Origin of the sequence: Halomonas sp. ANAO-440, assembly GCF_019915905.1 — a bacterium.
In the GTDB taxonomy this organism is placed as follows: domain Bacteria; phylum Pseudomonadota; class Gammaproteobacteria; order Pseudomonadales; family Halomonadaceae; genus Halomonas; species Halomonas chromatireducens.
Window position 1 is genome coordinate 1 of the sequence record NZ_JAHXBV010000018.1, and the last position, 110,051, is coordinate 110,051.

Genomic DNA, 110,051 nt, shown 5'->3' on the forward strand with positions numbered 1-110,051 from the left:
ATGCACGGTTCGGAGGGCGGGGAGGCTAAGCCTTCCCGACCCCTATCAGTCGATATTTACTAATGTAGGAGTATCTTCAGATCACGACTGGAGGCCGCAGGCCTCCCGGCGGAGTTGCCGAGGTTGGCAATTACCGCCAGTGGTAGCGGTCTCCGCCAAGGCGCGAAAGATTAACGTGTCACCAGTTGGCCCGCTTCATCCACGTCCAGGCGGCGGTTGCGCCCGGCCAGCAGGGCGAAGATGGCGGATACGGCCACGATCAGCAGCAGGGCGGTGGTGACGATAGTCAGGCTGACGTCGAACTGCAGCAGGACGCCGACCGCTAGTGGCCCCATGGCGGCCAGGGTGTAGCCGCCGCCCTGGGCCAGGCCGGAGAGCTTGCCAGCCAGGCGCGCGTTGGCGGAGCGCAGCACGATCAGCGTCAATGCCAGGCTGAAGCAGCCGCCCTGGCCTAGGCCAAGCAGCACGACACCGGCCCAGCGCCAGCTCGTGGGACCGAGCAGCAGCAGCCAGAGGCCGGCGCCGACACAGCCCAGCACCAGCATCAGGGCGGGGCGCTGGTCACGGCTGAAGCGCGCCAGCCATGGCGCCCCCAGGGCCGAGATGAGCTGCACCATGACCGAGGCGCCCATCATCCAGCCCGCTTCTGACTCCCCGTAGCCACGGGCCTGCAGCAGGGTGGGTAGCCAGCCAAAGACGATGTACGCCAGCGACGACTGGGTGCCCATGTAGAGCATGACCTGCCAGGCGAGCGGCTGTGAGAGAAGCTGGCGCAGGGAGCCGCCGCCTCCGGGCAGCGGTGTGCCCGTCGGGGTACGCGGCATGAGCGTGATCCAGGCCAGCATGGCCGTCACGCCCAGCAGCGACCAGCTGATCAGGCTGAGCCGCCAGCTACCCAGCAGGTCGGCCAGTGGAATGCTCAACCCGGCACCGAGGGCACCCCCCAGGCACAGGGCCATGGTGTAGACACCGGTCATCAGGTCGGCGCCGACGGGAATCTCGCGCTTGACCAGGGCCGGTAGCAGTGTGCCGGCCACGCCGATGGCGGCCCCCACCAGCAGGGTGCCGGCGAACAGCATCGGTGTGGCGGGGAGGCCGCGTAGCAACAGGCCGGCGATCAGAACGGCGAGCGCCAGTGTCAGGGTGTTCTCGGGTCCGAGCCGCTTGGCGAGCCAGGGGGCCAGGGGGGCGAAGATGCCCAGGCAGAGGACGGGCAGGGTGGTGAGCGCGCCGATGGCCAGAGGAGAGAGGCCGGTGTCCAGCTGCAGCCTGACCAGCAGGGGGGCGAGAGATGAGAGTGCCGGCCTGAGGTTGAGTCCTACCAGGACCATCAGGATCAGGAAAAGAAGTATGCGGTAGGTGTGACGCCTGGTATCAGTTGTCATCGCCTCGCCATCCCCGGCCCTTGGGTGGCTTCCTTGAGTCGTACGATCCATCGGTATGCTTCCCGTCGCGGGGTGCAATCAATGGATGCTCGTTGGATGGGGAGCCGAAGGTCACCACGCTGGGATCCAGGCTGGCCTTGACCTGGCGACGAATGTCAGAAATATCCTCGCAGCTCACCAGCAGCTCCCGGTCGTCCTGTCGTTGACGCTGTGTGATCAAGGGGCCCTCGAAGGTCCAGCAGCGCTGGGGGACCTGTGAGACAAGCCAGGTGCGCCCCTGCCAGTGTGCTTGGGCCTGGACATCGAGCTCCAGCGCATCCAGGGGTACCAGGGCGGCAAAGAGACGAGAGTTGAGGACAAGTCCGCCGCTAGCCATGTTGACCGCGCCCTGGTAACGCCGCTCATGTAGCTCCATGAGAACGACGCTGCGTTTTTTTTGCGGCTCGACAATGGCCTGCCCGCAAAGGTGCAGCAGGCCGTCGTCGATCTGCTTGATGACCCAGACCGGAATGGGCTGCTTGCCGGTCAGCCACTTCAGCATTGGTCGGGCAATTCCGCAGCGGCACGCCGATACGCGCTCATCCCTGTTTCCTCATCTATCGGCACAGTAGATTGGGCTGCCTACATTGGCACAGTTTGCAGCAGTCTACCATGTGCCGGATCAGGCTTGGCGAGCGCCCTGACCACGGCTGCGACGCCGGCGTGGTGCCCGGTTGTCGTCACCGCTTCGGTTGCCTTCACTGCCACGCGACGCGGCACCGCGGTTGCCGTTGGTGCTGCCGCGATTGCCGTTGCCACGCTGCCCCTGTCCACCGGAGCGGCCACCGCGTCCGCCGCGTCCATTCTCGATTGGCTCGGGCTTGGCATTGGGGTCGGGCTCGAAGCCGGGCTCGATATGCTTGGCCAGGTCACGCTTGATCAACCGCTCGATGCCCTTGAGCAGACCATGTTCGTCGACGCAGACCAGTGAAACGGCCTGGCCGTCGCTGCCGGCTCGGCCGGTGCGGCCGATACGGTGAACGTAGTCTTCAGCAACGTTGGGCAGTTCGAAATTGACCACGTGGGGCAGTTCGTTGATATCGAGGCCGCGAGCCGCGATGTCGGTTGCCACCAATACCTGCAGGTCGCCGGTCTTGAAGGCGGCCAGGGCCTTGGTACGCGCCGACTGGCTCTTGTTGCCGTGAATCGCCATGGCAGGGATGTCCTGCTTGGAGAGCTGCTCGGCCAGTCGGTTGGCGCCATGCTTGGTGCGGGTGAACACCAGCACCTGGTTCCAGCTGTGACGGGTGATCAGGTGGGCCAGCAGCTCACGCTTCTTCTCCCTGTCGACGCGATAGATCGACTGGTCGACGGTCTCGGCGGTGGTGTTGCGACGCGCGACCTCGATCATGGCCGGGTTGTCGAGCAGCTTGCCGGCAAGTGCCTGGATCTCGTTGGAGAAGGTGGCCGAGAACAGCAGGTTCTGGCGCTTCTCGGGCAGCACGCGCAGGATCTTCTTGATGTCGTGGATGAAGCCCATATCCAGCATGCGATCGGCTTCGTCCAGCACCAGGATCTCGACGTGGGAGAGGTCCACGTGCTTCTGCTGGTGCAGGTCGAGCAGACGGCCGGGCGTGGCGATCAGGACGTCGAGGCCGGGGCGGATGGCATCCACCTGGGGCTGCTGACCTACGCCGCCGAAGATCACATGGCTCTTCATGGTGAGGTGGCGACCGTAGTCGGCCACGCTTTCACCCACCTGGGCAGCCAGCTCACGGGTCGGGGTCAGGATCAGGGCGCGAATCTGGCGCTTGCCGGGTCGCGGCCCTTCCGCCAGGCGTTGCAGCATCGGCAGGGTGAAGCCGGCCGTCTTGCCGGTGCCGGTCTGGGCGCTGGCCAGCAGGTCGCCACCATTGAGAACGGCAGGTATCGCCTGGCGCTGAATGGGGGTCGGAATGGTATAGCCCTGTGCCTCGACGGCACGGAGCAGTTCGGCACGCAGGCCGAGTTCGGAAAAGGTCATGCGGTCTCCGCAGATACGCCTCCGCCATGCCATGTGCGTCTTGCACATGACCAGTCCCGGGCCAAGGCGTGAAAAATTCGGTTCAGGGCGCGGCAGGAGGGACTACAGGTTGCCGCGAAGGCGTATTATGCCACAGCGTTGGCGGTAGCGCAGCTTGTTCCGATGCCACTGCGTTGTTTTCTCGACAGATGGTATCCGGCACTGCCTTCCAGGCCCAAGATTATGTGAGCTTCTGCTTGAGCCGTGCCCGAGTGGCGGCATTGAGGCTCTTGATGTTGTCGAGCGCTTCCGGCTTGAGTGCCTTCAACTGTTCCAGGTCGCAGATCCCATGAGCGAATAGCACCCTGGCACTGACGGGGCCGATCCCGTCGACTAGGGTAAGCCGCTGGGCGAAGCGATCGATGAAGGCCTGCTCTGCCTGCTGGTCCAGGTGATCACAGGCGCCGCGACCATAGAGCTCGCCGGCCAGCCGGTTCATGCTTCGCTCGAGGCGCTCCAGCATCGGCAGCTCGATGTCCGGATGTTGCCGCAGGCGCTCCCGCAGCTCCGTCAATGCCTGACTGGCCGTCTGCAGCGAGGGTATCGCCGTTGCCGGTTCGGCATCCATTGCTGCGAGCAGGCTCGACTCGAACTCGCGCGCCTGCGCCTGCAGCGACAGCGCATCGTCCCGTGTAAGGGTGGTTTCCTGTTGCACCATATCGTTCATGACACTGTCCCTGTTCGAACCTGTGGTTGTCGTACGCTACTAGCGTAGCGTACTGATCGCCTCATCGGTGGCGACGTACGGTTGCGGCCACCTGGTCGGCCACCTGATCCCAGCTTCTACCCAGGGCCCTCACCAGGGCGGGGTAGCCGTCATCATCGAGCTCCGTCTCTGCGTGGAAGTTCTCCATGGCCACCAGGGTTCCATCCGCTGCCAGCAGCTGCCACTGGCCGCTGGCTACCGCGAGGCCGTCGTAGCGGCCCTGGAAACTGTCGACCTCCAGCCGCAGGAACAACGCATCGGGGCCCCTCTGACTGCCTTCATCGCGCAGGACACGGGTGTCGCCCAGGCGCTCGGCAAGGCGGGCTCGCATGCCCCGTTCGAGCTGACGCCCCAGCGGTTCGGCCCAAAGGTGCTGGCGAGCCGCATTCAGGCTGATGTCGTCGAGCTGCAGCACGATGCCATCCACGTCCAGGTAGTGCGCCAGACGAGGTGCGCGCACCAGCAGCACATGGTCGGCACCGGGTCCGCCCGACGGAACGGCTTGGCTGTCGGGCAGCATGAAGCGATTGGCGGGCACGCTGGTAGTGGCACAGCCGGTCAGGCCGAGCAGCACGGCCAGGGTAAAAAGGACAGGCAATCTCCTCATGTACGGCCTCGTTGCGAAGGTCTCGATGTCATGAAACTCATTCCAGGCTCCCTGATCATTTCAGTTGCGTCGCGGGGCGCGGGGTTGCGGGTCGTCGGTATCCAGGCTGTCAAACAGCAGCGCCCGCGGATTCTCATTGAGCGTGCGGGTGACGGGCTGTAGGTCGCGCATCATCCGCTCGAGGCGTTCGGCGGCGCCGGTCAGCTCGCGATAGGCATTGGAGTCCGGGGATATGCCCTCCAGCGTCTCCTGCAGCGCCACCAGCGTGGCGTTGAGGTTGCTCGGTAGACTTCGGGTGCCGGGGTCGTCGAGCAGGGCCTGTAATGAGGTGCTAAGTTCGCGCACTTCGGTGAGCATGGCCTCCGATGTGGCCAGGTTGCGGTCCAGGCCGGCGAGCAGCGGCTCAACTTCCAGGTTATTCAGCTTGGTCAGCAGGCTGGTCACCTGGGACTCGATGTGGGCAAAGCCCGCCGAGGTGATCGGGAAGACAGCCCGGTCGCTGAAGGTTTCCGCCACATAGTTTCCGGCCTCGTCACGATGGAAGTTGATATCCACGAACATCGCTCCGGTGAGCAGGTTGCCTGACTTGAGCGAGGCGCGCAGGCCGTTATCGAAGAGACGCCGGAAGCGCTGCTCCCACTCCTCGAGATCCACTGCCTGGTTGTCCACGCCCAGGCGCTGGGGCTCGATGCGAATCAGGACCGGAATCGAGAAGCCATCGCGGTTCGCCGGCTGGGAGGCGGTAAACTGCCACGGCACCGCAGCCACCGTGCCGATGCGCACCCCGCGAAACTCCACCGGCGCCCCCCGGGACAGGCCGCGAACGGTGTCCTCCACCAGCAGCACATACTCCAGATAGCGGTTGAAGGTGCCCTGGCGAGCGCTGTCCTCATCGGGGTAGAGGTTGAAGGTGGTATCGTCCGCCACCGGATTGCCACGCGGCAGGTCCTCCGGGACGCCGAAGGTCACCCCACCGCCCAGCAGCGCTTCCAGAGACTCGACGTTGACGCGGATGCCGTCGGCGTCCAGGCGCAGGTCGACCCCGCTGGCGGACCAGAATCGGGTCGTGTCGGTGACCAGCCGGTCGTAAGGGCTCTCGATGAAGATACGCTGATCCATGCGGCGGGCCTCGGCATCGAAGTTGACCTCCTCCACGCGTCCCACCGTATAACCCTGGAAAGTCACTGGGTCGCCGGATCGAAGCGAGTTGCCCAGCTGGCTGATCAGGTTGACGCGAACGCCGGCGGCATCCGCCGGGGCCACCGGAGGCTGGTCGCTCACCGCAAACTCCCTGACGCCCGGCTCGCCCCTGCCGGGCTGCAGCTGGATGAATGCCCCGGAGAGTACGGTGCCCAGGCCGCTGATGCCTTCGCGGCCGATACGCGGCTTGACCACCCAGAAACGACTGCCCTCGGTCAGCATGGCGTCGGAGTCCGGGGCCATGCGTGCGGAGATCACGGTATGGGTAAGGTCGTCGGAAAGCTGTACCCGTTCGACGCGCCCCACCTCGACGTTGCGGGTCTTGATCAGGGTGCTGCCGGCCTCGATGCCTTCGGCGTTGGACATGGTCAAGGTGATCAACGGGCCACGACTGCGATAGTTGTCGTACACCAGCCACAGGCCGATGACGATGGCAACGATGGGTACGATCCAGATCGGCGACAGGCGAGCCTGGGGCGAGGGCTTTGCCCGGTTCATATCCCGGGCATCATGTTCGCGGGGTGTCTCGCTCATTCAGAGATTCCTTGCGGGTCGCGGGTATCACGCGGCGGTGGCGTGTCCCAGATCAGGCGTGGGTCGAAGGTCATGGCGGCCAGCATGGTGAGTACCACGACACTGCCGAAGGCCAGGGCGGCGGGACCCGGAGTGATGGACATCAGCGACCCGGCGCGGATCAGGGCGACGAGGATGGCCACCACGAAGACGTCGACCATGGACCACCGGCCGATGAACTCGGTGAGGCGATAGAGCCGCGTTCGCGTGCCGGCGTTGAGTTCGTCGCTGCGCTTGACGACCAGACAGAGCCAGGCCAGCGCCACCAGCTTGCCCACCGGGACAATCACGCTGGCGGTGAAGATGACCGCTGCCACCGGCCATGAACCCATCTGGATCAACTCCACGACACCGCCAATGATGGTCGACGGCGTAGTATGCCCCAGGCTGGTGGTGGTCATGATCGGATAGAGGTTGGCCGGCACGTACATTACCGTGGCGGCGGCCAGCAGGGCCCAGGTTCGTTGCAGGCTATGCGGCATGCGGGTGTGCAGCCGTTCATCGCAGCGTCGACAATGCGTTTTTCCTTGCGGCGAGAGTCGGTTGACCAGGCCGCAGGTGGGGCAGCCGGTCAAGCCCTGGGGGGCCGCGGTCTGTCCCGAGCGAGCCCCTTCCGGCGCCAGGGGTTCACCGCTGAGCGAGAACCACATCCAGTCCGAATCGAGGGATTGCGTGGTCGACAGCAGCAGAATGGCGAAGGCGCAGAAGGCCCAGAAGGAGACGCCGAGCTCGATTTGCGCCATGCCGGCGACCTTGATCAGGCTGACCAGCGCGCCGATGATGAAGACGTCCGCCATCATCCATGGATGGAGGTGGGAGAGCGAGCGGGCGATAGTACGGCTTGACGGCAACGGCTCGCCACGCAGCAGGCCGAACTGCAGCCAGATCACCCCCAGCAGGTAGACGGCGGGCAGGACCAGGATGGTCAGGATCACGGCGATGGCAACGAGCGGCTGATGGAAGCCGATAAGCGTCGTGGCGGTCTGGGATAGTTCAATGTTGTTGCCGATGCCGCCTACGCTGAAGCTGACGAACGGAAAGGAGGCCGCCAGCATCAGCGCGACAAGCGCCGATATGGCCAGGGCCATGCTGCGTTGTGCCGGTCGATGGTGGCGCTTGGCTAGCGTATGCCCACATCGAGGGCAGTCGGCCTTCTGTCCGCCACGCAGGGGCGGTAGTGCGACCAGCCAGTCGCACTCGTGGCAGGCGCGCAGGCGCCGCCGCGAGGTGCGCGCCTCCGGCGGGTACTGGTCCACCAGGGGCTCGCCCCGTGGGAAACCAGGAGTTCGGAACGTTCGTAGGGGTTGCCTGGGCACCGGCGTTGTTTACCTGAACTGTTTACCTGAGACGGGAAGAAATCGGGCGCCACTGCCGTTCGGCAATGCGCCTTATGGCAACATGACCATGGGCATCAAACGAAAGTGTGACATGTTGACGCCATGCATACCATATACAAACATTCGGCACTGAATGTTCCCGAGGAAATGGAATGTTGTTACCTGTTCTCGCCGTCATTGGCGGTCTCGTTCTGCTGGTCTGGAGCGCCGAGCGCTTCGTCGAAGGGGCAGCAGCCACATCCCGTCGCCTGGGTGTCTCACCACTGCTGATCGGCATGCTGGTGCTTGGCTTCGGGACATCGGCACCGGAGCTGATGGTATCGGCACTGGCGGCGGGGCAAGGCAATCCCGGGCTGGCGCTGGGCAATGCCTACGGCTCCAACATCGCCAACATCGGCCTGATTCTCGGGCTGGTGGCACTGGCGTCGCCGCTGTCGGTGCATTCCGGGGTGATTCGCCGGGAGCTTCCGCTGCTGGGTGGGGTGACGCTGCTGTCGGCCCTCTTGATGTGGGGCGGGGTGATCGGGCGCATGGAGGGCAGTCTGCTACTGGCACTGCTGGCCGCGTTCATCCTGTTCAGCATCCTGCAGGCCCGGCAAGCGGGGCCGGACGCCCTGGCGGCAGAGACCGAGGAGAGCCTGGCGGTCAAGCCCATGTCGCTCAAGGCGGGGCTGGTCTGGACCCTGGTGGGCCTGCTGCTACTGATCCTGAGCTCACGCATCCTGGTGTGGGGGGCGGTTGCCATCGCCCAGGGCTTTGGCGTCAGCGACCTGATCATCGGGCTCACCGTGGTGGCGGTGGGTACATCGCTGCCCGAGCTGGCCGCCTCGGTCAGCGCATTGCGCCGGGGTGAGCACGACCTGGTGCTGGGCAACGTGGTCGGCTCGAACCTCTTCAATACGCTGGGCGTCGTCGGGCTCGCCGCGGTGATCCGACCCATCGAGGTCGGCAGCGAGGTGCTGCTGCGAGACTGGAGCCTGATGGCAGTCATGACGGCGCTGCTGGTGATCTTCGCCATGGGCTGGAGAGGGCGGCCGGGGCGCATCAATCGTCTCGAAGGCGCGGTGCTGCTGATCCTGTTCCTCGGCTACATGCTCTTCATGATACGGCTGGTAGTGCTTGGCGTTGCTTGAGCGCGCGATATGGAGCCGGGAAGTGCTGCGACAACGAGACACAGGAAAAGCGGAGTCATAACAGTTACTGTTCAGCTTCGTTGTCAGACCTTTCGAGAGGCCGGGCAGCCGCTGGTGGGGACTGCGCTTGAGGTCGGCACCACTCCAGCAAGGCTGCTAGTCTCATCAGAGTGTCGAGGTGGAATGCGTCACGGCAGGCCAGGATGGCCTTGCCGGAGGCACAAAAGCACACGGAGTGCATCCGCATCCCTTGAGACGTGAACTCTTCGCAGCCAAGAGGCATTACGTCATGGAACTAGATCCCCTGTTGCTGTCGCGATTGCAGTTCGCTTTCGTGGTCTCCTTTCACGCCATCTTCCCGGTCTTCACCATTGGCCTGGCATCCTACATTGCCGTGCTTCATGCGCTGTTCTACAAGACAGCCAACCCGGCCTGGGACCGCCTGGCCCAGCTCTGGACCAAGGTCTTTGCCGTGGCGTTCGGCATGGGGGTGGTGTCGGGCATCGTCATGTCCTTCCAGTTCGGCACCAACTGGAGCAACTTTTCCCAGTCCACCGCCAACTTCATGGGTCCTTTGCTGAGCTATGAGGTAGTGACCGCTTTCTTTCTTGAGGCGGCATTCCTCGGTGTGCTGCTGTTCGGACGCGGACGAGTGCCCCAGGGAGTGCATCTGTTTGCTGCCATCATGGTGGCGATCGGTACCTTCATCTCCACCTTCTGGATCCTCTCCGCCAACAGCTGGATGCATACGCCGGCCGGGGTCGAGGTCATCAACGGTGTCTTTCGCGTCACCTCCTGGACCGAGGCGATATTCAACCCTTCGTTTCCGTATCGTCTCGCCCATATGGCCATGGCATCGTTCATTACCGGTGGCTTCGTAGTGGCCGGGGTCAGCGCCTGGTACCTGCTGATCGGCCGCGACGTGGAAGCCAACCGCAAGGCGCTCTCCATGTGCCTGTGGATGCTGCTGGTGCTGACCCCGACCCAGGCGTTGGTGGGCGACCTCCACGGTCTCAATACCCTCGAGTATCAGCCCACCAAGCTGGCGGCCATGGAGGGTAACTGGGAAACCAGGGAGGGCGCGCCGTTCCTGCTGTTTGCCTGGCCGGATCAGGCGGCCCAGCAGAACCGCTTCGAGATCGGCATTCCCTATGCAGCAAGCCTGATACTGACCCACGAGCTGCATGGTGAAGTGCCGGGAATCCTCGAGGCACCGCCCGAGGAGCAGCCGCCGGTTGCACTGGTGTTCTGGACGTTCAGGCTGATGGTCGGCCTCGGTTTCCTGATGATCGCGGTTTCCCTGGTCGGTCTCTATCTGCGTCGAGGCGGGCGTATCTACCACTCTCGCCGCTTCCTGCAGACGCTCCGGCTGATGTCGGTGACGCCCTTCATCGCGGTGCTTGCCGGCTGGGTTACCACTGAATCCGGCCGAGCCCCCTGGCTGGTCTACGGGATGATGACCCATGCGGAAGGGGTCACGCCCTCGCTGACCGGGGGCATGGCGCTGTTCACGCTGCTTGGCTATGTCGCGGTCTATGGTGTGATCTTTTATGCCGGCACCTACTACCTCACGCGGGTCATCCGCTACGGCATGCAGCAAAAGGAGGAAGAAAAGCTGGTCGACGACTTCGAGACGCCCAAGCGACCCTGGTCGGCTACCAGCACCCCCTTCGACGACGACCCCACCAAGGCGGAGGGCTGAGACATGGAAATGTTCGACTTGTCATTGATCTGGGCGCTCATCATCGGCTTCGGCATCATGATGTACGTGCTCATGGACGGCTTCGACCTGGGGCTTGGCATCCTTTTCCCCTTTGCGCCGGACGAGGATGCTCGCGACGTGATGATGAATTCGGTTGCCCCTGTGTGGGATGGCAACGAAACCTGGCTGGTCCTCGGCGGGGCTGGACTGCTCGCTGCTTTTCCACTGGTCTATTCCGTGTTCCTGCCGGCGCTCTACATCGGCGTGTTCCTGATGCTGGCGGGGCTGGTGTTTCGCGGCGTGGCCTTCGAGCTGCGCTTCAAGTCCCGTCGCGATCGTCGCAACCGGCGGATGTGGAATCGGGCGTTCAGCTGGGGGTCGGCCATCGCCGCCTTTGCCCAGGGCGCTGTGGTCGGCAAGTATATCCAGGGATTCGAGACCCAGAACGGCGTCTTCGTGGGGGGCGCCTTCGACTGGCTCACCCCTTTTTCGATACTGACCGGCATCGGCATCATGATCGGCTATGCGCTGCTGGGTACCACCTGGTTGATCCTCAAGTCGGAGGGCTACATCCAGGCCTGGGCCTACAAGCTGACGCCACCGCTGCTGGTGGCGGTGCTGGTGATCTTCGCCATCATCAGCATCTGGACGCCGCTGGTGAACCCACTGGTCTGGGATCGCTGGTTCGGCATCATCGGCATCATCTGGGTGCTGCCCGCACTGACCCTGTTATGCATGTTCGCCGTGTATTGGTCGGTGAAGCGTCGCCGGGAACTGATGCCCTTCATGGCCACGCTGGGCATGTTCCTGTTTACCTACCTGGGGCTGGTCGTCAGCAAGTGGCCGATGATCGTGCCGCCGGACTACACCATCTGGGACGCCGCTTCGGCGCCCGAGTCGCAGCTGTTCCTGCTGATCGGGGTACTCTTCGTGCTGCCCTTCGTGCTGGGCTATACGTTCTGGTCCTACTGGGTCTTCCGCGGCAAGGTCAGGGTCGGCGAAGGGTATCACTGAGTCGATGGGGGAGCGCCTGGACCCTGACCTGACGCCTCGCCGCTGGCTGGCGGCCCATGCCGCCGGCCAGCGGGGCTGGCTGACGCTTGCGGCACTGGCCGGCTTCGTCGTCGGCGCCCTGACTATCGTGCAGATGCTGCTGCTGGCCTTGATCGTCAGTCGCCTGCTCGTGGACGGTGCCAGCGTCGCGTCTCTCGGTGGCACCTTTCTGGCCCTGGCTATGGTTCTGCCGGCCCGTGCCTTGGCCCAATGGGGCCAGGAACTGGCGGGGCAGGAAGCCAGCCTGCGCATTCGCCGGGCGGTGCGTGGCGAGTTGCTCGATCACCTCGCGGCGCTGGGGCCGGTGCGTGCCGGCGCTCGCCATACGGCAGGGCTGGCCAGCCAGATGGTGGAGCAGGTGGAGGCGCTTGACGGCTATTTCGCCCGCTTCCTGCCACAGCTACGGCTGGCCGTTGCGCTTCCCCTGATGATCCTGGCCGTCGTGCTGTGGCTTGACTGGCTGGCCGCACTCTTCCTGCTGCTGGCGGCTCCCCTGATACCCCTGTTCATGGCGTTGGTGGGGATCGGGGCGGAGCGACTCAACCAGGCGCAGTTTGCCGCGGTAAGCCGATTGGCCGGCCACTTTCTCGACCGGGTGCGGGGAATCGGCACGCTTCAGCTCTTCCACCGCACCGAAGCGGCAACACGGGAGGTGGAGCGGGCCGCCGACGACTACCGCCGGCTGAGCATGCGCACCCTGCGGCTCGCCTTTCTCTCCTCGGCGGTGCTGGAGTTCTTCGCTTCGGTGGCCATCGCCGTGGTCGCGATCTATGTCGGCTTCGGGCTGCTGGGTTACATCGACTATGGTCCGTCGCCGCAGCTGACGCTGTTCACCGGGCTGCTGGTGCTGCTGCTGGCGCCGGAGTTCTTCCAGCCCCTGCGCAGCCTGGCCCAGCACTATCATGATCGTGCCGCTGCCCTGGGCGTGGCAGACGGCATGGTGGCGCTGCTGTCCGAACCCGCGTCGGATCAGCGACTCAGGGAGCCCATGCCGGTCCGGGAAACCGACCAGCTCGTATCGCTCGCCAATGTCACCCTGCATCACCCGGGGCGTGGTCGTGTGCTCGGGCCGGTGGACCTGACCGTGCAACGAGGTGAGATCCTGGCGATAACGGGGCCATCCGGGGTCGGCAAGTCGGCCCTGCTGCAGCTGCTGGCGGGGTTCGTAGCCCCGGACCAGGGCGAGAGGCGCGTCATGGATGGGCTGAGTTTCGCCTGGATGGACCAGCGGCCACTGCTGATTCATGGCAGCCTGGCCGACAATCTGCGTCTGGCCGCCCCCGTGGCGAGTGACGCCGAATTGCACCAGGCCCTGCGTCACGCCGGCCTGGCCGAGGTGGTGGACGCGTTGCCCGACGGCCTGGCGACGTCCTTGGGCGAGCGGGGCTCCGGGCTCTCCGGCGGCCAGGCGCAGCGGCTCGCGCTGGCGCGGGTGTTTCTCTCCGATGCGCCGCTGGTGCTGCTGGATGAGCCGACGGCGAGCCTGGATGAGGGGAGTGAAGCCAAGGTCATCGAATCGTTGCGGGAGCTTGCCGCAGCTGGCCGTACCCTGGTCATTGCCACTCATCATCCGGCATTGATGGCGTTGGCAACACGGCGCATTGCACTGTCCCGGGGCGACGAGAGGGGCGACAATGCGTAACGACTCGTTGCTGACGACCCTTCGCCCCTGGCTGCGCCTGCTGGCGCGTCGGCGTGGCCGGCTGGTAACCGGGGCTGCGCTGCTGGCCCTCACCGTGGCCTCTGCCATCGGCCTGCTGGCCCTCTCGGGCTGGTTCATTACCGCCAGCGCCCTGACCGGCATGGCACTGGCGGCAGGGCTCGCGGCGAGCCTCGATGTGCATGTGCCCGGCGGGGGGATACGTACCTTCGCAGTGACCCGGACCGTGGCCCGCTACGTCGAACGACTCTACAACCATGATACGGTACTGCGGCTGCTGGCCGACCTGCGTGGCACGCTCTTTGGGGTGATGTCGGGTCTTGACGAGCGAACGCTGGCTCGCCGTCGAGCCAGCGACTGGCTCAACCGCCTTACCGCCGATATCGATACCCTGGATAGCCTCTACCTGCGTTTGCTTGCGCCGCCCGTCGTGGCGCTCCTTGCGATCCTGCTGCTGTCGGCTTTTCTGGCACTATGGGTGCCCGTGGCAGGACTGGCGGTGGCGGCGCTGCTGCTGTTTGCCTGGCTCTGGCTCACCGCCGGCCAGGCCTGGCTCGGAATGGCCCCGAGCCACAGTCAGGTCAGCCACCTGCAGCGCCTGCGTAGCCAGGCCATCGAGCACCTTCAGGGCCAGGCAGAGCTGGAGGCCTACGGCGCCCGCGATGCCCACCGCCAACTCCTGCAGCAGCGTGAGATACAGCTGCAGCAGGTCCAGCGAACGCTGGGGCGGCTATCCGGCCTCGGCACGTCACTGGTCAATCTGATGGTTGGACTCGCCATGCTGGCGGCGCTGTGGCTGGCCGCGCTGGCCTGGGAGCAGGGCACTATCAGCGGGGCCGTGATGGTCATGCTGCCGCTGGCGGTGCTGGCGACCGGCGAAGCGCTGGCGCTGCTGCCGGTCGCCTTCACCCACCTGGGGGCGACCCGCGCCGCGGCCCAGCGGCTCAATGAGCTGGTGGCATCCGGTAGTGAGGGCACCCAGCCGGATAACGTGGCCCTGCCGGCAGGGCCGCTGTCGGTTGCCCTGCGCGGGGTGACCCTGCGCTATCCCGACGCGCTGCTGCCGGCTCTGGAGCACGTCGATCTGGAACTCTCCGGTGGCGAACGGCTTGCCCTGACGGGTGCTTCCGGCGCCGGCAAGTCCAGCGTGGCGGCGCTGCTGACGCGCCAGCTGCCACCGACAGCTGGCGGGGTCTGGCTGGGCGGGGTGCCACTATCCGCCATTGACGCGAGTTCACTGCGCGAGCGAGTGGCCATCCTGGGGCAGCGCGTCGACCTCTTTCAGGACAGCCTTGCGCACAACCTGTACCTGGCCGCTCCCGATGCGGATGACGCTGACCTCTGGCGGGCACTGGCCTGGGTGGAGCTCGCGGATTGGGCCAAGTCGCTACCGGGTGGCCTGGCGACCCGGGTGGGCGAGGGGGGGCGTCAGCTCTCGGGCGGAGAGGCGCGCCGCCTTGCCCTGGCACGGCTATGGCTGCGAGATCCTGGGTTGGTTATCCTCGATGAACCCTTTGCCGGTCTGGACGCCGAACTGGCGGCAAGTCTCTCGCTGCGCCTCGATGAATGGCTTGCCGGTCGCACCGTCCTCTATCTGGTGCATCAGCTCGAAGGAGGTCCCTTCGAACCGCCGGGTATCACCCGTCATGAGCGACTTTATCAAGGGCGGTTGACCGATTGCGCAACGCACGGGTTTCCATCAGGATAAGGAGAAACTGGCGACGAGGTGAGCAATGCGTGACTTCCTTCAGCGGCTGCCAAAGGCCGAACTCCATCTGCATATCGAGGGCTCGCTGGAGCCGGAGCTGATGTTTGCCCTGGCCGAGCGAAACGGCATTGACTTGCCCTACGCGTCGGTAGAGGCGGTGCGCGCAGCCTACGAGTTCGACGACCTGCCCGCCTTTCTCGAGCTCTATTACCAGGGCATGAGCGTGCTGAGGACCGCTGAAGACTTCCATGACCTGGCCATGGACTATTTCCGCCGTGCCCATGACGAAGGGGTGGTACACGTGGAAATGCACTTCGACCCCCAGGCCCACCTGGTTCGGGGCATCGAGCTCGATGTCGTGATGGAGGGGTTGAATCTGGCCCAGCGGCATGCCGAACGGGAGCTGGGCATGTCCACGGCGCTGATCATGGCCTTCCTGCGTGACAGATCGGCCGAAGAGGCCATGAAAGTGCTGGAAAGCGCGGCGCCCTACTGGGAAATGATCGATGCCGTGGGGCTCGACAGCGCCGAGCGGGGACACCCCCCTTCCAAGTTCGTCGAGGTGTTCCAGCGTGCCCGTATGCTCGGCATTCCCAGGGTCGCCCATGCCGGCGAGGAGGGGCCGCCGGAGTACATCCGTGAAGCGCTGGACCTGCTGGACGTCTGCCGCATCGATCATGGCGTGCGCTGCCTGGAAGACCCTGACCTCGTCACGCGGCTGCGCGACGAGGCGGTGGTGCTCACCGTCTGTCCGCTCTCCAACGTCAAGCTCAAGGTCGTCGAGCGCATGGCGGATCACCCGCTACCCCAGCTGCTGGATGCGGGCCTGAGGCTGACCATCAACTCCGACGACCCGGCCTATTTCGGCGGCGGGGTGCTCGACAATTACCTGGCCTGTTATCAGGCATTCGACTGGTCCCGGGAGACCTTCGTGCAGTTGGCCGGTACCGCCATCGAAGCGGCCTTCATGAGCGATGCTCGTCGCCTCGATCTGCACCGGAAGCTGGCTGAGAGCGCTTGATTAGCGCATAAAAAAGCTCCCGGATTTCGCCGGGAGCCAGTAGGTCAGATACGTCGTGGCGTTACGGCAGGGCCGGCACCTCGAAATCGGGCATCTCGCCGGTCAAGGTGTGAAGGAAGGCGGTGATATCGGCAATGGTGGTTTCATCGAACTCACGGCCGAGCATCTCGCTGCCCATGATGGCAACAGCCTCCTCGAGGGTCTCGGTGGCACCGTTGTTCATGTACGGATAGGTGACGCCGACGTTGCGCAGGGTCGGAGTACGGAAGCGATACATGTCATTGTCGTCGCCGGTGACCTCATAGCGGCCCACGTCGGTAGAGCCGGGTACCTGGATGCGATGGAAGTTGCTGTCGGTCAGTGCCGGGCCGCTGTGGCAGGCCACGCAGCCGTTCTCGACGAAGGCCACCATGCCATCCTTTTCCTGCTGGTTCAGGGCTTCCATGTCACCGTGAAGATAGCGGTCGAAGGGTGAGTTCGGCGTATTCAGCGTGCGCTGGAAGCTTGCCAGGGCCATGGCCAGGTTATCCGCGTTTATCGGGTTCTCGTCGCCCGGATAGGCTTCGGCGAACTTCTTCTGATAAAGCTCGAACTCTTCCAGGCGCTCCAGCGCCATGTCCAGGTCCATGGCCATCTCGATATCGGCCTCGATGGGGCCCAGTGCCTGACCTTCCAGGTCCGGTTCGCGGCCATCCCAGAACTGGGCGCCGAGGAAGCCGGAGTTCAGCACCGTCGGCGTATTGCGCTCGCCGATCTGCCCATCGTGGCCGGTAGCGCGGGGGATACGGTCGCTCCAGCCCAGCGCCGGGTTGTGGCAGGTGGCACAGCTGATCACGCCGCTGGAGGAGATGCGCGGCTCGAAGAACAGCATGTTGCCCAGCTCCACCTTCTCGGGGGTCAAAGAGTTGTGGGCGGGAATCGGTGGGAAGTGGGGCAGCGGCTCGAAGCGATCACGGTAGTCGCCGAGACCATCATCTGCCAGGGCAGTGCCGCCGAAGGCAAGGGCACCGCCCAGCGCCACGGCAGTGACGAATCGAGCCGGTTGTACAATTTTCTTAGATTCCATTGTGATCTCCCTGGTAGGCACTCGATACAGGTCAGACTCCTATATCCTGAAATAAGCTTATTCGTGAGGCTTGATGCATATCAACCAACCGAAATGCTCGGATAAGGGGGGTGTTTGAGGTAAGTCAAGTTTCCGTCGACTTGAGGTGATAGTGGTGGATAAGGTGCTGTACAAGTGGCATCGATAGGTTTCCTTATTTTGCTTCGCGTCAGGAGAGGGCATGGCTCGCTATCGCTATCCGAGAATTCCCGAATCCGAGGTGACCCCGCGTGAGCTGTTCGAGTCGCGGCGACGCCTGCTGCGAGGCGGGCTGGCGCTGGGTGCCGCCGCCGTTGCCCCCGGCCTGCTCTGGTCGCGTGAGGCTCAGGCGTGGCAGGGCCTGTTGGAGGAACGCCTGGCAACGGATCTACCCAGCAGTGAACTGGCGGGTGGAGAGTCAACGACGTCATTCCAGGACATCACCACCTACAACAATTTCTACGAGTTCGGCACCGGCAAGCGGGATCCGGAGATCTACGGTCATCGGCTGGAAACCGACCCCTGGTCGCTGACCATCGAGGGAGAAGTGGACAAGGCGGGAACCTTTGCCCTGGAGGACGTGCTGGCAGGGCAGACGCTGGAAGAGCGTATCTACCGGCATCGCTGCGTGGAGGCCTGGTCCAAGGTCATTCCCTGGGTCGGGTTTCCCCTGGCCGACCTGCTCAAGCGCCACGGCCCGACGTCACGAGCGAAGTACGTCGTCTTCGAATCGATACACGACCCCGACAACCTTCGCGGACAGCGCCGCTCGATCATCGACTGGCCCTACCGGGAGGTGCTGCGCATCGACGAGGCGATGCATCCGCTAACCCTGCTCGCCGTGGGGCTCTACGGCGAGGTGATGCCGAACCAGAGCGGGGCGCCGATCCGACTGGTGGTGCCCTGGAAGTATGGCTTCAAGAGCATCAAGTCGGTCGTGCGTATCGCCCTTGTCGAGGAAAGGCCGCTCAGTTCGTGGGAGGAGCGCAATCCGGACGAATACGGTTTCTATGCCAACGTCAATCCGACGGTCGATCACCCGCGCTGGACACAGGCCCGTGAACGCCGCATCGGCGAGAGCGGCCGGCGCGAGACGCTGATGTTCAATGGCTACGGCGAAGAGGTGGCCCATCTCTATGCTGGCATGGACCTGCAACAGCACTACTGATGACGGGGAGCACGAGTGAATCAACGCACCGCAATCACTGCCTTTCGGCTGCTGGTGCTGGCGGGCTGTATCACTCCAGCCGGCTGGCTGGCATGGCAGTGGTACTTCGGTGACCTGGGGGCGGTGCCCGGCGAGGCGGTGGTGCATTTTACCGGCAAGACGGGACTGACGCTGCTGCTGGTTACCATTGCCTTCAGCCCCGCCTTTCGCGTCACCGGCTGGGTCGGCTTCATGGCGGCGCGGCGGCAGATCGGCCTGTGGGCCTTCTTCTGGCTGGTCGCCCACATGCTGGCCTGGATGGGGCTGGACCAGTACTGGGATTGGCCCTGGATACGGCGGGAAATGATCGAACTGCCCTATATTCGCTACGGCGTTGCCGCGCTGGCGCTATTGGTGCCCTTGGCGCTGACCTCCTTTCGCAGAGTGCAAACGGCCATGGGGTATCGTGCCTGGCACTGGTTGCATCGTCTGATCTACGTGTCTGCGGCGCTGGGCGTGACCCATTTCTGGATCCTGACACGGGCCGATTACATGCTCCCGCTGATCTTTGTCGCCGTGCTGACGGGCCTCATCGTGTTCCGAATCGTCGATGCCATGCTTCACCGCCGATAACGAGACTGCCGCCATCCCTGGCGGCATCGGGAACTGAAGCGTTGTTGCAACCGCAGTGCCTAGTGCGTGGTGACCAGCATGACCACGCTGAGGGCGGCGGAAACCCACATGGCCGGCTTGATGTCCGTGATTCGGCCAGTAAAAATCTTGATGACCACGAAGCTGAGGAAGCCGAAGGCGATACCCAGGGTGATCGAGTAGGTGAGCGGCATCAGGATGATGGCCAGGAAGGCGGGGAAGGCCTGGTCGAACTTCGCCCATTCGATCTTGCTGATCGGCGCCAGCATGAAGAGCCCCACCAGCACCAGTGCCGGTGCGGTGGCGATGCCGGGCACCAGCGACAGCAGCGGCGACAGGAACAGGAACGGCAGGAACAGGAAGGCGATGGTCACCGCGACGAGGCCGGTGCGACCGCCCTGGGCGACGCCGGCACCGGATTCGATGAAGGTCTGGGCCGCGCTGGTGCCCAGCGGTGCCGCGATCATCGAGGCGAAGGCATCGACGGTCATGGAGCGCTTCAGGTTGCGCGGGTTGCCATCCTTGTCCTTGAGATCGGCGGACTCGGAGAGGGCCATGAAGCACGACAGGGCATCGAAGAAGTTGGTGAACAGCATCACGAAGATGAACGGCAGGTAGGCGACTTTCAGGGCACCCCAGATGTCCACCTGCATCACCGCACTGAAGTCGGGCCAGGCCGCCAGGCCGCTCCACTCCACCACCACATCGCCGCCCCAAAGCCTGCCCATGGGCGATGCCAGCAGGGTTGTCAGGGCGATGCCCAGGATCAGCGCGCCGTTGAAGCGCAGGATCACCATGATCGCCGTCGCCATCATGCCGATGAAGAAGGTGACCATGCTGGCATCCATGTTGCCCAGCGATACCAGCGTGGCGTCGCTGCCGACGATGAAGCCTGCATTCTTGAAGCCGATAAAGGTGATGAACAGGCCGATGCCGCAGGTGATCGCGTAGCGCAGCGAGGGGGGAATGGCCTCGATGATCGCCTTGCGGACGTTGAACATGGCCAGGGTGGCGAACAGCACCCCGGACCAGAACACGCAGCCCAGTGCCACTTCCCAGGAGAGGCCAGCGCCCTGCACCAGGGTATAGGTGAACAGGGCGTTCATGCCCATGCCCGGCGCCACCAGGATCGGGTTACGGGCATACAGGCCCATTGCCAGGCTGCTCATGAAGCTGATCAGCACCGTGGCCGAGAGGGCGGCGGAGAAGGGAATACCGGCGTCGCTGAGAATCGCGGGGTTGACCACGATGATGTACATGGCGGCCAGGAAGGTGGCGATGCCGGCGAGGAATTCAGTGCGCAGTGACGAGCCACGCCGCGTCACACCGAAATAGTGGTCCAGCCAGTTGGCAGATCCTGAGGCTTGCCCGTCGGGGCGGGCGGCGCTCTTGTCGGCAAGGGAAGAGGAGCTTGGTTCCATATCAATGATTCCAATTGTTGTTGGAGTGAATGGTCTGTTGGATGGAGCGAAAAGGGAGTTGAAAGCCAGGGTTTCAGTCATGCTGACCATTTGGTCAATCGCGACACGAGACAGCCTAGACAATATTTGACCGTTTGGACAGGCGGGGGTCGACCAAGGTCTTAGGTCAACATGGAAAAAGATTTCAGAATGGAGAGGAGCGCTGGCGACAAGGCGCCGGGTTCAGTTCACTTCCGTCGCTTCAAGCAGCCTCTCGAGCTGTTCGACCGGCACTGGTTGGCAGAAGAAGTAGCCCTGGAAAACGTGGCAGCCCTCCTGGGTGAGCCACTCCAGCTGCTGGGAGGTTTCCACGCCCTCGGCCACTACCTCGAGCTGGAGTGCGATACCCATGGCGATGATGGTACGGGCGATGGCCATGTCGTCGTGACTTGCCAACAGGTCGCGGACAAAGCCCTGGTCGATCTTGATCTGATCCAATGGCAGCCGCTTGAGGTACTGCAAGGAGGAGTAGCCGGTGCCGAAATCGTCCATGGCGAAGCTGATGCCAAGGGCCTTCAAGCGCTGCATTTTGTCGATGCCGGCCTCGACGTCTTCGAGCAGGCTGCTCTCCGTCAGCTCCAGCTTCAGGCGCTGGGGGGCGGCGCCGCTGGCAGTAATGACCCGATGAATACGCTCGACGAAATCGGCTTCCTTGAACTGGCGGGCGGTGACATTCACGGCCAGGCTCAGGTATGCCGTGGCGCTGTGCTTCTGCCAGGCCACCAGCTGGCGACATGCCTGTTCGAGAATCCAGTCCCCCAGCGGGACGATCAGGCCGCTCTCTTCGGCCAGGGGAATGAAGTCGGCCGGTGAAATCATCCCTCGCGAGGGGTGTTGCCAGCGCACCAGTGTTTCGGCTCCCAGGGCACGACGATCCTTGTCGTACTGGAGCTGGTAGACCAGGTGAAACTCGCCGCGCTGCAGGGCCAGGCGCAGGTCGCGCTTGGTTTCGTTGCGCGCCTGCATCACGGCCTGGATGACATCGTCATGGAAGCGAATCGTATCTCGTCCGGCCAGCTTGGCCTGATGGCAGGCGGCATCGGCCAGCTTGAACAGGGTTTCCACCTCGTCGGCGCCATGAAACATGGCGACCCCCTGGCTGGCAGAGAGGAAATGCTGAATACCGTCGATGGAGTAGGGCTCGGCGACGGCCAGGCGAATCCGGTCGGCCAGTTCCTCGACGCAACTGGCTGCCGTGTCCGCCTGTGCCGGCAGTGAATCGATGACAAGCAGAAACTCGTCGCCACCCAGGCGCCCCGGGATACAGCCCTGTTGCTGAAAGGCGCCCAATCGCTGGGCGACTTCGCGCAGCAGCCGGTCTCCGGTGCGGTGGCCATAGCTGTCGTTGATCTGCTGAAAGAGGTCGATGTCCAGATAGATCAGCGCGCCGTATTGCCCCGTACGCTGGCACTGCTGGAGCGAGTGGGCGAGATGCTCGCTCATCATGTGCCAGTTGGGCAGCTCCGTCAGGCCATCGAAATGGGTCAGCTGGTGCGCCTTGCGCTCGGCGGCGAGGCGGCGCGCCTCGCTGTCGCGCAGGCGAAGCACCGTTTGGGCAATCTTTCGCAACTGCCCCCGGCCACGCTCCGCCAGACGCTGTATGCGTGGCAGCTCGGGAACCTCTCGGCGCAGGCGTGAAAGGCTGAGCAACGCTTCGCCGATGGCCAGCAGGTGGCGATTGAGAGCCCGAGCGGAGTAGAAGGCCGCCAGCAGCATCAACAGCAGGGTCACCCCGCCAAACAGCATCACCGTGTGCAAGTGCCCAAGGATTGCCTGATAGGAGTTGTCGGTGCGATCGCTGGTCCGTTGTGACAGCTTGGATGACAGGTGCCCCGTCAGTATCGCGAAGCGCAGAAATTCCTGCTGCGCTTCGTCCAGATATTGCCGGGCGGTAGAGGGATCGATCGTGGCAATATCGCTGGCCATGATGATAAAGCGACGGTAAGCGTGGAACGCCTCGATCAATTGGTTGGCACTGCCGTGATTCAGGTCGATCATCAGCGGCGTTTCGGTCAGTGCCTGCACCTGTTCACCAAGCGCGGCAAGTTCATTGACGAAATCCGAATGCAGGCGGTAGCTGGTAAGCGGTGAGAGCTCGCCACGGTCGGCCTGCTGCAACATCTCCACCACGTTCTTGTGCAGTTCGCCCAGGTTCTGCTCGTAGTCGGCGGTCTGCTGCAGGGCGGCCAGGTCTGCCAGCTGGTTGGTATGATTATGGCCCACACGCTCCTTGAGCAACTGCACCGCACCGAAGCCGAACAGCAGTGCCGGGACCAGCACTACCAGGGTGGGCAGGAGAAAGACCCAGAGCAGCGGCTGGCTTGGCTTCATGCGAGTCCCTTACTGCTCGAAAGCGTGGTGTAAGTCCAGCGAGGGCCACAGATCGGGCGGTATGCTGGCACGATAAAGGTAACCCTCTTCGCCGAGCGGGGAGAAAATCACCAGGGTGCCTTCGGGTGGGAAGTAGTTCATCAGGTCGGCCAGGTTAGGACCGTGGGCCACGATCAAGCGGTTGACGTTGCCTTCTACCGGCAATGCCAACATCTTGCCGGTATTTTCGATCACGGGCCGCTTTTCGTCATTCGTCATGGCTGCGGTGTAGCGCAGCAGGTCGTCGATCACATATTCCTGGGTTGGCAACACGATGCGAGCGGTTTCCCGGGCGCGACAGAAGGGGCTGACCCGAATGGGTGCTTCGAGCGGCCAGTCATGGCGCGCCAGATGCTTGGCCACGCCCTCCATGACCTGCCGCCCCTCATCGCTCAGGGGCCGCTGAGTGGCGCAGTCGTCGAAATTCACCGGTACCTGGTCGGGGATATGGGTATCGGTCGGACCATGACGTAGGTAGAGCACGAAGCCGCCGTGGTGCAATGCCGAGAGCAGTTCCGGGGTAGGCTCGGTCGGGTTGTGCTCATCGGCTGCCAGCGCATGGCAGGCGGAGCCGAGCAGGAAAGTCACCGTCAAAAACAGCGGCAGCAGTCTGGTACGCAGCGCTTCAAGTCCCCCCACGGCAGCCCCTTTCTATATTTATGAAAAAAATGAAATATGCCATGTGGTTCAGTAGAGCCACCAGTTATCCCTTGGACTAACATACCCAGACTTGACCACTGTCAAATCATGAGGCAGCGAATCCAGTCCATGGCACTTGTGCCGTCACCGCAGCGCAGCATCGGGCCAACTGGCTAGCCTGCAAACGGCGCACGCCTAAAGGCAACGCCGCTCAAATATATTCCCTGGTGCTGCCTTGGTAGGCGTTGCCCTCCACGTATTGCTTGGTTACGGTAGGTAAAAAAGCTACAAAGGTGGCTTACGTACCAAGATGTACTCAGGGATGCCGCATTAGGGATGAGGGAAATTATCATTCGTTCTGCCAGCAGGGCGGTAGCGTCCCTGAAATTCCCGAATCAACCCAGCGGGCTATGCACCCCGGCATTTCCTCCACCGTACGAATTTTCCTGACATGCACTTCTCGTTCAGGGGCCTGCTGCGCTTCTCGAGAATGGTCGCCATCACTTTATCCATGAGCTGAGGGGCAGGGGGTACCTCCAAGCTTGGCTTCTTTAAATAAGTTGATACGCATACAGTATATTGGTTCCGACAAAACGTGCAGGCACGCGAATTCTGCATAGGTAGCTGAGCTATACTTTGATTTGTGAGAAATCAACACGTTAGACGAACAAGGGCCCGCTGGATAAGATTGTTGAACGCGCAAGCCTGTTCATCCAATATCAGGACGCGCAGTCCAATCACTGTTATGGGTACAAATAGGAATTTGTGCAATGGCAAAGAGAAAACGAACTTTAGCCTTCTTCAACCTGCTTCATGATCTTGAGTATATGATTGGGAGTGAATGCTACAACGGCAATATCCAAAATTTTGGACCTGGAGGAGTGTGGGAAGGTGAGGGCCGAGATTTTCGATACCCCGTTACCTTTACAAACAAGAAAGGTATGAAAGAAAAGTATCGAGGCAAACTCCCGCGTACTGAGTCAACTTCAGGTGAAATGGCTCAATGCATATTGGGTGAAGAAAGATACCAGTCTGCATATTACGCATTTGGAGCGAACAATCTTCATATTCTCAGAGCGCTTGATCTGTGCTTGAAAAGCATGGAGCAAAGATTCGGAATAAACTTCGATGAGCTATTAGCTGAGGAAAAAAAGAAAAAAGCTGCATCAAAATTGGCAAAGAAGTGAAGTTTACCCATAACAATCGCAAGCAATACGGCCCTGCGGGCCCGGACGTCGCTTCGCTCCGCCGTTGTTGCGGGCGTTAGCTTTCATCGGAGATTCGTCGAATGACGGAAGCAATATGGTCGCTCCTTGGAGTTGTATTGGGGTTTGTTTTGGCCGAAAGCGCTCAATGGTTGAAACAGCTTAAAGTGAGATTCAGGCTTCGGAAGTCTCTTGTGGCTGAACTGCAATCAATCACGCGTATGGTGCCAAGTAAGGTGGATGTTTTGAGTCAAGCTGAGAGCCATTTCAAGGCCGAGCGTGTCATGCCGACTCAGTCAACTCATTTCCCACGGGAGATATATTCAAGAGTAATCATCGAGGCACCGGAGATTCTAAAAGACTGGGAAAGAGACTGTCTTCATATCATTCATGAAAGGTTGAGGGTCGTTGATGCTTCCATGGATTCGATGGAAGAGCGGTTTCTCTCCATAAATTCTTCGTATTCGGGTGAACAAGCAATATCAGCCGCTGTGGGTTCTATCAACGATTTAAAAGAAGCTCTATCGCAAACGAGCGAACTGGCTCAGTCTGTTATATCAGGAGCAAGCATTGATGTTTATGCGCTTGGAAACCAAAGCTAACAATCGCAGTCACGGCGACGCCTTTTTCGTTGCGGCTGCGCCTCCACTACAAAGCCGCGCGTGCTCCGGGCGTTATACCTAAAAAGGTAAGTTAAGGTATATGCGTAAAGAAATTAGCAATGAACAGATAAAGATTGAATCTGAAGCAGGCTTTAAGCCACTTACTATTGAGTCTGGCATAACGTTACTTCCATTCTCTGAGCTAGGGGATCGTGAGTTTGAACTGCTGTCATACCTTCTAGTGCAAGATGAAATTAATGAGTCTAAGTATGCCAACTTAGACAATATTTCTCTAATGCAAGGAGTGTCTGAACGAGGTCGAGATTGTATTTTATATAATCAGGGTAAAGTGGTTGGGTTAATACAGTGCAAAAAAATACACAGGCCGTCTAACTAAACCCCAAGCCTTAAAAGAGATAATTAAGTTTCTACTATTTGCAACTCTGGACAGCTCTTTATTGCCTGATCCTGATAACTTTGAGTATAAACTTCATGTATCCAATGACCTTACAGAGCCTGCAATAACTCTTATTAATGAGTACGCCGATAAAGTTTCTGACGAAATTACAAATGGTACAATCGATAAATATATCCAGGAGATAATTCATGAGTACGAGTCCTTTGCAGCTTTTAAAGAAAATGCCCCATCGGATACGGTTAAGTCCCAACTGAAGAAAATAAAGGTCTCATATTCTAATGCTGCTGAATTGTCCGCAAGGACTTATAGTAATGACAGGTTGCTCACCTTATTTTTCAATGTGAAGACGATTGTAGATTTGGAGGGGGCAGACAATCTAATCAGAAATGCTCTAGATGATTATGGGCTTAAATACCTTACTTGTCGGGTCCCGTGTGATTGACCACCCGCTTAGTAAATAACTCAGGGCGTTTGGTCTGCCATTCCTTCATCGCTGCAATGGGTGATTGATGGTGCAGCGCCTTCTGTGGGATATGGTGGTTGTACAGCCAGCAGTAGCGTTTCAACGTCTGCTCCAGGTCCTCGCCTGACGTATAGCGGCGAGTCGCCAGCACGTCGCTGATACGGCCGTTGAAGCGCTCCACCATCCCATTCGTTTGCGGCCTTCCCGGCTTGATGAGTCGGTGCTCGATGCCGTGGGCCAGGCACTCCTGATCGAAGGGATGGCGCCCGCTGGGCTTGCGCTCACCTGCCCGCGTGAAGCGATCCGTGAACGACTTGCCGTTGTCGGTCAGCACCGTCTGGATTTTGAAGGGCGCCGTCTTCTCCACCTGCTTCATAAACGCCCGAGCATCCTTCGCGGACTGGCTGCGTCGGACCTCCAGGTAGACCCAGCGTGTCGCACGGTCGATGGCAACGTACAAGTAGCGCTTCTGCTCCTCGTCGGGCATCTGAGGCAGGTGCTTGATGTCGATATGCACGTAGCCCGGCTCATAGTCCTTGAAGGGCTTGTGCCGGGGCTTCTCGTCGCCACCGGCATCCTGCCGTGCCAGCTCCGCCAGCGTCGGCACTTCACGCCGTTTGAGCATGCGATGCAGGGCAGAGCGCGACAAGCCGGGGCTCAGGAACTCACGCGCCACGACGAGGAGGTCATCCAAGCCAAGACGCAGGAACTCACGAGCCGTGATCAGCACCTCCTCCTGCTCGGGTGTGAGCGTAGCCAGGAGGTTGTGACGGGTATGCGGACGGTCATAGACATCGTCACGGTAACGCCAGCGCCGGATGGTCGCGGTGGCGACGCGATACTGGCGGGCTAGCTCACTATCCGTGATGCTGGAGGGTGCTGCCTGGATCTCGGCACGGATCTTCGGTGTCGTCGTCGCTTGTTTATGCAGCTTGATGTCCATGAACCTGCTCCCGGATGAATTGCTGAAGAAGCTCCCTCGCTGCTAGCAGAGGATAACTTCTATAGGCGATCCGATCATCCGGAACCCTACACCTTACTGATGAAGATCTAAAGAAGTTGCAAGACAGGATCGGAAATACCAAAGAAGAGAACAGAATTAATTTAGGGTTCGTAGACTTTTTTGGATACAACAAAGAATTTTTTAAATTCCTAAAAGGTGATCCATTTAAAGAAGTACTGCAATCGGTGATGGGTGTAAATTCGCTTCTAGATAAATATTTACTGGATTTTATAAACTCAAAAATACATGAGCTGGTCCTGCTCTATATCACGGAAGGTCTACTCAATAGAGGAAAAATACATACCTTTAGTGTAGGCATTGCAGCGCCTTACCTATTAAAGAGGTTGTCCATGACTCTGCTGGCTAAGTCAATGCCAGAAACGATGCTTATAAAATATTATCCACAGTTTTCAATGACTAAAGAGGAGCTTGTTTCAGAAATAGCTGAAACCCTATATGAGAGTAGCGCAAGAGTTATGGCAAAGGACTACAGTCAACTAGTCGGCAGCCCTGAAGATATTGAATTCAAGATTCGAATTTTTTCTCATATGCATTTTGGGTTAAATAGTATTGAAGATGCAAAAGCGGTATTCACAAGAGATATGGAAGTGATGCAGCCTGTTCTTGATAGCATCGAAAGTGAAATCAATAATTTACTTCAGAAGGAAAGGACGGTAGTTATAAAGGATTCGTCATTTCTTGATGACAAAGATCAAATACAGGCTTTTGCTAGTACTATCAAGGCTATAGATTCATAGTCATGGTTCGGTATAACAAGCACATTAAATTCGCTCCCTACGGTCGCCGGACGCTCGCAAGCTCACGCCGTTTATGTGAGCGTTAGGCGCCGGAACAGAGGCCAGAGGTAATGTCGAGCAAGAAACAACCGAAGTTCACGACCAAGCGATTTCTCCTAAGACCGTTTGAACTCGCGGATGCCCGTGATGTCCAGAGGTTCGCCGGGGAGTGGATCATTGCTGATACGACTCTCAATATCCCGCATCCTTACGGCGAAGGCCTCGCCGAGGAATGGATTAAATCCCAAGCTAGGCGCTTTGAGGATGGGACGTTGGCAACTTTCGCGGTAACTGAGACCGACCCAGAACAGCTCGTTGGGGCGGTGGGTCTTTCTATCAATCCTGAACATGCGGTCGGCGAGCTCGGCTACTGGATCGGACTGCCCTTCTGGGGGCGCGGCTATGCGACCGAGGCAGTCCAGGCACTGGTGAACTACGGGTTTACGGAGTTGCGGCTGAATCGGGTTCAGGCGCGGCATCTTGTCCGTAATCCCGCCTCAGGCCGCGTGATGCGGAAGATAGGCATGTCCTATGAGGGCACACTTCGCAAGAGCATCCTGAAATGGGACGTGTACGAAGACCTCGCAATGTATTCCATTCTTGTGCAGGAATGGCGAGCGGAGAAAGCTGGCGCCTAACAAACGCTGCAGGTGACCGGTGGACTTCCCCCACTCCAGTGGACACGCATCGATAACTCCCCAACAGGAGAGAACCGATGCCCGAGATGATCACGGGGAAGAAATCGCAACGCTATAGCACCGAGTTCAAAGTCAAAGCGGTGGAGTGGAGCCACAAGGCCCACCGGAGCGTCAAAGGCGTTGCCGAAGCACTGGATATTCACCCCTTCATGCTGTCACGCTGGCGAAAGGAATACCGAGAGGGACAGTTCGCCATGAAACGGGTCAAGAAAGCCCCAGCTAATGCTAAAAAGAAGATCCAGGAGCAGGATGAAGTCGCTCGCCTGAAGCGCCGCGTATCGGAGCTTGAGGAGGAGAATGACATCCTAAAAAAGTTTCAACGTTTTCAGGCAGAGGAACGACGGAAGCGTTCCGGTTCGTCTGGAAACACCGAGGACAGCACGAGGTAAAGGCGCTGTGTCGCCACCTGAACATCTCTCGGTCTGGCTACTACGCCTGGGCAAACCTGAAGCCCAGCCAGAGAGCCGCTGAAAATGCCGACCTGCTGTTGAAGGTCCGCAGGGTCTACAACGCCAGCAAGGGCCGTAATGGCAGTCCCCGGGTCTATCAGGCCCTGCGCCGAGAAGGTCTTGTGGTGGGTGAGAACCGGGTGGCCAGACTGATGAGGGAGTGGGGTATGAAGGCCCGAGTCACGTGTGTCTATCGCCGCCTGATGAAACGACGGGATGACCTGAAAACTCTGCCAAATTACCGGCTCGAGGCCAAAAAGCCGGTTGCGGTAAACCAGCAGTGGAGCAGCGACGTCACCTACATCAAGCTGGGCAAAGAATATGTGTTTTTGGCGGTGGTACTGGACCTATTCTCACGTCGAATCATCAGCTGGCGCTTGGGAGAGAGTCTGAGCGCAGACTTTGCCCGAGCCACCCTGCGCGAGGCCTTCACAAGCCGGAATCCAGCACCTGACCTGCTGTTCCATACGGATCGCGGCATCGAGTACCGGGCTCAAAAGACCCAGGCGCTGCTGAATCATCACCGGGTACGGCACAGCATGAACCGCCCGGGACAATGCACTGATAATGCCGAAGTGGAGTCGTTCTTCAAAACGCTGAAGGGAGAATTGCTGCACGCCACCAGCTTCATGACGTTGCGCCAGTTACGAAAACATATCAGGGGCTATATTGATGGCTACTATAACAGCCATCGGCAGCACAGTGGCCTTGGTTACCGGACTCCGATAGAGTTCGAGGAGATTAACTGATGGTGGCGTGTCCACTGGAGTGGGGGAAGTCCACTCCCTTCGGTCGCCGGACCTCGTTTCACTCGGCCGTTTATGGCGGGCGTTAGCTGCTCAGGAAACGTAGCCATGGCGTCTATCACAGCCAAGAATGCTGATGCACTCGTGACTGCACTTGCGGCAATCGATATTTCAGTGCCACTGCGCACGGAAGGCCGAACCACTGACCACTGCGAAAGATGGTCTATGTGTCGTCTATTGGCCGCAATTGCGGACTCGGAGTATCTAAACTATCCGACAGCGGTAGTGCACCGCGATCGTCCGGATTTTCACATCAAACACGGGTCAATGGAAACCGGGGTGGAAGTCACAGAGGTGATCCCGGAAAATGATGCGGCGATTGATGCCTACCGAGAGCATAACGATATCGAGGGGCCATTCTTTATAAGCCGGAACAAGCCCGGAGAGGCCCGGCTAAACGGCGCAGCGCTGCGGAGTGCCGCAGCTTCCGATGCGCCGGGCGATGGCTGGGTTGGCGATTCTGTAGAGCGTGAGTGGGCAGTCGCAATGCGAGCGTTCATCTCGGCCAAGGTAGAAAAAGCGACGAAGCCCGGATTTCAGTTGTTCCCGGAAAACTGGCTGCTTATGTATGACAACTGGTCGTTGCCGGCAGTCGACCGCGACGATGCTGCGAATAGGCTCTACGCCTCGATGAAGGACGATGACTTCGGGCCTTTCCAAGCGATCTGGATCGAATCACCGGACGCGATCAGATGCCTTTCACGTCGCGGCGTAGTGACATCGGAAATCAATGATTTGTGGGCAAGCAGCTAACCAACGCTTGCAGCCGACGTCCACGCCTCTGGGCCTTTGGCCCTACGGCGTGGCCGCGACTGAAGCGGGGCGTTATCCGTAAAGGAGGAGACGTGCATCAAGTAGCCGCTCAATGGATCGTAGGGTTACTAAGGGATAGAAATATCCCCTTTCTGATCTGTGGCGGACTCGCTGCAAAGGGCATGGCTCTGAGCGGGATCTGAATGACATCGACCTTTTCGTTTCTGGAGAACACTTTTCGGCAGTGGTCCAGGCCGGCCAGGAATTTGTATCCAAAGCTGCCGCTCACCGCCAAGAGGAAGGCTGGGATCTAACCTACGTCCAGTTCAAGTATGAAGGCATCAAAGTGGAAATAGGAAACGCTGACGGTCCGCGAATCTTCGATGCAGGCAACAAGACCTGGGTTCCACTTAATATCGATTTTTCTCGCTATGCGACGGTGAATTTGTTGGGTCTTGAGCTACCCCTTATGCTGAAGGAAGATCTGATCCGGTATAAATCTGCGCTCTTACGGCCGGTGGATATCGAGGATATTCGTGCCATCCGTGAGAGCGCATAACCAAGCCATGCACCAGATGCCAAAACCTCTGCTTCGCGCCGTATATTTCGGGCGTTGGTCTTTATCCAACCGGCAGTTGCGGTGGAAAATGCCTGTTCTCTTCGAGATACAGTTCGCTTGAGCAGTAAAACCTTCTGCTGAAGACAGGATTAATTGAGGTGTTATGGCACTCACACAGATGCAGGTCATTCAGTCGTTGGGTGAGGCAATGGCATGGTTTGAACGCGAGCTCAACTGGGGCGTGCCGCCGACCGAGCTGCGCCATCTCTGTGGCCGGATCGGGGAGCTTTACGCGGCGCTCATCACCAATGGGCAGATGGCTACCGAGGTCAACCAGCAGGGTTACGATGTCGTCAGCGGAGACGGTGAACGGATATCCGTCAAGACTACGGCGAGGATGGGTTCGGGGGGGCACGTCACGTTTAACGCTAACTCCCTTTCATTCGTCGACAGGGTGATCATTCTTCGTATAAATACCGACGAGATGCAGATCGAGACGCTGTTGAACGCGCCTGTGCAGGAGGCAATAAGCTACATGCCAGAAGCACGAGGTGGAAAGCAGCATTTGCCTCTCAGGCGTCTTGCTCGGAAGGAGCGGCCGCGAAATGCACTCAAGGTACTGCGCGAGGTTGGGTTCGAGGGTTACACGGTCAGAGAGCTGGAGAACGGCAGCATCGAGGTGGAGCAGGATGGCGTGCTTCTGGTTCCGGCAAAACCGGTGCTTCGGGAGTTGGCCAGGAGCCTCAACCTCAGTCTGCTGAACGGCAATGGAAATCCCCTGAATACACGGCAGCTTGGTAGCTTCATCATCAAGAATCTGAGCGAGATGTGAGCGCGTTATGAGCCTGCTGGAGAACGGTGGCAGGCTGATATCCAGTTAGAAAAGGCATTTTATCAGTGGCGAGTGGTACTCATGAATCCTGTTCCTGCTGGAACAGTGGATTCACGAGAACCACTCGCCATTTTTATTTTCAGGCCTGATCACGCCTATGCTGGCAGCGTCCGCCGGCCCAGGTCTCCAGTATGCTGCGGTCGTCGCCCAACATCATCAGGGCAAAGAGTCGCTCGCCGAGGGTGCGGCAGCGGGCATGGCGCCTGGCCAGCAGCGGTGTGGCATCGGGGTCGAGCACCACGAAATCGGCCTCCATGCCGGTTGCCAGGCGACCGATGTTCTCATCCAGCGAGAGGGCCTTGGCGTTGCCCAGGGTGAGGCCGTAGAGGCCTTGCCAGGCGGTCAGGGGCTGCCCGCGAAGTTGGCCGACCTGATAGGCGGCCTTGAGGGTCGCCAGGCCGGAGAGATCGGTCCCGCCGCCGACATCGCTGGCATAGGTGACGTTGAGCCCGACGTCGGATGCCGCCAGGCGATCGAACAGGCCGCTGCCCAGGAACAGGTTTGAGCTGGGGCAGAAGGCCAGATTGGCGCCGCGATCAGCGAGACGCTGGCGCATCTCCTGGTCGAGGTGAATGCCATGGGCAAAGGTGCTGCGCGGCCCGACCAGGCCGGACTGCTCGTAGACCTCGAGGTAGTCGCGGCTCTCCGGGAATAGCTCGGCGACCCAGTCCAGCTCGCCGGTGTTTTCGGAAAGGTGGGTCTGCAGCCACAGGCTGGGGTCGTTGCGCAGCATGCCGCCGGTGGCGTCCAACTGCTCCCGGGTCGAGGTGGGGGCAAAGCGGGGCGTAAGGCTATAGCCGAGCCGGCGAGTTCCGTGCCAGTCGCTGATCAGCCGCTCGGCGTCGCGCACGCCGCCCAATGTGTCGTCGCAGAGCGCCTCGGGGGCGTGGCGATTCATGTGTACCTTGCCGGCCAGCATGCGCAGGTCGCGCTTGCTGCTGGCGGTGAAGAAGGCGTCCACCGAGTCGGGGTGGCTGGAGCAGAACACCTGGGCGGTGGTGGTGCCGACCCGAAGCATCTCGTCGAGAAAGGCATTGGAGAGCGCCAGGGCATGATCGTACTGGGCAAAACGACACTCCTCGGGGAAGGTGTAGTCGTTGAGCCAGTCGAGCAGCTGGCGCCCGTAGGAGGCCATGATCTCGAGCTGCACGTAATGCACGTGGCTGTCGATGAAGCCGGGCATCACCAGCTTGCCGCGATGGTCGATCACCTCGATGCCCGGGGGCAGGTCCGCTTCGAGGCGTGCAAATTCATCGATGGCGTGAACGCGGCCATCCTCGATCCACAAGGCGCCGTCCTCGATATGGCGCACGCTGCCCTCAGCGGGGGTGTCGCCCTCGCCGGGGTCGGCATCGAAGCTCAGCAGTTCGGCGCGTATTACGCGCGAGTCGTTTGTCGTCATGATAGGGGCTCGTTCGTTTCTGCTATCGGGCTGATCCGGCGGCAAACCTGCGAGGAGGCGCTGTGAATCCTTCCCTGGACGCTACATTCTTCATCCCTGAAGAATGACCTCCACTTCGGCCTGCCCCCGGCGCCCTTCGTCATCGTTGGGCGGCTGTCATCGGGTATTGAGCATGGCTATGAAGCGTTCTGGCCAAACAGAGCACGCAGTTCAGCCGGGTCGAGGCCGCGTTGGTCGGCGCGTTCGGCGTTGCCTACCAGAGGCAGCAGCTCGGCCAGGGTTGCCAGCGCAATGGCGTAGGGCGTCTTGTCGCCGCCGGTGCCACCGGAAGCCGTGCCGATGGGGCAGCGCACGCTGCTCAAGGCTGCCTCGTCGTGCCCCGCGTCGGTGAGCCGCGAGCGGAAGCTCGCCCACTTGCTCTTCGAGCCGATCAGTCCGATGGACGCCATGTCGCCGCGCTGTAGCAGGGCGTCGACCAGCTCGCGATCCTCGGCGTGATCATGGGTCAGCACCAGCGCGTGGCTGCCAGCCGGCAGGGCGGCCACGGCGGCCCGCGGATCGGCCGCGTGGCGACATGCCAGGCGCGGCTGCGCCTCGGCCCAGTCGGGGAAGACGCCGTCGCGGCTGTCGTGCCACAGCACGCGCCAGGGCAGCGGGGCGGCCAGGCGCACCAGCTCGGTGCCGACATGGCCGGCGCCGAAGATGGCCAGCGTCGCCGCACTGCCGGGGAAGATCTCCAGCAGCACGTTGACGAAGCCGCCACAGCACTGGCCGCTGCGGCCGCCCAGGGCGAAGGCCTCGAGGCTCATGCCGCTCTCGCCGCGTGCCAGTTTTTCCCGGGCCGCGTCGATCACCTGGAACTCGAAGGTGCCGCCGCCGAGGGTGTCGTGCACGGCATCCTCGGCGATCACCATGCGAGCGCCGGGTTCACGCGGGGTCGACCCGGCGCTGGTCACCACGGTGGCCAGGGCATGGGGCAGGCCGTCCCGCTGCAATCGGTGCAGGGCCTCATGCCAGCTTGCGGGACGCCGGGCGGTCATCACTTGGCACCCTTTTCCAGCGGCCAGGGGTTGTACCTGGCGCGCAGGGTCTCGGCGGCCATCAGTACCCGCTCCGGCGTGGCCGGGGTGTCGAGGCGCGGCGCCTCGGCATAGTCGGCCAGGCTTGCCAGGGCGTCACGCAGCGCCGACCACACCGCCATGCCGAGCATGAAGGGCGGCTCGCCCACGGCCTTGGAGCGGTAGATGCTGGCCATGGAGTTGGGGTGGCCCTCCATCAGCTTGACGTTGAACACCGGCGGCAGGTCGCCGTAGGTGGGGATCTTGTAGGTAGCGGGGCCGTCGGAGATCAGCCGGCCGGCGTCGTTCCACTTCAGCTCCTCGCTGGTCAGCCACCCCATGCCCTGGATGAAGCCGCCTTCCACCTGGCCGAGGTCGATGGCCGGGTTCAGCGAGTCGCCCACGTCGTGGAGGATATCGACCCGGTCGACCTGATACTCCCCGGTCAGGGTATCGACGCTGACCTCGGCCACGGCGGCGCCGAAGGCGTAGTAGTAGAAGGGGCGGCCCTGGCCGACGTTGCGGTCGTAGTGGATCAGCGGCGTGGCGTAGAAGCCCTTCTCCGAGAGCGAGATGCGGTTGAGGTAGGCCGCCTGGACCAGTTCGCCCCAGGGAATGCGCTGCTCGCTCTCGCCGTGACCGGCGACGAGATGGCCGGCCTCCAGGCGCATGTTCTCGCGATCAAGCCCCTGGTCTTTATAGAGATGCTCGTGGGCGAAGTCGAACAGGCGCTCCTTGAGTTTCACGCAGGCGTCACGAGCGGCCTGGCCGTTGAGGTCGGCGCCGCTGGAGGCCGCGGTGGGCGAGGTGTTGGGCACCTTGTCGGTACGCGTGGCGCTGATGCGTACTTCTGCGGTATCGAGGCCCAGTTCCCGGGCGGCCACCTGACAGATCTTGGTGTGAAGGCCCTGGCCCATCTCGGTACCGCCGTGATTGATCATCACGCTACCGTCGGTATAGACGTGGAGCAGCGCGCCGGCCTGGTTGAGGTGCTTGGCGGTGAAGGAGATGCCGAACTTCACCGGCGTGAGCGCCAGGCCTTTCTTGACGATGGGGCTGTCGGCGTTGAACTCGGTGATGGCCTGGCGCCGTTCCCAGTAGTCGCTGCTGGTCTCGATCTGTTCGACCAGTGCCTTGAGAAGAGCGATCTGGTCGACATGCTGGCCGTAGTGGGTGGTCTGGCGGTCGGGGCGGTAGAAGTTGCGCTTGCGTACCGTCAGCGGGTCCTCGCCGATGCGCCGGGCGATATCGTCCATCGCCGCTTCGATCACCATCATGCCCTGGGGGCCACCGAAGCCACGAAAGGCGGTATTGGAGGCGGTATGGGTGCGGGCACGGTGGCCGGTCACCCGGGCATCGCCCAGCGAATAGGCGTTGTCGCTGTGGAACATGGCGCGGTCGACGATGGCGTCGGACAGGTCGGGGGAGTAGCCGCAGTCGCCGATCACGGTGATCTCGCCACCCAGGATCACGCCCTGGTCGTCGACGCCCAGCCGGTAGCGGTTATGGAAGGGGTGTCGCTTGCCGGTGGCGCGCATGTCCTCGGCTCGGGGCAGGCGCACGCGGGTGGTGCGGCCGGTGCGGCGGGCGATCAGTGCGGCGATGCAGGCCCAGGGCGAGGCCTGGGTCTCCTTGCCGCCGAAACCGCCGCCCATGCGGCGCACTTCCACCGTCACGGCATGGAATGGAATCCCCAGCACCTCGGCCACCAGCTTCTGGGTCTCGCTGGGGTGCTGGTTGGAGGTGAACACCACCACGCCCTCGTCCTCGGTGGGCTGCACCAGGCACGCCTGGCCTTCCAGGTAGAAATGCTCCTGGCCGCCGACGAACTGCTCGTCCTCCACCACCAAGGCGGCGTCTTTCAATGCCTGCTCCCAGTCACCGCTCTGTTGAACGTGGGTGGGGCGCACGAACTCTTCCCGCTCGGCGGCGGCCACCGGGTCTAGGCAGGCCGGCTGCTCGTCGATCTCCACGACGGCCGCCTGAACGGCTTCACGCGCGGCGCGATGGCTCTCGGCGGCCACGGCGAAGATGACCTGACCGACGTAGCTGATCTCTTCCTCGACGAAGATGGGGTCGCCGGGGAATACCGGGCCGATATCGGTGTGGCCGGGTACATCACCCACGGCGATGACATCCACGACGCCGGGCATGGCGCGGACCTTGTCCAGGTCGAGGCGGGTCAGGCGGCCGTGGGCGACGGGAGAGAGCCCCATGGCCACATGCAGGGTGTCGGCCGGTGCGCTCAGGTCGTCGATATAGGCCGCGCGCCCGGTGACATGCTTGATTGCGCTCTCATGGGTCTGGGAGTGCGGATGAGCGTTGGTATAAGGAATCGTGTCGCGGGCCAGGGGGCCGTCGCCCTTGATGCGACCGTCGAGCTCGTGGCGCGCTGCCGCCGAGTCGGCACTCACGTCCTCGGCGACGTCCTGGTTCAGCTCTGGCGCGGTTCCGGGCGCCTTGGAATCTGGCGCGGCTTCGGGCGCCTTGGAATCTGGCGCGGTTTCGGGCGCCTTGGAGTCTGGCGCGGTTCCGGGCGCCTTAGAGAGCTTAGTGAGCGTACGCATGGAGCATCACCTCCCGAGGGCTGTCTATGGCGTCCTGCGCAATGACCAGGCGCAGGCGTTCGAGCAGGTTGGCGGCGGAGACCTGGCGATAGTGGGCGCTGCCGCGCACATCCGACATGGGCTGGAAGTCCTGGCGCAGTGCCAGCCGTGCCTCCTGGAAGGCAGCCGATGAGGGCGCCTTGCCCTCGAGCGCCGCTTCGGCCCGGGCCGCACGCTTGGGAATGGCGGCCATGCCGCCAAAGGCCAGGCGCACGTCGCGCATCACGCCGTTCTCCATGCGCCAGGCGAAGGCGCCGAGCACGGCGGAAATATCGTCCTCACGCCGTTTGGACAGTTTCCAGACCTTGAGCGTTTCCCCCGCGACGGGGTGGGGCAGGAACAGGGCGCGGATCGCTTCCCCCTGCTGCAGGGCGGTACGCTTGTAGTCGAGGAAGAAGTCGTCCAGCGGCAACTCGCGCTCACCCTCGGGGCCAACCAGGCGCAGGCGCGAACCCAGCGCCAGCAGTACCGGCGGGGTGTCGCCGATGGGCGAGGCGTTGGCCACGTTGCCGCCCAGGGTGCCCCGGTTGCGAATCTGGGAAGAGCCCAGTCGATGCAGCAGGTGGGCGAAGGCGTCAAAATGCTCTTCGAGCAGCGGCTCGATACGGGTATAGGTCACCGCAGCGCCGATCCACCAGCCCTTGCATCCATCTTCGAGGGTGGTTTCCTCGATGACGTTCAATTCGGCGACGCGAGTGACATCGATCAGCCGCTCGAAGCGCACCAGGCGCTGGGTGCTCTCCAGCCACAGGTCGGTGGCCCCGGCAACGAGCCGCGCCTCGGGGTGGCGCGCCAGGCACTCGGTCAATTCGGCGAGCGTGGTGGGCTGGGCAAAGAGGCTTTCATCAGCGGCGTGCTGGGCTTTCGGCTCAGGAGCGGCGGCGTCAATCCACAGCGGGCGATGCTCCGGGTGCTCGTTCATGGTCAGCGCGGCGTCGCGGATCGGGCGGTAGCCGGTACAGCGACAGAGATTGCCTCCCAGGGCGGCCTCGAGGCGCTGCGGCGTCAGCGGTGCCAGGGCCCTGTCGGCCTGCCGGCGCTGTTCCTCGTGAAGGGTGAACAGCGACATGACGATGCCCGGGGTGCAGAAGCCGCACTGGCTGCCATGGCACTCGACCATGGCGGCCTGGGCGGGATGGAGGTTGTCGCCATCGGCGAGGCCATCCACGGTGACCAGATGGCGTCCATTCAACTGATGGGCCGGGGTGATGCAGGCATTGGCACTATGGTAGCGCAGCTCGCCGTCGGGGCCTTTTTCGCCAATGGCGACGGTGCAGGCACCGCAGTCACCGGAGGCGCAACCCTCCTTGGTACCCGTGGCGCCAAGGGTTTCTCGCAGCAATTCAAGCACGCTGGTTTCGGGTGTCGCCTCGCAGTGGCGTGGCTGCCCGTTGAGCAGGAAGTCGATCATCGCTGTGTCTCTTGTTGAGTCGCTTGTTGACCTTGATGAGTGAATTGTATGTCGCAGCTATTTGACCAAATGGTCAGGATGTTTTCAGCATGGGCCAGAATGTCGCACTTTGCAAGTCCGGAAGAGGGCTTTTCCTGCCAGGGCATCTACCGTGCAGGCAGGCGAGAGATGGGCCGGGCAAGGAGTGACTGGGCAAGGAGTGAAGAGCGGAGCGCGGAAAAGCGGTATCCTGCCCGTGAGTGGAGCAGGTTTGCAGGAAGCCCCGGGGTGGGGCACTCTTTTCGCTTTACTGAACACAACAAGGGCAGGGGCCTTGCGATGTCAGAACTGCCAACTATCGAAAAAGGGAACCGCTCCCGCGGCGGTGCCGATGGTAACGGTGCCACCCGTGAGCGCAACGAGCGCGAGATCCTGGCGGCGGCCGAGCGTGTCTTCGCCCAGTACGGCTATCGTGGTGCCAGCGTGCAGGCCATCGCCGAAGCCGCGGGTTTGCCCAAGTCCAACGTGCTCTACTATATGGGCAACAAGCGCGGTCTCTACGTACGCCTGCTCGAACGGATGATGGCGCGCTGGAACGCCTTGCTCGACGATATCAGCGTGGAGGACGACCCGGCCGAGGTGCTGGAAGCCTTCATCCGCAGCAAGATGCAGCTGTCTCGCCGCCATCCCGAAGGCTCTCGGCTGTTTGCCGCGGAAATCCTCGGCGGGGCACCCTTCCTCCAGGCCTATCTGCGAGGAGAGCTGCGCGAGTGGGTGCATGCCAGGGCGAAGATCTTCGAACAGTGGGCCGAGCGGGGTCTGATGGACCCGGTCGATCCGGTATGGCTGATCTTCCTGATCTGGTCGGCCACCCAGCACTACGCCGATTTCGAGGCCCAGGTGCTGGGCATTACCGGCAAGGATGAGATCTCCGATGCCGACGTGGAGCGGATCACTCGTTTTCTCACTCAGGTGATCCTCAAGGGGTGTGGGGTCAGGCCATCAATAGCCTAGAGTGAACCATAGAGACGCGTTGATATGAGGTAATCCATGAACACGGCGAAAGACGATGTACGACAATTGCTCGAGACCCTTCCTGAGGACTGTTCGATGGAGGATATCCAGTACCATCTTTACGTCGTGGAAAAGGTTCAGCGGGGAATCCGCCGGGCTGAAGACGAAGGCGCTCTGAGCCATCAGGAAGTCGAGAGGAAACTGGGCAAGTGGCTCGAGCGATAGCCTGGTCGCCTGAGGCGCTCGAAGACCTGGAGCTGATCGCCGAATTTATCGAGCGAGACTCGGCCTTCTATGCACGGGCCGTCGTGACCAAACTCATTGATGCGACGCGGGCTCTAGGTGATTTTCCCGAGATAGGTCGGGTCGTGCCCGAGTTGGGGCTACCTTCGATTCGAGAGCGATTCGTTTATAGCTATCGGCTCATCTATCGTATCGAAGCTGAACGCATACTGGTTCTGGGCGTGATTCATGGGCGTCGTCTGCTGGAAAACACAGAGCGCTTTCCTCAATAGAGTCAGGCCTCCTTCGGCAATGCCAGGCTGATTGCCACCGTGGCCGCCAGCATGGCGCTCGACACCCACAGCGTGGCGGTGAGCCCGCCGGTCATGTAGAGCCAGCCGGAGAGCAGGGTGCCGATCAGCCGCCCCATGGCGTTGGCCATGTAGTAGAAGCCGACGTCCAGCGAGACGCCGTCGGCGCGGGCCAGCTTGACGATCAGGAAGCTGTGCAGGCTGGAATTCACCGCGAACACCGCACCGAACAGCAGCAGCCCGCCGAGCAGCATGATATGTGGCTGCCACTCCAGGCCGAGCGCTATCAGCGCCGGCAGGGCGGCGAGGCCCATCGCCCACAGGATGGCGGCGGAGCGCCCCGCATGACGCCCGGTTATGCGAGGCGCCATTGCCTGTACTGCGCCGTAGCCGATGACCCACAGCGCCAGGAAGCCCCCCACCCGCCAGCTGTCCCAGCCGAACTGGGTGGCCAGGAACACCGGCAGCGCCACCACGAACCAGACGTCCCGCGCCCCGAAAAGGAAGAGCCGGGCCGCCGACAGCACGTTGATCGCCCGGCTCTTGGAGAGAATCTCGCGAAACTTGGGCTTGGCCTTGGCGCGGCCCAGGTCGGCATCGAGCCTGACCAGGGAAAGCGCCAGCACGCCTGTGAGCATCACCGCCATCACCAGGATCGCCCCCTGGAAGCCGATCAGCGTCAGTAAAAGCCCGCCGAGGAAGAAGCCCACGCCCTTCAGCGCGTTCTTGGAGCCGGTGAGCAGCGCCACCCAGCGGTAGAGCGCTTGATGGCCAGCATCGCCGGCTGGCACCAGTGTCTTGATGGCGCTTTTCGCGCTCATCTTGTTGAGATCCTTGGCGATCCCCGAGAGCGCCTGGGCGGCCATCACCCAGGGCACGCTGAGCCAGGCGACCGGCACCAGCAGCATGGCGAGGGCGAATACCTGCAGCCCCAGTCCCAGGTTCATGGTGCGGTTGAGCCCCAGGCGCGCGCCCAGCCAGCCGCCCACCAGGTTGGTGACCACGCCGAAGAACTCGTAGAACAGGAACAGCAGCGCCACTTCCAGCGCCGAGTAGCCGAGCTGGTGGAAGTAGAGCACCACCAGCATGCGCAGGGCGCCGTCGGTCAGCGTGAAGGCCCAATAGTTGCCGGTGACCAGCAGGTACTGGCGTATCTCCCGAGGCAGGGCGGCGACGCGAGCGATCATGCGTCGGCGTTTCCTACCTTGGCGGCGAGCTCCACGGTGCGGCAGGCGTAGCCGTACTCGTTGTCGTACCAGGCGTAGAGCTTCACCTGGGTGCCGGCCACCACCATGGTGGAGAGGGCATCGACGATGGAGCTGCGCGGGTCGCTGCGGTAGTCGATGGAAACCAGCGGGCGCTCCTCATAGCCCAGGATACCGGCAAGTTCGCCTTCGGCGGCCTGCTTGAGCAGGGCGTTGACCTCTTCCACCGTGGTTTCGCGCTGCACCTCGAACACCATGTCGGTGAGCGAGGCGTTGGCCAGCGGCACGCGCACGGCGTGGCCATTGAGCTTGCCGGTGAGCTCCGGGAAGATTGCGGTGATCGCCTTGGCCGAACCGGTGGTGGTGGGAATCAGGCTCATGCCGCAGGCCCGGGCCCGGCGCAAGTCCTTATGCGGGGCATCGAGGATCACCTGGGTATTGGTGATGTCGTGGATGGTGGTCATGGATCCGTGGCGGATGCCGAGCTGCTCGTGGATCACCTTGACCACCGGCGCCAGGCAGTTGGTCGTGCAGCTCGCGGCGGTGACGATACGGTGCCTGGCCGGATCGAACAGATGATCATTGACGCCCATCACCACGTTGAGCACCCCCTCTTCCTTGACCGGGGCGCTGACCACCACGCGCTTGACCCCCTGGTCGAGATAGGCCTGCAGTTTTCCGGTGGTCTTGATCTTGCCCGAGCATTCGATGACGACGTCGCAGCCGGACCAGTCGGTATCGGCGATGTCGCGGTTCGCGGTGAAGTCGATGTGTTTCCCGGCGACGAACAGGGCGTCGTCATTGGCCGTGATATCATCGCCGCCACCGGTCCATTGGCCATGCACCGAGTCGAACTGAAGCAGGTGGGCAAAGGTGGCGGCATCGCCGCCCGGGTCGTTGATACGCACGAACTCGAGATCGGGGTTCGACCAGCCGGCGCGAAGTGCCAGGCGGCCAATGCGGCCGAAACCGTTGATACCGATACGAAGGGACATTGTGCGCTCCTTTTTCCCCGAGATGTTGGGTGGCTAAGACGTGTCGCTGAAATGTGCCTGAAATATATGGCAAATCGTATATGAAAAAGGATGACAATTCGATGACAGCGTCGGCGTCATCGGCTCTGCCTATCGATACCCGTCTGGATGATATCCGCCAGGCGTTGGCCGGTCATAGCCGTGCCGTGCTGGTCGCGGAACCGGGTGCCGGCAAGACCACCCGTGTTCCCCTGGCACTGCTCGAAGCGCCCTGGCGTGGCCATGGCAAGCTTCTGCTGCTGGAACCCCGCCGCGTGGCCGCCAGACTTGCCGCCGGTTTCATGGCCGAGACCCTCGGTGAGCCGGTGGGGGAGACCGTCGGCTACCGGATGCGGGGCGAGAGTCGAGTCGGTGCCAATACGCGCCTGGAGGTCGTCACCCAGGGGATACTGACCCGAATGCTGCAGGACGACCCCATGCTCGAAGGGGTCGCGGGAGTCATCTTCGACGAATTTCACGAACGCAGCCTGGAGGCCGACCTGGGCCTGGCGCTGGCGCTTGACGCCCAGTCGGTGCGCGACGACCTGCGCGTGCTGGTGATGTCGGCGACCCTGGACGTCGAGGCGCTGCTCGGCGTACTGGGCCAGGACACCCCGGTGATCGATTGCCCTGGCCGGGCTTATCCCGTGAAGACGCGATACTTCCCCGTCAATGGCGGCCGGGATACGCCGCGTCTGCAGTGCGCAGCGGTACTGGAGGCCATGCAAGAGGACGCGGGTGACGTCCTGGCGATACTCCCCGGGGTGGCCGAGATTCGCCGCCTGGCCCGGGAGCTGAGCGCGCGGCGGCCCGATCTTGCGGTCATGGAACTGCATGGGCGGCTGCCGCTGGATGCCCAGCGTCGTGCGCTACGCCCGGACCCGCAAGGCCATCGCCGGGTGGTACTGGCCACGGCGATTGCCGAATCCAGCCTGACCGTGGAAGGGGTTCGCATCGTGGTCGACGCCGGCCAGGAGAGGGTGCCGGTTTTTCAGCCACGCAGCGGGCTGACCCGGCTGGAGACCCGCCGGGTTAATCGCGCCAGCGCCGATCAGCGTCGTGGCCGTGCGGGGCGTCAGGGGCCCGGCCTCTGCCTGCGACTATGGGCCGAGGAGCAGCCACTGATTCCCCACGGCGAACCGGAGATCCGACAGGCCGACCTGGCTCCGCTGGCATTCGAACTGGCCCGCTGGGGAGTCACGGACACCGCGGCACTCGCCTGGGTCACCATGCCGCCGGCCGGTGCGCTGGCCGCCGGGCGGGATCTGCTCCGGCGGCTCGGCGTGATCGACGAGGCTTGTCATCTTACCGCGCTGGGACGTCGCTGCGTCCGCTGGCCCACCCATCCGCGCCTGGCGGTGATGCTGGAGCGAGCCCATGAGCTGGAGGCGTTGCCGCTGGCCTGTGCGCTGGTGGCCGCGCTGGAGGGGCGTGACCTGGATGGCGAGAAGGACCTGGAGCCGGCGCTTCAGGCGCGGCTCGCCGACGCCAGGCGTTTTGGCCAGTGGCACCAGGAGGCACGTCGCCTGGCGCGCATCGGCGGCTGCCGACTTGAGGTGAAAAGCCTAGCCCCGCTGGGTGAGCTGCTGGCGCTGGCCTATCCGGAGCGTATCGGACAGCGTCTCGCCCCGGGGCGCTTTCGGCTGGCCGGGGGAGGGCTTGCCACCCTTCCCGAGGAGCATCCGCTGGCTCACGCCGAGCTGCTGGTAGCCGCTGACCTGGATGGCCAGGCCAGTGGCGCCCGGATATATCGCGGGGTGGCGCTGGCTGCGGGCCGGCTCGAGGTTCTCTATCCCGAGACCGCCGAATGGCGGGCGAACATCGAGTGGTCGGATGAGCAGGGCCGGCTGGTGGGTGAGCTGGTGCGTGGCCTGGGGGCGGTGGTGCTGGCGCGAAGGCCTCTTCAGCAGCTGCCGCCCGAGGCGGTCCGCCAGGCACTGCTAGAGGCATTGCGCCGCCGCGGCGCGCTGCCTTTCGACGAGGCGGCCGACCAGCTGCGTGGGCGGGTGGCGCTGCTGCGCCGGGAGCTGAGCTCTCGTTGCGATCAGGAGGACTGGCCCGACTGGTCGACGGCGGCGCTGCTCGACGATCTCGAGAGCTGGCTGGGCCCGCATCTCGATGGCATCACCCGGCTCGATGCCGTGGAGCGCCTGCCCCTGGCGCGAAAACTGCTCGACAGTCTCGACTGGTCGCTTCGCTCACGCCTCGACGACCTGGCGCCGGAACGACTGGGCGTGCCCAGTGGATCGAATATCCGTCTCGACTACAGGCCCTGCCTGGAGGGAGGCGAGCCGGTGCTGGCGGTAAAGCTGCAGGAGCTGTTCGGCTGGCGGGCCTCGCCGTGCGTCGCCGGTGGGCGCGTGCCGGTACTGCTGCACCTGCTCTCGCCGGCACGGCGCCCGCTGCAGGTCACCCGTGACCTGGCCAGCTTCTGGGTGAACGCCTATCCGGAAGTGCGAAAGGAGATGCGCGGGCGTTATCCGAAGCACCCCTGGCCCGAGGATCCCCTGGAGGCAGAGGCGACGGCGCGGGCCAAGCGTCGGAAATAGGCGTAAAGCGTCTCAGCTTGGCAGCAGGCTGGCCAGCCCCATCCCCAGTGTCATCAATCCAAGCGCGATACCGAAGGCGGGCCAAGGCATCAGCCAGTCCTCGGCGCGCCGGAACTGCCAGGCGAGGATGCGCAGCTGCCGAGCACGACGCCATCCCTGTTCTTGTCGGTAGGCTCCCCAGCTATCGAGCCGGCGGGCCAGGGTGCGATGCAGCCGGCGGGCCGGCAGGCTCATGCCTGCCAGGGCGATGGCAATCAGGGGCGAGAGCAGGCCCGCGATCAGCGTTTTTTCCATGTTGGTTGTTACCGGGACGACCCATTGCCAGCCCCAGGGGGCCAGGGCAGCCAGTAGTCCCAGCGCCAGCCAGGCCCACCAGAGCCAGCGGGGGATCACCAGGAGATGGTGGCTGGGCTCCGGCCTCATCAGCAGCAGCCAGAAGAAACGCAGCATCAGCAGGGCGGTGGCGACACCGCTCAGAATGATCGGCCAGGTGGGCAGGCCGCTGTCGCCCATTGCCGTCTCCACGCTGGCCTTGACCAGTACCCCGCCCAGTGGCGGCACTCCGGACAGGGCCAGCGCAGGCAGCAGCATCGCCGCCACGACTCGCTGGCGAACCCGGCCCTGGGTTCGGTTGGCCATGCCGGCGCCCAGGAACAGCGCCCCCTTGGCCAGGGAGTGTACCGTCACCACCAGCAGTAGTGCGGTCATGGCGGTGGGCGCTTCGGCGAGTATTACCAGACCAAGCAGGGCGGTGATCAGGCCTATCTGGCTGACGCTGGACCAGGCGAGTACCACCTTGTTGTGGTCGTGAAGAACGCCTCGCAGGGCGGCGTAGAGGCTGGCAAAGATGCCAAGGGTAACCAGTGGCACTCCCCAGTCGGCGGTGGCTTCGGCCTCCGGCAGCAGGCGTAGCGCACCCAGCACGCCGACCTTGATCATCAGCCCTGAGAGGATCGCACTGGCCATGGGGGGCGCCACCGGGTGGGCCAGGGGAAGCCAGGCGTGCAGGCCGAGCACGCCGGCCTTGAGCCCGAGCCCCAGGGCCAGGAAAGCGATGGCCAGGGCCGGCAGCTCTGCAACGGCCAGCGCAGAGAAACTCAGGTCGGTGGTCGTGAGGGCGACCAGTGCCAGCCCCGCCAGCATGGCGATCTCGGCCAGCAGCATCATGGCCAGGTAGCCGATACCGGCGAGTCGCGCCGGTCGGTCGCCGTCATGTTGCACCATGGCCCAGCCCAGCAGGCTGAGCATGGCGGTACCGATATAAAAGGTCAGCAGGTCGCCGGCAACCAGCGTCAGCAGATGCGCTACTGCTGCGACGAGCATGATCGAGAAGAGCCGTCTCGAGGCGGGAAAGGCGTGACGCCAGGCGTGGGTGGCGCCCAGTGCGATTGGCCAGATCGCCAGGGCCGGCAGCATGAAGATCAAGCCGAGCGAGTCCAGCTTCATGCCGAGCCCCGCTGCCTGGCTAGAGAGCCCCAATGTGACCAGGCCCTGGAGCCAGGCCAGCAACGCCAGGCCCAGCGCCAGCATGGCCAGGCGACCCGTCAGCCGGGCATCGGGGTGGGTCAGGGGCCGCTGAATCGCCGTCGGCGAGGGACAGAGCGCCAGGTCGAGCAGCCGCCAGAGGCTGGCAGCGGTGATCAGCGTACCCAGCAGAACGACCGCTGCAATCAGCCCGCTTCCCTCTGCGAAGGCGGCGCTCAACAGCCACCATTTTCCGACGAAGCCGCCCGTGGGCGGAGCCCCCAGCAGGCTCAATCCGGCCAGGGAAATGGCCAGCCATGCCAGCGGAAGTCGGGCAGCGCTGCCGCCGAGGCGGCTGAGGCGATCATGGCCGTAGGTTGCCACGATGGCACCGGCGGCGATGAACATGGCTGCCTTGGCCAGGCCGTGTGCCAGCAGTATCTGCAGGGCGCCTTCGGTGGCCGTACTTCCCCCGCTGCCTGAGCCGGGCCAGCTTGCGGTGCCGGCCAGCCCGAGCAGCAGCATGGCATAGCCGCTCTGGGAGAGCGTCGACCAGGCGATCAGCAGCTTGAGACGTGACTGCAGGACGGACTGAATGCCCCCCCAGACCAGCGCTGCTGCGCCGACGAGTGCAAGCCAATCGCGCAATGCTGTCTGCAGAATGGCGAGCGGTGAAAGCCATAGCCGCCAAAGGACGAACAGGGTGGCAGCCACCACCACGGCGGAAAGCATGGCACTGACCGGGGCCTGGGCGCGCGCATGGGCCGAGGGCAGCCAGGTATGCAGTGGAACCATGGCCGCCTTGATCATGAGGCCGAGGCTCAGGGCGATGGCGGCCAGGCGGGAGGTGGCATTATCGGTCAGCGTTTCGCCCAGCAGCTCGAGATCGAGCTTGCCGGTCTGGCCATACAACAGGGCGACACCAAGCAGGAAGAGCAGGGAGGCGAGCAGGGAAGCCAGCAGGTAGCGTAGAGCCGCCGCACCTTCGGGATCCTGCGGCGAGCGGGCGACCAGCCCCACCCCGGCCAGGGTCACCAGCTCAAGAGTGATATAGAGGTTGAACAGGTCACGGGACAGCAGCAGGGCATTGAGCCCGCCCCACAGCAGCCACCAGAGCGGCCACAGGTGCCTGTCTTGGGCCGTCTCGTCATCGGCCAGCAGGGCAACGCTCCCTGCACCGGCGACGATGGCGGTCATGCCCAGCATCAGCGCACCGGGCGCGTCCAGTTGCCAGACGATGCCCAGCGGTGCTGGCCAATCCCCCAGGGCAAGCATCAGGACGCTATGCTCCATTAGCGGGACTGAGGCGATGGAGAGCCCTGCCACGATGGCGGGCACGCCCAGCAGTACCTGGCGCCGGGGTGACAGGCATTCGAGAAAGGCCGCAATGGCCAGACAGAGAGGCACTGCAACAATGAGCGGCAGGGCCCATAAGGCAGGCGCCGACATTACGACTCCTCCTCTCGCCTGCGACGCGCCTCATCGGCACGAATGACGAGGGCCAGGGCCGCCGCGGTCGTGCTGACGGCTACGACGATACCGGTCAGCACCATCACGTGAGGCACAGGATCGATGCCTTCTGCGCTGCGGGCAACCGTGACCAGCAGCAGGAAAACGGCGCTGGCCAGCACGTTGAGCGCGAGGATGCGGCGCAGAAGGTCCTCGGTCTGGAACAGCCCGATCAATGCCATGCCACATAACAGGGCCGCCAGTACGGCGTAGAACTGGCTCATTGTCCCGGCTCCCCCAAGAGGTAGAAGGCCATCAGCATGAGGGCGATGGAAAGCCCCGTAGCCACTTCGACGGCCATGATCAGCATCGGGGCCAGGTGCAAGGGAATGGCAAAGAAGACACCGGTCATCAGCATCCCACCGAGGGCGACGGCGAGGAACAGGGCCATGCCGGAACTCAGTAGTAGATGAAGAAGCATTCGATGTCTTCTCAGGTAGATCCAGGGAGCGGCATCGGTAAGCAGCAGCAGGACGCCGCCGGCACCCATGACGGCGCCGGCGGGAAAGGCGCCGCCCGGGGCATGGGTGCCACGCCAGAGCAGATAGGCCGGCACCAGCAGGAAGAGCGGATGCAGCAGGTGGGAGAGCGCCGGTAGCCCGGGCAGCGCCGTGGCCGGCGCGAAGGCACGCAGCGGCGGTCCCAGCGACCATACCAGCACCACGGCCGCCAGCATGATGACGATCTCGAGGAAGGTGTCGAAGGCGCGTAGGTTGAGCAGTACGGCGGTAACGCCATGACTGACACCGGTTGCGTCGAGCGCCGCCGTGACCTCGGCCGCAAGCCCCGGCCTGGGAAGGTGGTATGCCACCCAGGCGAGCCAGATCACCGCCAGGCCGGTACCTCCCATGGCCAGGTACTGGAGTGGACGTTGCCAGCGGCGGGGGTCGGCCCCGGCACTGGTGCCGGCTGGCAGTCGTCCCAGGGCCGTCAGCAGCAGAGCGCCGGTGACGCCGGCGCCGATGGCGGCCTCCGCCAGGGCGATATCCGGTGCGTCCAGGCGAACCCACACCAGTGCCATCAGCAGGTAGAAGGCCATGAAATTGACCGCGGCGGAAAAACGGCGCGGGGTGAACAGGGCCTGCCAGGCCAGCCACAGCAAGCCTGCGGCAAGCAGCAAGTCGAACCCCCAGGCCAGCACCCTCACTTCGGGGCAGGCCTTTCGCTTGTCGTCGTGTTTAACGGCGTATCAGCCTGTTGCGGGGCAAGGCCGCAGGCTAGCGCCGTCGAGGCGATCAGGGTAGCCCCGATACCGGAGGCAACCAGCATCAACAACCAGATCAGCAGGTATTTCACGGCCTCGGCAAGGCCCGAGGCTTGAAAGGCAAGTCCCAGGCAGATCAGGCCGAGGCCGAGGTTATCGGCTTTGGTCAGGGCGTGCAGACGGGTGAAGACATCCGGGAAGCGCAGCAGGCCAAGGCTGCCGGCCAGGAAGAACAGGATGCCGGCAGCAACGAACCCGTAGCCGAGCCAATGCAGTGCTTCAGTCATGGCCTGCCTCTTCTCGGGTGTCCTTGTCATCGCGCAGCAGTGTCCAGGTGCGCGTGACGAAATTGGCCATGGCCACGGCGGCCAGCAGGGCGAAGAGCAGTGCCACGTCCACCAGTGCCGACTGGTCGGAAACGATGCTCAGCAGCAGCAGTACGGCGATGGCCGAGGTGGTGATCATCTCGGCAGCCAGCATGCGGTCGGCGCTGGTGGGACCGCGCAGGATCCGCCAGGCGCCGACGCCGGCATTGGCCAGCAGCAGTGCCGCACCGACGGCATACAGGTAGGTCGTCATGGGGCTAGGTCTCCTTCCGGTGGGTTACTCCGAAGAGAGCGGCAATACGTCGTTCGAGCCGTACCAGAGAGGCCGCGGTGCCGTTGTGCAGGTTCAGGACGTGGACCTGCAGGGCGCCGGAGGCGAGACGCAGTGCCAGGGTGCCGGGTATCAGGTTGATCAGGCTGGCCATGAACAGTTGGGCCGGGCCTTCGGGCAGATAATGCCAGCGGTGTTCGATCACTCTTGTGTTGAGCCGGAGCGAGGGGCGGCAGGCCAGCCAGGCCACCTCCAGTCCGCCGCGAAGGGCCAGCCAGAGGGCATGGGGCACGAACAGGAGAACCGCCAAGGGGCGCAGATGCCAGTTGAAGACGGGCATCAGCACCGCCGCGGCAAGTATGGCTGGCACTCCCCAGGCCCAGGAGGCGGGGTCGCCGCTGCTGATGGCCCACCACAGCAGCGACAGTATCGCCAGTCGCCATGCCCATGCCTGCCAACGTCGATAGTTCATTGGGTTGAGGCGCTGGCCTTGTCATGCTGCCCCGCCGCCGGAGTGTCGGGCGACTTGCGCAGGCGCAGCACCCACTTCTCCAGCTCCACGATGAGGAATATCGACACGCTGCCGGCCAGTATGACGAGCCAATGCAGCGGCGCCAGGCCGGCACTGCCGAAGACCGTCTGCATGAAGGGCAGGTAGGTCCAGCCAAGCTGCAGCAGGACGACGAGCCCGATGGCAATCCACACCGGTTGGCTGCCGAAGATGCCCTGCACGGAGAGTGCGCTGTGGACCAGGAAGCGGCTGTTGATCAGATAGGCGGCGCTGCCCAGTACCAGCATGTTCACCGCCCCGGCCCGCGCCAGCTCCGGGCTGCCTTCCTGAACGAGCAGGATCCAGGTGAACATGCCGAACACGCCGATCAACAGCAGCACCGATACGAACACCACCCGCCACAGCAGGAAGAGGTCGAGCAGCGCCGCCGATGGATCCCGTGGCTGACGCTGCATGATATCCGGCTCGGCCTTCTCGAAGGCCAGGGCCAGGCCCAGGGTCACCGCCACCACCATGTTGACCCACAGCGCCTGCAGCGGCGTCACCGGCAGCATGGTTCCCCCGAGCACGGCGAGCATGATCGCCAGGCCCTGGCCGCCGTTGGTGGGCAGGATAAAGGTGATGGTCTTGCGGATGTTGTCATAGACCTTCCGTCCCTCTTCGATGGCATTGACGATGGTGGCGAAGTTGTCATCGGCCAGCACCATTTCGGCGGCCTCCTTGGCGGCCTCTGTGCCCTGGATGCCCATGGCAACGCCGACGTCGGCACGCTTGAGGGCAGGGCCATCGTTGACCCCGTCGCCGGTCATGGCGCAGATGCCGCCCTGGGCCTGCATCGCCTTGACCAGGCGCAGCTTGTGCTCTGGGGCGGCGCGGGCGAAGACATCCACTTTCAGAATCTTCTTTTCGAGCTCCTCGTCGCTCATGGATTCCAGCTCGCGCCCGCTCACCGCCTCCTCGGTCTGGGCAAAGCCAAGCTGGTCGGCGATGGCACGGGCAGTCACGGCATGGTCACCGGTCACCATGACCGGGCGAATGCCGGCTTGCAGGCACTGCTTGACCGCCTCGATCGCTGCTTCCCGTGGGGGGTCCAGCAGCCCCACCAGGCCAAGCAGCACCAGGCCCTCTTCCGCGTGTTCGTCGCTGAGTTCGCCGGAGATGCCTTCCCCATCCTTTTCCGCCAGTGCCAGTACCCGAAGCCCCCGGGACGAGAGGGCATGGATACGGTCCTCCCACTCCTGGTGGTCGAGGTCGTTATCGCCATCGTCACCGCGCACCTTGTGGCACATTTCCAGCAGCCGGTCCGGTGCGCCCTTGACCAGCAGACGACTGCCATCCAGGTCGTTGAGGGTGGCCATGTACTTGCGTTCGGACTCGAAGGGAATGGCATCCTTGCGGGGGTGTTCCTCACGAAGCTCGTGGGTATCGACATCGCCCTTGGCGGCAGCCACGACGAGGGCTCCCTCGGTGGGGTCGCCGTGGATCGTCCAGCGCTCCTCTTCCTTGGCCAGCTCGGCGTCATTGCACAACACGCCGACCTTGAGGAAGTGAGCCAGGGCGGGGTAATCGTCCAGTGAGATCGTCTCACCCTCCTCGTCACTCTCCTTGTCCCTCGGGGCGAGTTGCAGCTCGCCCTCCGGCTTGAAGCCGATGCCGGAAAGACGAAACTCGCCTTCGGGCAGCCAGATGGCCTGTGCCGTCATCTCGTTGCGGGTGAGGGTGCCGGTCTTGTCGGAGAAGATGGTGGAGATCGAGCCCAGGGTCTCCACGGCAGGCAGCCGGCGAATGATGGCGTTGCGCTTGGCCATGGCCTGCACCCCCAGCGCGAGGGTGATGGTCACGATGGCGGGTAGCCCTTCGGGGATGGCGGCAACCGCCAGGCCTACCGCGGCCATGAACATGGCGCTGATGGCCTGGTCATGAATGATCACGCCGAACGTTGCGGTCAGAGCGGCGGCACCCAGGATGAAGATGGCCAGCACCCGCCCGGCCCGGTCCAACTGGCGCAGCAAGGGGGTCTTGAGCTGCTCCACATCGCGCAGCATCTCCGAGATACGACCGATTTCGGTTCGGGTCCCGGTTTCCACCACGAGACCCACCGCCGTACCCTGGGCCACGATGGTGCTGGCGTAGGCCATGGCGCTTCGCTCGGCGAGGTCGGCGCTTTCCTCTACCGGTTCGGTCTGCTTGTCGACCGGCGTGGACTCCCCGGTCAGCGCCGCCTCTTCGGTACGCAGGCGCTTTGCTTCGATGAGACGCAGATCCGCCGGTATCCGGTCGCCGCTCTCCACCATCACGATGTCGCCGGGCACCAGCTCCTCGGCGTCTATCGTCTGACGCTTTCCCCCACGCAGCACGTTCGCCTGGGGCGAGAGCATGTCGCGTATACTCTCCAGCGCCTGTTCGGCCTTGCCTTCCTGAATGAAGCCGATCAGCGCGATGATGATGACGACGCCAAGAATCGCCAGGGCATCCAGCGTCTGGCCCAGCCCCAGGCTGGCCACCGCCGCCACGATCAGGATCAGCATCAGGATGTTGTTGAACTGCTCGAGCAGCCGCTTCCACCAGGGGCGCCCCTGCTGCTGCTTGAGCTTGTTCGGGCCATAGTCGTTCAGGCGTTCCCGGGCGACGTCGTCCGGGAGGCCCTCGCGGGAGCCTTGGACCCTTTCCAGGGCGTCGTCGGCTGACAGGGCATGCCAGGCGGTGCGGGGGGGATCTTGGCTTTCGGCCATTTCCTTATCTCCGAAGGCGTGTCATAGGTGCCAACATATCTAGCATAAACTGTGCTGCACTGCAGTGATGTAGGACAAGTCATACATCATAAGCCGCTGTGCCGTGGGGTGAAGGCGTCCGGCCATGCACCCGCGGAGCCTGGGTATGGGCTCAGGACGGGCCTTGATGAGTGTAGTGGCGGTCCTGGTTAGCAAGTGTAGAGTTACGTGTGTCCTTGATTTCAAGGCAAGCGCGGTTGCCCAACAGGAACAGGAGTTCAACTTGTGCCAGATCGGCAAGTTGCCTTCCAGTGTAGGAGAAGTGAGTCATGAGCCACAACAGCAGCCCGAGCGCCGCGCCTTCAGGGCATTTCGGCCTCGAATCAATGGACGATAAGCCCTGCCCGTGCGGCAGTGGCAATGCTCTGGCAGCCTGCTGTGGTCGTTTCCACCGAGGCGAGCCGGCACCCCATCCCGAGGCATTGATGCGATCGCGCTATAGTGCCTTCGCCCTCGACCTGACCGATTACCTGCTGGCGACCTGGCATGCGTCGACGCGCCCGCAACATCTCGATTCGGGTGGCGCGACCCGCTGGGTGCGTCTTGAGGTGCTGGATGCGAGTGAGGAGGGAGAGGGGGACTCGGCCCGCGGCCGAGTGCATTTTCGCGCCACCTTCCGTGAAGGCGGACGCTGGGCAGTATTGGAGGAGAACTCCCGCTTCGTGCAGGAGGCAGGGCGCTGGGTCTACCTCGATGGCAGCCCCAGCGTGACCCGCCTGAAGCCGGGCCGCAACGACCCCTGCGCCTGTGGCAGCGGTGGCAAGTTCAAGGGCTGCTGCGGCCGCGGATGACGCTGACGCCCTTCGAGAGCCCGTTTGCTCAGCTCAGTGGCTGGGCAGCAGCGACACTGGCACCAGCGCATTGAGGGTGCGTGTCTTCAATAGCTCGGTCGCGGCTTCGATATCCGGGGCGAAGAAGCGGTCCCTGTCATAGTAGGCGACTCGTTCGCGCAGGGAGCGGCGGGCCCTTTCCAGCGGCTCGGTGGTGGCCAGGTGCTGACCGTCCGCTGACTTGCGGAACTCGAGTCCCTGGCAGGCGGCGAGCCACTCGATGGCGAGAATACCGCGCACGTTGTCGGCCATTTCCCACAGGCGCTTGCCGGCAGCCGGGGCCATGGAGACATGGTCCTCCTGGTTGGCCGAGGTGGGCAGGCTGTCGACGCTGTGGGGGTGCGACAATGCCTTGTTTTCACTGGCCAGGGCCGCTGCGGTGACCTGGGCGATCATGAAGCCGGAGTTGATCCCGCCGTTCTCCACCAGGAAGGGCGGCAGCTGGGACATGTGCTTGTCCATCATCAGCGATACACGGCGCTCGGTCAGCGAGCCGATCTCGGCGATGGCCAGGGCCAGGTTGTCGGCGGCCATGGCCACCGGTTCGGCATGGAAGTTGCCGCCGGAGATGATGTCCCCACCCTCGACGAACACCAGCGGGTTGTCCGATACCGCGTTGACCTCCACCGCCAGCACCTCGGCGGCCTGGCGCAGCTGGGTCAGGCAGGCACCCATTACCTGGGGCTGACAGCGCAGCGAGTAGGGGTCCTGCACCTTGTCGCAGTCGGCATGGGTGTCGCTGATCGCGCTGCGCTCGCCCAGCAGGTGGCGGTACGCCGCCGCGGCATCGATCTGGCCAGGCTGGCCGCGAGCCTCGTGGATCCGGGCATCGAAGGGGGAGCGCGAGCTGAGGGTTGCCTCCACCGTCAGTGAGCCGCACACCGTGGCCGCGGCGAACAGGTCCTCGGCTTCGAACAGCCCCTTGAGCGCATAGGCGGTGGAGACCTGGGTGCCGTTGAGCAGTGCCAGGCCCTCCTTGGGGGCCAGGGCCAGTGGTTCGAGGCCGGCGATGGTCAGGGCCTCCCTGGCGGAGACCCACTCGCCCCGGTAGCGCGCCTTGCCCTCACCGAGCAGTACCACGCTCATATGCGCCAGGGGAGCCAGGTCGCCGGAGGCGCCCACCGAGCCCTTGAGCGGAATGTGCGGATAGACCCCGGCATTGACCAGTGCCAGCAGGGCGTCGAGGACTTCGCGACGAATGCCGGAGAAGCCACGGGCCAGGCTATTGACCTTGAGCACCATGATCAGGCGCACCAGGGCATCGTCCATGGGGGCGCCGACACCGGTGGCGTGGGAGAGCACCAGGGAGCGCTGCAGCTCCTCCAGGTGTGCCTTGTCGATGCGGGTCTGGGCCAGCAGGCCGAAGCCGGTATTGATGCCGTAGACGGTACGGTCTTCCGCCACCACCTGATTGACGCAATCGACGGCGCGTTGGATGGCCTGGTCGGCACTGGCCGGCAGGCTGACCGTCAGCGGCGCTTCGAACACCTGGCGCGCCTGGGCCAGGGTCATCTTGCCGGGTTGAATCGTCATTTCTTCCATTATTCGCTTTCCTTATCGAGCATCGGCAGGTCGAGGCCGTTGTCGCGGGCGCACTGCTTGGCGATATCGTAACCGGCGTCGGCATGACGCATCACCCCGGTGCCCGGGTCGTTGCGCAGCACCCGGCCGAGGCGCGCGTGGGCATCTTCGCTGCCGTCGGCGACGATCACCACCCCGGCATGCTGTGAATAGCCCATGCCCACGCCGCCGCCGTGGTGCAACGAGACCCAGGTCGCTCCGCCGGCGGTATTGAGCAGGGCGTTGAGCAGCGGCCAGTCGGAGACGGCGTCGCTGCCGTCCATCATCGCTTCGGTCTCCCGGTTGGGGCTGGCCACCGAGCCGGAGTCCAGGTGGTCGCGGCCGATGACGATGGGTGCCTTGAGCTCACCCGTGGCGACCATCTCGTTGAAGGCCTGGCCCAGGCGGGCGCGATCCTTGAGGCCCACCCAGCAGATCCGCGCCGGCAGGCCCTGGAAGGCGATCCGCTCCCGGGCCATGTCGAGCCAGTTGTGCAGGTGCGGGTCGTCGGGGATCAGCTCCTTGACCTTCTGGTCGGTCTTGTAGATGTCTTCCGGGTCGCCGGAGAGCGCCACCCAGCGGAACGGGCCGATGCCCTGGCAGAACAGCGGGCGGATATAGGCCGGTACGAAGCCGGGGAAGTCGAAGGCGTTCTCCACGCCCTCTTCCTGGGCCATCTGGCGGATATTGTTGCCGTAGTCGAAGGTCGGCACGCCCATGGCCTGGAAGTCGAGCATGGCACGTACATGCACCGCCATGGACTGCTTGGCGGCCTTGACCACGTCGGCGGGTTCGGTCTTGCCCCGGGCCACGTATTCGTCCCAGCTCCAGCCCGACGGCAAATAGCCATGCAGCGGGTCGTGGGCGCTGGTCTGGTCGGTGACCATGTCCGGGCGCACGCCACGCTTCACCAGCTCGGGCAGCACGTCGGCGGCGTTGGCGCACAGGCCGATGGAGACCGCCTTGCCCTCGGCGGTGTAGCGCTCGATGCGTTTGAGTGCGTCGTCGAGATCGCTGGCCTGCTCGTCCAGGTAGCGGGTGCGCAGGCGGAAGTCGATGCTGGTCTGCTGGCACTCGATATTCAGCGAACAGGCCCCGGCCAGGGTCGCGGCCAGGGGTTGGGCGCCGCCCATGCCGCCGAGGCCGGCGGTGAGGATCCAGCGGCCGGCCAACTTGCCGTCGTAGTGCTGGCGCCCGGCTTCGACGAAGGTCTCGTAGGTACCCTGGACGATACCCTGGGAACCGATGTAGATCCACGAGCCGGCGGTCATCTGGCCGTACATCATCAGGCCCTGCTTATCCAGCTCGTTGAAGTGCTCCCAGTTGGCCCAGGCCGGCACCAGGTTGGAGTTGGCGATGAGCACCCGCGGGGCGTCCCTGTGGGTCTCGAACACGCCCACCGGCTTGCCCGACTGGATCAGCAGCGACTGGTTGTCCTCCAGGCGCTTGAGGGTGTCGACGATGGCGTCGAAGCACTGCCAGTCCCGGGCGGCACGACCGATGCCACCGTAGACCACCAGGTCCTCGGGGCGCTCTGCCACGTCCGGGTGAAGGTTGTTCATCAGCATGCGCATGGGGGCTTCGGTGAGCCAGCTCTTGCAGCTGAGTTCGCTCCCGGTGGGGGCGGCGATCCGGCGGCTGGGATCGTGACGGGGGTCGGTGGTGGGGGCCTGGTGGCTGTTCATTGTCGTCTCCTGTCTATTGTCGTGACGTTTCGTGTCTCTTGGGTCTGATGCCTGGCCTTATGCCCTCAGGCCGGATCAGGGTGCGAGCGTCAGTTGATGGATCAGCCGCGCTGCCGCCTTGGCGGTGCGGCCGTCGATATCGAAGCCTGGGTTCAGTTCGGCCAGGTCGACCAGGGCCAGCTTGTGGCTATCGCGTACGCGCACGGCCAGGCGCTCCAGCAGGGGCAGCGATACACCATGGGCAGCGGGGGCGCTGACGCCGGGGGCTTCGCTTGCCGGCAGCACGTCCAGGTCGATGGTCAGGTAGATCCGGTCGCAGTCGGCGATAAAGGCGTCGAGTTCGTCGCCGATGCCGTCGAGGCTTGCCGCGGTGATCTCGTGGTCCTCGCGCACCAGCATGCCGAACTCGGTGGCGCGCTCGAACAGGGCCGCGGTGTTATTGGCCCTGCTCACGCCGAGGCAGGCGTAGCGGAACGGCCAGCCGCGGCGCTCGCATTCGTCGGCGATCTGGGCGAAGGGTGTGCCCGAGGAGCCGCGTTGGCCTGGGGTGAGAAGCGGGTTGCGAAGATCGAAGTGCGCGTCGAGGTTGATGATGCCGATGACCGGCGCCGTCTTGCCGGACGCCGCGTTTTCCAGGTGACGAGCCAGGCCCGACCAGCTGCCATAGGCCACTTCATGACCGCCACCGAGCACCACCGGCAGATGACCGGCGTCGAGCAGCGCGGCGGCCCTCCCGGCGAGCCGCGACTGAGCGCTTTCCATGCCGTCGTCGCTGCCATGGGGGTGGCAGACCACATCGCCGGCATCGAAGGCGGACGCACCATGGTGCCAGGCCAGGTTGGCCAGCGCCTTGCGTATGGCGCGGGGGCCGCCAGCGGCGCCGATGCGCCCGTGGTTGCGCGCCACTCCGGCGTCACAGGCGAAGCCGAGCAGGGCGATGCCGGCAGGAGCGTTCGCCGCCCGGCTGCCGGCGGGCAGGGGTTCGATCACCTGATGCCAGCGCAGGCTGTTCGGCTCCGGGTCCTCACGCCCTGCCCAGGGCGACATATCGATCCACTCAGACATGGCGGCGTTCTCCTTCGTCTCGTTCCAGTTCACTGACGCTACCCGCGAATACCCGCTGGCGAAGGCGGCCGGGCTGTATGGCATAGGCGAGGGCGGCGGGGGTGTCGACGTGCCACAGGCAGAGGTCGGCCGGGGCGCCTTCCTCGATTCGACCCAGCCGCTCTTCATGAAACCCTAAGGCCCGGGCGCCATGGGCGGTCATGCCGGCCAGCGCTTCCCTTGGCGTCAGCCGGAACAGGGTGCAGGCGAAATTGAGCATCAGGGTGGGGTTGAAGATCGGCGAGCTGCCCGGGTTGGCATCGGTGGCCACCGCCATTGGCACCCCGGCTGCCCTCAGCGCCTCGATGGGGGGCAGCCGGGTCTCCCGCAGGGTGTGGAAGGCGCCGGGCAGCAGCACGGCGACACTGCCGGCCTCGCGCAGGGCTTTTACACCGGCTTCGTCGAGAAATTCGATATGGTCGGCGGAGAGTGCCCCGAAGCGCGCCGCGGCGGCACTGCCCCCCAGGTTGGAGAGCTGCTCCGCATGGGCCTTGATCGACAGGCCGTGGGCCTTGGCGGCCGCGAACACCCGCTCGCATTGGGCAACGGAGAAAGCGATCTTCTCGCAGAACACGTCTACTGCGTCGGCCAATCCTTCGGTGGCGGCGGCAGGGATCATTTCGTTGCATACCAGGCTGATATAGCCGTCGCTGTCGTCCCTGAATTCCGGGGGCAGGGCATGGGCGCCGAGCAGGGTGGTGACTACCCGCACCGGCAGCTCCTGGCCCAGGCGACGTGCCACGCGCAGCATCTTGAGTTCGTCGGCAACGGTGAGGCCGTAGCCGGACTTGATCTCCACGGTGGTGACGCCATCCCGCATCAGCGCCTCCAGCCTCGGCCGGGCGGCCTCGAACAGCTCGGCTTCGGTGGCTGCCCGGGTGGCGTTCACCGTGCTGAGGATGCCGCCGCCGGCTCGGGCGATCTCCTCGTAGCTGGCGCCTTCCAGGCGCTGCTCGAATTCATCGGCTCGAGAGCCGCCGAATACCAGATGGGTGTGGCAATCGACCAGGCCAGGGGTCATCACGCCGCCGCGGGCCATCTCCTCACAGCCGGCTGCGGTGGCCTCGTCGAATTCGGTCATCGGCACGACACGACCGATACGGTCGCCTTCGACCACGACCGCCATCGGCTCGGGCAGGGTGTCGAGGCCATCGAAGAGGATGACGTCTCGCCAGAGTTTGCGCTTATGCGGGGTGCCGGTCATGGGGCCTCCTGCTGATGATGGTCGACATAATGTATATACATTTAAACGATGGCCGTCCCCGCGTCAAGCATGGCGGCGCTATTCCGTGATGTTGCCGGTTCACGGCGCACGGTCTCTCCTTTCGACATGCAGCTAAGCTTATATTAATAAAGGAGAAATGCTGGATTTATGCGCTTGGGGTTCTACTTGTGTTCGATAATCCTGCGACGAAAGTATAGGCGTGATTCCGCGGGTTGTCCTGGCTGGGCGATTCATCTTATTGTATATACATTAATGACAGGCCGTATCGACACCCGACCGGCACCGTGGCGTGTCACGACATTCCGACGACAACAAGAGGAGGGGATTCCATGACGATCCCTCAGCAGGCGGCACAGAGTCGCCGTCGACCATCGCTGATGACTGTACTCAAGCTGTTCATACCCAGTGCGCTGGGTATCCTGATCTTCTTCGTGCCGGTGACCATCGGCGAACGAACGACCATCCTGCTGGACCACATGGTCACCGGGGCGCGCACCTTGATGGGCGACTTCAGCGGCTTCTATGCCCTGGCGCTGATCGTTGCCGGTGCCGTCTACCCCCTGGCCAAGGGGTACTGGAATCGCAGCCTCACCGAGCGCATCTTCACGCTGCTCAAGCTGGCCGGGGTGGCCGCGGCACTGATGGCCATGACCGGCTGGGGGCCCGGCTTCCTGCATGAGCCGGACATGCTGCCGTTCTTGTTCGAGCGGCTGGTGATTCCCGTCGGGCTGATCGTGCCCATCGGCGCCGTCTTCCTGGCGCTGTTGATCAGCTATGGCCTGCTGGAGCTGATCGGTGTGCTGGTGCAGCCGGTGATGAGGCCGATCTGGCGCACTCCCGGGCGCTCGGCCATCGATGCCGTGGCATCCTTCGTGGGTAGCTACTCCATCGGCCTGCTGATCACCAACCGGGTCTACCAGGCGGGGCAGTACTCGGCCCGGGAAGCGGCGATCATCGCTACCGGCTTCTCCACGGTCTCGGCCACCTTCATGATCATCGTGGCGCGTACCCTCGACCTGATGAGCGTGTGGAATCTCTACTTCTGGCTGACGCTCTTGATTACCTTCATCGTCACGGCGATCACCGTGCGCCTGCCCCCCCTGCGTGGCATGGACAACAGCAAGAGCGATGGTGAACCCGAGTCGATACCGGGAAAGCGGCTCTCTACTGCCTGGCATACCGGCCTCGCCGTTGCCGAGAAGGCTCCCAGCCTGCCCAGGAGCGTGTCGATCAACGTGCGCGAAGGCCTGGTGATGGCGATCAGCATCCTGCCGTCGATCATGTCGGTGGGGCTGTTGGGCCTGCTGCTGGCCAAGTACACGCCGCTGTTCGAGTGGCTGGGCTGGCTGTTCTATCCCTTCGTCGCCATCTGGGGACTGGACGATGCAGCGGCGCTCTCCCAGGCGGCGGCCTCGGGCCTGGCAGAGATGTTCCTGCCCGCGCTGCTGATGGCGGAAGCCGATTTCGTGGCGCGCTTCGCCGCCGGGGTGGTGTCGGTATCCGGCGTGCTGTTCTTCTCCGCCTCGATTCCCTGCATCCTTTCCACCAGCATTCCGCTCTCGGTGGGGCGCATCGTGGTGATCTGGTTCATTCGCGTGGCGCTCAGCCTGTTGCTCGCCGTGCCGGCGGGCTACCTGGCACTGGCCGTGTCAGGCGGTTAGCCGCTTGCCGCTTTCACCAACGCGGCCGGCCATGCCGGCCGCGTTGCGATAAGCGTATCGAAGGTGGGTTAGAGCTTGGGGTCCAGGTACGATCAGGAGCCATTGCGATGCACCGACGAGCGCAGCTTGTAGCGCTCGCCGGGGTGGATCAGCCGGGCGTAGCTGATCAGATGGTCGCCGGACCAGGTGCGGCGAATCATGCTCAGGCAGGGGCGGGTCGTGTCGGTGTCCAGATGGCGTGCAGTTGCTTCATCCACCAGCACCGCTTCGACCACGTGCTCGATATCGCTGATCGGGCAGGCCGCCACCAGCACCTCGTTGGGGGTGTGGCGCGTGAAGTCGGTATCGAGATAGTCCGGCACCCAGCGGGGATTGACGTAGCGATTCTCGAGCTGGATCGGCACGCCATTCTCGCAATGCACGATCAGGGTGTGAAAGACCCGCGTCCCCAGGCGTACGCCAAGGCGCAGCGCCACCTCATCATCGGCTTCAATCGCTTCGCTGCACAGGACCTCGTTACTGTAGCCATGGCCGCGGCTGCGCACCTCCTCGGCGATATTATGCACTTCCACCAGTGACGACTCCGCCTTGCGATCGGTGACGAAGGTGCCGAGTCCGGGCTGGCGAATCAGGTAGCCCTGCTGTACCAGGTCGCGTATTGCCTTGTTGGCCGTCATGCGGCTGACGCCAAAGTCACGGGCCAGTTGCTCCTCAGGAGGAATCTGGTGATGCGCCGGCCAGTCGCCGCCGTTGATCTTCTCCAGCAGGTGTTGCTGAATCTGCAGGTAGAGGGGAGAGGTGCTGCCCATGGTCGGCGAGGCGTCCTTTGTCGATTGGATCGTTTGACGGGGTATCGCTCAGTTTACCCTCCAGCGTGGGCTGACACACCCCATGATGAGCGTAACCCTTTCATCGATATGGCTTGCCATGCTTGAATGCCTCTCTGTCCCCGTGTTCTTTCTGGTAAGTGTGCCATGGCCTCCCGTTCTTCGACCCGTATCAACAAGTTCATCAGTGAAAGTGGCATGTGCTCCCGGCGCGAGGCCGACCGCTATGTGGAGCAGGGCAATGTCTTTCTCAATGGCAAGCGGGCCAAGACAGGAGACCAGGTGTTTGCTGGGGATGAGGTCAAGGTCAACGGCCAGTTGATCGAGCCCCAGGAAGACGAAGACCTTGTCTTCATTGCCTTGAACAAGCCGGTGGGCATCGTCAGCACCACCGAGCCGAGCGAGAAGGACAACATCGTCGACTTCGTCAAGCATGGGGTGCGTATCTTCCCCATCGGCCGGCTGGACAAGGATTCCCAGGGACTCATCTTCCTGACCAACAATGGTGACCTGGTCAACAAGATACTCCGGGCCAGCAACAATCATGAGAAGGAGTACCGGGTCACCGTCAACAAGCCGATTACGGATGACTTCATCGTGGGCATGAGTTCCGGTGTGCGTATCCTTGGCGAGGTGACGAAGCCGTGCAAGGTCGTCAAGGAGTCGACCTTCGTTTTCAACATAACGCTGGTGCAAGGGCTGAATCGCCAGATTCGGCGCATGTGTGAAAAGTTCGATTACGAGGTCACCCGGCTCGAGCGAATCCGGATCATGAATGTGTCCCTCAAGGGGCTGGCGCTTGGGGACTGGCGCGACCTGACCGAGAAAGAGATCGACACGATCAATGCGCTGACCGAAAGCTCGGCCTCTGATGCCGAGGGCAGGAAGTCTTCGGCGGCCAGGGCGCCGGGCAAGCGCAAGACAGCCAAGGTAGCAAAGGGGGGAGCGGCCGCGAGCAGGCGTGCCAGCCAAGGCAAGGCATCCTCGAGCGGCCGGACCACGGGCAAGGGGGCCAAGGCCAGGTCGTCAACAAGTGGAAGCGCAGGCAAGGGGGCCGGGCCGAAGCAGAAGGCCAACGCCCGAAAGCAGAAGTCCCCGAAGCCCAGGTCAACCGGCGGCCAACCGGGAAAGCCAGGCAGGCCACGCCGGGCGAAGCCGGGGCGCTAGGTCCGCCGAAGGCAGTAGAGCGAGCAAGGGAGGGGCCCAATGCAGGGAAGCACTGAAGCCAGGGAAGCTGGACCGCGGTTAGCGTCCGGTGGGCGGATGCACTCCCTGGACGTGCTGCGTGGCTTTGCCCTGCTCGGCATCCTGGTCATGAATATCCAGGCCTTCGCCATGCCAATGGCGGCCTATGCCAATCCCACGGTGTGGGGCGACCTGAGCGGCGCCAACTTTGCGGTCTGGCTGCTCAGTCATCTGTTCGCCGATGAGAAGATGATGGCCATCTTCTCGATCCTCTTTGGTGCTGGCATCGCCTTGTTCACTGACCGGGCCGAGCAACGAGGGGACTCGGCGGCCCGCCTGCATTACCGGCGTAACGCCTGGCTGCTGCTCTTCGGCGCCGCCCATGGCTACCTGCTCTGGTACGGGGACATCCTTTTCCTCTATGCAGTCTGTGCCTTCGCCATCTTCCCCTTCCGCAAGCTTTCTCCACCCACTCTGTTCGCCCTGGGTATTGCATTGCTGTCGGTATCGTCGGTGCTGTTTCTCTATTTCGGCTGGTCGATGAGCCTGTGGTCCGAGGCCCAACTGGCCTCCTTCAAGGCAGAGTGGAATCCTGCACCCGCCATGCTGGCGCAGGAGGTGGCCATCTATCGTGGCGACTGGCTCGAGCAGTTGGCGCACCGTGCCCCGATCACCGCCGAAGCGCAGACCTTCGTCCTTGTCGTCTGGGGTTTCTGGCGAGCGGCTGGTCTGATGCTGATCGGTATGGGACTGTACCGGCTCGGCGTGTTGAGTGGCCTGGCTTCCAATGTGACCTACTGGTGCCTGCTGATGGCTGGGTTGCTGATCGGCCTGCCGCTGGTGGGTTATGGCGTCGTGTGGAACTTTGCCAACGACTGGGGACCGCAGTCGCTCTTTCTCGGCAGCCAGTTCAACTACTGGGGGAGCCTGCCGGTCAGTCTCGGCTGGGTGGCCGGTATCATGCTGCTGCTGCGGCATGGGGCACTCCGCTGGCTGACGCAGCGGCTGGCAGCCGTGGGGCGGATGGCCTTTACTCACTATATCCTGCAGACCGTCTTCGGTGTCTTGCTCTTCTATGGCCAGGGCTTGGCGCTGTTCGGCCAGGTCGAGCGGACGGGCCAGATCGCCATCGTCCTGGCCATCTGGCTAGTCCAACTGCTGTTGTCGCCGATCTGGTTGCGCCATTTTCGCGCGGGTCCACTGGAATGGCTATGGCGCTCTCTGACCTACGGTCAGCGTCAGCCTTTTCGTCGTCTATAACCCAAGACAGGCAATTTCCATGTCCCGGACGACACGGCTATTCGACCTCATGCAATGCCTGCGACACCACCGTCGCCCCGTCAGCGGTGCCGTGCTGGCGGAGGAGCTGGGCATATCGTTGCGGACTTTGTATCGGGATATTGCAGCGCTCAAGGCAATCGGTGCCGATGTCGAGGGAGAAGCGGGGCTTGGCTATGTGCTGAAGCCTGGAATGCTGTTGCCGCCGCTGATGTTCTCCGAGGAGGAGCTGGAAGCCGTGGCCCTGGGCCTGAAATGGGTGGAAGAGCGTGCTGACGAAGGGCTGGCTGTGGCAGCCGGTGAAGCCCTCGCCAAGGTTGCCGCGGTGCTGCCCGGTGACCAGCGGCACCGGTTGGAGGACTCGGCGCTCGTTATCGGCCCCGGCTGGAAGCGGCCACAGTCCGTGGATCTAAAGTTGCTCCGCCGGGCGATAAGGGACGAGCAGAAGCTCGATATTGCCTATCGTGACCAACTGGGTCGGCATTCTTCCCGCACCATCTGGCCCTGCGCCATCGCTTTCTTCGAATCGACCCGTGTCGTTGCGGCCTGGTGTGAACTTCGAGGGGAGTTTCGCCACTTTCGTGCCGATCGCATCGAGGGGGCGGTCATGACCGGACAGCGCTATCCCCGTCGTCGGCATCTGCTACACAAGGAGTGGCTGCAAACGCTGCTGCCATGTTCTGTCACTGCCCCGGTCTATCCTCTTTCCACCCCAAGACAAGAGAAGGAGCAGTCGACAATGGAACAGGAGCTTATCTTTTACACCAACCCATGGTCGCGGGCGGGCATCGTGCACTGGATGCTGGAGGAGATCGGTGTCCCTTACCGGATGGAGGTACTGGAGTACGGTGCATCCATGAAAAGCCCCGATTATCTGGCGATCAACCCCATGGGCAAGGTGCCGGCGATTCGGCATGGCGATATCGTCGTCACCGAGGCTGCGGCGATCTGCGCCTACCTGGCAGACGCGTTTCCCGATGCGGGGCTGTTACCGCAGCCGGCGGCACGCGGTGATTACTACCGCTGGCTGTTCTTTGCGGCCGGGCCGCTGGAGCTGGCCATCTCGCTTAACAGCTGTGGCGTGGATCTGACGGCAGAGCAGGAGATGCAATTGGGGTGCGGCAACGTTGCGACGGTGGTCGACACCCTCGCTTCGGCCGTGAGAGGACGACGTTACATCGCGGGGGACACCTTCACTGCAGCAGACGTTTATGTCGGCTCCCACATTGGCTGGGGGATGCAGTTCGGCACCCTGGACAAGCGCCCTGAGTTCGAAGCCTATTGGGCCGGGCTGAAGGATCGACCCGCGCATCGACGTACCGAAGCCTCCCTGGAGGTCGCTGCATCGCCGTAGGTCTGGAGCGAATGGGCGCCGGTCGCTCTCCGGAGGCGGTTGCATGATGTGCGCGGTTGGCAGGGCTGTTATGGTTAGCGAAACCGACGAAACTCGCCGAGGTGTCATGGACAACGCCCGCTTGAAGAGCCCTGCGGCCGCTCGCAATCGCCAGCCCATCCTGGACGTGTTGCAGGATGTGCTGCCCGAGAAGGCGACCATCCTGGAAGTGGCCAGCGGCACTGGCGAACACGGCGTCTATTGCGCCGGCGCCATGCCGGGATGGGAGTGGCAGCCCAGCGACCCGAACCCCCATGCCCGCCGTTCCATCGAGGCGTGGCGGGAGCACGCCGGGCTACCCAACCTGCTTCCGCCCATGTCGCTGGACGTGACGACGGTCTGCCCTGCGGGGCCGTTCGACGCCATTGCCGCAATCAACCTGATCCATATTTCGCCCTGGGAGGTCACCGAGGCGTTGATGGCCTGTGCCGGAAGGCGGTTGACCGAAGGCGGTGTGCTCTATCTCTATGGCCCTTATCGGCGGGCAGGACGCCATACGTCGCCCAGCAACGAAGCCTTCGATGCCGACCTCAAGGCTCGCGACCCCCGCTGGGGGGTGCGCGAACTGGAATCGGTGACGGAGGAAGCCGAACGCCATGGCCTGGTGCTTGAGCGCGTGGTCGAGATGCCGGCCAATAATCTCAGCGTGGTGCTGCGGCGCTCGCAGTGAGCCATGAGGCTTATCCCGCAACTAGATGCGGTGCTCTATTCGGCTTACTCGGCGGCTTCGGGCCTTTCCTCGATCTCACCCGGCACCCGATAGCGCACGCCCTCGGCCTGGCGGTCGTCTTCAAAGCGCCGGGTTTCCTCCTCGGCCGGCACGCCCCAGAGGGTCTCCCGGCTGCCATCCTGGAAGGTATAGGTGGTGCAGCCGGCGAGCAGGGCAATGGCCAGCAGCGCGCCGGAGGCCGGCAGGAAATGAGTCACTCGAATCACGATGAATCCCTTCAACAAGAGGCTGATGCGGCAAGCCTGAGGCCATGCCGTGCGGGCGTCAAGCGCCTGATTTGGGTTAGCCCGATATGCCCAGCATGATCGGCACGTAGACCACCAGCAGCAGCACCCCGATCAGGCCCAGGAGATAGGGAATGATGGCACGGGTTATGCGCTCCAGCGGCAGTTGGGTCACCGACGAGGCGACATAGAGATTGATCGCCACCGGCGGGGTGATCATGCCGATGGCCAGCCCCACCACAATGATCAGGCCGAAGTGGATCGGGTCGATACCCAGTTGGAGAACCAGCGGCAACAGCACCGGGGTCAGAATGATCAGGGCACTGGCTGTCTCGATGAATACGCCGGTAAGCAGGATTACCGCCACGACCAGCAGCATGATCACGTAGGGGTTCGTGGAGATCGAGAGCACCGCCTGGGCGATGGCGCCGGGCACCTGCCAGCTCGACAGCGTCCAGCTGAGTACCGCCGAGGTGGCGATGACCAGCATGATCACCGAGGTGGTGATCGCCGAGCGGATCAGGATGCGGTAGACGTCGGGAATCTTCAGGTCGCGATAGACGAATAGCGACACCAGCAGGGCGTAGTTGACCGCCACCACCGCCGCCTCGCTGGGCGTGAAGATGCCGGAGAAGATGCCGCCGAGAATGATCACCGGGGTCATCAGGCCCCAGCTGGCACTCTTGAGCGTGCGCCAGATGGTGGCCAGGGAGAGCGCCGTGCCGCGAGGGTAGTTGCGCCGGTAGGCCTGGGTGATGGCTATCGCCATCAGCCCCAGCCCCATGACCAGGCCGGGAATGAAACCGTTGAGGAACAGCTTCGAGACCGACTGCTGGGCGATCACCGCATAGATGATCATCGGCACCGAGGGCGGTATCACCACGCCGATGGTACCGCTGGCGGCGATCAGGCTGGCCGCCGACGCGGGGTCGTAGCCCTTCTTGCGCAGTTCCGGCACCAGGCTCGAACCCACCGCGGCGGTGGTAGCAGCACCGGAACCCGAAATGGCGGCGAAGAACATCCCGGCCAATACCGAGACGATGGACAGCCCCCCCTTGAGGAAGCCGAACAGCGAATCGGCAAAATCGACCAGCTTCTCGCTGACCTTGCCCTGGGCCATCAGGTCGCCGGCGAGGATGAACATGGGTACCGCTACCAGGGCAAAGGAGTTGATGCCCTGGAACATCTGCTGGGTGACCACCATCAGCGGTACACCCTGTGCATTGAGTGCCAGCATCGTGCTGGCCCCGATGGCCAGGGCGATGGGTACCCCTGCCAGCATGAAGAGGAAGAACAGCGCGAACAGCAGGCCCGTCATGCCGGCGGTTCCTCGGCGGTTCCGCTGCCGATGCCGGCGGTCGTGCCGGGGCCGTTGACAATCAGCTCGATCAGGTCGACGAGGGCGTAACAGGCCATGATGGCGGCGCTGATGGGGATGATGGCGTAGACATAGGTCATGGAGAGGCGCAGCGAAGCCGATTTCTGGAAGCTCTGCGCCTGCATGTAGCGATGACCTATGACGATCAGTGCGACCATGAAGACGAGAACGACCAGCACCGCCGCCACGCGCAAAAGCTGCTGCAGCCGACCGGGCAGCGCCTCGACCACGAAGGTCACGGCGATATGGCGGCCGCGCTGGAAGGCCAGCGTGGCGCCAAGGAAGGTGATCCACACCAGCAGGAACCGCGCGACCTCTTCGGTCCAGCCGACGGCGGAGAAGAAGACGCGCGAGACGATCTGCAGGGTTATCACGCCGATCAATGCCGCCATGCCCGCGAAGACCACGGGCTGTATGACGGCATCGAGGACGTGTTCAAGGCGCTGCAGGAACCTGAGCAGCGCCTGGGAGCGACTTGACACCTATTCCAGCGCCTCCTGGATGCGCGTCAGATAATCGCCGAATTGCTCACCGTATTTTTCGTAGACCGGTGCCACGGCAGCCTGGAAGGCTTCTAGGTCCGCGTCGTCGACGATCTGCATGCCGGCGGCGCGCAGATCGGCGAGCTGTTCGGCTTCCATTTCGGCGTTGTAGCGGCGCTCATGCTCGGCGGCTTCTTGCGCGGCCTGGCGCAGCACGTCCTGGGCTGCCTCCGGCAGGTTGTTCCAGACCGGCATGCCCATGACGAAGATCGCCGGGGCGTAGGTGTGCCGCGACAGGGTCATATGGGACTGGGTCTCGTTGAGCTTGAACGAGTGGATGACGTTGACCGGGTTCTCCTGGCCGTCGATGGTGCCCTGCTGCATGGCGGTAAGCGCCTCGGTCCAGGCCATGGGGATGGCGTTGGCGCCGAGCTCGGTGAAGGTATCGGTATAGACCGGGTTCTCCATCACGCGGATGCGCAGGCCGTCGATATCGTCGGGGGTGCGGACCTCACGCTCGCTGTTGGTCAGATTGCGAAAGCCGCGCTCGGCATAGGCCAGGCCCTTGAGGTTCACCTCGCCAAGCTTGTCGAGGAGTTCCTGGCCAATGGGACCATCGAGCACCTCATAGGCCGCTTCCGGCGAGGGGAAGAGGAACGGGAGTTCGAATACCGCCATCTCCTCGACGAAGTTGGCCACCGGTCCGTTGGTGATCACGCCCATGTCCACGGTGCCGATCTGCATGCCTTCGAGCAGGGTGCGCTCGTCGCCCAGCGAAGCATTGGGATAGATATCGATGGTGACCGCACCCTCGGTGCGTTCGGCGACCAGTTCCTGAAACTTCACCGCGGCGATATGAAAGCCGTCCTGCTCATTGACCACATGGGCCAGGCGAAGGGTGACGGGGTCCATCTCCTCGAAGTCGGAGGCTTGGGTGGCGGTCGCCATGGCCAGAGAAACGGCCAGGGCCAGCGTTGCGCGTGCTGCGATTTTCATTGTCGTTATTCCTCTCTCGGGACGATCCGTCACCGAGCATGCCCCAGGGCGCCCGAGGGGGTCAACGGCAATGATACCAAATGGTTACAAAAGCGCCGCGTTCCGCCTTCCCTCACAGGAGACGGTACATGATATGTGCATCCACCAGCCCCTGCTCGGGATGGCGAAAAGCACAGGGAAGGGTGCCGACGATCGAGAAACCGTGTTTCTGCCACTGCCGGATGGCGACCTCGTTGGTTGTCACCACGAGATTGTATTGCATGGCGGTGAAACCCAGCTCGCGGGCCAGGCCAAGGGAGTCCTGGCACATCCTGCCGGCGATGCCCTGGCCACGGGCATGCTCGGCGACCAGATAGCCGCAGTTGCAGACGTGATCACCGGGGCCGGGCTGGTTCGGCTTGAGGTAATAGGTGCCGAGTACCTTGCCCGCAGCGTCTTCGGCCACCCTGACCGCACGGGGTAGCTCCACCCACATACGGTAGGCGTCGGACTCACCGATTCCTCGCGGCACGGCATAGGTGGTGCCGGCATGCAGGACCGGCGCCATGAATTCCCACATGGCGGGCCAGTCGTCGGGCTGAAAGGGGCGGATGCGGATCATGCGGTTTCCTCCTTGAACATTAGGAGCCTGCCGGACTCGATGCGATCGGTCACGTCCGGCAGGCTCCTGGCATCGACCCACTATTTTACGTCATGTCGATCAGCAAAGGGTAATTCAAGTTTCGTCACCACTACCGGTGGGCCCGATCAGGTGCTTTACCTCCAGGTAGGCGGAAAGCCCCCAGGGGCCCAGCTCCCGGCCGATGCCGCTGCGCTTGAAGCCGCCCCAGCCGGTCTGGGGCAGTACCAGCTGTTCGCTGTTGAGCCAGATGCTGCCTGCCTGCAGCTGACGACCGATGCGAGAAGCCCGCCGAGGGTCGTCGCTGATTACCGTGGCGGCCAGGCCGAACTCGCTGTCGTTGGCCAGTGCGACGGCTTCCTCCTCATTGGCGACGCTGCGTGCGCAGAGCACCGGGCCGAAGATCTCCTCCCGCCATAGCCGGCTCTCGATCGGCACGTCGCGGTAGAGGGTGGGCGCCACGAAGTAGCCCTGGCCAGGCAGCTCACGATGCCTGGCATCGCGTACGGCCACGAGCCCTTCCCGCTCGGCCATGGCGAGATAGTTCAGTACGTTCTCGCGCTGGCGCGCGCTGGTCAGTGGCCCCATGTCGCTGCTCTCGTCGAGCGGGTCGCCCAGCACCAGGGCGTCGATACGTTTCGCCAGGGCGGCATAGAGCGGTTCGGCAACGGCTTCATGGACGATCAGGCGCGAGGTGGCCGAGCAGATCTGGCCGGCATTGAAGTAGATGCCGGCCATGACCCAGTCGGCGGCCTGGTCGGGGTCGGCATCCTCCATCACGATGATCGGCGACTTGCCGCCCAGTTCCAGGGAGACACCGACCGTACGCTCGGCGGCGGCCCGCATGACCGCTTCGCCTACCCGGTTGCTGCCGGTGAAGGAGACCTTGTCGATGCCGGGATGTCGGGCAAGCGGTGCGCCGACACCCTCGCCATCGCCGAACACAAGGTTGAGTACGCCAGCGGGCAGGTCGATCTCCTGGGCGATTTCGGCCAGCGTGCGTTCGGGCAGCGGGGTCACCTCGGAGGGCTTGAGTACCGCCGTGCAGCCCGCCGCCAGGGCCGGTGCCAGCTTCCAGGCGCTGGTCACCAGGGGGAAGTTCCAGGGCGTGATCAGTCCCACCACGCCCACCGGGTCGTGATAGCCGCGAGCCTCGACGCCTTCCATTTCCAGCGCCACGGGCCGGCCCTGACGGGCGTCCAGCGCCCGGGCCAGGCCGGCATAGTAACGGTAGCAGGCAATGGCGTCGTCCAGGTCGATACCGGCTTCGGCGAGCACCTTGCCGTTGTTGGTGGAGGAAAGGAGAACCAGCTCGTCTCGGCGTCGGGTCAGGGCGTCGGCGAAGCCCTCGAGGTAGGTTGCCCGCTGGGCGCCGGAGAGAGCCTGCCAGTCCGGCAGGGCTCGCCGTGCCGCGGCCACGGCGGCCTCGACATCGGCGGGATCGCCGGCGGTGACCTCGGCGATCACCGTTTCGGTGTAGGGGTTGGTCACCGTCAGCCGCCGTTCGCCCCGGGAGGCCACCCAATGGTTATTGATGAATTGCTGGTCAAGGCGTTGCATGAGGATTCTCTTCTTGGTTGGCTAACCGATAGCTCGCTGCCAGGCGTGGGCATCCACCTCGATCAGGAAGGGGCCGTCGAACGGGCGGCTGGCCAATGCCTGGGCCAGTGCGCCGGGGCTGTCGACATGGGTCGCCAGGCAGCCGAATCCGCGGGCCAGGGTCAGGAAATCCGGCGCCTGGATGTCGACACCGATGCGCTCGACCCCATGGGCGTCCATATAGCGGCGGATCTCCTCATAGCCGGCGTTGTGCCACAGCAGGATCACGACGGGCAATCGCTCTTCCACGGCGGTGGCAAGCTCGGAGAGGGTGAACATGACGCCGCCGTCACCGACCAGGGCGACCACCGGCAGGTCGGGGCGGGCGAGCTGGGCACCCAGCGCCGCCGGAAGACCGTAGCCCAGGGTGCCGTAACCGGTGGAGGCGTTGAAGTAGCGCCGCGGCGCCGGCTGGGAGACCAGGTGGTTGCCGGCATAGACCGGTGCCGTGGAGTCGCCGACCAGAATGGCGTCGGGCAAGGCCTCCTGCAGTACTTCATAGAGGGGCACGAAGGGTGTGAAGGCGGGGTCCTCTACCAGCCCGAGTGCGGCCAGCGTGCCGGCCGTGCGCTCGGCGCCGCCCTTGGCCAGGGGATGAGGGAAGTGGTCGAGCAGCAGCGCAAGGCTGTGGCCGGCATCGCCCACCAGGCCCAGGGCCAGGGGCTGGTTGCGCACCAGCTGCTGGGCGTCGAGGTCGATTCGGATCAGTTGGCCGGTGAGGACGAAGCCGTCGTCGAAGACCACGTCGTAGTCGGTCTCGCCGAGCTCGGTACCCACGGCGAGAATCACGTCGGCCCCGTGGGCCAGCTCGCGGACCGCCGGCAGGGCAGCGTTGGCCCCCAGGTCCAGCGGGTGCGAGCGTCCGAGCAGCCCCTTGGCGTTGATGGTCGTGACCGTCGGGGCATCCAGGCGCTCCACCAGGACCCGTGCCGCTTCGGGCGCATCGGCGCAGCCGCCGCCAAGCAGTACCAGAGGCCGCTCGGCCCGGTGTAGCCATTGCGCCGCCAACGCCAGGCCCTGGGGGTCCGGTGCCGGACGATAGAGTGCCGGTGCCTGCCAGCTGCGCGGTGGTGCTGCGGGGGCATCGAACAGGTCGATGGGGATCTCGATATGCACCGGGCCGGGCCGTTCGCTGCGAAACACGGCAAAGGCCCGTGCCAGCACTTCGGGCAGGGCGGCGGGGTCGAGCAGCGTATGGCTGAAGCGCGAAACTCCGGCCAGCAGCTGCTGCTGGCTCGGCAGTTCGTGCAGCCGCCCCTGGCCGCGACCCAGGGTGTCACGGCGGTTGACGCTGGAGATCACCAGCATCGGCACCGAGTCGGCGAGTGCCTGCCCCATGGCGGTGGCGATATTGGTCATGCCGGGGCCGGTAATGATCAGGCATACCCCCGGGCGACCGGTAGCCCGTGCGTAGCCGTCGGCCATGAAGCCGGCACCCTGCTCGTGACGCGGTGTGACGTGGCGTACGCCGCTGGCCTCCAGCCCCCGGTAGAGCTCGATGGTGTGTACCCCGGGAATGCCGAAGACGGTGTCGACCTCATAACGCTTGTTGAGGAGCGTCAGGAGGAGGCTGGCGCAGGTCAGGGTATCGGTTGCCATCGAAAAACCTCAGAAGAAGAAGGTGTGGGCCATGAAGGCGATGATCGGCAGCGTCACCGCGGTGCGCAGCAGGAAGATCGCCAGCAGCTCCCACAGTTTGAGCGGAATCTTCGATTTCATCAGCAGCGCGCCGATTTCCGACATGTAGATCAACTGGGTCAGCGACAGGCAGGCAATCACGAAGCGGGTCAGCTCGCTTTCGATATTGGTGGCCAGCACCGCCGGCAGGAACATGTCGGCAAAGCCGACCAGGGTGGCGGGTGCGGCCGCCTCGGCTTCGGGAATGCGCAGCAGTTCCAGCACCGGCACCATGGGGTAGGAGAGCCAGGTGAACAGCGGCGTGAACTCGGCGAGTATCAGTGCCACGGTGCCGATGGCGAATACCAGCGGCAGCAGGGCGAGGAAGATATCGGCGACGTTGAACAGGGCGTTGCGTGCCAGCTCCCGAGGGCCGGGGGCATGCTCGGCACGGCGCATCGCCTGGTTGAGGCTGTAGCGCCACAGGCCTACGTTTTCGGTGCGCTTCTCGGCCAGCTGGCAACCTACCGGCTCGTAATAGGTATCCGGCTTGCGCGACAGGGGCGGAAGCCGCGGCACGATCACGGCGGCGATCAGTCCCGACACCACCACGGTGAAGTAGAACTGGACGAACATGTGATTGAGATCGACGAAGCTGGTGATGAGCAGGGCAAAGGCGATGGAGACGACAGAGAAGTTGGTGGCGATCACCGAAGCTTCACGTCGGTTGTAGAAGCCCTTCTCGTACTGCTGGGTGGTGATCAATACGCCGACGGTGCCCGAGCCCATCCAGGACGCGGTGGCATCGATGGCGCTGCGCCCGGGCAGGTTGAAGATCACGCGAAAGGGCTTGCGCACCAGGCTGCCGATGAACTCCATGAAGCCGAATTCGACCAGGAAGGGCAGCAGCAGGGCGGCAAAGAAGAAGAAGGTGAGCAGCACCGGGGCCAGGTCGTTGAGCATCACGCCGCCGGTGAAGGGGGCGGTGACGAACTCGGGGCCGAACTGGAAAAAGGTCATCAGCGCGAAGGCGGCGCCGAGGATGCGCATGCCGAACCATACCGGGCCGACATGGAACATGTCGCGCAGCACCCCTTTTTCCGCCCAGGCGGGCTTGCCCAGCTTGACGTAGAGGGTGGCGAGCACCGAGACCGTCAGGACGGCCACGGCGATGGCCGGCAGGGCCCCATCGAGCAGCGCCTTGAGGCCATCGGCCATCAGGCCCATGCCGATATTGATGGTATCGCCGACCTGGAAGGGGATCAGGAACAGGCTGACCCCGATCAGGGAGGGGATCAGAAAGCGTAGCAGATTGCGGCGGTCCAGCGGTTGGCGCTCCATCGGCTTAGGGGCGGCCGTCTCTTCGGAAGTCGATTCAGTGGAAGACATGCTGTTATTCCTCAGGCTTGTTGTCGTTGAATCCGGAGTGCTGAAATTGCCTTGGGGCCTCAGCCGCGGCGGGTGACGCCGGGTAGCACGCAGAGCATCTCGTAGAGCAGGGTCGCGCCCATCAAGGCAGTGTTGCCGCTGGGGTCGTAGGGCGGTGATACCTCGACCAGGTCGCCGCCGACGATGTTCAATCCCGCTGCGCCACGGACGATTTCCAGGCCCTGCGCCGAGGTCAGGCCACCCATTTCCACGGTGCCGGTGCCGGGGGCGACCGAGGGATCGAGGCCATCGATATCGAAACTGATATAGACGGGGCCATCGCCCATCTGCTCACGTACTTCGTCCATCAACGGCGCCAGCGATTTGTGCCAGCACTCCTCTGCGGTGACGACGCGAAAGCCCTGCTGGCGGCACCAGTCGAAATCCTCGGCGGAGTAGCCGGTGCCGCGCAGGCCGATCTGCACCACGCGGTTTGCCGCCAGAAGGCCCTCTTCCTGGGCGCGTCGAAAGGGCGTCCCATGAGCGATGGGCTCGCCGAACATGTGCTCGTTGACGTCGGCATGGGCATCGATATGAATCAATCCCACGGGCCCATGCTTCTTGGCGATGGCGCGCAGTATCGGCAGGGTGATGGTGTGCTCCCCGCCCAGGGTGAGCGGGATGCAGCCATGGGCCAGCACCTGGTCATAGAAGTCGGTAATGATGTCGACGCTCTTGGGCAGGTGAAAGGTGTTGATCGGCACATCACCGATATCGGCGACCTGCAGGCTGTCGAAGGGCGCGGCCCGGGTGGCCATGTTGTAGGGGCGCAGCATGCGTGATTCGTCGCGAATCTGGCGCGGGCCCAGGCGGGTGCCCGGTCGGTTCGAGGTGCCGATGTCCAGGGGGATACCGATGAAGGCGGCATCAAGACCCTCTGCCGTCGGCTGGGCGGGCAGCCGCATCATGGTGGCGGGGCCGCCGAAGCGGGGCATCTCGTTACCGCCGAGAGGCTGATTGTACTCGGACATGAGGAACTCCGGTTGTGCTGGCTGAGAGGGCGCTGGCATTAGTACCTGTACTGATAGGAATGCATGTTTCGTGCCAGCTGGTGCTTCCCGGCCGGCCGGCGTTCCGCGCTCGCAAGTGATTCACTAGCGCATCGAATTCGGTGGGATTCGATGCAATATTGAATTAGCGATGCAATACTGTATTGGCACGCGGAATAATCAGGAGCTGATATGAGTGAGATCGATGCGCGGGTCGTGCAGGCCATCGTCGAGACCGCCAATGACCATTTCTTCATCGTTGACGGCAGCGGCCGGGTGCTCGATGTCAGCCCCGGTGCCGCGGCAGTCTACGGGATGACTCGGGAAGCGCTGACCAGTAGTACGGTACAGGCGCTGGAGGCAAGCGGCGTGCTGAAGCCCTCGATCAGCATGGAGGTTATGCGCACGGGGAAGCCGGCCCAGCTGATGCAGGTTACCGGGACCGGCAGGCGGGTCATCGCCGAGGCCCATCCGGTGTTCGTCGATGACAGGCTGGAGCGTATCGTCAGCCGCTCCCGGGATCTCACCGACCTTCAGCTGCTGCAGGATGAATATGCCTTGCTCCAGAAGCGATTCAGCGAGCATCTTCGGCGCAGCCAGCCTGGGCCGACGGAGCAGGATGGCGAGCTGGATGAGATGCTGGAGGCACTGCAGGTGCGTAGCAGCGTGATGCGTGAGCTGGCGCTGCTGCTCAAGCGCGTGGCGCCATCCGATGCCACCGTGCTGATGCTGGGAGAATCCGGGGTCGGCAAGACCGCTTTCGCTCGCCAGCTGCATCGCTGGAGCCGACGCGGCGACGGGCCCTTCATCGAAGTCAACTGCGGTGCCATTCCCGAGAACCTGTTCGAGTCGGAGATGTTCGGCTACCAGCCGGGGGCCTTCAGCGGCGCCGCCCGGCAGGGCAAGGCCGGCCTGCTGGAGCAGGCCGAGGGTGGCACGCTATTTCTCGATGAGCTGGGCGAGCTGCCGCTGCTGATGCAGACCAAGCTGCTCAAGGTGATCCAGGATGGCACTGTCACACGACTGGGGGACACCCGGCCGCGGCGGGTCGACTTTCGACTGGTGGTGGCGACCAACCAGGACCTGGCTAGCCGGGTCGAGGAGGGGGCCTTCCGGCTGGATCTCTACTACCGGCTCAACGTGATCCCGGTGACGCTGCCACCGCTGCGAGAGCGCCGCGAGGACATACCGGCGCTGGTGGAGTCCTGCCTTGATCGCCTCAACCAGCGCTATGGCCGCCAAAAGTTGCTGCACGGCAGCGTCTGGTCGGAGCTGATGGGCAGCGAATGGCCGGGCAACGTCCGCGAGCTGGAAAACTGGCTCGAACGCGCCTGGCTTTCCAGCGCCGGAGACGTGATCGAAGCCCCTACCCTGGGGCGGCCCGTGGGACACGCTGCAACCACTGATGCTGCTGTCGTTACCCCTGCCCCCCTGGCAATGGCGGAGGACGAGTCGCTGAAGGCGTATCTCGCCCGGACCGAGCGCCAGGTGCTGGCGACACTGTGCGAACAGCTGTCGAGTACCTATGCCATGGCCGGGCGGCTGGGCATCAGTCAGCCCAGTGTCGTGCGCAAGCTGCAGCGCCATGGGTTACGTATCGAACGCACCCATCGCTAGCGCGTCATCTCCGCCAGTGCCTTCTCGAGGATCTCGAATCGGCCGGGCTGCAGAGCGTCTTCCACCGCGGTGATGCGCAGAATGTGACCCAGGTCCGGGTGGGCGGGGCGGGCGATGAGTCGGCCGGCCTCCAGCAGCTCGCGGTTGAGTCGTTCGCCTAGTTCGGCGCTGGGCAGGCGTAGAGCGATGAAGTTGGTGGCGCTGGGCAGCACCTCGGCACCGATTGCTGAGAAATGATCGGCAAGCCGCTGGCGGCGTGCCTTGACGTCGCTTACGTGCTGGCGCACCTCCTCGTTGTGATCCAGTACCGTCTCGGCTGCGGCCAGGGTCAGGGTCGAGACCGCATAGTGGATACGCACCTTCATCATCATCTCGAGCGTGTCGGGTTCGGCGATGGCATAGCCGATCCGCAGGCCGGCCAGGCCATGAGCCTTGGAGAGCGTGCGCAGGCGAATCACCCCCGGCAGCACCTCGCGGCTGAAGGTCGAGTCGGCGTCGTCACGAAAGTCGTGGTAGGCCTCGTCCAGCAGCAGCCAGCAGTAGTCGGGCAGCTCGGCACGCAGTCGGCGGATGGCGTCGTCACCGTGCAGGTGGCCGCTGGGGTTGTCGGGGTTGGCGAGATAGACGAGGCGGGCCTGCTCTTTCCATGCAGTGTGGAGAAGAGTATCGAGGTCCGGGGCGAGAACACCGGGTCGTTCCTCGTAGGGTATCTCGATCAGGCGGCAGCCCTGGCCCCGGGCGAAGTAGCCGAAGGTGGGATAGGTGCCGCTGGCGCTGACCACCGTGGAGCCCGCTGTGGCGGTGGTGCGCAGCGCCAGTGCGATCAGGCTGTCGGCGCCGGCGTCCACCAGGGTCGCTTCCAGCGGGAAGCCGTGAAGGGCGCTGAGCCGTTGCCGTACCCCCAGCGCCTCCGAGTCCCCGTAGCAGTAGACATGCTCGGCCATGGCATCGCCGAAGCGCTCGCGCAGGGCGCGGTGAGGCATGTCCAGGCCTTCGTTGGAGCCCAGCCGATGGGGTATCTCGCGGCCGATGCGTCGCTCCAGCACCTTGATGCCGGGGAAGGGATTGCTGGGGCCGGAACCGGTCAGGTGGTCGGGGAAGCGGGGCATGCAGGTCTCCCGTTTGATGATGAATGAAGGATGGGGTCTGGCGTCATGCCGTAGTCTTTCGTTGTGTCATGACGATCGCTACGGCGGACAGGGTCAGTGCCAGTGCCACCAGAATATGCAAGGTGAAGGGCTCGCCCAGCAACACAACGGCGCTGGAGACGCCGACCACCGGGATGATCAGCGTGCTGATGGTGGACTGGCCGATGGTCAGGCGATTGACGTTGCGAAACCACAGCATCTGGGCCAGGCAGATCGCAAAGACAAGATGATAGCTCAGACCCAGCCAGGTGGTGGTCCGCCATTCGAGCGGAGAAGTTGGTGACTCCAGTCCTGCAGCCAGCAGCACCATCGGCACGGCGCAGATGGCGAACTGCCAGCCGGTGATGGCCACGGGATGGCCCTTCCAGCCGCCGCGGCGCTTGATCAGTACGGTGCCCAGCGCCCACGACAGGGCGGCGCAGAGCACGAACAGGGGGCCGACGAGCCCCTCCGAGCCGGCCCGCCAGGCGGCCGGGCCCAGCAGTATCAGCAGGCCGGCCTGGCCGAGTCCCAGGCCCAGCCACTGCCGCCGGGTGATGCGCTCGCCGAGGATGCCGATGGCCATCAACAGCGCCCAGCAGGGCATGGTGAAGGCGATGATGGCTGCCTGGGAGGTGGGCATGTGCAGCTGGCCGAAGGCGGTGCCGACATTGAAGCCAAGAATGGTGAACACGCCGGCAATCACCAGCCAGGGCCACTCCTCGGCACTGATGGCCAATGGCAATTGTCGGATCCAGGCCCATCCGAGCAGCATCACGGCACCGACGGTAAAGCCGATGGCCCTGAGGCTGAACGGGGGGATGTCCATCAGGCTGAAGCGTACCGCGGGCCAGTTGCCTCCCCAGAACAGACCAATGGCGCCAATCAACAGCGCCGTCGTGATACCGGTTCGTTGCAGCAGGGCGGGGGAAGCAGGGGCCGTCATGGCGGCTAGGACTCCGGGGCCAGCACCTTGTGGCGGTTGAGCAGGTTGCGAGGATCGAGCGCCTGTTTCAGGGTGCGCATCAAGGCGATCTCCTCGGGGGTGCGCGAGAGTGCCAGGTAGTCACGCTTCTCCAGCCCGATGCCATGCTCGGCGGAAATCGAGCCGCCCAGCTCGGCCAGCGGGCTGTAAACTAGCTGTTCCACGGCTCGTCGTACCTCGGCGGTGGTGCTTCCCACGCTGATCGAGACGTGCAGGTTGCCGTCTCCCAGGTGGCCGAATACCACCATGCGTCCCTGGGGCCAGTCTCGGCGCAAGGCGGCTTCGAGCCCGTCCGTATAGGCCTCCATTTCAGGGATGGGGAGGCTTACGTCAAAGGTGAACAGAGGAGCCAGATTCAGTATCAACCCCTCGATGTCCTCGCGGATATCCCAGATGCCGCGACGCTGATTGTCGGACTGTGCCAGCACGGCATCGACGATCAGGCCTGCCTCGAAGGCGGACTCCAGCGCCTGGCCGAAGCGTGCTGCATTGGTTTCGTCATCGATGTCCAGGGACTCGATGATCACGTAGAACGGCGAGTGGGTGGGCAGGGGGGGCGTATGCCGGCCGCTCTCCACGGTGAGTAGCGCATAGTGGTTGCGCCACATGACCTCGAAGGTACCGAGGCTTCCTCCGAGGGTATGGCTCATATGCTGCAAAAGGCCCGTAAGCGCCTCGAACGAGGGGCAGGCCACCAGCGCGGTCTGTTCGCTGCTCATCTTCGGCTGCAGGCGGAGCACCGCCCGGGTCACGATGCCGAGGGTGCCTTCGCTACCGATAAACAGCTGCTTGAGGTCGTAGCCGGCGTTGTTCTTGAGCATGTGGTTCATGGAGCTGACCACGGTGCCGTCGGCCAGCACGGCTTCGAGTCCCAGCACTTGCTGGCGCATCATCCCGTAGCGAATGACCCGCACACCGCCGGCATTGGTGGCAATATTGCCGCCGATGGTGCAGGAGCCACGCGCACCCAGGTCCAGCGGGAACTGGACGTCGTGCTCATCGGCCAACTCCTGTACCCGCTGGAGGGGGACACCCGCCTCAACGGTCATGGTGCCACCGACAAGATCCACCGCCTCGATGGCGGTCAGTCGTTCCAACGAGATGGCGAGTTCGTCGGGGGAGACTTCTCCACCATGCACCAGTCCGGTCAGGCCGCCATGGGTCACAACCGGCTGGTTGGCTGCATGGCAAAGGCGCATCACGGCGGAAACCTCGCTGGTATCGGCAGGTCGCACGATGGCCCCGGCCTGACAGGGGGCGCCGGTCAGCCAGTCGACCCGCCGCTGAGCAACGTCGGTGCCGGTCAGCACATTGCCTGCGCCAACGACGGCAACAATCTCCTTGAGTAGGGCTTCCATTCGGTGTCCTTGTTCGTTCATGCGCTTTCCAGCTCATGGGCGCGACCCGGAATGGCCTCAAGCAGCTCGCGGGTATAGGCCTCCTTGGGCGAAAGGAAGACGTTCTGGGCAGTGCCCTGCTCGACGATACGGCCATGCTGCATGACGATGATCCGATCACAGATCTGGGCCGCCACCCGCAGGTCATGGGTGATGAAGAGCAGCGACAGCGACAGCTTCTGCTTGAGGTCCTCCAGCAGTTCCAGGATCTGGGCCTGGATCGAGACATCCAGCGCCGATACCGCCTCGTCGGCGACGATCAGCTCGGGGTTCAAGGCCAAGGCTCGTGCGATACCGATGCGCTGTCGCTGGCCGCCGGAGAACTCATGGGGGAAACGGTCGACAGCCACGGCGCCGAGGCCCACCAGGTCCAGCAGTTCCCCGGCCTGCTTCATGGCCTGCTCCCGGGAAACGCCGTTGGCCATGGGACCCTGAGCGATCGCGTATCCGACGCGGGTACGCGGGTTCAGCGAGGCGTAGGGGTCCTGGAATATCATCTGCACGCGCCAGCGCTGGCGGCGGAGTTCCTCGCCGGTCAGTGTGGTGAAGTCGGTGCCGGCCAGTGAGAGCGTGCCGCTGTCGGGGCGTTCGAGACGCACAACGCAGCGACCCAGGGTCGACTTGCCGGAGCCCGACTCGCCGACGATGCCGACGGTTTCGCCGGGGGCCAGGGTGAAGGAGACATCGTCCAGGGCGCGAACCTCCCGGGCCGCCTTGAACAGGCCGCCCTTGGAACGGAACACCTTGTTGAGCCCGTTCACCTCCAGCAGGGGGGCAGGCCGCTCGCCGCCGCGGGCTTCGGGAATGATGTTGCTGGGTATCGCCTCGATCAGTGCGCGGGTGTACTCATGCTGCGGGTTTTCGAGTACCTCGCTGGCTGTGCCGAGCTCGACGATCTGGCCGTAGCGCATGACACAGACCCGGTTGGCGACCTCGGCCACCACGCCGAAGTCGTGGGTAATGAACATCACCGACATGCCGCGTCGCTTCTGCAGGTCCCGGATCAGTTCCAGGATCTGCGCCTGGGTGGTCACGTCGAGGGCCGTGGTAGGTTCGTCGGCGATCAGGAGTTTTGGCTCCAGGGCCAGCGCCATGGCGATCATTACCCGCTGTCGCTGGCCGCCGGAGAGCTGGAAGGGGTAGGCGCGAATGGCCTTGTCGGGCTGGGGTATGCCCACTTCCTCCAGCAGTGCCAGCGCCCGGACCTCGCGTTCCTTGCCGTTGTACTTGCCGTGGGCCTCGAAGACCTCGGCGATCTGAGCACCGACCCGCATCAAGGGGTTCAAGGCCGTCATGGGCTCCTGGAAGATCATGCCGATATGCAGGCCGCGAAGCTTGCGATGCTGCTTTTCGGTGAGCGTCAGCAGATCCTGGCCATCGAAGATCACTTCACCGGCGGTAGGGCGGACGCCCTTTGGCAGCAGCCCCATAAGGGCGTTGGCCGCCATGGACTTGCCCGAGCCGGATTCGCCCACCACGCACATGATCTCGCCGCGCTCCACGTCATAGCTGACCTCCTCCACGGCGTAGGGCCGATCGGCGCCCTTGGGCAGGGCGATGGTCAGGCCGCGAATGCTGAGTACGGGTTCACTCATGGGACACTCCTTGTTGACGGTTCGGCGCTTATCAGCGTTCGCGGGAAAGTTTGGGGTTCAGTGCGTCATCGAGACCCTCACCCACCAGGTTGAGTGCCAGCACCGTCAGCAGGATGGCAAGACCCGGGAAGAAGCTCAGCCACCAGGCCTGGCGAATTACGGTCCGGGCGGCGCCGATCATGTAGCCCCAGGACATGACGTTGGGGTCGCCAAGACCCAGGAAGGAGAGCGCCGACTCGAGCAGGATGGCGGTGGCCACCATCAGCGAGGCGAGCACGATGATCGGCGACAGGGTGTTGGGCAGGATCTGACGCAGGATGATCGTGCGGTTGGTCTGGCCGACGAGTCGGGCTGCTTCCACATACTCGCGGTGGCGCAGCGACATGAACTCGGCTCGAACCAGGCGGGCAACCGGTGGCCAGCTGACGATGGCGATGGCGAGCACGATGGAGGTCACGCTGGGCTGCATGATCGCCACCAGCACAATCGCCAGGGCGAAGTTGGGAATGGTCTGGAAGAACTCGGTGAAACGCATCAGGCCATCGTCGATGAGGCCGCCGTAGTAGCCGGCGATGGCGCCAAGGGGGACACCGATCGCCAGTGCCACGGTCGTCGAGACGAGACCGATCAACAGCGATACCCAGGCGCCGTGCATGATGCCGGCGGCGACGTCACGGCCCATGGTATCGGTACCCAGCAGGAAGCCTTCCACCTCCATGGGGGCCAGGAAGGGGCGCTGTACCATGCGCCAGGGCGAATCGGGGTAGAGGAAGGGGGCGAGCAGGGCCATCAGGATGATCGTCAACAGAATGATCAGGCCGATCAGGGCACCACGGTTCTGGGCGAAACGGGCGAAGAAGCTCATGAGCCCTCCTTGATACGCGGATCCGCCAGGCGGTAGACCAGGTCGGTGATGATGTTGAACACGATGACCAGCGCCGCGGAGAAGAAGAAGATACCAAGCAGCAGGTTGTAATCGCGTTGCATCAGCGCCTCATACATCAGGCGGCCGATGCCGGGCCAGGCGAACACGGTCTCGGTGAGGATGGCGCCACCCACCATCTGGCCCGCCTGCAGGCCGGCCAGGGTAATGATCGGCAGCAAGGCGTTGCGCAGGATATGACGTCGCTGAATGACCCTGGGGCTCAATCCCTTCGCGCGAGCGGTCTTGACGTAGTCCTGCTGGCTGGCTTCCAGCATGGAGGCGCGAGTCATGCGGGTATAGATGGCCATGAAGAAGAGCGCCAGGGTGGTGGCGGGCAGCACCAGATGCTTGGCCACGTCCAGCACCAGGGCAAAGCCGTCGAGTCCTGCCCCCACGGTGTACATGCCGTAGGCGGGAAGCCAGCCGAGGTAGACTGAGAAAAGTACCACGGACATCAGCGCCACCCAGAACAGCGGCGTGGCGTAGAAGATCAGGGCCAGCGCCATGATGATGGAGCCGGAGGGCTTCTTGACCCGGGCGGCGGCCATGGAGCCGGCGACGATGCCGAGTGCCAGCGATAGCACGAAAGCCGTGCCGGTCAGCAGAAGAGTGGCGGGCAGCCGAGCCAGGATCAGGTCGAGAACCGGCATCTGCTGACGATAGGAGTAACCGAAATCGAGCATGGCGATGCCGGAGACATAACGCCACAGCTGAACATAGAGGGGCTGGTCGAGGCCGAAGCGTTCGCGCAGCTGGCGCAGAAACTCCTGATCGGTGGCGCCGGCCTCGCCGGCCAGGATGGCGGCGGGATCCCCGGGTGCCATCTGGATCAGGAAGAAATTGAAGATGATGATCATGAACAGGACGACGACGGCTTTGAGCAGCCGCATCAGGATCAAGCGTGCATAGAGCATGCGGGAGCCTCAACAATCGGATGGAAGCCCTGATCCATGTCGCGCTCGACACCGCCCATGGATCAGTGCTTTCGATCAGTGCTTACCGGGACAGCGGGGGCGGTCAGACCGCCCCCGCTTGGTACGCTAATGGATTAGCGGTCTAGCCAGGCATCCTTGAAGCCGTCGTTGACCCCCACGCCGGAAGTGACCAGGTTCTTCACGTCACAGCGGTAGATGGTCGGGAAGCCGAGCTCCATCAGCCAACCCACCGGAACGTCCTCATGGAGGATTTCCTGAGCTTCCATGTACAGCGCTTCACGCTCCTCGTCAGGGAAGGCGGTGGCTGCCTCGTTGAACAGCTCGTCGATCCGCTCGTTCTCGTAGCCTCCGACGTTGTTCCAGGGGGAGCCCTTCTCGATGTTGTCCGAAAGGTAAGAGCGGGTGATGCCCAGCGCCGGATCCCCATATTGATAGAGAAAGGTGAAGGCCATGTCGTAGTCCCACTCCGAGAGGCGCTGGTTCCAGCCGCCGACATCGGTGGACTGCGTGCGTACGTTCACGCCGACTTCGCGAAGATTCTGCTGCACGGCCTCGGCCCAGCGGGTCCAGGTCTCGCCGTAGGGCAGCGGCAGCAGGCGAACCTCCTCACCGTCATAGCCCATCTCTTCGAGCAGCTCACGGGCCCGCTCCGGATTATGGTCGTAGGGCTCGAGCTCGTCGTTCTGGAAACGGGCATTGGAACCGAAGGCGGAAAGCGGAACGTTACCGAGCTCGTTCCAGAGGACTTCATGGGCGAATTCACGGTCCATGGCGTACATCACCGCCTGGCGGAACCGCTTGTCGGCGGTGGGACCCTCGCGGTTGTTCATCCACAGCATGGCGAAGGGACTGAAGTACTCGTGACCCTCGTCGGTGATGCAGGTGTTGTCCATGGCGGACAACCGCGGGATATCGAAGTTCTCAACCGTGCCGTTGGGCAGGACATCGACGGTGCCGTTCTCGTAGGCCACGGCACGGGAGGCGCCATCGGGAATGATGTGCCAGTTGATGCCGTCAAGGTAAGGCAGGTCGTCCTCGTAGTAGTCGTCGTTGCGAACCAGTTCGATGACGGTGCCACGGTCCCAGTTCTTGAACTTGAACGCACCGGTGCCGATGGGGTGGTTGTTGTGTTCGTTGTCGCGGAAGTCGGTGCCCTCATAGAGGTGCTTGGGCACCATGGTGAAGGTGCCGGCCTCGAAGGAGAGCAGGAAGGGACCGAAGGGGTCGGACAGGGTGAAGACCACGGTATGGTCGTCGGTCGCCTCAATGCTTTCGACGTGCTGCAGCACGGCACGGGCACTGGGGTTCAGCTCACGGTGAAAGACGTCGGCCGAGAAGACCACGTCGGCAGACGTGAAGGGTTCGCCATCGTGCCAGAGTACGCCTTCGCGCAGATGGAAGGTCCAGGTCAGGCCGTCATCGCTGACGTCCCAGGATTCGGCCAGTTGTGGCATTGGCTCGAGGTCGGTGCTGTAGCGCAGCAGACCCTCGTAGATATTGCCTGCCACGACTCGGGTCGGCGCGTTCTGTACCATGCCAAGTACCAGGCCCGGGGGCTCGGGTTGGATGATGGTGTTGATGGTGCCGCCGGATCGGGGCTCCTCGGCGATGGCGGCTGTGGACGTAAAGGCCAAGGCGGCGATGGCGATGGCCAACGGTGTCTTCATCATCATTATGGCTTTCCTTTTTGTTTTATCGTTGCTGTCTTGTTTAACGATGCCGAGAGATTGGTGACATTCTTGAGCATTCCTATTGACCATAGCAGTCGAAATTTAAACTGTCGACAGTCGGCAATCGACGGTCGACAGCTAGTGTGCTTGGGTCATACTCTAGGCTCAACATCTCTTCCATGAGACTAGTCAGCATGTCTTCAAGTAACGCTATAGGTGATTCCACGTTCATTCAGCAGCGCAACCTGGTGGAGCAAGTCGCCGATTACCTGACCCAGGCGATCATCGGCCAGAAATTTGCGCCAGGCGAACGCCTGTCCGAGGTCCAGCTGGCCCGCGACCTCGGAGTCAGCCGCGCCCCGGTACGCGAGGCGGCGCGCCTGCTGGAAAGCCGTGGCCTGCTCGTATCCCAGCCCCGGCGGGGCTTCTTCGTCCGCGCGCTGGACGCCGCCGAGCTCAACGACATCTTCGATCTCCGCCTGTGCCTTGAGCGCCATGCCATGGCGCGCCTGGTGGATAATTTCGACGTCGACAAGGAAGAGAAGCTGCGACGCCAGGTGGAGGTCATGTGCGAGGTCGCCAGCGGCGACAGCGAGAGCCGCAAGATCGAGGAGGACCTGGTCTTCCACCGCATGGTGATCGCTTTTTCCGGCAATCGGCGCCTGCTCAAGGCGTTCGATGACATCACCCACGAGCTACGTCTCTGCATCGCACTGATCGGCAAGACCCATGCCGACCCCGACAGCATCTCGACCTCCCACTGGCTGCTGCTCGACGCCCTGGCCAGCGGTGAGCCCGGCCGCTGCCGCGAGGCCATCGACTACCACATCGGCGTGGCGCGGGACTATGTCGTCCAGGGAATCGGCGAGACCGTGGCCTAGGGGTTCGGCGTGGGCCTAGTGATTCGGGGCATGGGATAGCGGCGATCCGCTTTGCCCGCCTTGACCACCTGCCCGGGGGTCTCATGGCCGATCAGTGCGGGAAGGGTGGCCGAAACGGCCAGCAGCGCATCCAGGTCGACGCCTGTATCCACCCCCATCTGCTCGAACATGTGTACCAGGTCCTCGGTGCAGACGTTGCCGGTGGCACCGGGTGCGTAGGGACAGCCGCCCAGCCCGCCCAGCGAGGCATCGAAGCGGGTGACTCCCGCCTGCCAGGCGGAGAGGGCGTTGGCCAGCCCCATGCCCCGGGTATTGTGGAAGTGAAGGGTGAAGGGCGTGTTCGGCCAGCGCGCCAGCACGTCTTCGCACAGCCTGCCGACCTGCACCGGATTGGCCATGCCGGTGGTGTCGCAGAGCGTAATGCCGTCGATGCCCATATCGACCAGTTCGCCAATCAGTTCCAGTACCTGCGCCTGTGGTACGTCGCCTTCGAAAGGGCAGCCAAAGGCGGTGGAGAGCGAAGCGTTGACGAACACGCCGCTTCCGGTCGTCACTTCGAGAATAGTGGCGAATCGCTCCAGCGACTGGGCCGGTGTCATGCGAAGGTTGGCCAGGCCGTGGGAGTCGCTCGACGACATCACCAGGTTGATCTCATCCACGCCGCAGGCGAGTGCCCGTTCGCAGCCGCGCAGGTTGGGGACCAGCACGGTTATGCCCACCGCTTCCCGGCGACGGATGCCGCGTACGACCTCTTCGGCGTCCCGCAGTTGGGGAATGGCTTTCGGCGAGGTAAACGAAGTCGCCTCGACTCGTGCCAGGCCAGTGGCCGACAGGGCGTCGATCAGGCGGATCTTGTCTGCCGTGGGGACGAAGGCGGCTTCGATCTGCAGGCCGTCGCGGGGTGCCACCTCGTTGATCTGCAAGGGTGTCATGGGGCTCTCCTGGGATTCTTCAGATGATGCCTGCCTGGCGCAGCTTGACCCGGGTCTCGTCATCGATACCCAGCTCGTCCAGTACCTCGTCGGTGTGCTGCCCGAGCGACGGGCCGCCGTTTCCGAGCCTGCCGGGAGTGGCGCTCAGCCTGGGGAGGACACCGGGAACCTTGAGCGGTTTGCCATTGGGTCGGATGAAGGTCTGGATCATCTCCCGGGCCAGGTAGTGAGGATCGCTGGCGATATCGGCGGCGGTATAGGGGTAGCCGACGGGGACTCGGGCGGCTTCGAGCTTTTCGATGATCTCGTCGCGAGAGCGCGCCTGGGTCCAGGCTTCGATGGCGCCGTCGATGCGTTCGGCCTGCCGGCTGCGTCCGTCGTTATGGGCGAGAGCCGGCTCCTGGGCCAGGTCGTCGCGGCCGATCACCCCCATCAGGCGCTTGAAGATGCTGTCGCCGTTGCCGGCGATGAGCACATAGTCGCCCCCTCGGCAGCGGTAGGCGTTTGACGGGGTGATGCCGGGCAGGGCGCTGCCGCTGGGCTCGCGGATCTCGCCGCTGGCGTCATATTCCGGCAGCAGGCTCTCCATCATGGCGAAGACCGATTCGTAGAGCGCGACGTCGATGACCTGGCCCTGCCCGCTGCGGGCGCGCTCCTGTAGCGCAAGCAGGGTGCCGATAACGGCATAGAGGGCGGAGAGCGAGTCGCCGATACTGACGCCCACCCGAACCGAGGGCTCGCCAGGGTGGCCGGTGAGGTAGCGCAGCCCGCCCATGGCTTCGCCGATCACGCCGAAGCCGGGCTTGTCCCGGTAGGGGCCGGTCTGGCCATAGCCGGAGACGCGCACCATGATCAATGCCGGATTGATGGCCGAGAGCGCCTCCCAGCCTAGCCCCCAGCCCTCCAGGGTCCCGGGGCGGAAGTTCTCCACCAGCACGTCGGCTTCGACAGCGAGACGGCGCACCAGGGCCTGTCCTTCCTGGCTGCGCAGGTCCAGCGAGAGCGAGCGCTTGTTGCGTGTCTGGACGTGCCACCAGAGCGAGGTATCATCCTCTATCATTCGCCATTTGCGAAGTGGATCGCCGGTTCCCGGCGGCTCGATCTTGATCACGTCGGCACCGAACTCGCCGAGCAGCTTGGTGGCAAAGGGACCGGCTATCAGCTGGCCGAGTTCGAGAACCTTCAAGCCCTCAAGCGGCAGGCGACGGTCTTGCGGGTTCGACATGGTAAGCACTCCTTGCACAGATACCCTTCAGGATGCGGGACCGGAAGGGTGGCAACAATTCAGCAAAGGGGAAGCCAGGGTTCGTCCATGGCGAAGACATGGCGTAAGATCTACGGGTAGCCCCGTAACCGGCCCGGAGGATACCAAGCCGTGCGACGCTTTGATTTCATGACGCTCAAGCTCTTCGTGTCGATTGCCGATGAAGGCCGGCTGACCGCAGCGGCGGAGCGGGAGCACATGGCGCTGGCGGCAGTCAGCAAGCGCATCAGCGATCTCGAGTCGCTGGTCGGCACCTCGCTGCTGTATCGCCGGCCTCGAGGCGTGGAGCTGACCCCGGCAGGGCATGCCTTCCTGCATCACGCCCGCCGGATCCTCGAAGACATCGAACGCCTTCGGGCGGAGCTGAGCGAATATGGCGAGGGCGTGAGGGGGCACGTACGTATCCATTCCAACACCTCGGCCATCATTGCCTTTCTGCCCCAGGACCTGAGTGCCTTCTCCCGGCTCTACCCCGAGATCAAGATCGACCTCCAGGAGCGTATCAGCTCGGAGGTGATCGCTGCCGTTCGTGATGGCCTGACCGACGTGGGTATCTTCGCCGGGCATGTTGCCTGCGACACCCTCCAACTGCTGCCCTATCGCAGTGATCGACTGGTGCTGATGACGCCACGCGATCATCCGCTGGCGGATCGGTCGTCCATCTATCTTCACGAGGCCACCGATCATGATTTCATCGGCCTTCAACAGGACACCTCGCTGCAGTCCCTGCTGCATGAGCAGGCGGGCCGCGCGGGAAAGACGCTGCGCATGCGCATCCAGGTGCGCAGCTTCGATGCCATCTGTCGCATGATCCATCATGGCATGGGGGTCGGCGTGCTGCCGGAGCGGACGATCTATCGCGAGCTGGGGGATCTGCAGCTGAGAAGCATCCCCCTGAGCGACGAATGGGCCAGGCGTGAACTGGTGATCGGCGTCCGGCAGTACGATGCCCTGCCGGTTATCGCGCGACACCTGGTGGATCATCTCACGGCCCCGGCCTGAGCCGGCTCAGCTGTCGCGCACGATGGTAAAGGGCGACCACTGCTGGCACAGCGGGGTGACCTCGAGCCGCGTGATGTTGACGTGGGCGGGGAGTTCGGCGACATGCAGCGCCTGCTCGGCCACGTCGGACGGCTGGAGAGAGCGGGTTCCACTATAATAGTCCTTGACCTTGCCCTGATCGCCCTTCATGCGCACCAGCGTGAATTCACTCTCGGTCATGCCGGGGGCAAGGTCGGTGACGCGCACCCCGGTACCGCTCAGGTCGCAGCGCAGGTTGTAGCTGAACTGCTCGACGAAGGCCTTCGAGGCGCCGTAGACGTGGCCGCCGGGGTAGGGCGTATGGCCGGCAATGGAGCCGATGTTGATCACGGTGGCGCCTTCGCCGTGGGCGATCAGCCGAGGTAGAAGCAATCGGGTCACACTCACCAGGCCTTTGACATTGGTATCGATCATGGCGTGCCAGTCTTCAAGGTCGGCCTCCTGGGCTGGACCCTTGCCCAGCGCCACGCCGGCATTGTTGAGCAACAGACGGATGTTATCGAAAGGGGGTGGAAGGTCGCTCACCACTTTTTCTATCGCCCGGTGATCGGTGACGTCCAGTGGGGCGACATGCACAGGCACCGTGTCGCCGAGCGCCTGGCGCAGGGCTTCCAGGCGTGATTCGCGCCGTCCGGTCAGCACCAGCCCCCATCCGGCAGCGGCGAAGCGGTGGGCACAGGCCTGGCCGATGCCCGAGGTCGCACCAGTGATGAAGGCAATGGAAGTGGCTTCGTGCATGATGAATGCTCCGTATGGCGTAATGGACAATCGCGAGGCTACCTCATGCCATTGGCAGCCCATGGAGGGCCTTCTGGTATTAGCCTTTGGTCGTGTGCTCAAGGCCCATAGGCGCTGGCTGTGGGATGGTGTGGCATTGAGTAGCCATCGTGATTGGCGAAGGCTGCCTTCATCAAAGCCGATTTGAGCCAGCCCCGCGGTTGTTTCAAGATCAAACCACGACGATAAGCCCTCAATAACGATAATTGTCAGGAGAGCACGATGCGAAAGTCACTGCTAGGCTCGTTGGTCGCTCTGGGAATACTCAGTGCCGCCCCCTTTGCCGCCGCCAGCACCATAGAGATTCAGGTCAACAACACCATGAGCGAGGGCGGCTCGGAAAGCGCCGCCGTCGAACGTTTCGCCGAATACCTGGAAGAGCAGGCCCCGGGGCGTTTCAACGTTCGCCCCTTCCTGGCTGGCTCCCTGGGCGGCGAGAATTCCGTCCTCGAGCTTCTCAATCTGGGGCAGACCCAGATTTCCATTACCGGCGGCAACTGGCGTCAGCAGTATGCCCCCGAGTATGACGCCATCACCGTTCCCTTCGTGTTCTCGACCTGGGACGAGGTCGACGCCTACATGGAGAGCCCTTCTGGCCAGCGGCTGGTGGAGATCGCCGAGGAGAAGGGCGGCATCAAGTATTTCGGCACCCAGCACCGCGGCCCGAGGCAGATGACCGCCAACAAGGCCATTCACAGCCCCGACGATCTTTCCGGCTTCCGGATGCGCCTGCCGTCGCTGCCGGTGTGGCTCGAGGTCTGGGAGGAGATCGGTGCCCAGGTGGTCAACGTGCCGGCTCCCGAGATCTATCTGGCCATGCAGACCGGTCAGGTCGACGGTCATGAGAACTCGCTCTCTTCGCCCTATACGCGCCGCCTGTGGGAAGTGCAGGACCATATCATCATGACCAGCCATGTGATGTTCCCGTGGAACTGGGTGGCCAGCAAGCGTTGGTGGGAGGGCCTGGATGCCGAGGACCAGGAGGTGATCACCGAGGCCATCCATGTCGCGCGCCAGCATGGCACCGAGGTGGAGCGTGAGCTCGACGAGTACTATCTCGAGCAGCTTGAAGCCAACGGCATGACCATCATCGAGCCCGATGTCGAGCCGTTCCGTCAGGCCGGCCTGCCTGCCATCGAGCGTATCCTCTCCGAGATGGCCGATGGCGTGATGGACGATGCCCTGGGTGACGTCAGCGACGACTGATCGAGCCCGTCACTGACCGTTCCTGCCAGCGGCGCCCCTATGGGACGCCGCTGGCGTTTCCTGCCTGGAGGACAACAACTTGACGACATCCCCACCCCCCGCCAGCGGTGTCGACCGGCTGGCCTATCACCTGCTCAAGGTCATCACGCGAACCTGCGACGCCCTGGGCGTGCTGCTGTTGGCCGGGGTGCTGGTGTTGATCGTTGCCGCCATCGTGGTCCGTGACATCATCGGGTTGAGCATGGCCTGGACGGAGGAGGTTGCAACGCTGTTGGCCATCTATGCGGTGGGTTTCGGCTCCCTCTCCGCCTGGGTGCGCGGCGAGCACCTGCTGGTCGACCTGTTCAGCCACCGGCTGGGTAACCTGGCCCGGCATATCCAATACCGGCTCGTGGCCCTGCTTTCGGCAGGCTTCTTCGGCATGGCGGCCTATGGCTCCCTTGCCATGTCGATCGCCAGCGCCAATAACCGTACCGTTTCCCTGGGTATCAGCTTCACCTACCTCTATTACGGCATCTTCATCGGCTTCGCCGGCATGACGCTACTGGCGACCTGGCAGGCCCTGCGTGGCCCGGTGGAATGGCACGCCGTGGCGAGTTCATCCCAGGAGGCGGACTGATGCAGGAACTGATGATTTTCGTGGGCGGGCTGCTGTTGCTGATGGCCATCGGCCTGCCGGTGGTGGTGGCGATCGGCATCACCTCCTTCATTGCACTGGGTGTCACTGGCGCCAGTGGCCTGCCCGTGGAACTGCTCTCACTACGCATGGTGCAGACGCTGAACAACTTCACCCTGCTGGCGATTCCGCTGTTCATTCTGGCGGCCAACATCATGAATACCGGCTCGACCACCACCCGTATCTTCGACTTCGCCACGGCGCTGGTCGGCTTTACCAAGGGCGGCCTGGGGCACGCCAACGTGGTGGCCAGCTCGATCTTCGCCACCATGTCCGGCACCGCGGTAGCCGATGCGGCAGGCCTCGGCAGCATCGAGATCAAGGCCATGAAGGAGAGGGGCTACGATCTGGGCTATTCGGCCGGCATCACGGCGGCCTCGAGCGTGATTGGCCCCATCCTTCCGCCGAGCATTGCGCTGGTGGTCTACGGCTGGTTGGCCAATGTCAGTATCGGGGCCCTGTTCATGGCAGGGCTTGTGCCCGGCATTCTCATGGCACTGCTGTTGATGGGCATGACGCTGGTGCTGGGTGCCGGCAAGCGGGTGGCCATGCCGCCGGCGACACCCTTCGATGGCAAGGAGGTCATCCGAACCGGCAGGCGGGCCTTACTGCCGTTAATGATGCCGGCGATCATCGTCGGCGGTATCTGGACCGGTTTCTTCACGCCCACCGAGGCGGGGGCGGTAGCGTCCATCTATGCGATCATCCTGGGCACGCTGGTCTATCGAGACCTGAAGCTCCGTGACCTCTATGCCTCCTTCGTCCGCACCCTGATGTTCAGTGCCGCCATTCTGCTGATCATTGCGGTCTCCAGCTTCTACGGCTGGATCCTGGTTCGCATCGGTATTCCCCAGGCCCTGGCGGGGCAGGTGGCGGGCGTCGACATGCCGACGATCATGCTGCTGCTGGCCTTTGCACTGTTCTTCCTGGTGGTGGGCTGTTTCATGTCGGTGATCGAGAGCATTCTCATCTTCACGCCGATCGTCGTGCCGGCAGCGCTGGCCGCCGGCCTGGATCCGATCCACTTCGGTATCGTCATGGTCATCACCCTGTCGGTGGGGGTCATTACCCCGCCCTTCGGTACAGTGCTGTTTCTGATGGTGGGTATCACGCGGCTGCGCTATTCCCAGATCGTGATCTCGGTCTTGCCGTTCCTGATCCCGATACTTGCGACCATCCTGATCCTGATTGCCCTGCCCGGGCTGGTTACCTGGCTGCCGGGGGTGATGGGCTACTGAGCCGGGGGAACGCCGAGCCTAAAACGCCTGTCTGATGTCCGAATACAGTCGGGAGATCGATATGCTTGCCAGCATCACGCGGTTCTTTCAGGAAGCCCTTGCCGAGCCGGAGTCCAGCTCCGATCCTGCGCCGACCCTGGAGCTGGCCGCCGCCGCACTGCTGTGCGAGGTGATGCGCGCCGACTACCACACCGACCAGACGCAGCTCGATGCCCTGCGGCAGTTGCTTCAGCATCATTTCCATCTGAAGGACGCCGCCGTCGAAGAGCTGATGGAGATGGCCAGGGAAGAGGTCGAGACCTCGGTGGATCACTATCAGTTCGTTAGCCTGGTCAAGCAGCACTACTCCTATGACCAGCGCCGTGAGCTGGTCCGGATGATGTGGGTGCTGGCCTACGCGGATGCGGAAGAGGGGCATAATGCCCTGGAAGAGCACCGTATCCGCGGGCTGGCCGACCTGCTGCACGTGAGCCACTCCGACTTCATTCGTACCAAGCTTCAGGTTCAGAACGCCGCAGATCGCTCCTGAGCCCCTTTTCCGTCATCCAGTCTCTCGATGGTCCCTTCCTCGAGCCGATCTCTTGATCCGGCTCAGGTGGCGCGGGAATCCATCGGCGCCGTGCTGGCAGCGCTGGTAGAATGAGCCCTCGCCTTCGGTCGGGAGTCGGGGGCACCGTCTGCGCAAACCTGGAGGAGAGGCATGTCTCGCGAAACCATCGTTCTGGGGGCCGGCATGGTCGGGGTCTCCATTGCCTGGCACCTGGCCCGCCGTGGCCGGTCGGTGCTGCTGGTCGACCGCCGCCCGCCGGGGCAGGAGACCTCATTCGGCAACGGTGGTCTGATTCAACGCGAGGCCGTCCGCCCCTACCCCTTTCCCCAGGGGGTGGGCAAGCTCCTTTCCGTTCTGCCCAATCGCCGGGTGGATATCCGCTATAACCTTCGTGGCATGCTGGAAGCTGCCGGGCCACTGTTCGGCTATTGGCGCCACTCCATGCCTCGGCGTCATGCGCGCATCATCCCCGAATATGCCTCGCTGATCATGCTGTCGACCCAGGAGCACGAGCCGATGATCGAGGCGGCGGATGCCGGGGCCATGATCAGGAAGGACGGCTGGCTCGAGGTCTATCGCAGTCAGGCCGGGCTGGACGCGCGCCGGCAGGAGGCTCGTGAGGCCGCCGAGCGCTTCGGGGTGACCCATGAAGCGCTTGACCGGACCGCGCTCAACCGGCGTGAACCCCAGCTTTCGGATCGAGCCATCGGCGCGATTCACTGGACGAATTCATGGGGTGTCGAAGATCCGGGCGGCCTGGTGGCTGCCTATGCTTGCAGCTTCGAGCGCGAGGGTGGCCGCTTCGTACAGTCAGAGATCCAGGATGTCAGCCGGAATGGGCGGGGCTGGCGGGTGGAGACTGACGGGGGCATGCATGAGGCACAGGATGTGGTCATGGCCCTGGGCCCCTGGGCCGGCGGCTGGATGAAACGCCTTGGCTATCGCATGCCTACCTTCGTCAAGCGGGGCTATCACATGCACTACGCCGCCGAGGAGGCCCGGCGACTGCAGTATTGGCTTGCCGATGTCGAGGTCGGCTATATCCTGGCTCCCATGCGCGCTGGCATCCGGCTGACCACCGGTGCAGAGCTCAAACCTCTCGATGCGCCGCCCCACTACGGTCAACTCGCCGCCGCCGAGCGGGAGGCTCGAAGGATCTATCCATCGCTGGGGGATCGCCTGGACCCCGAGCCCTGGAAGGGCGCACGCCCCTGTCTGTCGGACATGAAGCCGGTCATTGGCCCGGCCCCGCGGCACGATGGTCTATGGTTCGCCTTCGGCCATGGACATCAGGGGTTTACGTTGGGGCCAGCCACCGGTCGGGTACTGGCCGAAATGATGGAGGGAGAGGAGCCTGCAGTGGAGATGTCGCCGTTCCGTGCCGACCGCTTCGGCAGCTAGCTAGGCGAGCTTCCCGTCAGGTGCCGCTCGAACGGTGGCGGCGTCTTCGCAGCAGGTGATGAACGAACTTGATAACCAGGGTCATGACATAGACGACCCAGCCGGCCGTGGCGAGGACATTGAAAAGCAGCATTTTTTGCTGACCGCTGAGCGGGGCGATCACCGTTTCGATCAGGCCACCCAGCAGCAGGGCCAGGGCCATGGGCAGCGCCAGGATGTGCATCCACATTTCGGTGCGGCGCTTGCGTACGTGATAGCGGCTGAGGTGGACGCGAAAGGGGCGGTGAACAAAGCTGACCAGTATCATGGCTCCCAGGGCGAGCAGGGCGGCCAGAGTGGGCTCGATGCTGTCGAGGCGGGCGGAAACACTGATCGACCAGAAGACCAGAATCCACATCAGGCCGGCCAGAATGGCGACGATATCGGCGTAGTGGCGAACCCTGGGCATGGCAACGTCTCTTGGGGTGAAAACGGCGTCGATGATACGGCAATTCCGCTCGACTTGCTGCGGTTTGAGGCCTCACCCCGGAAGATTGTCCAGCCGCCACGGCCGGATGCCACCAGTCATGCCGACTGCAGGGGCGCTTGGCCATTGGAGCGCCAAGGCGGCGGCAGCTTACGGTATACTATCGCTCCCGATTATCTGCCGATCACAGCCGACTACAGCTGACAACAGGACATGCCGTGAACGCTATTACGCTGACCCGACCCGACGACTGGCACCTTCACCTGCGCGATGGCGATGCGCTTCAGGCCGTAGTGCCTGCGACTGCCCGGCAGATGGGGCGTGCCATCATCATGCCGAACCTGAAGCCCCCTGTCACCACGACGGATCAGGCGCAGGCGTATCGCGAGCGCATCCTGGCGGCCCGGCCCCAGGGTTCGGATTTCGAGCCGCTGATGACCCTCTATCTCACCGACGATACGCCGGCGGCGGAAATCGAGCGCGCTCATGCCAGTGGCATGATTCATGCCGTCAAGCTCTATCCCGCCGGAGCCACCACCAATTCGGCTTCAGGTGTGACGGACCTGGCGCATTGCGACGAGGCGATTGAGGCCATGGCGCGCGTGGGCATGCCGCTGCTGGTGCATGGTGAAGTTACCGACAGCGAGATCGATATCTTCGACCGCGAGGCGGTCTTCATCGAGCGGGTCATGAAGCCGCTGCTCGAGCGGCACCCGACGCTCAAGGTGGTCTTCGAGCACATTACCACCGCCGATGCCGCGGCCTTCGTGGCCCAGGCGCCGGCCAACGTGGGGGCCACCATCACCGCCCACCACCTGCTGTTCAACCGCAACCACATGCTGGTGGGAGGGATCCGTCCTCACTACTATTGCCTGCCGATTCTCAAGCGCGAGCGCCATCGCGAAGCGCTGCTGGCGGCGGCGACGTCCGGCAGCGGCAAGTTCTTCCTCGGCACCGACAGTGCTCCCCATGCCCAGGGTGACAAGGAGTCCGCCTGTGGCTGCGCTGGCGCCTACACGGCCCCGGCCGCCATCGAGCTGTATGCCATGGCGTTCGAGCAGGCAGGCGCGCTGGACAGGCTGGAAGGGTTTGCCAGTCATCATGGACCCGACTTCTACGGTCTGCCGCGCAATGCCGATACGGTTACTCTGGTACGCGAAACCTGGGAGCTACCCCAGTCGCTTCCCTATGTCCCCGGGCAGCGGATCGTACCCTTGAAGGCGGGCGAATCGCTGGACTGGAAACTGCGTGATTGATTTCCGTGCTACTCCGGCGGTACGGCTGGCGTCAGGCCCTGGCGCTTCAGGAAATCGATGCCCGCGCCAATGGCGCGGCCACTGGTCAGGAAGCTTGTGATATGGCCCCGCAGGGGTTGACGATAGAGCTCGCTCTTTATGCCGGCCTGCTGCAGGAGGGCGTGGAAATCGGTTGCATGATCAACCGGTACCAGGCGGTCCCAGGTGCCATGGAAGAGAAAGAACGGCGGGGCGTCCGGTGAGATGTGGCGAGCGGGCGACGCGAGCTCGTATTGGTCTGGCACTTCCGCCCGCTTGCCGCCAAGAAATTCCACCACCAGTCGGCCATCGTCGAATTTGAACAGGTCGCTGGGCGTTCCTCCAGCCAGTACTGCCGCGAGTCGCGCATGGTCGCCCCCGTAGGGTTGCGAGAGCGCTCCCTCGGCCCCTTTGAGTGCCAGAAGGCTGACGAGGTGGGCTCCCGAAGAGTACCCGACCCCGACGATTCGGTCGGTATCGATGTGCCAGTCTTCCTCGTCCGCTTTCCGGTGCAGCCAAGCCATGGCTTGCTGCAGGTCGTGCAATTGGGCGGGAAACGGATATTTCGGAGCAAAGCGATACTGAACATTGGCCACCACGAAACCCTCCCTCGCCAGCCGTTCGGCGATGCCTCTCATGTCCTGCGGGGTGCGGTTCTGCCAGCCGCCGCCATGCACGACCAGGGCAGCCGGCCGGCGAGTCCTGCCGGGCGTGTCGGGAAGGTAGATATCCGCGCCGAGCGGTTCTGGCCAGTCGGCGGGGGTATAGGTCTGGCGATTCAATCGCTGGAAGGTGTAGGGCGGTAGTGCCGGGGCGTCCTGAGTGGCAGATGTCAGCGGCGAAGGGTTGGTCAGTGGCGTGATGGTACAGCCGCCGCCTGCCAGTAGTGGGAGGCTGGCGGTGACTACCAGCAATAGCCTTCGCAACCACCCGGAAGATGGCATGGTTATCCGACAGCAGCCTTGGGCTTGCCGGTTCCCTCGGCCTTGGGGGACGGGACGGCCAGGCGTGCCACCATGGTTTCGACCATGCGTGCGGAGTGAGCGGCCGCCTTTTCCAGAAACTCATCGAAGGAGAGGTGGTTGTCGCCGCCTCCGGCGATATCCGACAGGGAGCGGATGATCACGAAGGGGCACCCATAGAGATGACAGGTCTGGGCGATGGCCGCGGCCTCCATCTCTGCCGCCAGCATCGTGGGAAAGCGCGTGCGCGTTTTCAGGACCAGCTCGGGACAGGCCATGAACACATCGCCGGTGGCGATGAGACCTTCCACCACACGGACCTCACCCAGCGCTTCGACGCACTCCCGTGCGACCTTCACCAGGCGCTCGTCGGGCAGATAGGCCGCTGGCATCTGGGGCACCTGGCCATGCTCGTAGCCGAACACCACCGCATCCACATCGTGATGCCGTACCTCGCTGGATACCACCACATCGCCGATTTCCAGGCCTTCGCCGAAGCCGCCAGCAGAGCCTGTATTGATTATCGCTTCCGGTTTGTACACATCCAGCAGCAGGGTGGTCCCGATGGCGGCATTCACCTTGCCGATGCCGGACTGCAGGATCACCACATCGACACCATGCAGCATGCCATGGTGGAAGGTGCAGCCCACGTGAGAGCGGGTGCGGCGACCCTCCAGCAGCGAGGCGAGGTAGTCGACCTCCTGGGCCATGGCGCCGATGATGCCGATGCGTTTCATCTAAGGAGATGTCTCCGTGTTACTGAATCAGTGGGGTGGAGCCGCTAGGCAAGGAAGCCGTGCGACACCTGCTTGAAAAGGAAAGTCGCATATTCTATCCGAGCTGCGCACTGCTGTCAGGCCTCTAGACCTGGGCAGGCAGGGCCTCATTCTCCATGGCGTCATGCATCTCGGCGGCGAGCAGCGTGTTCTCCAGCAGCGAAGCAATGGTCATGGGGCCGACCCCGCCGGGAACCGGGGTGATCCAGGCCGCACGTTCTGCGGCGCTGTTGAATTCCACGTCGCCCACCAGCCGGCCATCCTCTTCGCGGTTTATGCCCACGTCGATGACGATGGCGCCGTCCCGCACCCACTCGCCATGGACCAGGCCGGGTTTGCCAACCGCTACCACGAGCAGCTCGGCACGCCTGACGTGCTCCTCGAGGTTGCGGGTGAAACGGTGGCATACCGTCGTGGTGCAGCCGGCCAGCATCAGCTCCAGTGCCATCGGACGACCGACGATGTTGGAGGCGCCGACGACGGTGGCATCGAGGCCGCGCACTTTCAAGCCGCTGGCCTGCAGCAACGTCATGACACCCTTGGGTGTGCAGGGCCTGAGCATCGGCAGCCGCTGGGCGAGGCGGCCAAGGTTGTAGGGGTGGAAACCGTCGACATCCTTGTGGGGTAGGATTCGCTCGAGTATGGGGCGAGCATCGAGATGGTCGGGCAGTGGCAGCTGGACCAGAATACCGTCGACCCGAGGGTCGGCATTCAGGTCATCCACCATTCTCTCCAGCGCTGACTGGGAAGTCTCGGCCGGCAGGATGTGCAGGAAGGAGAGTATGCCGGCGCGCTCGCAGTCGCGGTGCTTGTTGTTGACGTATACCCGTGAAGCCGGGTCGTCGCCCACCAGTACGACGGCAAGGCCGGGGGTCCGCTTGCCGTCTGCATGGCGTGTCTCGACCTGGCGAGCTACCTGCTGGCGGACCTGAGCGGCAACGGCCTTGCCATCGATGAGTTGGGCGGTCATCGTTTCTTCCTCGTGCTTGGATGGTGGGCTGGCCGGCGTCAGCGATATCTCGGGAAAAGGCTGGCCGGTGCAGGAAGGGAGGTGATTTTCGCATGCCGGGGCCGCCAGGCAAAGCGTAAAAACGGCCTGGCCGGTGAGGTGGCTATTGACCCCGGAGGATTCTCGCGTAGAATACGCAGCGCTCGATGAGGCCCTGTGGCGGCATCGAGGCCGTGCGAAGACCGGCGGGGTGTAGCGCAGTCTGGTAGCGCGCCTGCTTTGGGAGCAGGATGTCGGGGGTTCGAATCCCTCCACCCCGACCACAACCTCTTGTTTGCGTGAAGGAAAATGCTCAAGCAGGGTTGCGGTCAGACGCCATGGAACGTAGAATGCGCCCATAGCTCAACCGGATAGAGCAACGGCCTTCTAAGCCGTAGGTTGCAGGTTCGAGTCCTGCTGGGCGTGCCATACGGCATGTTGTGGCAGCGGCTGGTCCTGATCGTATGGACAGGATTGTCTGAGCAGGATTGCCTGGGTAAGATTGTCCGGGTAGGTGAGGTGCCGGAGGTGCGGTGCCAGTGGTTCGAGTCATCGTTATGGTGGATGTAGCTCAGTGGTAGAGCCCCGGATTGTGGTTCCGGCTGTCGTGGGTTCGATCCCCATCATCCACCCCATCTCGATGCTCTTGATGTTCAAGTGGTGCTTGCAGTGGTGGATGTAGCTCAGTGGTAGAGCCCCGGATTGTGGTTCCGGCTGTCGTGGGTTCGATCCCCATCATCCACCCCATTGCAAGTTGGTCTGGTCTTTCGGCTCTCCTTGTTGTTCCTGTTTTCTCCCCATCTCCGTTTTGCCTGCGCTCGCGCTGGTGTTGTCTTGCGCTTGTCGGTGTCGTCTCCGGGCTGCATGCTATTATTCATGTTTTAGCCGAACAACGTCTGTGTCGATTGCCCTTGGCCCCTTGTAATCTTGCCCGCTGCCCCAATCCTATGGGCATGGCGCTTGCCAGCGCAGGCCGGGATTCTTAGAATCCCCTTTTTGACCTTCCACGCTTTCAACTGAACGCCCCCAGTCGGTAGAGGACTATTCATGCAAGTTTCCGTCGAAACGCCTTCCCAGATCGAGCGCCGTGTCACGTTTCAGGTGCCAGCGGCCGAGGTCGACGAAGCCGTCGAGGCTCGCCTCAAGGACACTGCGAAGAACGTGCGCCTGAACGGCTTCCGCAAGGGGCGTGTGCCCATGTCGGTGGTGCGTCAGCGTTACGGTCGTGACGTGCGCGATGAAGTGGTGGGCGAAGTGATGCGCGAGCGCTACGTCAAGGCCATCTCAGAAGAGAACCTCAATCCCGCCGGTTTCCCCAGCATCGAGCCGAAGGTGAACGAGGCAGGAAAGGATCTGGAGTTCGTGGCCAATCTGGAGGTCTATCCCGAGATAGAGCTGGCCTCCATCGATGGCACCGAGGTCGAGCGTCCTGTGGTTGATGTGACGGAAGCCGATCTCGAGGAGATGATCGAGACGCTGCGCAAGCAGAACGCCTCCTGGGAAGAGGTCGATCGCGCCGCCGCAGATGGCGACCAGGTCAAGATCGATTTCCAGGGCTTCCTGGGTGACGAGCCCTTTGAGGGCGGTAGCGCCGAAGGCCACGACCTGGTGCTGGGTTCCGGTAACTTCATCCCCGGCTTCGAAGCGCAGCTGGAGGGTGCCAAGGCCGGTGACGAGAAGGAGATCACGGTCACCTTCCCTGAGGACTACCAGGCCGAGCACCTGGCCGGTCAGGAGGCTACCTTCAAGGTCAAGGTCCACGCGGTCAAGGGCCAGGCCCTGCCGGAGATCGACGAGGAATTCATCAAGCGCTTCGGCGTGGAAGATGGCGATGTCGAAAAGTTTCGTGCCGAGGTCAAGAAGAACATGGCCCGCGAAGCGAAGCAGGCTGTCGACAATCGCGTCAAGCAGCAGGTGCTCGAGTCACTCAAGAAGGCGAATGACGTGCCGGTGCCCCAGGCGCTGGTACAGCAGGAGACCGATGCGCTCAAGCGTCAGGCGGCCCAGCAGTTCGGCCTGGGTGAGGATTTCGATGTCTCCCAGCTGCCCAACGAGCTCTTTGCCGAGCAGGCCAAGGGGCGCGTTCAGGTCGGTTTGCTGCTGGCCGAAGTGATCAAGTCCAGTGAGCTTGATGCCACCGATGACGAGATTCGCGCCAAGGTCGAGGAACTGGCCGAGCAGTACCAGGATCCGCAGCAGGTCGTCGACTATTACATGAGCAACGACCAGCTGAAGACACAGGTCAAGTCAGCCATTCTCGAAGAGAAGGCCGTCGACAAGCTGCTGGAGCAGGCGACCGTCAAGGACGTCGAAATGAGCTATCAGCAGGCCCTGGCCGCTGCCCAGCAGCAAGCCGAGCAAGATGACGAAGCCGCCAGCGAGGCTGAGGCCGACGCGGACGCGGGGCAGGAAGCCAAGAGCTGACAGCCTCGCCGGCCCCTTCCGGGACCGCCGAGGCTGGCAGGTGCCGGAAGGGGGTATTACGCTTCCATTCATCGGATGCAAGGACATCACACTGATGAGCAACGAGTTCGAGATTCAAAACGCCGGCGGCCTGGTACCGATGGTGGTGGAGCAGAGCGCACGCGGAGAGCGGGCCTATGACATCTACTCTCGCCTGCTGAAGGAGCGTGTGATCTTCCTGGTGGGGCCGGTTGAAGATTACATGGCCAACCTGGTGGTGGCACAGATGCTTTTCCTGGAGTCCGAGAATCCGGACAAGGACATTCATCTCTACATCAATTCTCCGGGTGGGGCCGTGACCGCCGGCATGGCGATCTACGACACCATGCAGTTCATCAAGCCGGATGTGTCCACGGTCTGTATCGGTCAGGCGGCCAGCATGGGCGCTCTGCTGCTGGCTGCCGGTGCGGCTGGCAAGCGCTACTGTCTGGGCAATTCACGGGTGATGATCCACCAGCCGTTGGGTGGCTACCAGGGGCAGGCTTCCGATATCGAGATCCATACCCGTGAGATACTGGGCATCCGGGACAAGCTCAACCGGATCCTTGCGCACCACACTGGCCAGGATTTCGAGACGATTGCCCGGGACACGGATCGCGACAACTTCATGGATGGCAATCAGGCAGCGGAATATGGTCTGATCGATGCTGTGCTGGATAAGCGGCCCGCATCCTGATAGCGTGATTCGATACACGCCCATAACACGTGAAAACCGGCGGCTTGAGGCCGCCGAAGTGATAGAGGTACGCGAATGGCCGACGGCAAAGGCAAGGACGAGGGGGGCAAGCTGCTGTACTGCTCGTTCTGTGGCAAGAACCAGAATGAAGTGCGCAAGCTGATTGCAGGCCCGTCCGTGTATATCTGCGACGAGTGTGTCGATCTCTGTAACGACATCATTCGTGAGGAAGTTCTCGATGCCGACGCCGAGAGCGATGAGGAGCGCCTGCCCGTTCCCCGCGATATCCGTCGCACCCTGGACGATTACGTCATCGGACAGGATCGCGCCAAGACGGTGCTGTCCGTAGCCGTCTACAACCACTACAAGCGGCTTCGCGCCGGTGTCAAGGGCGATGACGTGGAGTTGGGCAAGTCCAACATCCTGCTTATCGGTCCTACCGGTAGCGGCAAGACCCTGCTCGCGGAAACCATGGCGCGGCTGCTCAATGTGCCGTTCACCATTGCCGACGCCACCACGCTTACCGAAGCGGGCTACGTCGGCGAGGACGTCGAGAACATCATCCAGAAACTGCTTCAGAAGTGCGACTACGATGTGGAGAAGGCCCAGCGCGGCATCGTCTACATCGACGAGATCGACAAGATCTCGCGCAAGTCGGACAACCCCTCCATTACTCGGGATGTCTCGGGGGAGGGCGTGCAGCAGGCCCTGCTCAAGCTGATCGAGGGGACTACGGCCTCCGTGCCACCCCAGGGTGGCCGCAAGCATCCTCAGCAGGAGTTCCTGCAGGTCGATACCGGCAATATTCTGTTCATCGTCGGCGGCGCCTTTGCCGGCCTGGACAAGGTGATCCGAGATCGCGCTGAAAAGGGCGGCATCGGTTTCAATGCCACGGTGAAGAGCAAGGACGAGGCCAAGGGTGTCGGCGCTCTGCTCGCCGACGTCGAGCCGGAGGATCTGGTCAAGTTCGGCCTTATCCCGGAGTTTGTCGGACGCCTGCCGGTCATTGCCACCTTGACCGAGCTCAGTGAGGATGCGTTGATCCAGATCCTTACCGAGCCGAAGAACTCTCTGGTCAAGCAGTATGCGCGACTGTTCGACATGGAAGGCGTGGAGCTTGAGTTCCGGGAGGATGCCCTGCGTGCCGTGGCGATCAAGGCCATGACCCGCAAGACCGGCGCCCGTGGACTGCGCTCCATCCTCGAGTCGGTACTGCTGGACACCATGTATGAGATTCCTTCTATGGAGGGGGTGACCAAGGTGGTGATAGACGCCTCGGTCATTGCTGGCGAGAGCGAGCCGCTGCTGATCTATTCGCAGCAGGAGCAGCGAGTCGACGGCACCGACGGCTAACGGAAGCGGCGAGCTATCCTGAGCGATGCTCAAGCCAGTGGAAGGGGTCGCCTGAGCGACCCCTTTGCCTGTCTGTTCACGTCTCTCTCCCTTGCAATGGGGGCCTCTTGCCCCCACACCCTTCCTTATCCACCCGATTCGTTTGAGGAACGTCTGCGATGCAGCAGAACGCTGATCAGACCCTGAGTCTGCCCCTCCTTCCACTGCGCGATGTTGTTGTCTATCCGCAGATGGTCATTCCGCTGTTCGTTGGCAGGGAGAAATCCATCCAGGCGCTGGATGCGGCCATGGCGGCTGACAAGCGTGTTCTGCTTGTGGCCCAGCGTGAGGCCGGCCAGGACGACCCTGGCACCGAGGATCTCTTCGATATCGGCACGGTCGCCGAGATCATGCAGTTGCTCAAGCTGCCCGACGGCACCGTCAAGGTGCTGATCGAAGGGACTTCCCGTGCCGACCTCCGGGAGGTACATCATACGGATCAGGGCTACAGCCTGGCCGACGCGGTCCTGCGTGACAGCGAGCCGTTGTCTGAGCGAGAGCAGGAAGCGCTGGTCCGGGTGCTGCTCAATCAGTTCGAGCAATACGTCAAGCTCTCCAAGAAGGTGCCCAACGAGGTACTCAACTCCCTCTCCGGGATCGAGGATCCAAGTCGCCTCGTCGATACCATCTGCGCCCACCTGTCGCTGAAGATCGGTGACAAGCAGCAGCTGCTGGAAATGGACCGGGTCCGTGACCGCATCGAGCACCTGATGGCGCTGATTGAATCGGAAATCGACCTGTTGCAGGTCGAGAAGCGGATTCGCTCCCGGGTCAAGGACCAGATGGAGAAATCCCAGCGTGAGTACTATCTCAACGAGCAGATGAAGGCCATCCAGAAGGAGATGGGCGAGCTCGAGAACGTGCCCAATGAAGCCGAGAAGTACGAAGCGGCCATCGAAGAGTCGGGCATGCCCAAGGACGCCCGCGAAAAGGCGCTGCAGGAGCTGGGCAAGCTCAAGATGATGTCGCCCAACTCGGCGGAGGCCACGGTGGTGCGCTCCTACCTCGATTGGCTGGTCGCCGTGCCCTGGAAGAAGCGCACCCGGGTCAAGCATGACCTGGTCCATGCCCACAAGGTGCTCGACGAGGACCACTATGGCCTGGACGAGGTAAAGGAGCGCATCCTCGAGTACCTTGCCGTTCAAAAGCGGGTCAAGAAGCTCAAGGGGCCGGTGCTGTGCCTGGTTGGCCCGCCCGGGGTAGGCAAGACCTCGCTGGGCCAGTCGATCGCCCGTGCCACCAACCGCAAGTACGTGCGGCTGGCGCTGGGCGGGGTGCGCGACGAGTCCGAGATCCGTGGCCACCGACGCACCTACATCGGCTCGCTGCCGGGCAAGATGGTCCAGCGCATGAGCAAGGCCGGGGTCAGGAACCCGCTGTTCCTGCTCGACGAAGTCGACAAGATCGGCATGGATCACCGGGGCGACCCGGCTTCCGCCCTGCTCGAGGTGCTCGATCCGGAGCAGAACGACAAGTTCAACGATCACTACCTCGAGCTGGATTACGACCTGTCCGACGTGATGTTCATCTGTACCGCCAACTCCATGAATATCCCCGGACCGCTGCTGGACCGCATGGAGATCATTCGTCTTCCCGGCTACACCGAGGACGAGAAGCTCGCCATCGCACGTCGGTACCTCGTTGCCAAGCAGCTCAAGGCCAACGGTTTCAAGGATGATGAGCTCAGTATTGGCGACGATGCGTTGCTCGAGCTGATTCGCTACTACTCCCGCGAGGCCGGCGTACGCGAGCTGGAAAGACAGATTGCCAAGGTTTGCCGTAAGGTGCTGCGTGAGCGTCTGGAGCAGCAGGGACAGGGCGCCCAGGCGCCGGTGACGCTGGGTGCCGGGGATATCGAGCAGTATGCTGGTGTACGCCGGTACAGCTATGGCCTGGCCGACAAGCAGGACCAGGTGGGGCGTGTGACAGGGCTGGCCTGGACGTCGGTCGGTGGAGAGCTGCTGAATATCGAGTCGGTGGTGACTCCTGGCAAGGGCCGCATCAACAAGACAGGTTCGCTGGGTGATGTCATGAAGGAGTCGGTGAGTGCCGCTCATACCGTGGTGCGTGCCCGGGCCGAGGCGCTTGGTATCGATCCTGAGCGCTTCGAGAAGGAAGACCTTCATATTCACGTTCCCGAGGGAGCGACGCCCAAGGACGGCCCCAGTGCAGGCATTGCCATGGTGACGGCGATGGTGTCCGCCTATACGGTGCGCCCTGTCCGCTGTGACCTTGCCATGACGGGGGAGGTCAATCTGCGGGGTGAGGTGATGCCAATCGGCGGCTTGAAGGAGAAATTGCTGGCTGCGCGGCGCGGTGGTATAAAGACCGTGCTCATTCCGGAAGAGAACCGACGGGATCTCAAAGAGGTGCCGGATAACATCAAGGATGCTTTGGATATCCGGCCCGTTCGCTGGATCGATGAGGTGCTGGAGGCGGCTCTGGCTGAAAGGCCTGACCCTAAAGGCGATGATTCCCGAGCAGATGATTCTGCATCATCAACCTCAATGATCAGCACGCATTAACGTTTTTTTTTCGTCATTCCGGGGGAAAAACCCCGGTGTGACGCGGTTTGGCGCCGCAAGTTGCTTGACACGTCTTTTACTGCATTGCTATAAACTGCTGCCATGCTGTGATCGTGTTGCCAGGCGAAAGGTGCGCCGATTAGAGCCATTTTCTGAAACAGTCAAGGGGTGAAGTGTGAACAAATCCGAGCTGATCGAAGCCATCGCCGCGTCTGCCGATATTCCCAAGGCCGCCGCAACCCGTGCATTGGATGCCATGGTCGACACCGTTACCGATAGCCTCAAGAGCGGCGAGACCGTTTCTTTGGTGGGCTTTGGTACTTTCTCCGTCAAGGAGCGCGCCGCGCGTACCGGGCGCAACCCGCAGACTGGCGAGCCGATCCAGATCAGCGCAGCCAAGGTGCCGACCTTCAAGGCCGGCAAGGCGCTCAAGGACTCCGTCAACTGAGTCTACGGATAATTTGCGCCGCAGATCGTCGGCTCAGGCAGGCCATCATCGGCAGCAAAACAGGCGCATCGCCATCGCGATGCGCCTTCTTTATGGGCTGACCCTTTGTGCCGGACGGGGCCATGGTGGGAATGCCCCTGTCACCGTATAATACGGCCCGTCAGCCAGCCAACAATCATCAGCCGAGGCCTCCATGCTGCAAAGTATACGTGACCGCTCCAGAAGTTGGGGTGCGAAGATCATCATCGGAGCCGTGGTCGTGACCATGGCCCTGTTCGGGGTCGAGTCCCTGGTTGGGCTAATAGGCGGAAGCGGCGACGAAGTAGCCAAGGTCAATGGTCAGTCGATTACCCGTCAGGAACTGGAGACGGAGGTTCAGCGGGCCATTCGTTCGGGCCAGGTGCCCCCCGAGCAGGAGAGGGCGTTGCGCGGGCAGGTCCTCGATGAGCTGATCGGCGAGCGACTGCTGACGGCTTTCGCCGAAGATGGCGGCCTTCACCTCTCCGACGAGCAGCTCGATCAGGTTATCGTCACGCTGCCGGAATTCCAGAACCAGAATGGTCGCTTCGATGCCGACCTGTTCCGCAACCGCCTGGCCAGCGCCGGTTTCACGCCGTCGTCGTTTCGCGCCGCGCTGCGGGTGGACCTCAAGCGGCAGCAGGTTCAGCAAGGCCTCATCACGAGTGACTTCTCCCTGGAAAGTGAGCGGCAGGCCCTGGCGGCACTGCAGCGTCAAACTCGCACCTTTCGCTACCATACGCTGAGTGCCGGCGACCTGGCCGAGCCTGTGGAAGTCACCGAGCAGGATCTTGTTGCCTACTACGAAGAGAATGCCGATCGTTATCGCCGCCCTGAACAGGTTCGGCTCGAGTATCTGGTGCTTGATCGCCAGGAGATGGCGGAGGCCGTGGAAGTTGATGAAGAGGAGATTCGCCGTGCCTGGGAGGCTCGCGGTCAGGACGTCGATCGGCGCGTCTCTCATATCATGGTTGCCTTCAATGGGGAGCGCGACCGTGAGGAGGCCGCTTCGCGGCTGGAGGGCATTCGTGCCGAGCTTGCCGACGGTGAGGATTTTGCCGAACTGGCCCTCCGCTATTCGGATGACCCCACCACGGCCGAGCAGGGGGGAGACCTGGGCACCATCAGCCGTGGCTTCTTCGGCGATGCATTCGATGAAGCTGCCTTTGCTCTCGGGCCCGGTCAGGTGTCCGATATCGTCGAAACCGATAGCGGCCTGCATCTATTGAAGGTGACAGGCCTGGACCAGGCTCCGCTGGAAGAGATGCGTGAAGAGCTCGAACGCGAGCTGGCTCTGGCCCAGGTTAGCGATACATTCAACCACCGGGTTCAGACCCTGATCGACGAAAGCTTTGCTGCAGACGATCTTGCCAGCGTGGCCGAACAGCTGGAGCTGGACCTGCAGCAAAGCGACTGGGTCGCCCGTGACGCTGGTGAGGGTGTGCTCTCCGAGCCCGGCGTGATGCAGGAGGCCTTCAGTGAAGATGTCCTGGTGGAGGGTTTCAACAGCGATGTCATCGAGCTGGACGAGGACCGCAGACTGGTGTTGCGGGTCGCCGAGCACCGCGATGCCACCGTGCTTCCCCTCGATGAGGTCCGCGATCGCGTGACGGCGACCGTGGAGCGACGCAAGCAGCGTGAGGCGCTGCTCGAGGTGGCGCGCGCCCAGGTGGAGCTGCTGCGGGAAGGCGAGGCGCTGGATATCGAATGGCGCCGCGTCGAGCGCGCCGCGCGTCAGCAGGATAACGTCCCGCGCTCCGTGCTGCAGGCGGCATTCCGTCTTCCTCACCCCGAGGGGGAGGAGACCGTCTATGGCCAGGCCTCGGACGAGGATCGGGTGGTGCTCATCGCCCTGGACAGCGTCGAGCAGGGCGAAGTGGATACCGAGGTGGAGAACTTCGTGGCCCGGATGGCGGAGCAGCTGCGTGCACAGGCGGCTATCCAGGGGCTCCAGTCTCATCTGCGGGAGACGGCGGATATCGATCGCCGCTGAAGAAGTTGGAGGAACCGACAAGCAGGAGGCACCGCGTGCCTCCTGCTTTTTTCTTGTGCGCCAGGCATGGCGCGCAGCGCCTGACTGGCGCTGTT

General features: G+C 63.3%; 95 protein-coding genes, 4 tRNA genes and 1 pseudogene. 47 read left to right on the forward strand and 53 right to left on the reverse strand.

What is annotated here, in order from left to right:
• Nucleotides 1-170: 170 nt before the first annotated feature.
• The 7 genes from KZO25_RS13170 to KZO25_RS13200 form a co-directional block, all read right to left on the reverse strand.
• Entirely contained in the window at nt 171-1,385 is a 1,215-nt protein-coding gene (locus KZO25_RS13170) for a CynX/NimT family MFS transporter (RefSeq protein ID WP_223137314.1), read from the reverse strand.
• Nucleotides 1,375-1,926: a hypothetical protein gene (locus KZO25_RS13175; RefSeq protein WP_223137315.1), complete on the reverse strand. Its 552-nt coding sequence runs from the start codon at nt 1,924-1,926 to the stop codon at nt 1,375-1,377. Before KZO25_RS13175 ends, KZO25_RS13170 begins: the two co-directional genes overlap by 11 nt.
• A gap of 120 nt (nt 1,927-2,046) precedes the next feature.
• Complete coding sequence (locus KZO25_RS13180; protein ID WP_223137316.1) at nt 2,047-3,387, reverse strand: DEAD/DEAH box helicase; 1,341 nt, start codon at nt 3,385-3,387, stop codon at nt 2,047-2,049.
• 220 nt (nt 3,388-3,607) lie between these two features.
• Nucleotides 3,608-4,093: a helix-hairpin-helix domain-containing protein gene (locus KZO25_RS13185; RefSeq protein ID WP_223137317.1), complete on the reverse strand. Its 486-nt coding sequence runs from the start codon at nt 4,091-4,093 to the stop codon at nt 3,608-3,610.
• A gap of 61 nt (nt 4,094-4,154) precedes the next feature.
• Complete coding sequence (locus KZO25_RS13190) at nt 4,155-4,739, reverse strand: membrane integrity-associated transporter subunit PqiC (RefSeq protein WP_223137318.1); 585 nt, start codon at nt 4,737-4,739, stop codon at nt 4,155-4,157.
• Nucleotides 4,740-4,799: 60 nt separating this feature from the next.
• Nucleotides 4,800-6,473 carry an intermembrane transport protein PqiB gene (gene pqiB / locus KZO25_RS13195; protein WP_223137319.1) on the reverse strand — a complete coding sequence of 558 codons (1,674 nt, stop codon included), beginning with the start codon at nt 6,471-6,473 and terminating at the stop codon, nt 4,800-4,802.
• Entirely contained in the window at nt 6,470-7,768 is a 1,299-nt protein-coding gene (locus KZO25_RS13200) for a paraquat-inducible protein A (protein WP_316935704.1), read from the reverse strand. Before KZO25_RS13200 ends, pqiB begins: the two co-directional genes overlap by 4 nt.
• Before the next feature lie 233 nt (nt 7,769-8,001).
• Between KZO25_RS13200 and KZO25_RS13205 the strand changes: the two genes are divergently transcribed.
• The 6 genes from KZO25_RS13205 to KZO25_RS13230 all read left to right on the forward strand — a co-directional run bounded on the left by KZO25_RS13205 (nt 8,002) and on the right by KZO25_RS13230 (nt 16,126).
• Nucleotides 8,002-8,982 carry a calcium/sodium antiporter gene (locus KZO25_RS13205; RefSeq protein ID WP_223137321.1) on the forward strand — a complete coding sequence of 327 codons (981 nt, stop codon included), beginning with the start codon at nt 8,002-8,004 and terminating at the stop codon, nt 8,980-8,982.
• Nucleotides 8,983-9,271: 289 nt separating this feature from the next.
• Nucleotides 9,272-10,684 carry a cytochrome ubiquinol oxidase subunit I gene (locus KZO25_RS13210; protein ID WP_223137322.1) on the forward strand — a complete coding sequence of 471 codons (1,413 nt, stop codon included), beginning with the start codon at nt 9,272-9,274 and terminating at the stop codon, nt 10,682-10,684.
• Nucleotides 10,685-10,687: 3 nt separating this feature from the next.
• A complete protein-coding gene (gene cydB / locus KZO25_RS13215; RefSeq protein WP_223137323.1) occupies nt 10,688-11,698 on the forward strand; it encodes a cytochrome d ubiquinol oxidase subunit II in 1,011 nt (336 codons plus the stop codon).
• Between the two features lie 4 nt (nt 11,699-11,702).
• On the forward strand, nt 11,703-13,379 hold the full coding sequence (cydD, locus tag KZO25_RS13220; RefSeq protein ID WP_223137324.1) for a thiol reductant ABC exporter subunit CydD: 1,677 nt from the start codon (nt 11,703-11,705) through the stop codon (nt 13,377-13,379).
• Nucleotides 13,372-15,105 (forward strand): thiol reductant ABC exporter subunit CydC, encoded by a 1,734-nt coding sequence (gene cydC / locus KZO25_RS13225; protein WP_223137325.1) that lies wholly within the window; start codon nt 13,372-13,374, stop codon nt 15,103-15,105. The genes cydD and cydC overlap by 8 nt, the downstream gene beginning before the upstream one ends.
• A 25-nt stretch (nt 15,106-15,130) precedes the next feature.
• Nucleotides 15,131-16,126, forward strand: coding sequence for an adenosine deaminase (locus tag KZO25_RS13230; RefSeq protein ID WP_066445959.1), 996 nt, complete (start codon nt 15,131-15,133; stop codon nt 16,124-16,126).
• A 61-nt stretch (nt 16,127-16,187) separates the two neighbouring features.
• On the opposite strand, the gene KZO25_RS13235 is transcribed toward KZO25_RS13230, so the two are convergent.
• Nucleotides 16,188-17,192, reverse strand: a complete 1,005-nt coding sequence (locus KZO25_RS13235) for a cytochrome-c peroxidase (RefSeq protein WP_066445961.1) — start codon at nt 17,190-17,192, stop codon at nt 16,188-16,190.
• Nucleotides 17,193-17,412: 220 nt separating this feature from the next.
• Here KZO25_RS13235 and msrP point away from each other — a divergent pair, with 220 nt between their 5' ends.
• Together msrP and KZO25_RS13245 are read left to right on the forward strand one after the other, a co-directional pair.
• On the forward strand, nt 17,413-18,378 hold the full coding sequence (gene msrP / locus KZO25_RS13240; RefSeq protein ID WP_223137326.1) for a protein-methionine-sulfoxide reductase catalytic subunit MsrP: 966 nt from the start codon (nt 17,413-17,415) through the stop codon (nt 18,376-18,378).
• Between the two features lie 15 nt (nt 18,379-18,393).
• On the forward strand, nt 18,394-18,990 hold the full coding sequence (locus KZO25_RS13245; RefSeq protein WP_223137327.1) for a sulfite oxidase heme-binding subunit YedZ: 597 nt from the start codon (nt 18,394-18,396) through the stop codon (nt 18,988-18,990).
• Between the two features lie 59 nt (nt 18,991-19,049).
• On the opposite strand, the gene KZO25_RS13250 is transcribed toward KZO25_RS13245, so the two are convergent.
• The 3 genes from KZO25_RS13250 to KZO25_RS13260 form a co-directional block, all read right to left on the reverse strand.
• Nucleotides 19,050-20,429 (reverse strand): NCS2 family permease, encoded by a 1,380-nt coding sequence (locus KZO25_RS13250; RefSeq protein WP_223137328.1) that lies wholly within the window; start codon nt 20,427-20,429, stop codon nt 19,050-19,052.
• A 222-nt stretch (nt 20,430-20,651) separates the two neighbouring features.
• The gene (locus KZO25_RS13255) at nt 20,652-22,799 is read right to left on the reverse strand and encodes a putative bifunctional diguanylate cyclase/phosphodiesterase (protein WP_223137329.1); all 2,148 of its coding nucleotides are present in this window, start codon (nt 22,797-22,799) and stop codon (nt 20,652-20,654) included.
• Nucleotides 22,800-22,808: 9 nt separating this feature from the next.
• A complete protein-coding gene (locus KZO25_RS13260) occupies nt 22,809-23,477 on the reverse strand; it encodes a histidine phosphatase family protein (protein WP_223137330.1) in 669 nt (222 codons plus the stop codon).
• Between the two features lie 770 nt (nt 23,478-24,247).
• Here KZO25_RS13260 and KZO25_RS13265 point away from each other — a divergent pair.
• The 3 genes from KZO25_RS13265 to KZO25_RS13275 all read left to right on the forward strand — a co-directional run bounded on the left by KZO25_RS13265 (nt 24,248) and on the right by KZO25_RS13275 (nt 26,144).
• A complete protein-coding gene (locus KZO25_RS13265; RefSeq protein WP_223137331.1) occupies nt 24,248-24,664 on the forward strand; it encodes a hypothetical protein in 417 nt (138 codons plus the stop codon).
• Between the two features lie 101 nt (nt 24,665-24,765).
• Nucleotides 24,766-25,284: a hypothetical protein gene (locus tag KZO25_RS13270; RefSeq protein WP_223137332.1), complete on the forward strand. Its 519-nt coding sequence runs from the start codon at nt 24,766-24,768 to the stop codon at nt 25,282-25,284.
• 458 nt (nt 25,285-25,742) lie between these two features.
• Nucleotides 25,743-26,144, forward strand: a complete 402-nt coding sequence (locus KZO25_RS13275; protein WP_223137333.1) for a hypothetical protein — start codon at nt 25,743-25,745, stop codon at nt 26,142-26,144.
• Here the strand turns inward: KZO25_RS13275 and KZO25_RS13280 are convergent.
• Nucleotides 26,119-27,108, reverse strand: a complete 990-nt coding sequence (locus KZO25_RS13280; RefSeq protein WP_223137334.1) for an IS481 family transposase — start codon at nt 27,106-27,108, stop codon at nt 26,119-26,121. The genes KZO25_RS13275 and KZO25_RS13280 overlap by 26 nt on opposite strands.
• 116 nt (nt 27,109-27,224) lie before the next feature.
• On the opposite strand from KZO25_RS13280, the gene KZO25_RS13285 reads away from it, so the two are divergent.
• The 7 genes and pseudogenes from KZO25_RS13285 to KZO25_RS13315 all read left to right on the forward strand — a co-directional run bounded on the left by KZO25_RS13285 (nt 27,225) and on the right by KZO25_RS13315 (nt 32,062).
• Nucleotides 27,225-27,926 carry a hypothetical protein gene (locus KZO25_RS13285; RefSeq protein WP_223137335.1) on the forward strand — a complete coding sequence of 234 codons (702 nt, stop codon included), beginning with the start codon at nt 27,225-27,227 and terminating at the stop codon, nt 27,924-27,926.
• 110 nt (nt 27,927-28,036) lie between these two features.
• Complete coding sequence (locus tag KZO25_RS13290; protein ID WP_223137336.1) at nt 28,037-28,603, forward strand: GNAT family N-acetyltransferase; 567 nt, start codon at nt 28,037-28,039, stop codon at nt 28,601-28,603.
• An 86-nt stretch (nt 28,604-28,689) separates the two neighbouring features.
• A complete protein-coding gene (locus tag KZO25_RS13295; RefSeq protein ID WP_262489013.1) occupies nt 28,690-29,052 on the forward strand; it encodes a transposase in 363 nt (120 codons plus the stop codon).
• Nucleotides 29,037-29,861 (forward strand): annotated as a pseudogene (locus KZO25_RS13300) (IS3 family transposase); the annotation flags it as partial. The gene KZO25_RS13295 and the pseudogene KZO25_RS13300, both read left to right, overlap by 16 nt.
• A gap of 105 nt (nt 29,862-29,966) precedes the next feature.
• Entirely contained in the window at nt 29,967-30,671 is a 705-nt protein-coding gene (locus KZO25_RS13305) for a hypothetical protein (protein WP_223137338.1), read from the forward strand.
• A 244-nt stretch (nt 30,672-30,915) separates the two neighbouring features.
• Nucleotides 30,916-31,230: a hypothetical protein gene (locus KZO25_RS13310; RefSeq protein ID WP_262489007.1), complete on the forward strand. Its 315-nt coding sequence runs from the start codon at nt 30,916-30,918 to the stop codon at nt 31,228-31,230.
• A 163-nt stretch (nt 31,231-31,393) separates the two neighbouring features.
• The gene (locus KZO25_RS13315) at nt 31,394-32,062 is read left to right on the forward strand and encodes a DUF6998 domain-containing protein (RefSeq protein ID WP_223137339.1); all 669 of its coding nucleotides are present in this window, start codon (nt 31,394-31,396) and stop codon (nt 32,060-32,062) included.
• Between the two features lie 139 nt (nt 32,063-32,201).
• On the opposite strand, the gene guaD is transcribed toward KZO25_RS13315, so the two are convergent.
• From guaD to xdhA, 4 genes are all read right to left on the reverse strand, one after another.
• Nucleotides 32,202-33,524 carry a guanine deaminase gene (guaD, locus tag KZO25_RS13320; protein ID WP_223137340.1) on the reverse strand — a complete coding sequence of 441 codons (1,323 nt, stop codon included), beginning with the start codon at nt 33,522-33,524 and terminating at the stop codon, nt 32,202-32,204.
• A 176-nt stretch (nt 33,525-33,700) separates the two neighbouring features.
• Nucleotides 33,701-34,564 (reverse strand): xanthine dehydrogenase accessory protein XdhC, encoded by an 864-nt coding sequence (gene xdhC, locus KZO25_RS13325; protein ID WP_223137341.1) that lies wholly within the window; start codon nt 34,562-34,564, stop codon nt 33,701-33,703.
• Nucleotides 34,564-37,149, reverse strand: coding sequence for a xanthine dehydrogenase molybdopterin binding subunit (gene xdhB, locus KZO25_RS13330; RefSeq protein ID WP_262489008.1), 2,586 nt, complete (start codon nt 37,147-37,149; stop codon nt 34,564-34,566). The genes xdhC and xdhB overlap by 1 nt, the downstream gene beginning before the upstream one ends.
• A complete protein-coding gene (gene xdhA, locus KZO25_RS13335) occupies nt 37,133-38,599 on the reverse strand; it encodes a xanthine dehydrogenase small subunit (RefSeq protein WP_223137342.1) in 1,467 nt (488 codons plus the stop codon). Before xdhA ends, xdhB begins: the two co-directional genes overlap by 17 nt.
• 318 nt (nt 38,600-38,917) lie before the next feature.
• Between xdhA and KZO25_RS13340 the strand changes: the two genes are divergently transcribed.
• Genes KZO25_RS13340 through KZO25_RS13350 form a run of 3 tightly spaced genes read left to right on the forward strand, consistent with a single transcriptional unit; the run spans nt 38,918 to nt 40,107 of the window.
• On the forward strand, nt 38,918-39,592 hold the full coding sequence (locus KZO25_RS13340; protein WP_223137343.1) for a TetR/AcrR family transcriptional regulator: 675 nt from the start codon (nt 38,918-38,920) through the stop codon (nt 39,590-39,592).
• A 36-nt stretch (nt 39,593-39,628) separates the two neighbouring features.
• On the forward strand, nt 39,629-39,817 hold the full coding sequence (locus KZO25_RS13345; protein WP_066449820.1) for a hypothetical protein: 189 nt from the start codon (nt 39,629-39,631) through the stop codon (nt 39,815-39,817).
• Nucleotides 39,802-40,107 (forward strand): type II toxin-antitoxin system RelE/ParE family toxin, encoded by a 306-nt coding sequence (locus KZO25_RS13350; RefSeq protein ID WP_223137344.1) that lies wholly within the window; start codon nt 39,802-39,804, stop codon nt 40,105-40,107. Before KZO25_RS13345 ends, KZO25_RS13350 begins: the two co-directional genes overlap by 16 nt.
• 2 nt (nt 40,108-40,109) lie before the next feature.
• On the opposite strand, the gene arsJ is transcribed toward KZO25_RS13350, so the two are convergent.
• Nucleotides 40,110-41,312, reverse strand: coding sequence for an organoarsenical effux MFS transporter ArsJ (gene arsJ, locus KZO25_RS13355; RefSeq protein ID WP_223137345.1), 1,203 nt, complete (start codon nt 41,310-41,312; stop codon nt 40,110-40,112).
• Nucleotides 41,309-42,325: an ArsJ-associated glyceraldehyde-3-phosphate dehydrogenase gene (locus KZO25_RS13360; RefSeq protein WP_223137346.1), complete on the reverse strand. Its 1,017-nt coding sequence runs from the start codon at nt 42,323-42,325 to the stop codon at nt 41,309-41,311. The genes arsJ and KZO25_RS13360 overlap by 4 nt, the downstream gene beginning before the upstream one ends.
• 101 nt (nt 42,326-42,426) lie before the next feature.
• Between KZO25_RS13360 and hrpB the strand changes: the two genes are divergently transcribed.
• Nucleotides 42,427-44,892, forward strand: a complete 2,466-nt coding sequence (gene hrpB / locus KZO25_RS13365) for an ATP-dependent helicase HrpB (protein WP_223137347.1) — start codon at nt 42,427-42,429, stop codon at nt 44,890-44,892.
• Between the two features lie 12 nt (nt 44,893-44,904).
• On the opposite strand, the gene KZO25_RS13370 is transcribed toward hrpB, so the two are convergent.
• The 7 genes from KZO25_RS13370 to KZO25_RS13400 are packed head-to-tail and all read right to left on the reverse strand — an operon-like array spanning nt 44,905 to nt 52,909.
• Nucleotides 44,905-47,805: a complex I subunit 5 family protein gene (locus KZO25_RS13370; RefSeq protein ID WP_223137348.1), complete on the reverse strand. Its 2,901-nt coding sequence runs from the start codon at nt 47,803-47,805 to the stop codon at nt 44,905-44,907.
• Nucleotides 47,805-48,089, reverse strand: a complete 285-nt coding sequence (locus tag KZO25_RS13375) for an NADH-quinone oxidoreductase subunit K (RefSeq protein WP_223137349.1) — start codon at nt 48,087-48,089, stop codon at nt 47,805-47,807. Before KZO25_RS13375 ends, KZO25_RS13370 begins: the two co-directional genes overlap by 1 nt.
• The gene (locus tag KZO25_RS13380; RefSeq protein WP_262489009.1) at nt 48,086-48,985 is read right to left on the reverse strand and encodes a hydrogenase subunit MbhD domain-containing protein; all 900 of its coding nucleotides are present in this window, start codon (nt 48,983-48,985) and stop codon (nt 48,086-48,088) included. The genes KZO25_RS13375 and KZO25_RS13380 overlap by 4 nt, the downstream gene beginning before the upstream one ends.
• Before the next feature lie 23 nt (nt 48,986-49,008).
• A complete protein-coding gene (gene mnhG, locus KZO25_RS13385; protein WP_223137350.1) occupies nt 49,009-49,356 on the reverse strand; it encodes a monovalent cation/H(+) antiporter subunit G in 348 nt (115 codons plus the stop codon).
• Nucleotides 49,349-49,648, reverse strand: coding sequence for a monovalent cation/H+ antiporter complex subunit F (locus KZO25_RS13390; RefSeq protein ID WP_066448130.1), 300 nt, complete (start codon nt 49,646-49,648; stop codon nt 49,349-49,351). Before KZO25_RS13390 ends, mnhG begins: the two co-directional genes overlap by 8 nt.
• Nucleotides 49,649-49,652: 4 nt before the next feature.
• A complete protein-coding gene (locus KZO25_RS13395; RefSeq protein ID WP_223137351.1) occupies nt 49,653-50,138 on the reverse strand; it encodes a Na+/H+ antiporter subunit E in 486 nt (161 codons plus the stop codon).
• A complete protein-coding gene (locus KZO25_RS13400) occupies nt 50,135-52,909 on the reverse strand; it encodes a cation-translocating P-type ATPase (protein ID WP_223137352.1) in 2,775 nt (924 codons plus the stop codon). The genes KZO25_RS13395 and KZO25_RS13400 overlap by 4 nt, the downstream gene beginning before the upstream one ends.
• Before the next feature lie 365 nt (nt 52,910-53,274).
• Here KZO25_RS13400 and KZO25_RS13405 point away from each other — a divergent pair, with 365 nt between their 5' ends.
• The gene (locus KZO25_RS13405) at nt 53,275-53,739 is read left to right on the forward strand and encodes a YchJ family protein (protein ID WP_223137382.1); all 465 of its coding nucleotides are present in this window, start codon (nt 53,275-53,277) and stop codon (nt 53,737-53,739) included.
• 33 nt (nt 53,740-53,772) lie between these two features.
• Here KZO25_RS13405 and hutH read toward each other — a convergent pair whose 3' ends face one another.
• The 4 genes from hutH to hutI all read right to left on the reverse strand — a co-directional run bounded on the left by hutH (nt 53,773) and on the right by hutI (nt 59,331).
• Complete coding sequence (hutH, locus tag KZO25_RS13410) at nt 53,773-55,320, reverse strand: histidine ammonia-lyase (protein WP_223137353.1); 1,548 nt, start codon at nt 55,318-55,320, stop codon at nt 53,773-53,775.
• Complete coding sequence (gene hutU / locus KZO25_RS13415; RefSeq protein ID WP_223137354.1) at nt 55,320-57,023, reverse strand: urocanate hydratase; 1,704 nt, start codon at nt 57,021-57,023, stop codon at nt 55,320-55,322. The genes hutH and hutU overlap by 1 nt, the downstream gene beginning before the upstream one ends.
• 75 nt (nt 57,024-57,098) lie before the next feature.
• Nucleotides 57,099-58,088 (reverse strand): formimidoylglutamase, encoded by a 990-nt coding sequence (gene hutG / locus KZO25_RS13420; protein WP_223137355.1) that lies wholly within the window; start codon nt 58,086-58,088, stop codon nt 57,099-57,101.
• Nucleotides 58,081-59,331, reverse strand: a complete 1,251-nt coding sequence (gene hutI, locus KZO25_RS13425; RefSeq protein ID WP_223137356.1) for an imidazolonepropionase — start codon at nt 59,329-59,331, stop codon at nt 58,081-58,083. The genes hutG and hutI overlap by 8 nt, the downstream gene beginning before the upstream one ends.
• A 350-nt stretch (nt 59,332-59,681) precedes the next feature.
• Between hutI and KZO25_RS13430 the strand changes: the two genes are divergently transcribed.
• Nucleotides 59,682-61,013, forward strand: a complete 1,332-nt coding sequence (locus KZO25_RS13430) for a YjiH family protein (RefSeq protein ID WP_223137357.1) — start codon at nt 59,682-59,684, stop codon at nt 61,011-61,013.
• A gap of 92 nt (nt 61,014-61,105) precedes the next feature.
• Here the strand turns inward: KZO25_RS13430 and hutC are convergent, their stop codons facing one another.
• On the reverse strand, nt 61,106-61,822 hold the full coding sequence (gene hutC, locus KZO25_RS13435; RefSeq protein WP_223137358.1) for a histidine utilization repressor: 717 nt from the start codon (nt 61,820-61,822) through the stop codon (nt 61,106-61,108).
• 165 nt (nt 61,823-61,987) lie between these two features.
• Between hutC and rluF the strand changes: the two genes are divergently transcribed.
• The 4 genes from rluF (at nt 61,988) to KZO25_RS13455 (ending at nt 66,366) form a co-directional block, all read left to right on the forward strand.
• Nucleotides 61,988-63,007 (forward strand): 23S rRNA pseudouridine(2604) synthase RluF, encoded by a 1,020-nt coding sequence (gene rluF, locus KZO25_RS13440; RefSeq protein WP_223137359.1) that lies wholly within the window; start codon nt 61,988-61,990, stop codon nt 63,005-63,007.
• Nucleotides 63,008-63,046: 39 nt separating this feature from the next.
• Complete coding sequence (locus KZO25_RS13445; RefSeq protein WP_223137360.1) at nt 63,047-64,285, forward strand: DUF418 domain-containing protein; 1,239 nt, start codon at nt 63,047-63,049, stop codon at nt 64,283-64,285.
• 19 nt (nt 64,286-64,304) lie between these two features.
• The gene (locus tag KZO25_RS13450; protein WP_066447468.1) at nt 64,305-65,657 is read left to right on the forward strand and encodes an HTH domain-containing protein; all 1,353 of its coding nucleotides are present in this window, start codon (nt 64,305-64,307) and stop codon (nt 65,655-65,657) included.
• A 106-nt stretch (nt 65,658-65,763) separates the two neighbouring features.
• On the forward strand, nt 65,764-66,366 hold the full coding sequence (locus KZO25_RS13455; protein WP_066452279.1) for a DUF938 domain-containing protein: 603 nt from the start codon (nt 65,764-65,766) through the stop codon (nt 66,364-66,366).
• Nucleotides 66,367-66,410: 44 nt separating this feature from the next.
• On the opposite strand, the gene KZO25_RS13460 is transcribed toward KZO25_RS13455, so the two are convergent.
• The 9 genes from KZO25_RS13460 to speB form a co-directional block, all read right to left on the reverse strand.
• Nucleotides 66,411-66,632: a hypothetical protein gene (locus tag KZO25_RS13460; RefSeq protein ID WP_410505408.1), complete on the reverse strand. Its 222-nt coding sequence runs from the start codon at nt 66,630-66,632 to the stop codon at nt 66,411-66,413.
• A gap of 76 nt (nt 66,633-66,708) precedes the next feature.
• Entirely contained in the window at nt 66,709-67,968 is a 1,260-nt protein-coding gene (locus KZO25_RS13465) for a TRAP transporter large permease (RefSeq protein ID WP_066447463.1), read from the reverse strand.
• Nucleotides 67,965-68,510, reverse strand: a complete 546-nt coding sequence (locus tag KZO25_RS13470) for a TRAP transporter small permease (RefSeq protein WP_223137361.1) — start codon at nt 68,508-68,510, stop codon at nt 67,965-67,967. Before KZO25_RS13470 ends, KZO25_RS13465 begins: the two co-directional genes overlap by 4 nt.
• Nucleotides 68,511-69,506 (reverse strand): TRAP transporter substrate-binding protein, encoded by a 996-nt coding sequence (locus KZO25_RS13475; protein WP_066447458.1) that lies wholly within the window; start codon nt 69,504-69,506, stop codon nt 68,511-68,513.
• 112 nt (nt 69,507-69,618) lie between these two features.
• Complete coding sequence (locus tag KZO25_RS13480; RefSeq protein ID WP_223137362.1) at nt 69,619-70,107, reverse strand: GNAT family N-acetyltransferase; 489 nt, start codon at nt 70,105-70,107, stop codon at nt 69,619-69,621.
• 114 nt (nt 70,108-70,221) lie between these two features.
• Nucleotides 70,222-71,685, reverse strand: a complete 1,464-nt coding sequence (locus tag KZO25_RS13485) for an aldehyde dehydrogenase family protein (RefSeq protein WP_223137363.1) — start codon at nt 71,683-71,685, stop codon at nt 70,222-70,224.
• 21 nt (nt 71,686-71,706) lie between these two features.
• Nucleotides 71,707-73,323 (reverse strand): 5-guanidino-2-oxopentanoate decarboxylase, encoded by a 1,617-nt coding sequence (locus tag KZO25_RS13490; protein ID WP_223137364.1) that lies wholly within the window; start codon nt 73,321-73,323, stop codon nt 71,707-71,709.
• A gap of 9 nt (nt 73,324-73,332) precedes the next feature.
• Nucleotides 73,333-74,730 (reverse strand): YjiH family protein, encoded by a 1,398-nt coding sequence (locus tag KZO25_RS13495; RefSeq protein ID WP_066447445.1) that lies wholly within the window; start codon nt 74,728-74,730, stop codon nt 73,333-73,335.
• Between the two features lie 59 nt (nt 74,731-74,789).
• Nucleotides 74,790-75,740: an agmatinase gene (gene speB / locus KZO25_RS13500; protein WP_223137365.1), complete on the reverse strand. Its 951-nt coding sequence runs from the start codon at nt 75,738-75,740 to the stop codon at nt 74,790-74,792.
• Between the two features lie 210 nt (nt 75,741-75,950).
• Here speB and KZO25_RS13505 point away from each other — a divergent pair, with 210 nt between their 5' ends.
• Entirely contained in the window at nt 75,951-77,375 is a 1,425-nt protein-coding gene (locus KZO25_RS13505) for a sigma-54 interaction domain-containing protein (protein ID WP_223137366.1), read from the forward strand.
• Here KZO25_RS13505 and KZO25_RS13510 read toward each other — a convergent pair.
• The 7 genes from KZO25_RS13510 to KZO25_RS13540 form a co-directional block, all read right to left on the reverse strand.
• Entirely contained in the window at nt 77,372-78,484 is a 1,113-nt protein-coding gene (locus KZO25_RS13510) for a pyridoxal phosphate-dependent aminotransferase (protein WP_223137367.1), read from the reverse strand. The two genes, KZO25_RS13505 and KZO25_RS13510, sit on opposite strands and share 4 nt — an antisense overlap.
• A gap of 43 nt (nt 78,485-78,527) precedes the next feature.
• A complete protein-coding gene (locus tag KZO25_RS13515) occupies nt 78,528-79,448 on the reverse strand; it encodes a DMT family transporter (protein WP_223137368.1) in 921 nt (306 codons plus the stop codon).
• Between the two features lie 5 nt (nt 79,449-79,453).
• On the reverse strand, nt 79,454-80,845 hold the full coding sequence (locus KZO25_RS13520) for an FAD-binding oxidoreductase (RefSeq protein ID WP_066447432.1): 1,392 nt from the start codon (nt 80,843-80,845) through the stop codon (nt 79,454-79,456).
• Between the two features lie 17 nt (nt 80,846-80,862).
• Complete coding sequence (locus KZO25_RS13525) at nt 80,863-82,479, reverse strand: ABC transporter ATP-binding protein (protein ID WP_223137369.1); 1,617 nt, start codon at nt 82,477-82,479, stop codon at nt 80,863-80,865.
• A gap of 31 nt (nt 82,480-82,510) precedes the next feature.
• Nucleotides 82,511-83,344, reverse strand: coding sequence for an ABC transporter permease (locus KZO25_RS13530; RefSeq protein ID WP_223137370.1), 834 nt, complete (start codon nt 83,342-83,344; stop codon nt 82,511-82,513).
• Entirely contained in the window at nt 83,341-84,318 is a 978-nt protein-coding gene (locus tag KZO25_RS13535; RefSeq protein ID WP_066447424.1) for an ABC transporter permease, read from the reverse strand. The genes KZO25_RS13530 and KZO25_RS13535 overlap by 4 nt, the downstream gene beginning before the upstream one ends.
• 134 nt (nt 84,319-84,452) lie before the next feature.
• Nucleotides 84,453-86,006, reverse strand: a complete 1,554-nt coding sequence (locus tag KZO25_RS13540) for an ABC transporter substrate-binding protein (protein WP_223137383.1) — start codon at nt 86,004-86,006, stop codon at nt 84,453-84,455.
• A 197-nt stretch (nt 86,007-86,203) separates the two neighbouring features.
• Here KZO25_RS13540 and KZO25_RS13545 point away from each other — a divergent pair, with 197 nt between their 5' ends.
• Entirely contained in the window at nt 86,204-86,890 is a 687-nt protein-coding gene (locus KZO25_RS13545) for a GntR family transcriptional regulator (protein WP_223137371.1), read from the forward strand.
• Here the strand turns inward: KZO25_RS13545 and KZO25_RS13550 are convergent.
• The gene (locus KZO25_RS13550; protein WP_223137372.1) at nt 86,887-87,822 is read right to left on the reverse strand and encodes a hydroxymethylglutaryl-CoA lyase; all 936 of its coding nucleotides are present in this window, start codon (nt 87,820-87,822) and stop codon (nt 86,887-86,889) included. The genes KZO25_RS13545 and KZO25_RS13550 overlap by 4 nt on opposite strands.
• 19 nt (nt 87,823-87,841) lie before the next feature.
• Nucleotides 87,842-89,047, reverse strand: a complete 1,206-nt coding sequence (locus KZO25_RS13555; RefSeq protein WP_066444796.1) for a CaiB/BaiF CoA transferase family protein — start codon at nt 89,045-89,047, stop codon at nt 87,842-87,844.
• Between the two features lie 150 nt (nt 89,048-89,197).
• On the opposite strand from KZO25_RS13555, the gene KZO25_RS13560 reads away from it, so the two are divergent.
• A complete protein-coding gene (locus KZO25_RS13560) occupies nt 89,198-90,088 on the forward strand; it encodes a LysR family transcriptional regulator (RefSeq protein WP_066444793.1) in 891 nt (296 codons plus the stop codon).
• Between the two features lie 6 nt (nt 90,089-90,094).
• Here KZO25_RS13560 and KZO25_RS13565 read toward each other — a convergent pair whose 3' ends face one another.
• Nucleotides 90,095-90,865: an SDR family NAD(P)-dependent oxidoreductase gene (locus KZO25_RS13565; RefSeq protein WP_223137373.1), complete on the reverse strand. Its 771-nt coding sequence runs from the start codon at nt 90,863-90,865 to the stop codon at nt 90,095-90,097.
• Nucleotides 90,866-91,126: 261 nt separating this feature from the next.
• Between KZO25_RS13565 and KZO25_RS13570 the strand changes: the two genes are divergently transcribed.
• The 5 genes from KZO25_RS13570 to KZO25_RS13590 all read left to right on the forward strand — a co-directional run bounded on the left by KZO25_RS13570 (nt 91,127) and on the right by KZO25_RS13590 (nt 95,975).
• Nucleotides 91,127-92,110: a TRAP transporter substrate-binding protein gene (locus KZO25_RS13570; RefSeq protein ID WP_066446086.1), complete on the forward strand. Its 984-nt coding sequence runs from the start codon at nt 91,127-91,129 to the stop codon at nt 92,108-92,110.
• Between the two features lie 79 nt (nt 92,111-92,189).
• Nucleotides 92,190-92,729, forward strand: coding sequence for a TRAP transporter small permease (locus KZO25_RS13575; RefSeq protein WP_066446088.1), 540 nt, complete (start codon nt 92,190-92,192; stop codon nt 92,727-92,729).
• Nucleotides 92,729-94,024: a TRAP transporter large permease gene (locus KZO25_RS13580; RefSeq protein ID WP_066446090.1), complete on the forward strand. Its 1,296-nt coding sequence runs from the start codon at nt 92,729-92,731 to the stop codon at nt 94,022-94,024. Before KZO25_RS13575 ends, KZO25_RS13580 begins: the two co-directional genes overlap by 1 nt.
• A gap of 61 nt (nt 94,025-94,085) precedes the next feature.
• A complete protein-coding gene (locus tag KZO25_RS13585; RefSeq protein WP_223137374.1) occupies nt 94,086-94,553 on the forward strand; it encodes a TerB family tellurite resistance protein in 468 nt (155 codons plus the stop codon).
• 171 nt (nt 94,554-94,724) lie between these two features.
• On the forward strand, nt 94,725-95,975 hold the full coding sequence (locus KZO25_RS13590; protein ID WP_223137375.1) for an NAD(P)/FAD-dependent oxidoreductase: 1,251 nt from the start codon (nt 94,725-94,727) through the stop codon (nt 95,973-95,975).
• Between the two features lie 16 nt (nt 95,976-95,991).
• On the opposite strand, the gene KZO25_RS13595 is transcribed toward KZO25_RS13590, so the two are convergent.
• Nucleotides 95,992-96,423 carry a hypothetical protein gene (locus tag KZO25_RS13595; protein WP_066446105.1) on the reverse strand — a complete coding sequence of 144 codons (432 nt, stop codon included), beginning with the start codon at nt 96,421-96,423 and terminating at the stop codon, nt 95,992-95,994.
• A gap of 236 nt (nt 96,424-96,659) precedes the next feature.
• On the opposite strand from KZO25_RS13595, the gene pyrC reads away from it, so the two are divergent.
• On the forward strand, nt 96,660-97,697 hold the full coding sequence (gene pyrC, locus KZO25_RS13600; RefSeq protein WP_223137376.1) for a dihydroorotase: 1,038 nt from the start codon (nt 96,660-96,662) through the stop codon (nt 97,695-97,697).
• An 8-nt stretch (nt 97,698-97,705) separates the two neighbouring features.
• Here the strand turns inward: pyrC and KZO25_RS13605 are convergent, their stop codons facing one another.
• From KZO25_RS13605 to folD, 3 genes are all read right to left on the reverse strand, one after another.
• Nucleotides 97,706-98,659: an alpha/beta hydrolase gene (locus KZO25_RS13605; protein ID WP_223137377.1), complete on the reverse strand. Its 954-nt coding sequence runs from the start codon at nt 98,657-98,659 to the stop codon at nt 97,706-97,708.
• Between the two features lie 2 nt (nt 98,660-98,661).
• Complete coding sequence (mtnN, locus tag KZO25_RS13610; protein WP_223137378.1) at nt 98,662-99,414, reverse strand: 5'-methylthioadenosine/S-adenosylhomocysteine nucleosidase; 753 nt, start codon at nt 99,412-99,414, stop codon at nt 98,662-98,664.
• 124 nt (nt 99,415-99,538) lie between these two features.
• Complete coding sequence (gene folD / locus KZO25_RS13615; protein ID WP_066446116.1) at nt 99,539-100,423, reverse strand: bifunctional methylenetetrahydrofolate dehydrogenase/methenyltetrahydrofolate cyclohydrolase FolD; 885 nt, start codon at nt 100,421-100,423, stop codon at nt 99,539-99,541.
• 225 nt (nt 100,424-100,648) lie between these two features.
• Between folD and KZO25_RS13620 the strand changes: the two genes are divergently transcribed.
• The 10 genes from KZO25_RS13620 to KZO25_RS13665 all read left to right on the forward strand — a co-directional run bounded on the left by KZO25_RS13620 (nt 100,649) and on the right by KZO25_RS13665 (nt 109,956).
• Nucleotides 100,649-100,725, forward strand: a tRNA-Pro gene (locus KZO25_RS13620).
• A gap of 68 nt (nt 100,726-100,793) precedes the next feature.
• Nucleotides 100,794-100,870, forward strand: a tRNA-Arg gene (locus tag KZO25_RS13625).
• A gap of 131 nt (nt 100,871-101,001) precedes the next feature.
• A tRNA-His gene (locus KZO25_RS13630) sits at nt 101,002-101,076 on the forward strand.
• Nucleotides 101,077-101,113: 37 nt separating this feature from the next.
• Nucleotides 101,114-101,188, forward strand: a tRNA-His gene (locus KZO25_RS13635).
• Nucleotides 101,189-101,488: 300 nt separating this feature from the next.
• Nucleotides 101,489-102,865: a trigger factor gene (tig, locus tag KZO25_RS13640; protein WP_066446119.1), complete on the forward strand. Its 1,377-nt coding sequence runs from the start codon at nt 101,489-101,491 to the stop codon at nt 102,863-102,865.
• Between the two features lie 94 nt (nt 102,866-102,959).
• On the forward strand, nt 102,960-103,580 hold the full coding sequence (clpP, locus tag KZO25_RS13645) for an ATP-dependent Clp endopeptidase proteolytic subunit ClpP (protein WP_066446812.1): 621 nt from the start codon (nt 102,960-102,962) through the stop codon (nt 103,578-103,580).
• A 75-nt stretch (nt 103,581-103,655) separates the two neighbouring features.
• Nucleotides 103,656-104,933, forward strand: coding sequence for an ATP-dependent Clp protease ATP-binding subunit ClpX (gene clpX, locus KZO25_RS13650; protein WP_066446826.1), 1,278 nt, complete (start codon nt 103,656-103,658; stop codon nt 104,931-104,933).
• Between the two features lie 158 nt (nt 104,934-105,091).
• Complete coding sequence (gene lon / locus KZO25_RS13655) at nt 105,092-107,497, forward strand: endopeptidase La (RefSeq protein WP_223137379.1); 2,406 nt, start codon at nt 105,092-105,094, stop codon at nt 107,495-107,497.
• Nucleotides 107,498-107,672: 175 nt separating this feature from the next.
• Nucleotides 107,673-107,945, forward strand: coding sequence for an HU family DNA-binding protein (locus KZO25_RS13660; protein WP_066446829.1), 273 nt, complete (start codon nt 107,673-107,675; stop codon nt 107,943-107,945).
• Nucleotides 107,946-108,138: 193 nt separating this feature from the next.
• Nucleotides 108,139-109,956 carry a SurA N-terminal domain-containing protein gene (locus tag KZO25_RS13665; RefSeq protein ID WP_223137380.1) on the forward strand — a complete coding sequence of 606 codons (1,818 nt, stop codon included), beginning with the start codon at nt 108,139-108,141 and terminating at the stop codon, nt 109,954-109,956.
• Nucleotides 109,957-110,051 lie beyond the last annotated feature (95 nt).

Coding starts and splice junctions, on each gene's coding strand:
- KZO25_RS13170 (WP_223137314.1), bottom strand. CDS start 1,385: ATGACAACTGATACCAGGCGTCACACCTACCGCATACTTCTTTTCCTG.
- KZO25_RS13175 (WP_223137315.1), bottom strand. CDS start 1,926: ATGCTGAAGTGGCTGACCGGCAAGCAGCCCATTCCGGTCTGGGTCATC.
- KZO25_RS13180 (WP_223137316.1), bottom strand. CDS start 3,387: ATGACCTTTTCCGAACTCGGCCTGCGTGCCGAACTGCTCCGTGCCGTC.
- KZO25_RS13185 (WP_223137317.1), bottom strand. CDS start 4,093: ATGAACGATATGGTGCAACAGGAAACCACCCTTACACGGGACGATGCG.
- KZO25_RS13190 (WP_223137318.1), bottom strand. CDS start 4,739: ATGAGGAGATTGCCTGTCCTTTTTACCCTGGCCGTGCTGCTCGGCCTG.
- pqiB (WP_223137319.1), bottom strand. CDS start 6,473: ATGAGCGAGACACCCCGCGAACATGATGCCCGGGATATGAACCGGGCA.
- KZO25_RS13205 (WP_223137321.1), top strand. CDS start 8,002: ATGTTGTTACCTGTTCTCGCCGTCATTGGCGGTCTCGTTCTGCTGGTC.
- KZO25_RS13210 (WP_223137322.1), top strand. CDS start 9,272: ATGGAACTAGATCCCCTGTTGCTGTCGCGATTGCAGTTCGCTTTCGTG.
- cydB (WP_223137323.1), top strand. CDS start 10,688: ATGGAAATGTTCGACTTGTCATTGATCTGGGCGCTCATCATCGGCTTC.
- cydD (WP_223137324.1), top strand. CDS start 11,703: ATGGGGGAGCGCCTGGACCCTGACCTGACGCCTCGCCGCTGGCTGGCG.
- cydC (WP_223137325.1), top strand. CDS start 13,372: ATGCGTAACGACTCGTTGCTGACGACCCTTCGCCCCTGGCTGCGCCTG.
- KZO25_RS13230 (WP_066445959.1), top strand. CDS start 15,131: ATGCGTGACTTCCTTCAGCGGCTGCCAAAGGCCGAACTCCATCTGCAT.
- KZO25_RS13235 (WP_066445961.1), bottom strand. CDS start 17,192: ATGGAATCTAAGAAAATTGTACAACCGGCTCGATTCGTCACTGCCGTG.
- msrP (WP_223137326.1), top strand. CDS start 17,413: ATGGCTCGCTATCGCTATCCGAGAATTCCCGAATCCGAGGTGACCCCG.
- KZO25_RS13250 (WP_223137328.1), bottom strand. CDS start 20,429: ATGGAACCAAGCTCCTCTTCCCTTGCCGACAAGAGCGCCGCCCGCCCC.
- KZO25_RS13255 (WP_223137329.1), bottom strand. CDS start 22,799: ATGAAGCCAAGCCAGCCGCTGCTCTGGGTCTTTCTCCTGCCCACCCTG.
- KZO25_RS13265 (WP_223137331.1), top strand. CDS start 24,248: ATGGCAAAGAGAAAACGAACTTTAGCCTTCTTCAACCTGCTTCATGAT.
- KZO25_RS13270 (WP_223137332.1), top strand. CDS start 24,766: ATGACGGAAGCAATATGGTCGCTCCTTGGAGTTGTATTGGGGTTTGTT.
- KZO25_RS13280 (WP_223137334.1), bottom strand. CDS start 27,108: ATGGACATCAAGCTGCATAAACAAGCGACGACGACACCGAAGATCCGT.
- KZO25_RS13290 (WP_223137336.1), top strand. CDS start 28,037: ATGTCGAGCAAGAAACAACCGAAGTTCACGACCAAGCGATTTCTCCTA.
- KZO25_RS13295 (WP_262489013.1), top strand. CDS start 28,690: ATGATCACGGGGAAGAAATCGCAACGCTATAGCACCGAGTTCAAAGTC.
- KZO25_RS13305 (WP_223137338.1), top strand. CDS start 29,967: ATGGCGTCTATCACAGCCAAGAATGCTGATGCACTCGTGACTGCACTT.
- KZO25_RS13315 (WP_223137339.1), top strand. CDS start 31,394: ATGGCACTCACACAGATGCAGGTCATTCAGTCGTTGGGTGAGGCAATG.
- guaD (WP_223137340.1), bottom strand. CDS start 33,524: ATGACGACAAACGACTCGCGCGTAATACGCGCCGAACTGCTGAGCTTC.
- xdhC (WP_223137341.1), bottom strand. CDS start 34,564: ATGACCGCCCGGCGTCCCGCAAGCTGGCATGAGGCCCTGCACCGATTG.
- xdhB (WP_262489008.1), bottom strand. CDS start 37,149: ATGCGTACGCTCACTAAGCTCTCTAAGGCGCCCGGAACCGCGCCAGAC.
- xdhA (WP_223137342.1), bottom strand. CDS start 38,599: ATGATCGACTTCCTGCTCAACGGGCAGCCACGCCACTGCGAGGCGACA.
- KZO25_RS13340 (WP_223137343.1), top strand. CDS start 38,918: ATGTCAGAACTGCCAACTATCGAAAAAGGGAACCGCTCCCGCGGCGGT.
- KZO25_RS13345 (WP_066449820.1), top strand. CDS start 39,629: ATGAACACGGCGAAAGACGATGTACGACAATTGCTCGAGACCCTTCCT.
- arsJ (WP_223137345.1), bottom strand. CDS start 41,312: ATGATCGCTCGCGTCGCCGCCCTGCCTCGGGAGATACGCCAGTACCTG.
- KZO25_RS13360 (WP_223137346.1), bottom strand. CDS start 42,325: ATGTCCCTTCGTATCGGTATCAACGGTTTCGGCCGCATTGGCCGCCTG.
- hrpB (WP_223137347.1), top strand. CDS start 42,427: ATGACAGCGTCGGCGTCATCGGCTCTGCCTATCGATACCCGTCTGGAT.
- KZO25_RS13370 (WP_223137348.1), bottom strand. CDS start 47,805: ATGTCGGCGCCTGCCTTATGGGCCCTGCCGCTCATTGTTGCAGTGCCT.
- KZO25_RS13375 (WP_223137349.1), bottom strand. CDS start 48,089: ATGAGCCAGTTCTACGCCGTACTGGCGGCCCTGTTATGTGGCATGGCA.
- mnhG (WP_223137350.1), bottom strand. CDS start 49,356: ATGACTGAAGCACTGCATTGGCTCGGCTACGGGTTCGTTGCTGCCGGC.
- KZO25_RS13390 (WP_066448130.1), bottom strand. CDS start 49,648: ATGACGACCTACCTGTATGCCGTCGGTGCGGCACTGCTGCTGGCCAAT.
- KZO25_RS13395 (WP_223137351.1), bottom strand. CDS start 50,138: ATGAACTATCGACGTTGGCAGGCATGGGCATGGCGACTGGCGATACTG.
- KZO25_RS13400 (WP_223137352.1), bottom strand. CDS start 52,909: ATGGCCGAAAGCCAAGATCCCCCCCGCACCGCCTGGCATGCCCTGTCA.
- KZO25_RS13405 (WP_223137382.1), top strand. CDS start 53,275: ATGGACGATAAGCCCTGCCCGTGCGGCAGTGGCAATGCTCTGGCAGCC.
- hutH (WP_223137353.1), bottom strand. CDS start 55,320: ATGGAAGAAATGACGATTCAACCCGGCAAGATGACCCTGGCCCAGGCG.
- hutU (WP_223137354.1), bottom strand. CDS start 57,023: ATGAACAGCCACCAGGCCCCCACCACCGACCCCCGTCACGATCCCAGC.
- hutG (WP_223137355.1), bottom strand. CDS start 58,088: ATGTCTGAGTGGATCGATATGTCGCCCTGGGCAGGGCGTGAGGACCCG.
- hutI (WP_223137356.1), bottom strand. CDS start 59,331: ATGACCGGCACCCCGCATAAGCGCAAACTCTGGCGAGACGTCATCCTC.
- KZO25_RS13430 (WP_223137357.1), top strand. CDS start 59,682: ATGACGATCCCTCAGCAGGCGGCACAGAGTCGCCGTCGACCATCGCTG.
- hutC (WP_223137358.1), bottom strand. CDS start 61,822: ATGGGCAGCACCTCTCCCCTCTACCTGCAGATTCAGCAACACCTGCTG.
- rluF (WP_223137359.1), top strand. CDS start 61,988: ATGGCCTCCCGTTCTTCGACCCGTATCAACAAGTTCATCAGTGAAAGT.
- KZO25_RS13445 (WP_223137360.1), top strand. CDS start 63,047: ATGCAGGGAAGCACTGAAGCCAGGGAAGCTGGACCGCGGTTAGCGTCC.
- KZO25_RS13450 (WP_066447468.1), top strand. CDS start 64,305: ATGTCCCGGACGACACGGCTATTCGACCTCATGCAATGCCTGCGACAC.
- KZO25_RS13455 (WP_066452279.1), top strand. CDS start 65,764: ATGGACAACGCCCGCTTGAAGAGCCCTGCGGCCGCTCGCAATCGCCAG.
- KZO25_RS13465 (WP_066447463.1), bottom strand. CDS start 67,968: ATGACGGGCCTGCTGTTCGCGCTGTTCTTCCTCTTCATGCTGGCAGGG.
- KZO25_RS13475 (WP_066447458.1), bottom strand. CDS start 69,506: ATGAAAATCGCAGCACGCGCAACGCTGGCCCTGGCCGTTTCTCTGGCC.
- KZO25_RS13480 (WP_223137362.1), bottom strand. CDS start 70,107: ATGATCCGCATCCGCCCCTTTCAGCCCGACGACTGGCCCGCCATGTGG.
- KZO25_RS13485 (WP_223137363.1), bottom strand. CDS start 71,685: ATGCAACGCCTTGACCAGCAATTCATCAATAACCATTGGGTGGCCTCC.
- KZO25_RS13490 (WP_223137364.1), bottom strand. CDS start 73,323: ATGGCAACCGATACCCTGACCTGCGCCAGCCTCCTCCTGACGCTCCTC.
- KZO25_RS13495 (WP_066447445.1), bottom strand. CDS start 74,730: ATGTCTTCCACTGAATCGACTTCCGAAGAGACGGCCGCCCCTAAGCCG.
- speB (WP_223137365.1), bottom strand. CDS start 75,740: ATGTCCGAGTACAATCAGCCTCTCGGCGGTAACGAGATGCCCCGCTTC.
- KZO25_RS13505 (WP_223137366.1), top strand. CDS start 75,951: ATGAGTGAGATCGATGCGCGGGTCGTGCAGGCCATCGTCGAGACCGCC.
- KZO25_RS13510 (WP_223137367.1), bottom strand. CDS start 78,484: ATGCCCCGCTTCCCCGACCACCTGACCGGTTCCGGCCCCAGCAATCCC.
- KZO25_RS13515 (WP_223137368.1), bottom strand. CDS start 79,448: ATGACGGCCCCTGCTTCCCCCGCCCTGCTGCAACGAACCGGTATCACG.
- KZO25_RS13520 (WP_066447432.1), bottom strand. CDS start 80,845: ATGGAAGCCCTACTCAAGGAGATTGTTGCCGTCGTTGGCGCAGGCAAT.
- KZO25_RS13525 (WP_223137369.1), bottom strand. CDS start 82,479: ATGAGTGAACCCGTACTCAGCATTCGCGGCCTGACCATCGCCCTGCCC.
- KZO25_RS13530 (WP_223137370.1), bottom strand. CDS start 83,344: ATGAGCTTCTTCGCCCGTTTCGCCCAGAACCGTGGTGCCCTGATCGGC.
- KZO25_RS13535 (WP_066447424.1), bottom strand. CDS start 84,318: ATGCTCTATGCACGCTTGATCCTGATGCGGCTGCTCAAAGCCGTCGTC.
- KZO25_RS13540 (WP_223137383.1), bottom strand. CDS start 86,006: ATGAAGACACCGTTGGCCATCGCCATCGCCGCCTTGGCCTTTACGTCC.
- KZO25_RS13545 (WP_223137371.1), top strand. CDS start 86,204: ATGTCTTCAAGTAACGCTATAGGTGATTCCACGTTCATTCAGCAGCGC.
- KZO25_RS13550 (WP_223137372.1), bottom strand. CDS start 87,822: ATGACACCCTTGCAGATCAACGAGGTGGCACCCCGCGACGGCCTGCAG.
- KZO25_RS13555 (WP_066444796.1), bottom strand. CDS start 89,047: ATGTCGAACCCGCAAGACCGTCGCCTGCCGCTTGAGGGCTTGAAGGTT.
- KZO25_RS13565 (WP_223137373.1), bottom strand. CDS start 90,865: ATGCACGAAGCCACTTCCATTGCCTTCATCACTGGTGCGACCTCGGGC.
- KZO25_RS13570 (WP_066446086.1), top strand. CDS start 91,127: ATGCGAAAGTCACTGCTAGGCTCGTTGGTCGCTCTGGGAATACTCAGT.
- KZO25_RS13580 (WP_066446090.1), top strand. CDS start 92,729: ATGCAGGAACTGATGATTTTCGTGGGCGGGCTGCTGTTGCTGATGGCC.
- KZO25_RS13585 (WP_223137374.1), top strand. CDS start 94,086: ATGCTTGCCAGCATCACGCGGTTCTTTCAGGAAGCCCTTGCCGAGCCG.
- KZO25_RS13590 (WP_223137375.1), top strand. CDS start 94,725: ATGTCTCGCGAAACCATCGTTCTGGGGGCCGGCATGGTCGGGGTCTCC.
- KZO25_RS13595 (WP_066446105.1), bottom strand. CDS start 96,423: ATGCCCAGGGTTCGCCACTACGCCGATATCGTCGCCATTCTGGCCGGC.
- KZO25_RS13605 (WP_223137377.1), bottom strand. CDS start 98,659: ATGCCATCTTCCGGGTGGTTGCGAAGGCTATTGCTGGTAGTCACCGCC.
- mtnN (WP_223137378.1), bottom strand. CDS start 99,414: ATGAAACGCATCGGCATCATCGGCGCCATGGCCCAGGAGGTCGACTAC.
- folD (WP_066446116.1), bottom strand. CDS start 100,423: ATGACCGCCCAACTCATCGATGGCAAGGCCGTTGCCGCTCAGGTCCGC.
- tig (WP_066446119.1), top strand. CDS start 101,489: ATGCAAGTTTCCGTCGAAACGCCTTCCCAGATCGAGCGCCGTGTCACG.
- clpP (WP_066446812.1), top strand. CDS start 102,960: ATGAGCAACGAGTTCGAGATTCAAAACGCCGGCGGCCTGGTACCGATG.
- clpX (WP_066446826.1), top strand. CDS start 103,656: ATGGCCGACGGCAAAGGCAAGGACGAGGGGGGCAAGCTGCTGTACTGC.
- lon (WP_223137379.1), top strand. CDS start 105,092: ATGCAGCAGAACGCTGATCAGACCCTGAGTCTGCCCCTCCTTCCACTG.
- KZO25_RS13665 (WP_223137380.1), top strand. CDS start 108,139: ATGCTGCAAAGTATACGTGACCGCTCCAGAAGTTGGGGTGCGAAGATC.